This window comes from Inquilinus limosus (genome assembly GCF_051487185.1).
Classification (GTDB): domain Bacteria; phylum Pseudomonadota; class Alphaproteobacteria; order DSM-16000; family Inquilinaceae; genus Inquilinus; species Inquilinus limosus_F.
Genome location: NZ_JAHVDK010000004.1, coordinates 110,220 through 220,500 on the forward strand (window position 1 = coordinate 110,220; position 110,281 = coordinate 220,500).

At 70.3% G+C, this 110,281-nt stretch carries 113 protein-coding genes, 1 tRNA gene and 1 riboswitch (2 of these 115 only partly in view); of the genes, 48 read left to right on the forward strand and 66 right to left on the reverse strand.

Annotated elements, in window-relative coordinates:
* Window positions 1-291, reverse strand: the beginning of a protein-coding gene (locus KXR53_RS05845) for a 4-(cytidine 5'-diphospho)-2-C-methyl-D-erythritol kinase (RefSeq protein ID WP_437374158.1). Its footprint begins 573 nt before the window's first position; only the first 291 of its 864 coding nucleotides appear in the window; its start codon is at window positions 289-291; its stop codon lies beyond the left edge, outside the window.
* A 2-nt stretch (window positions 292-293) separates the two neighbouring features.
* Window positions 294-1,991 carry a tetratricopeptide repeat protein gene (locus KXR53_RS05850; RefSeq protein WP_437374159.1) on the reverse strand — a complete coding sequence of 566 codons (1,698 nt, stop codon included), beginning with the start codon at window positions 1,989-1,991 and terminating at the stop codon, window positions 294-296.
* A 181-nt stretch (window positions 1,992-2,172) separates the two neighbouring features.
* Between KXR53_RS05850 and fabA the strand changes: the two genes are divergently transcribed.
* From fabA to KXR53_RS05875, 5 genes are all read left to right on the forward strand, one after another.
* Window positions 2,173-2,709 carry a 3-hydroxyacyl-[acyl-carrier-protein] dehydratase FabA gene (fabA, locus tag KXR53_RS05855; protein WP_437374160.1) on the forward strand — a complete coding sequence of 179 codons (537 nt, stop codon included), beginning with the start codon at window positions 2,173-2,175 and terminating at the stop codon, window positions 2,707-2,709.
* A 19-nt stretch (window positions 2,710-2,728) separates the two neighbouring features.
* Entirely contained in the window at window positions 2,729-3,946 is a 1,218-nt protein-coding gene (gene fabB / locus KXR53_RS05860; RefSeq protein WP_437374161.1) for a beta-ketoacyl-ACP synthase I, read from the forward strand.
* The gene (locus tag KXR53_RS05865) at window positions 3,943-4,776 is read left to right on the forward strand and encodes an enoyl-ACP reductase FabI (RefSeq protein ID WP_437374162.1); all 834 of its coding nucleotides are present in this window, start codon (window positions 3,943-3,945) and stop codon (window positions 4,774-4,776) included. The genes fabB and KXR53_RS05865 overlap by 4 nt, the downstream gene beginning before the upstream one ends.
* A 263-nt stretch (window positions 4,777-5,039) precedes the next feature.
* Window positions 5,040-5,231: a hypothetical protein gene (locus KXR53_RS05870; protein ID WP_437374163.1), complete on the forward strand. Its 192-nt coding sequence runs from the start codon at window positions 5,040-5,042 to the stop codon at window positions 5,229-5,231.
* A 79-nt stretch (window positions 5,232-5,310) separates the two neighbouring features.
* Window positions 5,311-5,886, forward strand: a complete 576-nt coding sequence (locus KXR53_RS05875; RefSeq protein ID WP_437374164.1) for a pyridoxamine 5'-phosphate oxidase family protein — start codon at window positions 5,311-5,313, stop codon at window positions 5,884-5,886.
* 28 nt (window positions 5,887-5,914) lie between these two features.
* On the opposite strand, the gene KXR53_RS05880 is transcribed toward KXR53_RS05875, so the two are convergent.
* The 3 genes from KXR53_RS05880 to KXR53_RS05890 are packed head-to-tail and all read right to left on the reverse strand — an operon-like array spanning window position 5,915 to window position 9,690.
* Window positions 5,915-7,207, reverse strand: a complete 1,293-nt coding sequence (locus tag KXR53_RS05880; protein WP_437374165.1) for a cystathionine gamma-synthase family protein — start codon at window positions 7,205-7,207, stop codon at window positions 5,915-5,917.
* Window positions 7,208-7,265: 58 nt separating this feature from the next.
* Window positions 7,266-8,294 (reverse strand): cytochrome d ubiquinol oxidase subunit II, encoded by a 1,029-nt coding sequence (gene cydB, locus KXR53_RS05885; RefSeq protein ID WP_437374166.1) that lies wholly within the window; start codon window positions 8,292-8,294, stop codon window positions 7,266-7,268.
* Window positions 8,295-8,298: 4 nt separating this feature from the next.
* On the reverse strand, window positions 8,299-9,690 hold the full coding sequence (locus KXR53_RS05890) for a cytochrome ubiquinol oxidase subunit I (RefSeq protein ID WP_437374167.1): 1,392 nt from the start codon (window positions 9,688-9,690) through the stop codon (window positions 8,299-8,301).
* 216 nt (window positions 9,691-9,906) lie between these two features.
* Between KXR53_RS05890 and KXR53_RS05895 the strand changes: the two genes are divergently transcribed.
* Together KXR53_RS05895 and KXR53_RS05900 are read left to right on the forward strand one after the other, a co-directional pair.
* Window positions 9,907-10,701 (forward strand): HesA/MoeB/ThiF family protein, encoded by a 795-nt coding sequence (locus KXR53_RS05895; protein ID WP_437374168.1) that lies wholly within the window; start codon window positions 9,907-9,909, stop codon window positions 10,699-10,701.
* Between the two features lie 7 nt (window positions 10,702-10,708).
* Complete coding sequence (locus tag KXR53_RS05900) at window positions 10,709-11,101, forward strand: DsrE/DsrF/DrsH-like family protein (protein WP_437374169.1); 393 nt, start codon at window positions 10,709-10,711, stop codon at window positions 11,099-11,101.
* Window positions 11,102-11,111: 10 nt separating this feature from the next.
* On the opposite strand, the gene KXR53_RS05905 is transcribed toward KXR53_RS05900, so the two are convergent.
* Window positions 11,112-11,783, reverse strand: coding sequence for a hypothetical protein (locus KXR53_RS05905; protein ID WP_437374170.1), 672 nt, complete (start codon window positions 11,781-11,783; stop codon window positions 11,112-11,114).
* A 119-nt stretch (window positions 11,784-11,902) separates the two neighbouring features.
* Complete coding sequence (locus tag KXR53_RS05910; RefSeq protein ID WP_437374171.1) at window positions 11,903-12,511, reverse strand: hypothetical protein; 609 nt, start codon at window positions 12,509-12,511, stop codon at window positions 11,903-11,905.
* Between the two features lie 184 nt (window positions 12,512-12,695).
* Between KXR53_RS05910 and KXR53_RS05915 the strand changes: the two genes are divergently transcribed.
* Together KXR53_RS05915 and KXR53_RS05920 are read left to right on the forward strand one after the other, a co-directional pair.
* On the forward strand, window positions 12,696-13,901 hold the full coding sequence (locus tag KXR53_RS05915) for an efflux RND transporter periplasmic adaptor subunit (RefSeq protein WP_437374172.1): 1,206 nt from the start codon (window positions 12,696-12,698) through the stop codon (window positions 13,899-13,901).
* A 3-nt stretch (window positions 13,902-13,904) separates the two neighbouring features.
* Window positions 13,905-17,093, forward strand: a complete 3,189-nt coding sequence (locus KXR53_RS05920) for an efflux RND transporter permease subunit (protein WP_437374173.1) — start codon at window positions 13,905-13,907, stop codon at window positions 17,091-17,093.
* Between the two features lie 131 nt (window positions 17,094-17,224).
* Here KXR53_RS05920 and KXR53_RS05925 read toward each other — a convergent pair whose 3' ends face one another.
* Both KXR53_RS05925 and metZ read right to left on the reverse strand, forming a co-directional pair.
* Complete coding sequence (locus tag KXR53_RS05925; protein ID WP_437374174.1) at window positions 17,225-17,629, reverse strand: SH3 domain-containing protein; 405 nt, start codon at window positions 17,627-17,629, stop codon at window positions 17,225-17,227.
* 90 nt (window positions 17,630-17,719) lie between these two features.
* Window positions 17,720-18,928 carry an O-succinylhomoserine sulfhydrylase gene (gene metZ, locus KXR53_RS05930; protein WP_437374175.1) on the reverse strand — a complete coding sequence of 403 codons (1,209 nt, stop codon included), beginning with the start codon at window positions 18,926-18,928 and terminating at the stop codon, window positions 17,720-17,722.
* A 42-nt stretch (window positions 18,929-18,970) separates the two neighbouring features.
* A riboswitch (SAM riboswitch) is annotated at window positions 18,971-19,047 on the reverse strand.
* Window positions 19,048-19,247: 200 nt separating this feature from the next.
* On the opposite strand from metZ, the gene KXR53_RS05935 reads away from it, so the two are divergent.
* A complete protein-coding gene (locus KXR53_RS05935) occupies window positions 19,248-19,574 on the forward strand; it encodes a hypothetical protein (protein ID WP_437374176.1) in 327 nt (108 codons plus the stop codon).
* On the opposite strand, the gene KXR53_RS05940 is transcribed toward KXR53_RS05935, so the two are convergent.
* The 4 genes from KXR53_RS05940 to KXR53_RS05955 are packed head-to-tail and all read right to left on the reverse strand — an operon-like array spanning window position 19,571 to window position 23,373.
* Window positions 19,571-20,050 (reverse strand): GNAT family N-acetyltransferase, encoded by a 480-nt coding sequence (locus KXR53_RS05940; RefSeq protein ID WP_437374177.1) that lies wholly within the window; start codon window positions 20,048-20,050, stop codon window positions 19,571-19,573. The two genes, KXR53_RS05935 and KXR53_RS05940, sit on opposite strands and share 4 nt — an antisense overlap.
* The gene (locus KXR53_RS05945; protein WP_437374178.1) at window positions 20,050-20,922 is read right to left on the reverse strand and encodes an ABC transporter permease; all 873 of its coding nucleotides are present in this window, start codon (window positions 20,920-20,922) and stop codon (window positions 20,050-20,052) included. The genes KXR53_RS05940 and KXR53_RS05945 overlap by 1 nt, the downstream gene beginning before the upstream one ends.
* Window positions 20,919-21,869, reverse strand: coding sequence for an ABC transporter permease (locus KXR53_RS05950; RefSeq protein WP_437374179.1), 951 nt, complete (start codon window positions 21,867-21,869; stop codon window positions 20,919-20,921). Before KXR53_RS05950 ends, KXR53_RS05945 begins: the two co-directional genes overlap by 4 nt.
* Window positions 21,870-21,876: 7 nt before the next feature.
* Window positions 21,877-23,373, reverse strand: a complete 1,497-nt coding sequence (locus KXR53_RS05955) for an ABC transporter substrate-binding protein (protein WP_437374180.1) — start codon at window positions 23,371-23,373, stop codon at window positions 21,877-21,879.
* Between the two features lie 333 nt (window positions 23,374-23,706).
* Between KXR53_RS05955 and KXR53_RS05960 the strand changes: the two genes are divergently transcribed.
* Entirely contained in the window at window positions 23,707-25,155 is a 1,449-nt protein-coding gene (locus tag KXR53_RS05960; protein ID WP_437374181.1) for a serine hydrolase, read from the forward strand.
* Window positions 25,156-25,172: 17 nt separating this feature from the next.
* Here KXR53_RS05960 and KXR53_RS05965 read toward each other — a convergent pair whose 3' ends face one another.
* A complete protein-coding gene (locus KXR53_RS05965) occupies window positions 25,173-25,886 on the reverse strand; it encodes a hypothetical protein (RefSeq protein ID WP_437374182.1) in 714 nt (237 codons plus the stop codon).
* Window positions 25,887-26,267: 381 nt separating this feature from the next.
* Between KXR53_RS05965 and KXR53_RS05970 the strand changes: the two genes are divergently transcribed.
* From KXR53_RS05970 to KXR53_RS05980, 3 genes are all read left to right on the forward strand, one after another.
* Window positions 26,268-27,368: an anhydro-N-acetylmuramic acid kinase gene (locus KXR53_RS05970; RefSeq protein ID WP_437374183.1), complete on the forward strand. Its 1,101-nt coding sequence runs from the start codon at window positions 26,268-26,270 to the stop codon at window positions 27,366-27,368.
* 156 nt (window positions 27,369-27,524) lie between these two features.
* Window positions 27,525-28,538 (forward strand): serine hydrolase domain-containing protein, encoded by a 1,014-nt coding sequence (locus KXR53_RS05975; RefSeq protein WP_437374184.1) that lies wholly within the window; start codon window positions 27,525-27,527, stop codon window positions 28,536-28,538.
* Window positions 28,539-28,671: 133 nt separating this feature from the next.
* Window positions 28,672-30,486, forward strand: a complete 1,815-nt coding sequence (locus tag KXR53_RS05980; RefSeq protein WP_437374185.1) for a M2 family metallopeptidase — start codon at window positions 28,672-28,674, stop codon at window positions 30,484-30,486.
* A 158-nt stretch (window positions 30,487-30,644) separates the two neighbouring features.
* On the opposite strand, the gene KXR53_RS05985 is transcribed toward KXR53_RS05980, so the two are convergent.
* From KXR53_RS05985 to KXR53_RS05995, 3 genes are all read right to left on the reverse strand, one after another.
* Window positions 30,645-32,006, reverse strand: coding sequence for a glutamine synthetase family protein (locus tag KXR53_RS05985; protein WP_437374186.1), 1,362 nt, complete (start codon window positions 32,004-32,006; stop codon window positions 30,645-30,647).
* 13 nt (window positions 32,007-32,019) lie between these two features.
* The gene (locus tag KXR53_RS05990) at window positions 32,020-33,375 is read right to left on the reverse strand and encodes an aspartate aminotransferase family protein (protein ID WP_437374187.1); all 1,356 of its coding nucleotides are present in this window, start codon (window positions 33,373-33,375) and stop codon (window positions 32,020-32,022) included.
* 113 nt (window positions 33,376-33,488) lie between these two features.
* Window positions 33,489-33,562: transfer RNA gene (locus KXR53_RS05995), tRNA-Gly, on the reverse strand.
* Between the two features lie 164 nt (window positions 33,563-33,726).
* On the opposite strand from KXR53_RS05995, the gene recR reads away from it, so the two are divergent.
* Entirely contained in the window at window positions 33,727-34,317 is a 591-nt protein-coding gene (gene recR, locus KXR53_RS06000) for a recombination mediator RecR (protein ID WP_437374188.1), read from the forward strand.
* 6 nt (window positions 34,318-34,323) lie between these two features.
* On the opposite strand, the gene KXR53_RS06005 is transcribed toward recR, so the two are convergent.
* On the reverse strand, window positions 34,324-34,788 hold the full coding sequence (locus KXR53_RS06005; protein ID WP_437374189.1) for an Lrp/AsnC family transcriptional regulator: 465 nt from the start codon (window positions 34,786-34,788) through the stop codon (window positions 34,324-34,326).
* Between the two features lie 92 nt (window positions 34,789-34,880).
* On the opposite strand from KXR53_RS06005, the gene KXR53_RS06010 reads away from it, so the two are divergent.
* On the forward strand, window positions 34,881-35,747 hold the full coding sequence (locus KXR53_RS06010; protein WP_437374190.1) for an EamA family transporter: 867 nt from the start codon (window positions 34,881-34,883) through the stop codon (window positions 35,745-35,747).
* Between the two features lie 47 nt (window positions 35,748-35,794).
* Here the strand turns inward: KXR53_RS06010 and KXR53_RS06015 are convergent, their stop codons facing one another.
* The 10 genes from KXR53_RS06015 to KXR53_RS06060 form a co-directional block, all read right to left on the reverse strand.
* Complete coding sequence (locus tag KXR53_RS06015) at window positions 35,795-36,796, reverse strand: ABC transporter substrate-binding protein (protein WP_437374191.1); 1,002 nt, start codon at window positions 36,794-36,796, stop codon at window positions 35,795-35,797.
* Window positions 36,797-36,826: 30 nt separating this feature from the next.
* The gene (locus tag KXR53_RS06020) at window positions 36,827-37,768 is read right to left on the reverse strand and encodes an ABC transporter permease (RefSeq protein ID WP_437374192.1); all 942 of its coding nucleotides are present in this window, start codon (window positions 37,766-37,768) and stop codon (window positions 36,827-36,829) included.
* Window positions 37,769-37,776: 8 nt separating this feature from the next.
* Window positions 37,777-38,697 (reverse strand): ABC transporter permease, encoded by a 921-nt coding sequence (locus tag KXR53_RS06025; protein WP_437374193.1) that lies wholly within the window; start codon window positions 38,695-38,697, stop codon window positions 37,777-37,779.
* Between the two features lie 187 nt (window positions 38,698-38,884).
* The gene (locus KXR53_RS06030) at window positions 38,885-39,715 is read right to left on the reverse strand and encodes an ABC transporter ATP-binding protein (RefSeq protein ID WP_437374194.1); all 831 of its coding nucleotides are present in this window, start codon (window positions 39,713-39,715) and stop codon (window positions 38,885-38,887) included.
* Between the two features lie 3 nt (window positions 39,716-39,718).
* A complete protein-coding gene (locus tag KXR53_RS06035) occupies window positions 39,719-40,978 on the reverse strand; it encodes a Zn-dependent hydrolase (protein ID WP_437374195.1) in 1,260 nt (419 codons plus the stop codon).
* Between the two features lie 43 nt (window positions 40,979-41,021).
* Window positions 41,022-41,534, reverse strand: a complete 513-nt coding sequence (locus KXR53_RS06040; RefSeq protein ID WP_437374196.1) for a hypothetical protein — start codon at window positions 41,532-41,534, stop codon at window positions 41,022-41,024.
* 119 nt (window positions 41,535-41,653) lie between these two features.
* Window positions 41,654-42,934: an NAD-dependent dihydropyrimidine dehydrogenase subunit PreA gene (gene preA / locus KXR53_RS06045; protein WP_437374197.1), complete on the reverse strand. Its 1,281-nt coding sequence runs from the start codon at window positions 42,932-42,934 to the stop codon at window positions 41,654-41,656.
* A gap of 71 nt (window positions 42,935-43,005) precedes the next feature.
* Window positions 43,006-43,464, reverse strand: a complete 459-nt coding sequence (locus KXR53_RS06050) for a PIN domain-containing protein (RefSeq protein ID WP_437374198.1) — start codon at window positions 43,462-43,464, stop codon at window positions 43,006-43,008.
* A complete protein-coding gene (locus KXR53_RS06055) occupies window positions 43,454-43,717 on the reverse strand; it encodes a type II toxin-antitoxin system Phd/YefM family antitoxin (protein ID WP_437374199.1) in 264 nt (87 codons plus the stop codon). Before KXR53_RS06055 ends, KXR53_RS06050 begins: the two co-directional genes overlap by 11 nt.
* Window positions 43,718-43,755: 38 nt before the next feature.
* Entirely contained in the window at window positions 43,756-45,114 is a 1,359-nt protein-coding gene (locus KXR53_RS06060; protein WP_437374200.1) for an NAD(P)-dependent oxidoreductase, read from the reverse strand.
* A 238-nt stretch (window positions 45,115-45,352) separates the two neighbouring features.
* Between KXR53_RS06060 and KXR53_RS06065 the strand changes: the two genes are divergently transcribed.
* Window positions 45,353-45,919 (forward strand): putative glycolipid-binding domain-containing protein, encoded by a 567-nt coding sequence (locus tag KXR53_RS06065; protein ID WP_437374201.1) that lies wholly within the window; start codon window positions 45,353-45,355, stop codon window positions 45,917-45,919.
* Between the two features lie 18 nt (window positions 45,920-45,937).
* On the opposite strand, the gene KXR53_RS06070 is transcribed toward KXR53_RS06065, so the two are convergent.
* The gene (locus KXR53_RS06070; RefSeq protein WP_437374202.1) at window positions 45,938-46,867 is read right to left on the reverse strand and encodes a bifunctional helix-turn-helix transcriptional regulator/GNAT family N-acetyltransferase; all 930 of its coding nucleotides are present in this window, start codon (window positions 46,865-46,867) and stop codon (window positions 45,938-45,940) included.
* Window positions 46,868-46,923: 56 nt separating this feature from the next.
* Window positions 46,924-47,508 carry a CGNR zinc finger domain-containing protein gene (locus KXR53_RS06075; RefSeq protein WP_437374203.1) on the reverse strand — a complete coding sequence of 195 codons (585 nt, stop codon included), beginning with the start codon at window positions 47,506-47,508 and terminating at the stop codon, window positions 46,924-46,926.
* Between the two features lie 76 nt (window positions 47,509-47,584).
* On the opposite strand from KXR53_RS06075, the gene KXR53_RS06080 reads away from it, so the two are divergent.
* From KXR53_RS06080 to KXR53_RS06090, 3 genes are read left to right on the forward strand one after another with little or no spacing between them, the layout of a single operon-like run.
* On the forward strand, window positions 47,585-48,475 hold the full coding sequence (locus tag KXR53_RS06080; protein WP_437374204.1) for a DMT family transporter: 891 nt from the start codon (window positions 47,585-47,587) through the stop codon (window positions 48,473-48,475).
* Window positions 48,476-48,517: 42 nt separating this feature from the next.
* Window positions 48,518-49,210, forward strand: coding sequence for a TetR/AcrR family transcriptional regulator (locus KXR53_RS06085; RefSeq protein ID WP_437374205.1), 693 nt, complete (start codon window positions 48,518-48,520; stop codon window positions 49,208-49,210).
* Between the two features lie 59 nt (window positions 49,211-49,269).
* A complete protein-coding gene (locus tag KXR53_RS06090) occupies window positions 49,270-49,872 on the forward strand; it encodes a hypothetical protein (protein ID WP_437374206.1) in 603 nt (200 codons plus the stop codon).
* 9 nt (window positions 49,873-49,881) lie between these two features.
* On the opposite strand, the gene KXR53_RS06095 is transcribed toward KXR53_RS06090, so the two are convergent.
* Window positions 49,882-50,898, reverse strand: a complete 1,017-nt coding sequence (locus tag KXR53_RS06095; RefSeq protein WP_437374207.1) for a S1C family serine protease — start codon at window positions 50,896-50,898, stop codon at window positions 49,882-49,884.
* A gap of 193 nt (window positions 50,899-51,091) precedes the next feature.
* On the opposite strand from KXR53_RS06095, the gene KXR53_RS06100 reads away from it, so the two are divergent.
* The 3 genes from KXR53_RS06100 to KXR53_RS06110 all read left to right on the forward strand — a co-directional run bounded on the left by KXR53_RS06100 (window position 51,092) and on the right by KXR53_RS06110 (window position 52,664).
* A complete protein-coding gene (locus tag KXR53_RS06100; protein ID WP_437374208.1) occupies window positions 51,092-51,571 on the forward strand; it encodes an Lrp/AsnC family transcriptional regulator in 480 nt (159 codons plus the stop codon).
* A 197-nt stretch (window positions 51,572-51,768) separates the two neighbouring features.
* On the forward strand, window positions 51,769-52,008 hold the full coding sequence (locus KXR53_RS06105) for a type II toxin-antitoxin system VapB family antitoxin (protein WP_437374209.1): 240 nt from the start codon (window positions 51,769-51,771) through the stop codon (window positions 52,006-52,008).
* 125 nt (window positions 52,009-52,133) lie between these two features.
* A complete protein-coding gene (locus KXR53_RS06110) occupies window positions 52,134-52,664 on the forward strand; it encodes a peptidylprolyl isomerase (protein ID WP_437374210.1) in 531 nt (176 codons plus the stop codon).
* Between the two features lie 51 nt (window positions 52,665-52,715).
* Here KXR53_RS06110 and KXR53_RS06115 read toward each other — a convergent pair whose 3' ends face one another.
* Window positions 52,716-53,417 carry a hypothetical protein gene (locus KXR53_RS06115; protein ID WP_437374211.1) on the reverse strand — a complete coding sequence of 234 codons (702 nt, stop codon included), beginning with the start codon at window positions 53,415-53,417 and terminating at the stop codon, window positions 52,716-52,718.
* Window positions 53,418-53,622: 205 nt separating this feature from the next.
* On the opposite strand from KXR53_RS06115, the gene KXR53_RS06120 reads away from it, so the two are divergent.
* The gene (locus KXR53_RS06120; protein WP_437374212.1) at window positions 53,623-54,540 is read left to right on the forward strand and encodes a dipeptidase; all 918 of its coding nucleotides are present in this window, start codon (window positions 53,623-53,625) and stop codon (window positions 54,538-54,540) included.
* 1 nt (window position 54,541) lies between these two features.
* On the opposite strand, the gene dmeF is transcribed toward KXR53_RS06120, so the two are convergent.
* The 3 genes from dmeF to KXR53_RS06135 are packed head-to-tail and all read right to left on the reverse strand — an operon-like array spanning window position 54,542 to window position 56,011.
* Complete coding sequence (gene dmeF, locus KXR53_RS06125; protein ID WP_437374213.1) at window positions 54,542-55,534, reverse strand: CDF family Co(II)/Ni(II) efflux transporter DmeF; 993 nt, start codon at window positions 55,532-55,534, stop codon at window positions 54,542-54,544.
* 17 nt (window positions 55,535-55,551) lie between these two features.
* On the reverse strand, window positions 55,552-55,737 hold the full coding sequence (locus KXR53_RS06130) for a hypothetical protein (protein ID WP_437374214.1): 186 nt from the start codon (window positions 55,735-55,737) through the stop codon (window positions 55,552-55,554).
* 7 nt (window positions 55,738-55,744) lie between these two features.
* On the reverse strand, window positions 55,745-56,011 hold the full coding sequence (locus KXR53_RS06135) for a metal-sensing transcriptional repressor (protein ID WP_437374215.1): 267 nt from the start codon (window positions 56,009-56,011) through the stop codon (window positions 55,745-55,747).
* A gap of 181 nt (window positions 56,012-56,192) precedes the next feature.
* On the opposite strand from KXR53_RS06135, the gene KXR53_RS06140 reads away from it, so the two are divergent.
* Together KXR53_RS06140 and KXR53_RS06145 are read left to right on the forward strand one after the other, a co-directional pair.
* On the forward strand, window positions 56,193-56,900 hold the full coding sequence (locus tag KXR53_RS06140; RefSeq protein ID WP_437374216.1) for a phosphatase PAP2 family protein: 708 nt from the start codon (window positions 56,193-56,195) through the stop codon (window positions 56,898-56,900).
* Entirely contained in the window at window positions 56,897-57,784 is an 888-nt protein-coding gene (locus tag KXR53_RS06145) for an AEC family transporter (protein WP_437374217.1), read from the forward strand. Before KXR53_RS06140 ends, KXR53_RS06145 begins: the two co-directional genes overlap by 4 nt.
* On the opposite strand, the gene KXR53_RS06150 is transcribed toward KXR53_RS06145, so the two are convergent.
* Complete coding sequence (locus tag KXR53_RS06150; RefSeq protein ID WP_437374218.1) at window positions 57,781-57,960, reverse strand: hypothetical protein; 180 nt, start codon at window positions 57,958-57,960, stop codon at window positions 57,781-57,783. The two genes, KXR53_RS06145 and KXR53_RS06150, sit on opposite strands and share 4 nt — an antisense overlap.
* Before the next feature lie 99 nt (window positions 57,961-58,059).
* Here KXR53_RS06150 and KXR53_RS06155 point away from each other — a divergent pair, with 99 nt between their 5' ends.
* From KXR53_RS06155 to KXR53_RS06190, 8 genes are all read left to right on the forward strand, one after another.
* A complete protein-coding gene (locus tag KXR53_RS06155) occupies window positions 58,060-58,656 on the forward strand; it encodes an SCO family protein (RefSeq protein WP_437374219.1) in 597 nt (198 codons plus the stop codon).
* Window positions 58,657-58,731: 75 nt separating this feature from the next.
* Complete coding sequence (locus tag KXR53_RS06160) at window positions 58,732-59,217, forward strand: hypothetical protein (RefSeq protein WP_437374220.1); 486 nt, start codon at window positions 58,732-58,734, stop codon at window positions 59,215-59,217.
* Window positions 59,218-59,389: 172 nt separating this feature from the next.
* Complete coding sequence (locus tag KXR53_RS06165) at window positions 59,390-60,139, forward strand: electron transfer flavoprotein subunit beta/FixA family protein (RefSeq protein ID WP_437374221.1); 750 nt, start codon at window positions 59,390-59,392, stop codon at window positions 60,137-60,139.
* Window positions 60,140-60,154: 15 nt separating this feature from the next.
* Window positions 60,155-61,093: an electron transfer flavoprotein subunit alpha/FixB family protein gene (locus tag KXR53_RS06170; protein ID WP_437374222.1), complete on the forward strand. Its 939-nt coding sequence runs from the start codon at window positions 60,155-60,157 to the stop codon at window positions 61,091-61,093.
* Between the two features lie 270 nt (window positions 61,094-61,363).
* Window positions 61,364-62,140, forward strand: coding sequence for a GNAT family N-acetyltransferase (locus KXR53_RS06175; protein WP_437374223.1), 777 nt, complete (start codon window positions 61,364-61,366; stop codon window positions 62,138-62,140).
* On the forward strand, window positions 62,137-63,399 hold the full coding sequence (locus KXR53_RS06180; RefSeq protein ID WP_437374224.1) for an aldo/keto reductase: 1,263 nt from the start codon (window positions 62,137-62,139) through the stop codon (window positions 63,397-63,399). Before KXR53_RS06175 ends, KXR53_RS06180 begins: the two co-directional genes overlap by 4 nt.
* Complete coding sequence (locus KXR53_RS06185; protein WP_437374225.1) at window positions 63,396-64,163, forward strand: cytidylyltransferase domain-containing protein; 768 nt, start codon at window positions 63,396-63,398, stop codon at window positions 64,161-64,163. The genes KXR53_RS06180 and KXR53_RS06185 overlap by 4 nt, the downstream gene beginning before the upstream one ends.
* 8 nt (window positions 64,164-64,171) lie before the next feature.
* Window positions 64,172-65,461 (forward strand): aminotransferase class III-fold pyridoxal phosphate-dependent enzyme, encoded by a 1,290-nt coding sequence (locus tag KXR53_RS06190; protein ID WP_437374226.1) that lies wholly within the window; start codon window positions 64,172-64,174, stop codon window positions 65,459-65,461.
* 103 nt (window positions 65,462-65,564) lie between these two features.
* Here KXR53_RS06190 and KXR53_RS06195 read toward each other — a convergent pair whose 3' ends face one another.
* From KXR53_RS06195 to KXR53_RS06230, 8 genes are all read right to left on the reverse strand, one after another.
* On the reverse strand, window positions 65,565-66,071 hold the full coding sequence (locus KXR53_RS06195; RefSeq protein ID WP_437374227.1) for a PRC-barrel domain-containing protein: 507 nt from the start codon (window positions 66,069-66,071) through the stop codon (window positions 65,565-65,567).
* Between the two features lie 116 nt (window positions 66,072-66,187).
* On the reverse strand, window positions 66,188-67,300 hold the full coding sequence (locus KXR53_RS06200) for a DUF4167 domain-containing protein (protein ID WP_437374228.1): 1,113 nt from the start codon (window positions 67,298-67,300) through the stop codon (window positions 66,188-66,190).
* A 149-nt stretch (window positions 67,301-67,449) separates the two neighbouring features.
* Window positions 67,450-68,316 (reverse strand): peptide chain release factor N(5)-glutamine methyltransferase, encoded by an 867-nt coding sequence (prmC, locus tag KXR53_RS06205; RefSeq protein ID WP_437374229.1) that lies wholly within the window; start codon window positions 68,314-68,316, stop codon window positions 67,450-67,452.
* Window positions 68,317-68,318: 2 nt separating this feature from the next.
* Window positions 68,319-69,398, reverse strand: a complete 1,080-nt coding sequence (prfA, locus tag KXR53_RS06210) for a peptide chain release factor 1 (protein WP_437374230.1) — start codon at window positions 69,396-69,398, stop codon at window positions 68,319-68,321.
* A gap of 74 nt (window positions 69,399-69,472) precedes the next feature.
* On the reverse strand, window positions 69,473-70,609 hold the full coding sequence (ispG, locus tag KXR53_RS06215) for a flavodoxin-dependent (E)-4-hydroxy-3-methylbut-2-enyl-diphosphate synthase (RefSeq protein ID WP_437374231.1): 1,137 nt from the start codon (window positions 70,607-70,609) through the stop codon (window positions 69,473-69,475).
* A 106-nt stretch (window positions 70,610-70,715) separates the two neighbouring features.
* A complete protein-coding gene (locus KXR53_RS06220) occupies window positions 70,716-71,909 on the reverse strand; it encodes a RodZ domain-containing protein (protein WP_437374232.1) in 1,194 nt (397 codons plus the stop codon).
* A gap of 157 nt (window positions 71,910-72,066) precedes the next feature.
* Window positions 72,067-74,349, reverse strand: coding sequence for a phosphoenolpyruvate--protein phosphotransferase (gene ptsP, locus KXR53_RS06225; protein WP_437374233.1), 2,283 nt, complete (start codon window positions 74,347-74,349; stop codon window positions 72,067-72,069).
* Window positions 74,350-74,362: 13 nt separating this feature from the next.
* Window positions 74,363-75,583 carry an aspartate kinase gene (locus tag KXR53_RS06230; RefSeq protein WP_437374234.1) on the reverse strand — a complete coding sequence of 407 codons (1,221 nt, stop codon included), beginning with the start codon at window positions 75,581-75,583 and terminating at the stop codon, window positions 74,363-74,365.
* Window positions 75,584-75,720: 137 nt separating this feature from the next.
* Between KXR53_RS06230 and ubiG the strand changes: the two genes are divergently transcribed.
* The 5 genes from ubiG to KXR53_RS06255 all read left to right on the forward strand — a co-directional run bounded on the left by ubiG (window position 75,721) and on the right by KXR53_RS06255 (window position 80,976).
* On the forward strand, window positions 75,721-76,473 hold the full coding sequence (gene ubiG / locus KXR53_RS06235; protein WP_437374235.1) for a bifunctional 2-polyprenyl-6-hydroxyphenol methylase/3-demethylubiquinol 3-O-methyltransferase UbiG: 753 nt from the start codon (window positions 75,721-75,723) through the stop codon (window positions 76,471-76,473).
* Complete coding sequence (locus tag KXR53_RS06240; RefSeq protein WP_437374236.1) at window positions 76,470-77,357, forward strand: NAD-dependent epimerase/dehydratase family protein; 888 nt, start codon at window positions 76,470-76,472, stop codon at window positions 77,355-77,357. Before ubiG ends, KXR53_RS06240 begins: the two co-directional genes overlap by 4 nt.
* A 137-nt stretch (window positions 77,358-77,494) precedes the next feature.
* Window positions 77,495-78,637: a glycosyltransferase family 4 protein gene (locus tag KXR53_RS06245; RefSeq protein WP_437374237.1), complete on the forward strand. Its 1,143-nt coding sequence runs from the start codon at window positions 77,495-77,497 to the stop codon at window positions 78,635-78,637.
* Complete coding sequence (locus tag KXR53_RS06250; protein WP_437374238.1) at window positions 78,625-79,581, forward strand: NAD-dependent epimerase/dehydratase family protein; 957 nt, start codon at window positions 78,625-78,627, stop codon at window positions 79,579-79,581. Before KXR53_RS06245 ends, KXR53_RS06250 begins: the two co-directional genes overlap by 13 nt.
* Before the next feature lie 432 nt (window positions 79,582-80,013).
* A complete protein-coding gene (locus tag KXR53_RS06255; RefSeq protein WP_437374239.1) occupies window positions 80,014-80,976 on the forward strand; it encodes a class I SAM-dependent methyltransferase in 963 nt (320 codons plus the stop codon).
* A gap of 44 nt (window positions 80,977-81,020) precedes the next feature.
* On the opposite strand, the gene KXR53_RS06260 is transcribed toward KXR53_RS06255, so the two are convergent.
* From KXR53_RS06260 to KXR53_RS06270, 3 genes are all read right to left on the reverse strand, one after another.
* Window positions 81,021-81,980, reverse strand: a complete 960-nt coding sequence (locus KXR53_RS06260) for a Wzz/FepE/Etk N-terminal domain-containing protein (RefSeq protein ID WP_437374240.1) — start codon at window positions 81,978-81,980, stop codon at window positions 81,021-81,023.
* A complete protein-coding gene (locus KXR53_RS06265) occupies window positions 81,977-83,359 on the reverse strand; it encodes a hypothetical protein (RefSeq protein WP_437374241.1) in 1,383 nt (460 codons plus the stop codon). The genes KXR53_RS06260 and KXR53_RS06265 overlap by 4 nt, the downstream gene beginning before the upstream one ends.
* Before the next feature lie 220 nt (window positions 83,360-83,579).
* A complete protein-coding gene (locus KXR53_RS06270; protein ID WP_437374242.1) occupies window positions 83,580-83,999 on the reverse strand; it encodes a DUF1178 family protein in 420 nt (139 codons plus the stop codon).
* A gap of 85 nt (window positions 84,000-84,084) precedes the next feature.
* Here KXR53_RS06270 and KXR53_RS06275 point away from each other — a divergent pair, with 85 nt between their 5' ends.
* The 4 genes from KXR53_RS06275 (at window position 84,085) to KXR53_RS06290 (ending at window position 87,251) form a co-directional block, all read left to right on the forward strand.
* Window positions 84,085-84,639, forward strand: coding sequence for a class I SAM-dependent methyltransferase (locus KXR53_RS06275; protein WP_437374243.1), 555 nt, complete (start codon window positions 84,085-84,087; stop codon window positions 84,637-84,639).
* Between the two features lie 83 nt (window positions 84,640-84,722).
* Window positions 84,723-85,727, forward strand: coding sequence for a Gfo/Idh/MocA family protein (locus tag KXR53_RS06280; RefSeq protein WP_437374244.1), 1,005 nt, complete (start codon window positions 84,723-84,725; stop codon window positions 85,725-85,727).
* Window positions 85,724-86,446, forward strand: coding sequence for a gamma-glutamylcyclotransferase (locus KXR53_RS06285; protein WP_437374245.1), 723 nt, complete (start codon window positions 85,724-85,726; stop codon window positions 86,444-86,446). The genes KXR53_RS06280 and KXR53_RS06285 overlap by 4 nt, the downstream gene beginning before the upstream one ends.
* A 70-nt stretch (window positions 86,447-86,516) precedes the next feature.
* Window positions 86,517-87,251, forward strand: a complete 735-nt coding sequence (locus KXR53_RS06290) for a hypothetical protein (protein ID WP_437374246.1) — start codon at window positions 86,517-86,519, stop codon at window positions 87,249-87,251.
* 67 nt (window positions 87,252-87,318) lie between these two features.
* On the opposite strand, the gene KXR53_RS06295 is transcribed toward KXR53_RS06290, so the two are convergent.
* The 7 genes from KXR53_RS06295 to KXR53_RS06325 form a co-directional block, all read right to left on the reverse strand.
* Window positions 87,319-89,229: an ABC transporter ATP-binding protein gene (locus tag KXR53_RS06295; RefSeq protein WP_437374247.1), complete on the reverse strand. Its 1,911-nt coding sequence runs from the start codon at window positions 89,227-89,229 to the stop codon at window positions 87,319-87,321.
* Between the two features lie 171 nt (window positions 89,230-89,400).
* On the reverse strand, window positions 89,401-90,060 hold the full coding sequence (locus KXR53_RS06300; protein WP_437374248.1) for a DUF2278 family protein: 660 nt from the start codon (window positions 90,058-90,060) through the stop codon (window positions 89,401-89,403).
* A gap of 10 nt (window positions 90,061-90,070) precedes the next feature.
* Window positions 90,071-90,922: a carbon-nitrogen hydrolase family protein gene (locus KXR53_RS06305; protein WP_437374249.1), complete on the reverse strand. Its 852-nt coding sequence runs from the start codon at window positions 90,920-90,922 to the stop codon at window positions 90,071-90,073.
* A 27-nt stretch (window positions 90,923-90,949) separates the two neighbouring features.
* On the reverse strand, window positions 90,950-91,219 hold the full coding sequence (grxC, locus tag KXR53_RS06310) for a glutaredoxin 3 (protein ID WP_437374250.1): 270 nt from the start codon (window positions 91,217-91,219) through the stop codon (window positions 90,950-90,952).
* Between the two features lie 110 nt (window positions 91,220-91,329).
* Window positions 91,330-92,094, reverse strand: coding sequence for a double zinc ribbon domain-containing protein (locus KXR53_RS06315; protein ID WP_437374251.1), 765 nt, complete (start codon window positions 92,092-92,094; stop codon window positions 91,330-91,332).
* A gap of 9 nt (window positions 92,095-92,103) precedes the next feature.
* Window positions 92,104-93,915, reverse strand: coding sequence for a gamma-glutamyltransferase (gene ggt / locus KXR53_RS06320; protein ID WP_437374252.1), 1,812 nt, complete (start codon window positions 93,913-93,915; stop codon window positions 92,104-92,106).
* Window positions 93,916-94,014: 99 nt separating this feature from the next.
* Entirely contained in the window at window positions 94,015-94,764 is a 750-nt protein-coding gene (locus KXR53_RS06325; RefSeq protein ID WP_437374253.1) for an SDR family NAD(P)-dependent oxidoreductase, read from the reverse strand.
* 73 nt (window positions 94,765-94,837) lie between these two features.
* On the opposite strand from KXR53_RS06325, the gene KXR53_RS06330 reads away from it, so the two are divergent.
* Window positions 94,838-95,746, forward strand: coding sequence for a methyltransferase domain-containing protein (locus KXR53_RS06330; protein ID WP_437374254.1), 909 nt, complete (start codon window positions 94,838-94,840; stop codon window positions 95,744-95,746).
* 15 nt (window positions 95,747-95,761) lie between these two features.
* Here the strand turns inward: KXR53_RS06330 and KXR53_RS06335 are convergent, their stop codons facing one another.
* From KXR53_RS06335 to mutY, 7 genes are all read right to left on the reverse strand, one after another.
* The gene (locus tag KXR53_RS06335; RefSeq protein WP_437374255.1) at window positions 95,762-96,559 is read right to left on the reverse strand and encodes a M48 family metallopeptidase; all 798 of its coding nucleotides are present in this window, start codon (window positions 96,557-96,559) and stop codon (window positions 95,762-95,764) included.
* A 38-nt stretch (window positions 96,560-96,597) separates the two neighbouring features.
* A complete protein-coding gene (gene rimI / locus KXR53_RS06340) occupies window positions 96,598-97,059 on the reverse strand; it encodes a ribosomal protein S18-alanine N-acetyltransferase (protein ID WP_437374256.1) in 462 nt (153 codons plus the stop codon).
* Window positions 97,059-97,730 carry a tRNA (adenosine(37)-N6)-threonylcarbamoyltransferase complex dimerization subunit type 1 TsaB gene (gene tsaB / locus KXR53_RS06345; RefSeq protein ID WP_437374257.1) on the reverse strand — a complete coding sequence of 224 codons (672 nt, stop codon included), beginning with the start codon at window positions 97,728-97,730 and terminating at the stop codon, window positions 97,059-97,061. The genes rimI and tsaB overlap by 1 nt, the downstream gene beginning before the upstream one ends.
* Before the next feature lie 102 nt (window positions 97,731-97,832).
* Complete coding sequence (locus KXR53_RS06350; protein ID WP_437374258.1) at window positions 97,833-98,420, reverse strand: malonic semialdehyde reductase; 588 nt, start codon at window positions 98,418-98,420, stop codon at window positions 97,833-97,835.
* 21 nt (window positions 98,421-98,441) lie between these two features.
* A complete protein-coding gene (locus KXR53_RS06355) occupies window positions 98,442-99,398 on the reverse strand; it encodes a glucosaminidase domain-containing protein (protein WP_437374259.1) in 957 nt (318 codons plus the stop codon).
* Window positions 99,399-99,513: 115 nt separating this feature from the next.
* The gene (locus KXR53_RS06360) at window positions 99,514-100,071 is read right to left on the reverse strand and encodes a NifU family protein (RefSeq protein ID WP_437374376.1); all 558 of its coding nucleotides are present in this window, start codon (window positions 100,069-100,071) and stop codon (window positions 99,514-99,516) included.
* A gap of 211 nt (window positions 100,072-100,282) precedes the next feature.
* Window positions 100,283-101,371 carry an A/G-specific adenine glycosylase gene (mutY, locus tag KXR53_RS06365; protein WP_437374260.1) on the reverse strand — a complete coding sequence of 363 codons (1,089 nt, stop codon included), beginning with the start codon at window positions 101,369-101,371 and terminating at the stop codon, window positions 100,283-100,285.
* Window positions 101,372-101,467: 96 nt separating this feature from the next.
* On the opposite strand from mutY, the gene KXR53_RS06370 reads away from it, so the two are divergent.
* From KXR53_RS06370 to smc, 3 genes are read left to right on the forward strand one after another with little or no spacing between them, the layout of a single operon-like run.
* Entirely contained in the window at window positions 101,468-101,932 is a 465-nt protein-coding gene (locus KXR53_RS06370) for a DUF721 domain-containing protein (protein ID WP_437374261.1), read from the forward strand.
* Window positions 101,933-101,973: 41 nt separating this feature from the next.
* The gene (locus tag KXR53_RS06375; RefSeq protein WP_437374262.1) at window positions 101,974-102,612 is read left to right on the forward strand and encodes a DsbA family protein; all 639 of its coding nucleotides are present in this window, start codon (window positions 101,974-101,976) and stop codon (window positions 102,610-102,612) included.
* A gap of 16 nt (window positions 102,613-102,628) precedes the next feature.
* Entirely contained in the window at window positions 102,629-106,126 is a 3,498-nt protein-coding gene (smc, locus tag KXR53_RS06380) for a chromosome segregation protein SMC (protein WP_437374263.1), read from the forward strand.
* Window positions 106,127-106,270: 144 nt separating this feature from the next.
* Here smc and KXR53_RS06385 read toward each other — a convergent pair whose 3' ends face one another.
* The 5 genes from KXR53_RS06385 to KXR53_RS06405 all read right to left on the reverse strand — a co-directional run bounded on the left by KXR53_RS06385 (window position 106,271) and on the right by KXR53_RS06405 (window position 109,739).
* Window positions 106,271-106,501: a type II toxin-antitoxin system Phd/YefM family antitoxin gene (locus KXR53_RS06385; protein WP_437374264.1), complete on the reverse strand. Its 231-nt coding sequence runs from the start codon at window positions 106,499-106,501 to the stop codon at window positions 106,271-106,273.
* A 167-nt stretch (window positions 106,502-106,668) separates the two neighbouring features.
* Window positions 106,669-107,964 (reverse strand): hemolysin family protein, encoded by a 1,296-nt coding sequence (locus KXR53_RS06390; RefSeq protein ID WP_437374265.1) that lies wholly within the window; start codon window positions 107,962-107,964, stop codon window positions 106,669-106,671.
* 143 nt (window positions 107,965-108,107) lie between these two features.
* Window positions 108,108-108,749 (reverse strand): GTP cyclohydrolase I FolE, encoded by a 642-nt coding sequence (gene folE / locus KXR53_RS06395; protein ID WP_437374266.1) that lies wholly within the window; start codon window positions 108,747-108,749, stop codon window positions 108,108-108,110.
* 95 nt (window positions 108,750-108,844) lie between these two features.
* Window positions 108,845-109,237 (reverse strand): Co2+/Mg2+ efflux protein ApaG, encoded by a 393-nt coding sequence (apaG, locus tag KXR53_RS06400; protein WP_437374267.1) that lies wholly within the window; start codon window positions 109,235-109,237, stop codon window positions 108,845-108,847.
* Between the two features lie 49 nt (window positions 109,238-109,286).
* Window positions 109,287-109,739 (reverse strand): OmpA family protein, encoded by a 453-nt coding sequence (locus tag KXR53_RS06405; RefSeq protein ID WP_437374268.1) that lies wholly within the window; start codon window positions 109,737-109,739, stop codon window positions 109,287-109,289.
* A 212-nt stretch (window positions 109,740-109,951) separates the two neighbouring features.
* Here KXR53_RS06405 and KXR53_RS06410 point away from each other — a divergent pair, with 212 nt between their 5' ends.
* On the forward strand, window positions 109,952-110,281 hold the 5' end (the start) of the coding sequence (locus tag KXR53_RS06410) for an FAD/NAD(P)-binding protein (protein ID WP_437374269.1). It continues 1,050 nt past the right edge of the window; 330 of the gene's 1,380 nt are visible here — the first part of the coding sequence; it begins with the start codon at window positions 109,952-109,954; its stop codon lies beyond the right edge, outside the window.

Below are 110,281 nucleotides of genomic sequence, written 5' to 3' on the forward strand. Positions count from 1 at the left end.
TTTGTCGAGGGTGACGGCAATGCCGTCCGGCCGCCCGACCGCCGCCGCCAGCCGCCGGACTGCACGCAGCGCCAGATTGTCCTCGCCCGCCGGGATCACGCCGCCGAAGGGGCCGGTGACAGTGAGCCGCGGTGCGTTCGCCTCCTCCAGGGTCAGCACGTCGCCGACATCGGCGAAGGCGACCAGGCTGTCGAGCAGGTGATAGCCGTCGTCCCGCCAGCCGACGACGTGGAGATAGAGGTTGACCTTGGCCGGCGCCGTGCCGGACCAGACCTTGCCGGTTTTCGTCACGATCAGTTCGAGGTCACGGGCGTCGGAGTGTCCGGCAGGCCATTGGCGAGCTTCGCCTCGATCTTGTCCTTCGGCGGATCGCCCTCCGTGGTGCGCAGCGCCGCCTCCCACTGATAGCGCGCCTCGACCTTGCGCCCGACCCGCCAATAGGCGTCGCCGAGATGGTCGTTGATGGTCGGGTCCTCGGGCTTCAATGAGATCGCCTTCTCCAGCGTCTCCACCGCCTTGTCCATCTGGTTGGTGCGGTAATAGACCCAACCCAGGCTGTCGATGATGTAGCCGTCGTTCGGCGACAGGTCGACCGCCTTGCGGATCAGCTCCTCCGCCTCCTTCAGGTTCTTGCCGCGGTCGAGCAGCGAGTAGCCGAGATAGTTCAGGAGGTTGGCGTGCTCCGGGTTCAGCCCGATGGCGCGGCGCAGGTCCTGCTCCGCCCGGTCGAAGCGGCCGCTGCGCTCGAGCGCGATGCCGCGGCGGTAGAGGAAGGTCCAGTCCACCTCCTCCAGCCGCTTCTGCCGGCGCGCCGCGTCGTCATAGGCGACGACGGCGGAGGCGAAGTCCTGCTTCGCCCGGTACAGGTCGCCGAGCCGGAGATAGCCGGCCGGGCTGTCCGGCCGCTCCGACACCAGGTCGGAGGCGAGCGCGATGCCCTTGTCGAACTCCTCCAGCCCCTCATAGGCCAGGGTCTCGCGCAGCCGCGCCATCCAGCCGGCCGGGGTGCCGTCCGGCAGCGACTCATAGGCGGCGATCGCGTTCCGGTACTGGTCCTGCCCGGCCAGCACATCGCCCAGCAGGATCTGCGCCACCGGGAAGGAAGGCCGGAGATAGAGCGCGAGGCGGATGTAGATCAGGGCGGTGTCGCCGCCCTCGGCCTCGCGGTCCTGGCTGACGGCGCTGGCGATGTAGAACAGGGCCTCGGCCAGCCCGTCGGCCGGGCTGCCGATGATCGGCTGCGGCCGCTCGCCCTTGTCCAGGCGCTGGACCGCCGGCTCCAGGAGCAGATTGTCGCCGTTCTGATCGGCGAAGGCGCGATAGACCTGACGCGCCTTGTCGCGCTGGCCCTGGCGCTGATAGACGCCGGCCAGCCCCTCGACCAGCCGCACGGTGCCCCCCATCTCGCCCAGCGCCTCATAGGCCTTCTGCGCGTCGTCGAGATCGCCGAGATAGTCGAGCAGCAGCGCCTTCTGGATCAGCGCCAGCGCATCCGGCCGCGGCGGCTGCAGCAGCGGGTCGAGGCTGGACAGCGCCGCCTTGCCGTCGCCGGCGCCGACCCTGAGCCAGGCGGCGATGATCGGCGTCACCGTCTTGGCCGTGCCCGCCGCCTCCATCGCCTTGAGCCGGGTCAGGGCCTCGCGCCACTTGCCCGCCTTGGCGTCATGCAGGATCAGGGTGATGCGGACCAGCTGGTCGGCGGTGTCCGCCGTGTCCAGGCGCTGGGCCAGCTTGGCGGCGCCTTCGACGTCGCCGCCGGCGAGGGTCAGGGTGAAGCTGCGCCGCAGCAGCGCCAGGTTGTCCGGATCCGCGGCCAGCACCTGGCTGAAGAAGCGGCCGGCGGAGGCAAGATCGCGGCTGGCCAGCGCATGGCCGCCGGCGAGATAGGCGCCGGAGACCGTGCGCGGATCGGTGGCGGCCTCGGCGGCCGGCGGCAGCAGGGCCGTTGCCGCGACACAGGAGGCCAGAAGGGTCGTCCGCCAGACGGTCATGCGCGTCCAATTCCGCCGAAAGGTGCCGTGATCCCCCGAAGCTAGGGTGCCGGGCGCCCCCAGGCAATGCCTGTTCGCCGCGACTATAGCCCGCATCTACGTCGGATGGCCGTTGCCGCCGCCCGACTCGCGGCTTGTGCCCCCACGAAAAAACGCTACAGTCGCGCGCGTCGGTGAGACCATGGAAGGCGCCAACGCGGCCGTGACCGGTAAATCCAGCTACACTTACGAAGACCTGCTGTCCTGCGCGCATGGCGAGCTGTTCGGGCCCGGCAACGCCCGGCTGCCGCTGCCGCCCATGCTGATGATGGACCGGATCACCACGATCAACGACAACGGCGGCGCCCATGGCAAGGGCGAGGCCGTGGCCGAGTTCGACATCCGCCCGGACCTGTGGTTCTTCGCCTGCCATTTCGAATCCGACCCGGTGATGCCGGGCTGCCTCGGTCTCGATGCCCTGTGGCAGCTTTTGGGCTTTTACCTCGGCTGGACCGGGGCGCTGGGGCGCGGCCGGGCGCTGTCGACCGGCGAGGTCAAGTTCACCGGCCAGGTGCTGCCCGACGCCAGGCTCGTGACCTACCGCCTGGACCTGAAGCGGGTGATCAACCGGAAGCTGGTGCTGGGCATCGCCGACGGCAGTGTCGCCGTCGACGGCAAGACGATCTTCGAGGCCAAGGATCTCAGGGTCGGCCTGTTCACCTCGGCCGAGGCGTTCTGACGAACCGCGGAGAACGACCATGCGACGCGTCGTCGTCACCGGGCTCGGCATCGTGTCGAGCATCGGCAACAACCAGGATGAAGTCACGGCCAGCCTGCGCGAGGGCCGTTCCGGCATCGTCGCGGCGCCGGAATACAAGGAGCTGGGCTTCCGCTGCCACGTCCACGGCACGGTCAAGCTCGACCCCGCCGACCATGTCGACCGGCGCATCCTGCGCTTCATGGGGCCCGGCGCCGCCTACAACTACATCGCCATGGCCCAGGCCATCGCCGATGCCGGCCTGGAGGAGAGCGACGTCTCGAACGAGCGCACCGGGCTGATCATGGGCTCCGGCGGGCCGTCGACCTCGAACCAGGTCGAGGCGGTGGACATCACCCGCGAGAAGGGGCCGAAGCGCATCGGCCCCTATATGGTGCCGCGCTGCATGTCGTCGACCAATTCGGCGACGCTGGCCACGCCGTTCAAGATCAAGGGCGTCAACTACTCGATCTCCTCCGCCTGCTCGACCTCGGCACATTGCATCGGCAACGGCGCCGAGCTGATCCAGTGGGGCAAGCAGGACATCGTCTTCGCCGGCGGCGGCGAGGAGCTGCACTGGACGCTTTCGGTGCTGTTCGATTCGATGGGCGCCTTCTCCTCGCGCTTCAACGACACGCCGGAGAAGGCCAGCCGCGCCTATGACCGCGACCGCGATGGCTTCGTCATCGCCGGCGGCGGCGGCACGCTGGTGCTGGAGGAGCTGGAGCACGCCCGCGCGCGCGGCGCCAGGATCTATGCCGAGCTGATCGGCTACGGCGCCACCTCGGACGGCTACGACATGGTCGCCCCCTCGGGCGAGGGCGCGGTGCGCTGCATGCGCCAGGCCCTGGCCACGGTCGACGGGCCGGTCGACTACATCAACGCCCACGGCACCTCGACCCCGGTCGGCGACGTCACCGAGCTGGGCGCGATCCGCGAGGTGTTCGGTGACCGGATTCCGAAGATCAACTCGACCAAGTCGCTGTCCGGCCATTCGCTGGGCGCGGCCGGGGTGCATGAGGCGATCTACTCCCTCCTGATGCTGAAGCACGACTTCATCGCCGCCAGCGCCAATATCGAGAATCTCGACCCCGCGGCCGAGGGCTTCCCGATCGTGCGCGAGCGGATCGACAACGCCGGGCTGAACTGCGTGCTCTCCAACAGCTTCGGCTTCGGCGGGACCAACGCGACGCTCGTCTTCAAGCGGTACGCTGCATGACCTCCACTTCGACCGAGAGCCGCGGCGCCGGCCTGATGGCCGGCAAGCGCGGCCTGATCATGGGCGTCGCCAACAACCATTCGATCGCTTGGGGCATCGCCTCGGTCCTGGCGCGCGAGGGGGCGGAGCTGGCCTTCACCTACCAGGGCGATGCCTTCCGCAAGCGGGTCGAGCCGCTGGTCCAGTCGATCGGCGCCAGCTTCCTGGCGCCCTGCGACGTCGAGGACGAGGACACGATCACCACCCTGTTCGATCGGCTGGCCGCGGATTGGGGGTCGATCGACTTCCTGGTCCACGCCATCGCCTATTCCGACAAGGAAGAGTTGAAGGGCCGTTACCTCGATACCACGGCCGACAACTTCAGCCGCACCATGCGGATCAGCTGCTACAGCTTCACCGCGCTGGCGCGGCGGGCGGCAGCGATCATGCCGAACGGCGGCAGCCTCTTGACCCTGACCTATCTCGGGGCCGAGCGGGTGATGCCGAACTACAACGTCATGGGCGTGGCCAAGGCGGCGCTGGAGGCCAGCGTCCGCTATCTCGCGGCCGATCTCGGCCCGCAGGCGATCCGGGTCAATGCGATCTCGGCCGGGCCGATGCGCACCCTGGCCGGCAGCGCCATCGGCGATGCGCGCTACGTGTTCCGCTTCAACCAGCAGAACAGCCCGCTGCGCAAGAACGTCACCCTGGACGAGGTCGGCGGCGCCGCCCTCTACCTGCTGGGGCCGCTGTCGACCGGCGTCACCGGCGAGGTCCATCACGTCGACGCCGGCTACCACGCCATCGGAATGCCGCCGGCGCCGCGCAACAGCGAGGCCGCGGAGGTGTAGCCCCTCCTGAATCGTCATCCCTGCGAAAGCGGGGATCTCTTCGGGTCGGAGAGAGATCCCGTGTCTGCGCCGCGGCACTACGCGCCGCAGCGCGCACGGGATGACGGTGGATGGAGAGCTGATATGATGCCGTCCGGCAGGTCATGGGGCTGGCCATGAGGCGTGCGGCGGCTTTGCGGATCGTCGGCGGGATCGCGATTGCGGCTTGCCTGGTTTCCGGCGCGTCGTCTCCTGCGGCCGAGAGGCCGACCCCGGTCGACGAGATGGAGTCGTACACGATCATCTGCACCAGCGCGCGGGGCGTGATCGTGTTCTCCACCTCCGATGTCTACGGCGTGTCAGTCGATCCGACCGGGACGATCTTCACCTACCGCACCGGCTGGCTGTCCGACCGCACCTACATCTATGTCAGGGGCGCCGACGTCTCCTGCGTGGTCCGGCCCAGCCGGCCCTGACGCTTTCGCGGCCGGATCAGCCTCGGCTAGGATCCCGCGCCGCGGCACGGCCCTCCGCCCGCCCGCGGGAGGAGGAGCCATGGCCAAGCAGTTCCCGGGGATCACACCGGCCCAGCAGGACTTCATCCGCCGCCAGCGGATATTCTTCACCGCCTCCGCCGCCGCGACCGGGCGGGTCAATGTCTCGCCCCGCGGCACGGACATGCTGCGGGTGCTGGGGCCGAACGCGATCCTCTATCTCGACCTGACCGGCAGCGGCAACGAGACCGCGGCGCATCTGCGCGCCACCGGCCGGCTGACCATCATGTTCTGCGCCTTCGAGGGTGCACCGATGATCCTGCGGCTGTACGGCGCCGGCCGGGTGCTGCGCCGTGGCGGCCCCGACTATGCCCGCCTGCTGGCGGCGGAATACGGCGGCGCGGAGCCGCTCGGCGCCCGGCAGATGGTGTGGCTGGACATCGACCTAGTCCAGACCTCCTGCGGCTTCGGCGTGCCGCTGTTCGACTATGCCGGCGAACGGCCGACCCTGGCGCGCTGGGCCGAGGCGAAGGAGGCGCAGGAAGGGCTGGAGGCCTATCGCCGGCAGAAGAACACTCACAGCATCGAGGGGCTGCCGACCGGTCTGTTCGAGGAGGACCCGGTCCCGGCCGGGTGACGGCCCCGAACAGGCCGCGGCGTCGCGCCTATCCCTCGCCCGCCGCGGCCAGCGCCTGGGTCAGGTCGGCGATCAGGTCCTCGACATGCTCGATGCCGACCGAGACGCGGATGGTGGCGTCGGAGATGCCGATCCTCTCCCGCGTCTCCTTCGGCACGCCGGAATGCACCGTGGTCGCCGGGTGGCAGATCAGGGATTCGGTGCCGCCGAGGCTGACCGCGAGCTTGAAGATTCGGAGCGCGTTGAGGAAGCGGAAGGCCTCGGCCTCGCCACCCTTGATGTCGAAGGAGAAGGTGGTGCCGGCGCCGCTGCACTGCTGGTCGAACACCGCGCGCTCGTCGCTGCCCGCCGGCAGCAGCGCCGGGTAGTACACCTTTTCAACCTGCGGGTGCTCGGCCAGGAACCGGGTCACGGTCTCGGCGTTGCGGCAGGCGGCGGTCATGCGCAGCGACAGCGTCTCCAGCGACCGCGCGATCATCCAGGCCGAATGCGGGTCGAGCTGGGTGCCGATGGCGCCGCGAAGCAGCTTCACCTGCCGGATCTGGTCGCGCCGGCCCAGCACCGCGCCGGCCACGAGATCGCTGTGGCCGCCGACATATTTGGTCAGCGAATAGACCACGATGTCGGTGCCGTGCTGGATCGGCTTCTGGAAGATCGGGCCCAGGAGAGTGTTGTCGCAGACCACCACCGGGATGTGGCCCTGCTTCGCCCCGATCTCGTCGGCGACGGCGCGCACCAGCTCGAGATCGACCAGCGTGTTGAGGGGGTTCGATGGCGTCTCGACCAGGATCACCGAGACCCGGCCCTTGGCCATCGCCTCATCCGCCGCCGCGCGCACCGCCGCACCGTCGACCCCATCGGCAAAGCCCACGGCGCCGATCTGGAACGGCGTCAGGGTGCGCGCCACCAGCGTCTCGGTGCCGCCGTAGAGCGGCTGGCTGTGCAGGATCACGTCGCCCGGCCGGGCGAAGGCCAGAAGCGTCGTCGCGATCGCGGACATGCCGCTGGAGAAGATGCCTGCCGCCTCCGCCCCCTCGAAGATCGCCAGGCGGTCCTCCACGATCTCGCTGTTCGGGTGGTTGAAGCGGGAATAGACGAGGCCGGCATCGGCCCCCGGCTTCGGCTCGCGCCGGCCGGCGGTGTAGTCGAAGAAGTCGCGCCCCTCTTCGGCCGACTTGAAGACGAAGGTCGAGGTCAGGAACACCGGCTGCTTGACCGCGCCCTCGGACAGGGCGGGGTCGTAGCCGTAGCCGAGCATCAGCGTCTCGGGGTGCAGCTTATGGTTGCCGATGCGGTCCTTGCGGTAGCCCGATCCGGCCATGGGGATTCTCCTGGGAAAGCGTGTTGCGGCGGAGACTACTCCCCCGCAACGCCGGCTCCTAGTGATGGTATCCCTCGCCCGCCTTCACCTTGCCGCGGAACACCCAATAGGCATAGGTGGTGTAGACCAGGATCAGCGGGATCAGGAAGGCGACGCCGATCAGCAGGAACAGCTGCGACGAGGCCGGCGAGGCGACGTCCCAGATGGTCAGGCTGGGCGGCACCACCTTGGGCCAGAGGCTGATGGCGAGGCCGGTATAGCCGAGCACGAACAGCGCCATGGTGTAGAGGAAGGGCCCGTAATCCGAGCCGCGCTGCAGCGACAGCCATAGCCGCCAGGCGAACAGCACCACCAGGATCGGCACCGGCGCGAAATACGCGATGTTGGGCCAGGAGAACCAGCGCTCGGCGATCGCCGGGTCCAGCAGCGGCACCCAGAGGCTGACCACCGCCATGAAGAACAGCACGCCGAGCAGCAGCCGGATGGTGACGCCGCGCGCCCAGGCCTGCAACGTGCCTTCCGTCTTCATCACCAGCCAGGTGGCGCCCAGCAGCCCGTACCCGATCACCAGGGCGACGCCGGTCATCAGGCTGAAGGGCGAGATCCAGTGGAACGTCCCGCCGGTGTAGTGGCCGCCTGAGACCGGAAAGCCCTGCACGAAGGTGCCCAGCACCACCCCCTGGAAGAAGGTGGCGAGCAGGCTGCCGCCGGCGAAGGCCACCGTCCACAGCCATTTGCTGGTCTGCGCCTTGAACCGGAACTCGAAGGCGACGCCGCGGAAGATCAGACCCATCACCATGAAGGTCAGCGGCAGGTAGAGCGCCGGCAGGATGATCGAGAAGGCGCCCGGGAAGACGGCGAGCAGGGTGACGCCGCCCAGCACCAGCCATGTCTCGTTGCCGTCCCAGATCGGCGCGACCGAGTTCATCATCAGGTCGCGGTCCTCCTCGGTGCGGGCCCAGGGGAAGAGGATGCCGACGCCGAGGTCGAACCCGTCCATCAGCACATACATGAACACCCCGAAGGCGGCGATCGCGGCCCAGATCAGGGGCAGGACGGTCGAGATCGTCCAGACATCCGGCGTCATGGCTTCACTCCCGGGATTCGAAGGAGGCGTCGGGCAGCGAGAACGGCCGCGCCGGGGTCTTCTGGACCTCCTCGCGGTCGGACTCGGGGGCCTCAGGCCCGATCCGCACCAGCTTGACGATGTAGTAGACGGCCGAGCCGAGCAGGATCGCGTAGATCAGGACGAACAGCGCCAGCGACAGCAGCACGCTGCCGCCGCCGACCGGGGACAGCGCGTCCGCGGTGCGCAAGATGCCGTAGACCACCCAGGGCTGACGACCGATCTCGGTGGTGAACCAGCCGGCGATCACGGCGACGAAGCCGGAGGGCAGCATCACCACTATGAAGCGCTGGAACCAGCGGCTGTCGTAGAGCCGGCCCACTGCCCGCAGCCAGAGGCTGAGGAGGCCGGCGCCGAGCATCAGGAAGCCCAGCCCCACCATGATCCGGAAGGTCCAGAACACGATCGCGACCGGCGGCCGGTCCTGTGGCGGGAAATCCTTCAGCCCCTGCACCGTGCCGCCCCAGCTGTGGGTCAGGATCAGTGAGCCGAGATGCGGAATCTCGAGCACGAAATCGTTCTTCTCGCCGCCCTGGTCGGGCCAGGCGAACAGGATCAGCGGCACGTCCCCGCTGGTCTGCCAATGCCCCTCGATCGCCGCCAGCTTGGCCGGCTGGTTGCGGTAGACCTCGAGCCCCGCCTGGTCGCCGATGACGATCTGCGCCGGCGTCAACACCGCGATCAGCCACAGCGCCATCGAGAAGGCCTGGCGCGATTCAAGCACGCTGCGGCCGCGCAGCAGGTACCAGGCCGAGACGCCGGCGATGACGAAGGCCGTGGTCAGATAGGCCGCCACCACCGTGTGCAGCAGGCGCACCGGGAAGGAGGGGCTGAAGACGATCTCGAGCCAGTCGGCCGGGACCAGGGCGCCGTCCACCACCTCGTATCCCGCAGGGGTGTGGAGGAAGGAGTTGGCCGACAGGATCCAGAAGGCGGAGATCACCGTGCCGACCGCGACCGCCACGGTGGCGGCGAAATGGACGATGCGCGGCACCTTCTCCCAGCCGAACAGCATGATGCCGAGGAAGCCGGCCTCGAGGAAGAAGGCGGTGACCACCTCGTAGCCGAGCAGCGGCCCGAGGATGCTGCCCCCGGCCCGGGTCAGGCCGCTCCAGTTCGTGCCGAACTGGTAGGTCATGACGATGCCGGTGACGACGCCGACACCGAAGGAGACGGCGAAGATCTTGATCCAGAACTTGTACAGCGTGCGGTATTCCACCCGCCCGGTCTTCAGATACAGCCCCTCCAGCACCGCCAGCCAACTGGCGATGCCGATGGTGAAGGCCGGGAACAGGAAGTGGAAGGAGACGACGAAGGCGAATTGGAACCGGGACAGGAGGACTGGATCGAGATCCATGACAATTCTCCTTCGACGACCGACTAGCTTCAGTCGCCTTATTTCTTGGCTCGGAAAGAATATGCCACGATTCCACCGGACGCCCACCAACTTCCCGACGTGCCATAAGGCCCCAGCCGGGCGACACGTCGCAGCGCAGCGAAGCGGCGGAGCGTGCTAGGGCTGGAACTTCGACCCCGGCTGTTCAGCCAGCAGACGGAGGGCTATGCTCGGCCCATGAGCTTCACCGACGCCCAGATCAAGCGCTATGCGCGCCACATCCTGCTGCCCGAGGTCGGCGGCAAGGGTCAGGAGAAGCTGCTGGCCGCCAGGGTGCTGGTGATCGGCGCCGGCGGCCTCGGCTCACCGCTGCTGCTCTATCTCGCCGCCGCCGGCGTCGGCACGATCGGCATCTGCGACGACGATCTGGTCGAGCTGAGCAACCTGCAGCGCCAGGTGGTGCACGACACCACCACGCTGGGTCAGCTCAAGGTCGACAGCGCCATCGCCCGGCTGCAGGCGCTGAACCCGGAGGTCCGGGTCGAGCGCTTCGCCGAGCGGCTGACCGCAGCCACGGCGCTGGAGCGCGTCGCCGCCTTCGACATCACGGTCGACGGCAGCGACAACTTCGCCACCCGCTATCTGCTGAACGACGCCTGCTACCTGGCGCGGCGGCCGCTGGTCTCGGCCGCGATGCTGCGCTTCGAGGCGCAGCTGTCGACCTTCAAGGCGCATCTCGGCGCGCCGCACCCCTGCTACCGCTGCCTGTTCCCGGCGCCGCCCGACCCGGGCACGGTGCCGAGCTGCTCCGAGGCCGGCGTGTTCGGCGCCCTGCCCGGCGTGCTGGGCGCGATGCAGGCGATCGAGACGATCAAGGAGATCCTGGGCATCGGCGAAGGCCTGTCCGGCCGCCTGCTGCTGTACGACGCGCTGGAGGCGCGGTTGCGCGAGATCGCCCTGCCGCGCGACCCGGACTGCCCGCTCTGCGGCGACCACCCGACGCTGACCGACCTGTCGCATCACCATGGCTGACGGGCCGATGGGAATCGACGCGCTGTCGATCGTGGTGTTCGATGGCCGCTTCGACCGGGTGCACTACGCCCTGGTCCTGGCCAGCGCCGCCGCCGCGACCAATCGCAAGGCGACGCTGTTCTTCACCGGCCAGGCGCTGCGGGCGCTGCTGCCCGAGGGCTGGCGCCGGCTGGAGGGCGACGCCGAGGCCAGGGAGGCGGAATTCGCGTCCCGCCGGGTGGCCACCTTCACCGAGCTGCTGGAGGCCTGCCAGGCCCTCGGCGTCCGCTTCATCGCCTGCGAGATGGGGCTGCGCGCGTTGGGCCTGGCTGCGGCCGATCTGGCCGTCCCGGCCGAGATTGCCGGCGTCGTCACCCTGCTGGCCGAGGCGCCGCGCGACGGTCAGCTTCTGTTCATCTGACGGGGCTTCCCTAGGACCGCGGCTCTGCCGGCAGGCTGAACTGGAACAGGGGCGTCGCGGTCATGCGGTCCGTCGGGCTGCCATTCGGATGGTTGATCGACAGGCGCAGCAGCCGCGCCTGCCAATCGACCGGGCCGAGGAACACCAGCTGTCCGGTAACGCGCGACCGCGGCGAAATCAGCATCTCGGGATTGTCGGGCGGCGGCAGGAAGGGATAGCTGCGGCCGCGATCGTCGGTCAGCAGCAGACTGCTGAGGGGATTCAGCCTTCGCCAGTCGGCGGCCGGATTGAAGATCTCGACCGCGATGGCAATGCTGGAGGGTAGGAGGCTCACGGTGGTGACCGAGATGGTCATGCCGTTCGGATGCGTCTTGCTCTGCTGCACATGGATGGTGACCGGCGCCGGGCGCTCGACCGGCGGGGGCAGCGCCGGCTGTCCGATGCCGGGTTCCGGCAGCGGCAGCCCCGGCTTGACCAGCGGATGTGTCGGCGTCGGCGTGCTCGGCGGGCGGTCCGGCTCCTGCAACGGAATCTGGGGTTGGGCCGGCATCTGGGCGTGCCCATGATCGGCAAGACCGATCGCGATGACGATGATTGCGGCCGCCCGGACGCAACAATCCGCGATGAGCATCGGCAGCTCGGCAATCCGGCACAATCGGTTGCGGCAGACGGGCTCGGCCATGATATTCAAGCCTCCGCCGCCGTGCCATGGCTGTGCAATTCGGCGATTGGGTGAGCCCGCCCATCATCCTGCCGGAGGATGCGGTCTCCTGCCGCCACCGGCGGCAGTTGCCGTTCGGCTCAGGAGACCGGCACGCGGAACAGGAACGAGGGCGCCGAGGTCAGGCGGTCGCTGCGGCTGCCCGAAAGGCCGTTGGTCGAGATCTGCACCGACCGCGTGTCGCCGGCGAGCGGCCCGGCGAAGACAAAAGTGGCGGCCACCCGGGACCGCGCGGCGACCCGTACCTCCGGATTGTCGGTCGGCGGCACGAAGGGATGGCTGCGGCCCTGATCGTCGACGAGGACCAGGCTGCCACCACGATTGAGCGAAGTCGGCCGGTCGGACAGGTTGAGGATGCTGGCGGCGACGATGATGGCATTGGCCTGGAAGGTGACGCTGGTCAGCGTCATCATCACGCCGCTCGGATGGGTCTGCTGCTGCTCGACCCGGACGGTGCGTCCGGCGCCCTGCTCGGCCGGTGCGGCAGGGACCGCCGGAGCCGTGGCGGGCGCCGGCGTCATCAGCGGCTGTTGCGGGCGCGACGGCAGGCCCGGCGCCACCAAGGGCTGAGTCGGTGTCGGGGTCGACGGGGCTCGTGGTGTCTCTACGGTGTCCAGGGGGATTTGGGCCTGGGCCCCGGTCGCGACCACCAGCGCGACCAGCGCGATGAGCTTCGACCGAAATTGCATCAAAAGCCTCCCAGTCTCCATTGCTTCTTCAACCCACGGTCGGACCCGTGGTTCCGCACGCAAAGTAGCTTCAAGGCGCTTTGTCCGTGCCAAAACAATGATACCGTGAATGGAATTCGGCGCGAGCCGCGCGGAAGAGTGCACAGATACCCCCTTGATCAGAGCCGGAGGAAAAAGGCCAATCATGTCGGGATCGTGGACAGCTTGGCGGCGGCATTCGCCCGCCGCCCTTGGCCTTCTCCTCCTCACCGCCTGCAACGACTCCTCGGAGAAGCAGGCCCAGGCGCCGCAGATGCCGCCCCCGGCCGTCGGCGTCGTCACCGCGGCCAAGCGGCCGGTGGCCGCAGGCGTCACCTTCGTCGGCCGGGTCCAGGCGGTGAACAAGGTCGATCTGGTGGCCCGGGTCGAAGGCTTCCTGCAGCAGCGCAACTACACCGAAGGCCAGGAGGTGAAGTCCGGCGAGCTGCTGTTCGTGCTGGAGAAGGACACCTATCAGGCGGCGGTGGACCAGGCCCAGGCCAACCTCGCCAGCGCCCAGGCCAATTCCGACAACGCCAAGCTGCAGGCCGACCGCGCCCGCGACCTGATCAGGAACCAGAACGTCTCGCAGGCGACCCTGGACGACCGCATCGCGGCGGAGAAGTCGGCGGCGGCGGTGGTGCAGCAGAACCAGGCGGCGCTGGAGGAGGCGCAGATCAATCTCGGCTACACCGAGATCAAGGCGCCGTTCGACGGCCGCGTCGGCATCTCCAATTTCAGCATCGGCGCGCTGGTCGGCCCCGGCAGCGGCGCCCTGGCGACCATCGTCAGCCAGGATCCGATCTACGTCACCTTCCCGGTCAGCGACCGCTTCATCCTCGACATCCAGCAGCAGACCGGGGCCGGAAGGGTCGAGCCGCAGGACGTGGCGGTCCGGCTGACCCTGGCCAACGGGTCGGAATACCCGCAGATCGGCAAGATCAACTTCACCGACGTCAAGGTCGACCAGAACACCGACACGCTGACGGTGCGGGCGGAGTTCCCGAACCCCGACCGGATCCTGACCGACGGGCAATACGCCCGGGTGACGGCGGAGCGGAAGACCCCGGTCGAGGCGCTGGTGATCCCGCAACGCGCGATCCTGACCGACCAGAGCGGCAATTACGTGCTGGTGGTGGGTGCAGGCAACAAGGCCGCCGCCAAGCACATCACCACCGGTGCCAACCAGGGCGCCGATGTGGTGGTGCAGCAGGGGCTGAATGACGGCGACGTCGTCATCGTCGACGGCGTGCAGAGGGTGCGGCCGGGCCAGGAGGTGAACCCCGCCCCGGTCGCCGAGGCGGCGCCCAGCCAGGCGGGCGCGGGCCAATCGGGCGCAGGACAGGCGCCGGCCAAGCCGGCGGGGCAGTAACCCATGCTGTCCTCGATCTTCGTCGATCGCCCCCGCTTCGCGATCGTCATCGCGATCGTCATCACCCTGGCCGGGCTGATCGCGATCCGCAGCATCCCGATCGCCCAGTTCCCCGACATCGTGCCGCCGCAGGTCTCGGTCACCGGCGCCTATCCCGGCGCCAGCGCCGCCGTGGTCGAAGCGACCGTGGCGCAGCCGATCGAGGCCCAGGTCAACGGCGTCGACAACATGCTGTACATGTCGTCGACCAGCGGCAGCGACGGCTCCTACTCGCTGACCGTCAGCTTCGCCGTCGGCACCGATCCGGACATCAACACCGTCAATGTCCAGAACCGCGTGGCGCTGGCCGAGCCGAAGCTGCCGAGCGAGGTGACGGCCCAGGGCCTGACGGTGAAGAAGCAGTCCTCGGCGATCCTGCAGCTGGTCACCATCTACTCGCCGGACAAGTCCCAGGATGCGCTGTTCCTGAACAACTACGCGATCATCAATGTGGTCGACGCGCTGGCCCGCGTGCGGGGCGTCGGCCAGGCATCGCTGTTCGGCACCCAGAACTACGCGATGCGGATCTGGTACAACACGGACTCGCTGACCAGCTTCGGCCTGACCCCGAACGACATCGTCACGGCGGTGCAGAGCCAGAACGTCCAGGCCGCGGTCGGCCGCCTGGGCGCCCAGCCGATGCCGGACGACCAGCAGATCCAGGTGACGCTGCAGACGCTGGGCCGGCTGACCGACGTCAGGCAGTTCGAGGACATCATCCTGCGCGCCAATCCGGACGGGTCGGTGGTTCGGCTGAAGGATGTGGCGCGGCTGGAGCTGAACGCCCAGTCCTACGACACCGTCGCCCGGCTGAACGGCGCGCCGGCCGCGGTGATCGGGATCTATCAGTCGCCCGGCTCCAACGCCGTCGCCGCCGCCGAGGGCGTGCGGGCGGAGATGGAGCGGCTGAGGCCACACTTCCCGACCGGGGTCGACTACAAGATCACCTACGACACCACCGTCTTCGTCACCGAGACAATCAGCGAGGTGATCCACACCCTGCTCGAGGCCTTCGCCCTGGTCGCGATCGTGGTGTTCGTCTTCCTCGGCAACTTCCGCGCCACGCTGATCCCGATCATCGCCGTGCCGGTGTCGCTGATCGGCACCTTCGCGGTGCTGCTGGCGCTGGGCTATTCCGCCAACACCATCTCGCTGTTCGCCATGATCCTGGCGATCGGCATCGTCGTCGACGACGCCATCGTCGTGGTCGAGAATGTCGAGCGGGTGATGGCCGAGACCGGGCTGCCGGCCCGGGAGGCGACCAAGCTGGCGATGCGCGAGATCACGGCGCCGATCATCGCCATCACGCTGGTGCTGCTGTCGGTCTTCGTACCGGTCGGCTTCATCCCCGGCATCACCGGCGAGCTCTATTCCCAGTTCGCCGTCACCGTCTCGGTGTCGATGCTGATCTCGGCGCTGAATGCCCTGACGCTGAGCCCGGCCTTGTGCGGCGTGTTCCTGAAGCCGCACGAGCATGGCCACCGCCCCAGCCTGTACGGCCGGATCATGGGCCGGGTGTCCGGCGGCATCGACAAGGTGCGCGACGGCTATGCCTGGATCGTCACCCGGCTGGTCCGGGTCGCGCTGCTGTCGATCCTGCTGGTCGCCGCCTTCGGCGGCCTGGCCTGGGTGATCAACAGCGTCACCCCGACCGGCTTCCTGCCCGACGAGGACCAGGGGCTGTTCTTCGTCGAGATGAAGCTGCCGCCGGCTGCCGCCGTCAGCCGCACCCTTCAGGTGACCGAGCAGGTCGAAGGCCTGGTGCGCGACATTCCCGGCGTCGCCGACATCACCGGCGTGGTCGGCCGCAGCTTCATCGACGGGCTGGCCGAGCCGAACGCCGCCTTCCTGGTGGTGGCGCTGAAGCCGTTCGAGGAGCGGGTCAAGGAAGGGATCACGGTGTTCAACGTGCTCCGCGAGGTCGCGGTGCGCACCGCCGGGGTGCGCGATGCGCTGGTCATCCCCCTGAACCTGCCGCCGATCATCGGTCTCGGCACCGCCGGCGGTTTCCAGTACCAGCTCGAGGATCTGGAGGGCAAAAGCCCGAACGAGCTGGCTGCGGTGGCGCAGGGGCTGGTGGTTGCCGCCAACCAGACGCCGGGCCTGACCCAGGTCTTCACCTCCTACAACGCCAACACGCCGCAGATCTTCCTGAACCTGGACCGCGAGAAGGCGCAGAATCTCGGAGTCAACGTCAGCGCCATCTTCAACGCGCTGCAGGCGACGCTGGGCGGCTTCTACATCAACGACTTCAACCTGTTCGGCCGCACCTGGCAGGTGATCGCCCAGGGCGAGGCGAACGACCGGCGCACGGTCGACGACATCTATCGGATCTATGTCCGCTCCTCGACCGGCCAGATGGTGCCGATGCGGTCGCTGGTCGACGCGCAGCAGCAGCTCGGACCCTTGTTCATCACCCGCTACAACAACTACCGTTCGGTCAGCATCCTCGGCAGCGCCGCGCCGGGCGTCAGCTCGGGCCAAGCGCTGGCGGCGATGACCCAGGTCTCGAACACCACCCTGCCGCCCGGCTATGCCTTCGAATGGACCGGCACCGCGCTGCAGGAGCTGGAGGCCGCCGGCCAGACCGGCTTCATCCTCGGCCTCGCTGTGCTGTTCGCCTATTTGTTCCTGGTGGCGCTGTACGAGAGCTGGTCGATCCCGATCGGGGTGCTGCTGTCGGTCACGGTCGGCGTGGTCGGCGGCTTGGCGGCGCTGTGGATCGCCGGCCTGTCGAACGACGTCTACGCCCAGATCGGCATCGTCGTGCTGATCGCGCTGGCCAGCAAGAACGGCATCCTGATCGTCGAGTTCGCCAAGGCCAAGCGCGAGGAGGGGGCGTCGATCACCGATGCCGCGATCGAAGGCGCCAAGCTGCGTTTCCGGCCGGTGATGATGACCAGCTTCGCCTTCATCCTCGGCCTCGTGCCGCTGGTGACGGCGGCGGGCGCGGCGGCGGCCAGCCGGCGCGGCGTCGGCACCTCGGTGTTCGGCGGCATGATCGCGGCCTCGGCGATCGGCATCTTCCTGATCCCGATGCTCTACGTCACCCTGCAGCGCGTGCGCGAATGGGTGCACGAGAAAGCGCTGGGCGGCTCGATCGCGCCGCCGCCGCGGGCCGAAGCTCCGGCGCCGGCGTCCTCCGCCGAATGAAGGAGGGCGGCTCCCACAGGAGCCGCCCTTCTCATTTCAGGCTGAATCACCGATTGCCTCTCCCGCCGGACGCGGGAGAGGCAATCTCAGTGCGATGCCGGCACCGTGATCCGACCCGAAATTATCCAGCTCTAATGCACCCAGCGGCCTCGGTCGCGGTACCAGGGGCGGCCGCGGTAGTAATTGTCCCAGTAGGGGCCGGCGTCGAAGGTGATCACCGGCACGCCGATCACCGGCGCCGCCTCGACGATGACCCGGCGCCGGTGCCGGACCTCCGCGGCCAGGAACCGGCCGGCCACCCAGCCGCGGTCGGGGCCGATGCCGATGTCGCACCAGCTCCAGCCGCTGAGGCAGCCGAAGATCTGCACCGGCACGCCCGGCCGCACCCGCGCGACCATCGGATAGTCGGCCCCGGGACCGGCGCGCAGCCGGGCCGGCGCGGTGGTGTACCCCGGCGATGCATTCGCCGCCGGCGCGGCCAGGGCCGTCATCGCCAGCCCGGCCGCGACGGCCAGGGCGAGCTTCCATCTCATCATCCGAACTCCAGGGATAAGATCCCCCTTCGTCCGCTAAACGCGGCGGAGCCGGAAACCGGTCGCCCGGATCGGCGGGCGCGGCGCCTTGCCTCACCCCGCCCGCTGCGCCGCGTCGAGGGCACGGGACAGGTCGCGCTCCAGATCCTCGATCCCTTCGAGACCGACCGACAGCCGCACCAGCCCTTCGGTGATGCCCATGGCGGCGCGGTCCGCCGCCTCCATCGCCCGATGGGTGGTGGTGGTCGGGTGGGTGGCCAGCGACTTGGTGTCGCCGAGATTGTTCGAGATGTCGACCAGGCGCAGCGCGTCGAGGAAAGCGAAGGCCGCCGCCTTGCTGCCGAGGTCGAAGGCCACCAGCGTGCCACCGTTCTTCATCTGGCGGCGGGCCAGCTCATGATGCGGGTGGCTCTTCAGCCAGGGGTAGCGCACGGACCGGGCGGCCGGATGGGCCTCGATCAGCTGCGCCAGGCGGTGGGCGCTGGCGACCTGCCGCTCGACCCTCAGCGCCAGCGTCTCCAGCCCCTTGACCAGCACCCAGGCGTTGAAGGGCGACAGCGCCGGGCCGGTGTGCCGGTAATAGGGCAGGAAGTCGTCGGTCAGGAACTTCTTGTCCGAGAGAACCGCGCCGCCCAGCACCCGGCCCTGGCCGTCGATGTGCTTGGTGGCGGAATAGATCACCACATCGGCGCCGAGCTCGAGCGGCTTCTGGCCGAGCGGCGTGGCGAAGACGTTGTCGATGAACACCCGGGCGCCGGCGGCATGCGCGATCTTCGCCACCGCAGCGACATCGACCAGGTCGAGCGTCGGATTGGCCGGCGTCTCCAGGAACACCGCCCGGGTGTTCGGCCGCATCGCCGCTTCCCAGGCCGCGAGGTCGCCGCCGTCGACGAAGGTGGTGGTGATGCCGTAGCGCGGCAGGATGGTGCCGAGGATGACGAAGCAGGAGCCGAACAGCGCCCGGCTGGCCACGACATGGTCGCCGCCGCGCAGATGGCAGAACAGCGCGGTGAACACCGCCGACATGCCGCTGGCGGTGACATGACAGCCCTCCGCCCCTTCCAGCAGGGCCAGGCGCTGCTCCAGCACCTCCAGCGTCGGGTTGCCGTAGCGGGAATAGACGAAGCCCGGCTCGTCGCCGGTGAAGCGCGCCTCGGCCGCCGCCGCGCTGTCATAGACGAAGCCCGAGGTCAGGAAGATCGCCTCGGCGGTCTCGCCATAGGGCGTTCGCCGGACACCGCCGCGGATCAGCGCGGTCTCGGGGCCGAATTCGTCTTCGCTCAGGGCTTCGTATCGATCCATCTCACCGACTCCTCGATCCGACCGGGAGGCGGTGCGTGCGGGACCTGCGCGCATCCGACCTTTTAGCGGAGATTAGCGTGGCCGCAAGCCGGTCGGCTCAAATCACCACGGCCGCCCCAAGGGACGACGGCCCCAAGACTTATCGGCAAAACGGCGATCGGGCAATGCGTTTCGCATAACGACGTCTCGACGGAGCATCTGCGGCCTTCGGCCGAAGCGCCATGCGGCCATAGTACTGGCCATTTCTGGATCATTTGCTCGAAAAGCTGTTCGCGGCGACAATGTCGGCGCATGTCCCGTGGTTCAGTTCGGGGGCGCTATGACCATATCGGCCGAACACCAATGGCGGGCGGATTTTGCCAAGCATCTGAAGGGCGCTCGCCTCCAATACCGCCGCTACGAGCGCTGGAGTGAAACTTGGGATCATGACCATTGCGCTGGATGCTGGGCCAAATTCATGGAGGCCGGCGGACCAGATATCCAGGACGAGGGCTACACGACCTGCGATGATTATGAGGAGGGCGCGGGGTACGAGTGGGTCTGCAGGGAGTGCTTCGATATCTTGAAAGAGCACATGCAGTGGACGGTCGTCCCGGCTCATGGCTCCATCCGGAAGCCCGCAGGCGACACGCTCAAGACCGACTAGGATTCCCCGTCGGCCAGCGCGTAGAGCACGAAGGGCAGCTCGATCCCCTCATACAGCCGGCGGTAGCTGCGGCACAGGCGGAAGCCGCGGGCCTGGTAGAAGCCGCGGGCGGCGCGGTTGTGGGCGAAGCACTCCAGCGTCCGGCAGCCGCGCGCCACGGCATCGGCCAGGAGCGCAGTGCCGACCGCCCGTCCCTGCGCCGCCGGGTCGACGAACAGCATATCGAGATGGGACCCGGTCATCAGCGAGAAGCCGAGCGCCGCGCCCTGGGCATCGACCGCAATGCGCAGGTCGGGCAGCCGCGCGGCGAAGCGGCGGGCGAAGTCCTCCGGCCGCTTGCGGTCCAGCACCGCGGCCGGGAGGATATGCTGGAAGGCGACGCGGGTGCTGCGCCAGGCGACCTCGGCCAGGGCCGGCACATCCGCCGGGACCGGCGGCCGGATCGCCGCCGCATCGCCCATCGTCACATCGTCCATCATCCGCCGCCCCGCAGCCTGGGATCGAGCGCGTCGCGCAGCCCGTCGCCGAGCAGGTTGAAGCCGAAAGACGCCAACAGGATGGCAAGGCCGGAGAAGATCGAATCCCAGGGCGACAGCAGCAGATAGCCGCGCGCCTCCGCCAGCATGCGGCCGAGGGACGGCGATGGCGGCTGGGTGCCGAGGCCGAGGAAGGACAGCGAGGCCTCGACCAGGATCGCGGTGGAGAGCGACAGGCTGGCCTGGACCAGGATGACGCTGGCGAGGTTGGGCAGGACGTGGCGCCACAACACCCGCCCCTCCCCCGCCCCGATGGCGCGGGCGCCGAGCACGTATTGGCTGCCGGCGACCACCAGCGCCGGGCCGCGCAGCAGCCGGGCGAAGACCGGGATGTAGACGACGCCGATGGCGAGCGTCGTGCTGGTCGCCCCCGGCCCCAGCATGGCGACGATGCCGATCGCCAGGAGGATGATCGGGAAGGCGAACAGGATGTCCATCAGCCGCATGCCGGCGCGGTCGAGCCAGCCGCCGCGCAGCGCCGCGGCCACGCCCAGGCTGCCGCCGATTACGAGCGCCAGCAGCACGGCGCTGGCCGAGGCGGCGAGCGAGGCACGGTAGCCCCAGAGGATGCGCGACAGCACGTCCCGGCCGAACTGGTCGGTGCCCAGCCAGGCCGCGGCGCTGGGCGGCTTCATCCGCCGGATCACATGCTGGGCCAGCGGGTCGTCCGGCGCGATCCAGGGCGCCAGCAGCGCCGCCCCGACCTGCAGCAGCACCAGCGCCCCGCCGACCCAGACCAGCGGGTGCCGCGGCGCGGCGATGCGGCGGCGGCGCGAGGGCGGGGCCAGCGTCTCGGGCAACGGCGCGGTCATCTCAGGCCGATCCTGGGGTCGAGCGCGGCATAGAGCAGATCGGTGACGAAGTTCACCAGCACGAAGCCGGCGGTGACCAGCAGGATCGCCGCCTGGATCAGCGGGTAGTTGCGCTCCGCGATCGCGCCCAGCATCAGCCGGCCCAGCCCCGGCAGGGCGAAGACCTGCTCGACCACGATGGCGCCACCGAACAGGTATCCGGCGGAGATGCCGAGCGCGGTGACGAAGGGGATCATGGCGTTGCGGAAGGCGTGATGGAACACCACCGACCGCTCGCTGACCCCCTTGGCCCGGGCGGTGCGGATGTAGTCCTGCCCCAGCGCGTCGAGCATGGCGGAGCGGACGATGCGCGACAGCGAGGCCAGCACCGGCACGGCCAGGGCGATGGTCGGCAGCAGCAAGCGCTGCAGGTTGCCGACCGGATCGTCGGCCAGCGGCACGAAGCCGATCGTCGGGAAGGCCGGGAACACGCCGTGGAACAGGTAGATCAGCAGCGCCCCGAGCCAGAAGGAGGGCACGGTGACGCCGGCGATGGTGACCACCCGCACCATATAGTCGCGGGCGGAGTTGCGGAAATAGGCCATCAGGCAGCCGGCCGGCACCGCCAGCGCCACCGAGACGGCGAGGGCCAGCACGGTGACCTCGATGGTGACGCCGATCCGGGCGCCGATCTCCTCCAGCACCGGCCGGCCGGTCCACAGGCTGGTGCCGAGATCGCCGGTCAGCAGCCCGCCGAGCCAGGCGAGATACTGAGTCACGATCGGCTGGTCGAGGCCGAGCCGCTGGCGCAACGCCTCGATCCGGTCCGGCGTCACCTCGGTGTTGGCGCCGAGCATGATCTGCACGGCGTCGCCCGGGATCAGCCGGATCATCAGGAAGGCGACGACCGAGACCCCGAACAGCACCACCAGCAGGTCGAGCAGCCGGCTGGTCAGGAAGCGGGCCATCGGGCCATCACTTCCCCAGCGCCGTCTGCCGCAGCGACCGGGTGGAGCGGTTGCCGACGATCTCGTAGCCGGTCACGCCGTCGCGCACCGCGGTGAACAGCTGGCCGAAGACGAGATGCGCGATCGGCCCGTCGCAGGCCAGGCGCTTCTGCACATCGGCGTAGATCTCGCGCCGCTTCGCCGGCTCCAGCGTCGTCCGTCCTTCGTCCAGCAGCCCGTCGACCTCGGCATCCGAATATTTGAACACATTGGTCGACCCGCCGGTGCGGAAGGTCCGGTACAGATAGCCGTCGGGATCGACGCTGCCGCCGTTGATCGAGGCGAAGAGCTGGAAGTTGGAGTTGCGCCAGTCCTGGATGAAGGTGCCTTGCTCCTGCACGTTCAGCGCGATGTCGAAGCCGGCGGCGTTGAGCTGGGCCTGCACCACCTGGGCGACATCGACCACCAGCTGGTTCGAGCCCAGCACCTTCAGCTCCGCCTTCACCGGCAGGGCCACGCCGGCCTCGGCCAGCAGCGCCTTCGCCTTCTCCGGATCGGCGGCATAGCAGGGATAGTCCGAGACCGGCAGCGCCCAGTCCTTCAAACCCGGCGACAGCGGCCCGCCCGGCTGGCCCTTGCCGAAATAGGCGGCCTCGACGATCTGGGCCCGGTCGATCGCGGTGTTCAGCGCCTGGCGCACCTTCGGGGTGTCGAAGGGCGGCTTCGAGACGTTCATGCCGATCAGCGTATAGGCCAGGTCGGTCGTCTCCAGCAGGGTGACGCCGGGCGTGCCCTGCAGCGTCGCCGCCGTGGCCGGGTCGACATTCGGCAGCAGCTGGTAGGTGCCGCCGGACAGGCCGACCTGCCGGGTCGAGGCTTCGGGCACGATGTTGATCTTCACCCCGTCGAGCTTCGGCAGATCCGGCTGCCAATAGGCGCCGGTCTTCGCCAGCAGTAGGTAGGTGTCGGGCACCCATTCCGTCAGCGTGAACGGGCCGGTGCCGTCGGTCTTGCGCTGCAGGTCGATGCCGCCGGTCGCTGCCGCGGCCGGCACGATGACGATCTGCGGCAGGTTGGCAAGGAAGGGCGCCGAAGGCGTCGACAGCGTCACCGTCACCTGCCGGTCGCCGGTCGGCTCCACCGACTTCACCATGTCGATGCGGCTGGCATAGGGCGAGCCGGTCTTCGGATCGCGCACCCGGGCGAAGCTGGCGGTGACGTCGGCCGGCGTCACCGGCGATCCGTCGTGGAACTTCGCCCCCTGGCGCAGGGTGAAGATATAGGTGAGGCCGTCGGGCGAGACGGTCCAGGACTCGGCCAGCTCCGGCACCACCCTCAGGTCCTTGTCGACCGCGGTCAGCCCTTCATAGACCGGGCCGTTGACCAGCACCGAGGCGAAGGAGGTGGCGACATGCGGGTCGAGCCCGACCGGCGACTGGTCGGTCGCGACCTCCAGCGTCTGCGCCGCCGCCATCGGTGCGGCGAGCGCCATCGCCGCCGATACCGCCCAAACCGTCCGCCGCATCTCCAGCCTCCCTCTGTTGATTGGGGGCAGTTAAGGCGCGTTCCGTCGGCGAGGTCAATCGATCGACGTATGCCGGCGTTTCGTTCCGCTTTAACCACCGAAGATCCGTCTGTGATAATAATGTTCTCCGCTATGGAAATTTTTATACGCATCGTTTCGGGGGGGAGATTCATGATCAGCCGGCAGATTCAAGACTGCACAGCGCCATCTTTCCTGCGTGTCACATCAAGGCGCGCGTCCCGGCGGCTCATCGCGGCCGCGGCGCTTGCTGCCATCACGCTGACCGTCGCTGGACCGGCGGCACAGGCAGCGGACACGGCCCCGACAGTGACGATGGACGCATGGATCCAGGCCCTGGAGCCCGAGCTCGAAACCTATGTGGCGGCCGGGATGAAGGCGTTCGATACGCCCGGCCTTGCCATCGGCATCGTCAGCGGTGACAGCCTGGTCTACGCCCGCGGCTTCGGGGTGCGAAGCAAGGCGAAAGGCGGGACGGTCGGCACGCGCACCGTGTTCCAGATCGGCTCGACCACCAAAGCGTTCCTCGCCGCCACCCTGGCGATCGCCGTGGACCGCGGCAAGCTGCGCTGGGACGACCGCATCGTCGATCTCGACCCGGATTTCCAGCTGAAGGACCCCTGGGTGACGCGCGAGTTCCGGGTCTTCGACCTGCTCGCGCAGCGCTCGGGCCTGCCGCCCTACGCCAATGATTCGCTCGGAATCCTGGGGCTGGACGAAGCGGCGCTGATCCGGTCGTTGCGCCATGTCGAGCCGGTGTCGAGCTTCCGCTCCACCTTCGCCTACACCAACATCACGCACATGCTGGCCGGCCGCATCGTCGCACGCGGCGAGGAGGCCCCGGACTGGAACGCGGTGCTGCGCCGGGACCTGCTGGAGCCGCTCGGCATGGCCGAGACGTCGACGACCGCCGAGGCGATCGAGGCTGCGCCGGACCACACCCAGGGCCATCGCTGGACCCCCGACGGCACGGTCGAGGTGCCGTTCACCCCGCTGTTCCCCTATGCCTTCGGCGGCGCGGGCGACATGAACTCCACCATCGAGGACATGGCGCGCTGGCTGCGGCTGCAGCTGCGCGACGGCAGCTTCGACGGGCGCCGCATCATCTCACCGGAGAACCTGGCGGTCACCCGCGCCGCGCGGGTGGGAATCAACGACAAGGTCTTCTACGCGATGGGCTGGGTCGGCGTCCTGACCCCGAACGGCCGCGTCATCTGGCACAATGGCGGGACCCCCAGCTTCGGCGCCTATGTCGGCTTCGCGCCGGAGAAGGATGTCGGGGTCATCGTCCTGACCAATGCCGAGAATGTCGGGTTCCCCGACGCCGTGGGCGCCTGGGTGATGGACCGGCTGCTGGATAATCCGCGGGTCGACCACGTCGCGGCCGCGCTCGAGGCGGCGAAGTCCCGATTCGCCGAGTCGGCAAAGGCGTTCGTGAGGCCGGCGAACCCGCAGCCGGCCCTGCCGCTGGCGCCGTTGGCCGGCAGCTACGTGGAGCCGAGCTTCGGCAAGGCCGCGCTGCGCCAGGACGGCGACGGAGCGGTGCTGGAGCTGCAGGATGGCGGCGCCGCGCTGGAGCTGGAGCCTTGGGACGGCAGCGTCTTCACGATCCGGCAGAAGCCGGTGGGCCGGTTCGCCGCCATTGTCGAGAACAGCGGCCCCAACCCGAGCGGCTTCGCCCAGTTCCAGATCGACACGGACGGAACGAAGCCCCTGCTCCGTCTCACCATCGAAAACCAGTCCTATATCTTCCGGCGCGAATAGCGAGTGATCGGCGCCCGTCAGACGATCGCGGCGGCCGGCATTCCTCCCATCACCTCCAGCCATGCCTCGGCCAGGCCCGGAACGCACAGCGCCCAGGCGGCGAGCCGGGCCTTGATCTTGCCGACGGCCGAGGCCTGCACCGGCTCGAACGTGTCGAGCCAGCTGGCGAAGGCCTTGTGCGGCAGCACGCCGTGGCGGTCGGCCAGGGCCCAGAGCCAGGTCGCATGCACCAGGCGGATGCTGACCGGGACGCGGTCGAGGCCGAGCGCCTGCGCGGCGCAGATCCGGTGCCGGCCGGCCAGCATCCGGTAGAACGCGCCGTCCGGCCCGACCGCGACGATGATGTCGCCCTCGGTGCGCTCGCTGCGGGGATCGCGGCCACGGGCCGGGGCGAAATCCGGGGTCAGGTCCCGCGGCGTCACGCCATGGGTGCGGATGCTGTCGAGCAGCGATTCGCAGTAGCGGCGGTAGGATTCGATCGCTCCGACGCTGTCGAGCACCAGTGGGCCGACCTGCATCGGGCGGCCGGCCTCCATCAGGCGCAGCAGCCTTCGATAGCTGGCGGTGTCGGCCGGGGCGCCGCCCCAGACCAGGTCATGGAACCACTGGTGGTGGAAGCTTTCCGCCACCGGCTTCGAGATCTCCGACCAGTCGCCGGCATCGATGAAGCGGTCGCGCAGCCAGACCGGCTGGCCCCGGGCATGCACCTGGGTGGCCAGGGTCCTGGTCACGAGCCGTGTCGGCACCCAGCGCAGCAGGGCGGGCCCGTAGAAGATCCGCGCATCGCGAGGAGAGACCAGGGATCGCTCGGGACATTCCGGTAGTTTTTTCAGATCCCTTAGCATCCTTCCAGGGAATCTCAAACGAGACTCCAGGATCGTCTGCGGCCTCGATTTGTCTTGGGTCTCAGAGACTTGCTGAAAGAGAGGAATGATGGCGGCGTCGGCGCGCTGATACGTCAGCATTGCTTCTCTCCCCACTCGCAAGACTGTCTTTGTAATGAAAGCGTCACAATATTGCAAGAATGGGGCATGGCAGCTTCCGTGCCGGCCGGCGTTTCCGCCATAATCCCGGTGCCGATTCGTCGGTGATGAAGCGCGAGGAGATGTCCCATGGCCGCAACCCGCCGCACCGCGATCGGCCTGATGAGCGGCACCTCGATGGACGGGATCGACGTCGCGGTGATCGAGACCGACGGCGAGACCGTCTTCGTCTGCGGCGCCGCCGCGACCACGCCCTACACCGACGTGGTGCGCGACGCCCTGCTGGCGGTGGCGCGCGACCCCGAGCGTGCCGAGCATGAGGAGCTCGCCGAGCTGTCCGCCGCGGTGACCGACCTGAACGCCGCGGCCGTGCGCCGCTTGCTCGATGAGACCGGGCTGAAGCCCGAGACCGTCGATGTGGTCGGGATGCACGGCCAGACCGTCCTGCACCGGCCGGAGCGGCGCTTCACCCGGCAGCTCGGCGACGGCGCCCGGCTGGCCGCGGCGCTGGGCATCCCCTGCGTCAACGACTTCCGTTCCGCCGATGTCGCCGCCGGCGGCCAGGGCGCGCCCTTCGCGCCGCTGTACCACGCCGCCCTGGCGAAGGACCTGCCCCGGCCGCTGGCGGTGCTGAATCTCGGCGGTGTTGGCAACGTCACGGTGATCGAGGAAGACGCGATCACCGCCTTCGACACCGGCCCGGCCAGCGCCATGATCGACGATTGGGTGCAGCGGCACACCGGCGCCCGCTACGACGAGGACGGCCGCATCGCCGCGAGCGGCCGGGTGGCCGAGGACCGGCTGGCGGCGCTGCTGGCCCATCCGTATTTCGACGCGCCGCCGCCGAAATCGCTGGACCGCAACGACTTCCCGCTGTCGGCGGTGGACGGTCTGTCGCTGGCGGACGGCGCCGCCACCCTGGCCGCCTTCACCGTCGCCTCGGTGGCGGCATCGCGCCGGCACTTCGCCGCGGCGCCCGGGCGCTGGCTGGTCACCGGCGGCGGCCGGCACAACGGGACGCTGATGGCCGGGCTAGGGCGGGCGCTGGGCGTGCCGGTCGACCCGGTCGAGGCGGTGGGCTGGGACGGCGACGCGCTGGAGGCGCAGGCCTTCGCCTTCCTCGCCGTGCGCTCGCTGGACGGGCTGCCGCTGAGCCTGCCGACCACCACCGGCGTGCCCCGGCCGATGACCGGTGGCGTGCTGCACCGCCCGTTGTCCCGAGCGGCATGATGGGGGATTCGCCTTCCTCCTTTTTGTCATCGCCGGGCTTGACCCGGCGATCCAGGGGCCACTATGGGCAGATCCCACCGGGAAGCCCCTGGATGCCCGGGTCAAGCCCGGGCATGACAGTAGAGGGCTAGACCTTCTTCTTTTGGACGCCGTCGAATGAGCCTTGCCGCCGCGGCCGACGCCGCCTTCGCCCTGGTCGACGAAGCGATCGATGCCGGCCGCATCCCCGGCGCCGTGCTGGGGCTGGTTACCCGCAATGGCGACCGCGCGATCCGCTTCGGCGGCCACGCCGCCCTGGTGCCGGAGCGCGCGGCCCTGGCCGAGGATGCGCTGTTCGACCTGGCCAGCCTGACCAAGGTGATCTTCACGACATCCGAGGTGCTGCGGCTGGTCGAGCAGGGGCGGATCGACCTGTCCGACCCGCTGGCGCTGCACCTGCCGGACCTGCGGCAGTATCAGCCCGAGCACTGGGTCCGGCAGGTCACCGTGCGGCAGCTGCTGTCCCATCATTCCGGCCTGCCGGCGGTGGAGCCGCTCTACACCTGGGGCAGCGACCCGGAGACGCTGAAGGCGCTGGTGCTGCAGAAGGACTGGGTGGCCGGCGCCGACGTCTATTCCGACGTCAACTACTTGCTGCTGGGCATCCTGGTCGAGCGCCTCAGGGACCGGCCGCTGCGCGAGCTGCTGCCGCCCGGCGACTTCGCCGTCAGCCCCGGCCCTACCCGCGCCGTCGCCACCGAGCGCTGCACCTGGCGTGGCCGGGTGATGCGCGGCGAAGTGCACGACGAGAACGCCTATGCCCTCGGCGGCCTGGCCGGCCATGCCGGGCTGTTCGGCAGCGCCGCCGCGGTGCTGGATTTCGCGCAGGCGTTGCTGGCCGGCGGCGTGCTGCGCCCGGCGACGATCGCCGAGGTCCTGCGCGCCGAGGGCCATCCGCACGGCCTCGGCTGGCAGGTGCGGCACGAAGGCTGGTCCGGCGGGTCGTTGTGCTCGCCCGACACGATCGGCCACACCGGCTTCACCGGCACGGCGCTGTGGATCGACCTGGAGCGCGGCCATGCCTGGACGCTGCTGACCAACCGGATCCACCCGTCGCGCCATGTCGAGACCGGCATCCAGCCCCTGCGCCGGGCGGTGTCGAATGCGGTCTCGGCAGCCTGGCCGTTCTGAGGTAGCCGCCCTCGCCCGGCGACACCGCGATTGACAGCCGATTCCCGGCCATCTTCCATGGGCGACAACCGATCCGGCTGCAGGAAAAGCCGGAGTTTTCTTATAAAATTCAATGCATAGGGGGACCGCCACGATGAGATCCCGCCTACTGGCCGTCGGTACCGCCACAGCCGCCCTGCTGTGGGGCATGGCCGCGCCGGCCCAGACCGCCGCACCCGCCGCCCCGACCCCGGAGGAGGCCCGCGCCTTCGTCGAGACGGCCGAGGCCGATCTGGCGGCGACCAGCGAATACCTCAACAAGGCATCCTGGGTGCGCGCCACCTTCATCACCGAGGACACCCAGTGGCTCGAGGCCAAGGCCAATGGCGAGTGGACCGAGAAGACCTCCGCCTATGCCAAGCAGGCCGCGCGCTTCGACGGGGTCGAGCTCGACCCGGTGACGCGGCGCAAGCTCGACATCCTGAAGCGCAACATCGTCCTGCCGGCGCCGGACCGGCCGGGCGCGGCGCGCGAACTGGCGACGCTGAGCACCAAGCTCGATTCCATCTACTCGACCGGCGAGTTCCAGGTCCGGGGCAAGACCCTGAACCTCAGCGACGCCGAGGACATCCTGGCCGCCTCCCGCGATCCGGCCGAGACCAGGGCGGTGTGGGAGGGCTGGCACACGATCTCGCCGGTGATGCGGCCGGACTACGCCCGGTTGGTGGAGCTGGCGAATGAAGGCGCGCGGGAGCTGGGCTATGCCGACACCGGCGCCCTGTGGCGGTCCGGCTACGACATGCCGGCGGATGACTTCGCCGCCGAGACCGACCGGCTGTGGGGCCAGGTGGAGCCCTTCTACAAGAACCTGCACTGCTATGTCCGCGGCCGGCTGAACGAGAAATACGGCGATGCCGTCCAGCCGAAGACCGGCCCGATCCGCGCCGACATCTTGGGCAACATGTGGGCCCAGTCCTGGGGCAACATCTACGACCTGGTGGCGCCGAAGGACGAGACCGAGGGCTACAACCTGGACAAGCTGCTGGTCGACCGCGGCTACGACCCGATCAGGATGGTGAAGACCGGCGAGGCCTTCTACACCTCGCTGGGCCTCGCGCCCTTGCCCGAGACCTTCTGGAAGCGGTCGCAGATCGTGCGGCCGGAGGGGCGCGACGTCGTCTGCCACGCCTCGGCCTGGGATCTGGACGACCGCGACGACATCCGCATCAAGATGTGCACCAAGGTGAACGGCGAGGACTTCTACACCGTCCACCACGAGCTCGGGCACAACTACTATCAGCGCGCCTACAAGGACCAGCCCCACATCTTCAAGAACGGGGCCAATGACGGATTCCACGAGGCGATCGGCGACTTCGTCGGCCTGTCGGCGCTGACCCCGACCTATCTCAACCAGATCGGCCTCTTGGACAAGGTGCCGGGCCCGGAGGGCGACATCCCCTTCCTGCTGAAGATGGCGCTCGACAAGATCGCCTTCCTGCCCTTCGGCCTCCTGGTCGACCGCTGGCGCTGGGACGTGTTCGCCGGCCGCACGACACCGGAGTCCTACAACGACGCCTGGTGGGCGCTGCGATTGAAGTATCAGGGGCTGGTGCCGCCCGGGCCGCGCCCGGCCGACGCCTTCGACCCCGGCGCCAAGTACCACATCCCCGGCAATACGCCGTACACCCGCTACTTCCTGGCCCATATCTACCAGTTCCAGTTCCATCGCGCCGCCTGCAAGCAGGCCGGCTGGACCGGGCCGCTGCACCGCTGCTCGGTCTACGGCAACAAGGAGGTCGGCCAGCGCTTCAACGCGATGCTGGAGATGGGCCAGTCCAAGCCCTGGCCGGATGAGCTCGAAGCCTTCACCGGCGAGCGCCAGACCGACGCCAGCGCCGTGGCCGAGTACTTCCAGCCGCTGAACGACTGGCTGGCCGAGCAGACCAAGGGCCAGAGCTGCGGGTGGTGAAGCGCTCAAGACTGAAGGGCCGGTGCCGCCCCCTCACCCGGAACCGCTGACGCGGTTACGACCTCTCCCCGAGGGAGAGGTGATCCTCCCTCTCCTCGGGGAGAGGGAGGGGCCCGACGCCGAAGGCGGCGGGAGGGTGAGGGGGCGACCGCAGCCCCTCACACCACCCGTGCGTACCAGTCGAAGTCGAGCGGCGGGACCTGGGCGTGGAAGCGGCGGTATTCGGCCAACTTGATCTTCGCGAAGGCGTCGACGAAGGCGTCGCCGAGATAGTCCCGCATCAGGCTGGAGGCCCGGAAGTCGCGGATCGAATCCAGCCAGTTCGGCGGAATGTCGGAGGCCGGGGCGCCGTAGCCGTTGCCGGTCACCGGCGGGCCGGGATCCCGCTTGTCGCGGATGCCGCGATGCATCCCGGCCAGCGCCGCCGCCAGCGCCAGATAGGGGTTGGCGTCGGCGCCCGCGACACGGTGTTCGACATGCTTCGCCGCCGGCGGGCCCACCGGCACGCGCAGCGCCACGGTGCGGTTGTTGACGCCCCAGGTCGGCGCCAGCGGCGCGTAGCTGAGGGTCTGGAACCGGCGATAGGAGTTGGCGTTCGGCGCGAAGATCAGCATGCCGTCGCGGATCGTCGCCCCCATGCCGCCGATGGCGTGGCGCAACAGCTCGTCACCGCCCTCGGCCGCGAACAGGTTGCCGCCGTCGCCATCGGCCAGGCTGATGTGGAGATGCGTACCGCTGCCCGTCTCGCCGGCATAGGGCTTGGCCATGAAGGTGGCCTCCATGCCGTGCCGCCGGGCCACGGCGCGGACCAGCCGCTTGTACATGATCGCGTCGTCGGCCGCCCGCAGCGCGTCCGCCCGGTGCTTCAGGTTGATCTCGACCTGGCCCGGCGCGTATTCGCTGATCGCCGTGTCGGCCGGCAGGCCCTGGACCTCGCAGCAGGCGTAGAGATCGGCCAGGAAGTCGCCGAGCTCGTCGAGATCGGCCATGCCATAGGCCTGCTTGCCGGTGCTGGCGCCGCGGGGCGGGATTGGCCGTCCGGTCTCGCGCCAGGACGCGTCGAAGACGTAGAACTCCAGCTCCACCGCCACCACGGGATGGAGGCCGTCGGCCGCGAGGCGGGACACCACCCGGGCCAGCACCTGGCGCGGATCGTAGGCGGAGGGCGTGCCGTCCAGCTCGAACAGCGTCAGCAGGACCTGGGCCGAGGGCTCGGCCTTCCACGGCACCGGCACCAGCGTGCCGGGCACCGGCCGGGCGGTGCGGTCGGCGTCGCCGTCCTCCCACACCAGCCCGGTCTCCTCCACGTCGGCCCCGGTGATGTCGAGGCTGATGATCGAGCCGGGCATGTAGCGGCCGTTCCGCCAGATCCGCTCCAGCTCGCCGACTGGGATGCGCTTGCCGCGCTGCACGCCGCAGGCGTCGGTCAGCAGGATGTCGACGAAGCGGATGTCGCGGTGCCGGGCCAGGAAATCGAGGCATTCCTGGGCGGGATCCGCGGCCTTGGTCGCGTCGGGCACGGCGGGTCCTCCCTCAGGCATGGCCGGCCAGCGCCGCGGCGCACGCGTCGAAGGCGTCATGGAAACGGGCGATCTGCTGCTCCGTCGTGGCCGGGCTGGTCAGCATCATGTTGTGGAACGGCGCGATCAGCACGCCGCGATTGATCAGGAACAGGTTCACGAATTGCTCCAGATCCGGCCGCATCGTCGCTGCGGCCTCGCCGCCGCTGCGGTAGGGCGTCGGGGTGAAGTGGAACTCGACCCGGGCGCCGATCTGGGTGACGTGCCAGGCCAGGCCTTGCCGCGCCACTGCGGCCTCGATCCCGGCCGCCAGACGCCGGGCCCGATCGACCATGCCGGCATAGGCGGCCTCGGTCATCACCTCCTCCAGCATCGCCCTGAGGGCGCGCATGGCCAGGGCGTTGGCCGACAGCGTCGTGCCCATGCCGCTGTGGCCGTGCGGCACCTCGGCCCGGACCTCGCGCATCCGCGCCTCGACCTCGGCGGTGAAGCCGTAGACGCCGCAGGGCAGGCCGCCGGCGATCGGCTTGCCGAGGGTCAGGAAGTCCGGCTCCAGCCCGTGGGCCCGGGTCCAGCCGCCCGGGCCGGTCGAGATCGTGTGCGTCTCGTCGATCACCAGCAGCGTGCCGTGCCGGCGCGTCAGCGCGCGCAGCGCCGCGTGGAAGCCCTCCTCAGGCAGCACCATGCCGACATTGGTCAGCGCCGGCTCGGTGATGACGCAGGCGACGTCGCCCGGCGCCAGCGCCGCCTCCAGCCCCGCCACATCGTTGAACTCGACCACCTTGGTGGTGGCGGTCAGGTCGACCGCCTGGCCCAGCAGGCCGGGCCGGTGCGCCGGGCGGCCATCGGCCAGCCGGACGAAGGTGTCGTCGACCGTGCCGTGGTAGCAGCCGTTGAACACCAGGATCTTGGATCGGCCGGTGATGGCGCGGGCCCAGCGCAGCACGAAGCGGTTGGCGTCGGTCGCGGTCGTCGTCACCTGCCAGAAGGGCAGGCCGAATCGGCGGGCCAGCGCCTCCGCCGCCGCCACACCGTCCGCGGTCGGCAGCATGGCGGTGACGCCGCGGGCGACCTGATCCGCTACCGCGCGCGCCACCGGCTCTGGCGAATGGCCGAACATCGAGCCGGTATCGCCCAGGCAGAAATCGGCGTAGCGGTGACCATCGGCGTCGATCAGCTCGGCGCCCCGTGCCTCGGCCATGAACAGCGGGAAGGGCGTGGCCCAGTCGCGCATCCAGTGCAGCGGCACGCCGCCGGGGAAGACCGCCCCCGCCCGCTCCGCCAGGCGCTTCGAAGCGGGGTGGGAGGCCTCGTAGCGCTCCAGCTCCGCCCGCATCAGGCTGTCGATCACCCTGCCCGCATCGTCCAATCCGGCCTCCCTCCTTGGTGTCTGGTGCCGGAGAGCTTAGGCGCGGGCGAAGGCAGGCGGAACCGTTCCCGGACGCGGGACGGTCATGCCGACGGATCTTCGGATCGAAGGAATGGAGCGGGTGAAGGGAATCGAACCCTCGTCGTAAGCTTGGGAAGCTTCTGCTCTACCATTGAGCTACACCCGCGCGCCGTCGGTTATAGGCGAAGCGCCGATGCCGTTCAAGGCGCCTCGGCAGGCGAGAGGGGTCGCGTTTTGTTCGCCGCTAGGAAACTGCGTCCCACCGGTCTAGATAGGAACGGTGCCGGCGGCCCGGGACGGCGACCGGCGGGGCGGCGGAATGGAGCGCGAATGAGCGGCGAGATCGCCACCATGATGGACCTGCTGGCGCGGCTGCCGGGGCTGGGGCCCCGCTCGGCCCGCCGCATCGCGCTGCACCTGCTGCGCCATCGCGACACCTCAATGCGGCCGCTGGCGGCGGCGCTGGAGGCCGCGGCCGATGCCATCATCCCCTGCTCCGTCTGCGGCAATCTCGACACCACCGATCCCTGCCCGATCTGCAGCGATCCGACCCGCGACGCCGGGGTGATCTGCGTGGTCGAGCAGGTGGCCGATCTGTGGGCGCTGGAACGGGCGCGCGCCTTCCGCGGCCGCTACCACGTGCTGGGCGGCACGCTGTCGGCGATCGACGGCGTCGGGCCCGAGGACCTGTCGATCCCGCGCCTGCTGGCCCGCGCCCGCGAGCCTGGCGTGACCGAGGTGATCCTGGCCCTGAACGCCACGGTCGACGGCCAGACCACGGCACATTACCTGGCCGAGAAGCTGGAAGGGCTCGGCCCGACGGTCACCCGCCTGGCCCATGGCGTGCCGGTGGGGGGCGAGCTGGACTATCTCGACGACGGCACCCTGGTCGCCGCCCTGCGCTCGCGCCGGGGGGTGTAGGCCTCCTTACCCCGGCAGCGGCGGGTCGCGCGGCGGCACCGGGGTGGACTGGACGATCGAGGTGGTGGTCTGGCCATGCGCCAGGAAACGGTCGAGCAGCCGGTCCAGCGTCTCGATCGCCTCGACATGCACCTTCAGGATGAAGCAGTCCTCGCCGGTGATGCGGTGGCATTCCGCCACCTGCGGCATCGCCCGCGCCAGCTCGGCGATCTTCGGCAGCTGCCCCGGCATCGGCCGGATGCGGACGAACACCGTCAGAGGGTAGCCGAGCGCCCGCGGCTCCAGCTCCAGCCGCCAACCGCGGATCACGCCCGCCTCCTCCAGCCGCAGCAGCCGCTCGCGCACCGCCGGCGCCGACATGCCGATGCGCCGCGCCAGCTCGGCCACCCCCAGCCGGGGCTCGGCCTGCAGCAGGCGGATCAAAGCGAGGTTGCGCTCATCGGCCAGGAGCGGTGAGACCTGGAAGGCCAATTCGACGGATGTCCTTCGAAACGAAGGCGAATACAGACGTCCGGCTTTGACCGATCATGGGCCGGGTTGCCGGCGCATGCAAATCTTCCGGTATGTCGACTGTCGAGACTTCAAGCGCAAAACCACTAGCGCAGCGGCTGCCGCCGCACGTCTTCTTCGTCGTCAGCGCCGTGTTCCACTATCTGGGTCCGGCCTGTGCCGTGCTGCTGTTCGCCGCGGTCGAGCCGCTGGGCGTCGCCTGGCTGCGCATCGCCACCGCCGCCCTGGTCTTCGCACTGTGGCGCCGGCCCTGGCGGCTGTGGCGGCGCAACAGCGCCAGCGACCGCCGGACGCTTCTGGGGCTGGGCCTCGTTCTCGCGGCGATGAACGCCTGCTTCTACCTAGCGATCGCCCGGCTGCCCCTGGCCACGGTCGGGGCCATCGAATTCCTGGGGCCGATCGCCCTGGCGCTGGCCGGGCTGCGCAGCCGGCGCAACACGGTGGCGCTGAGCCTGGCGGCGGCCGGCGTGGCGATGCTGACGCAGATCCGCCTGGAGGGCGACGCGCTGGGCTATGCCCTGGCCTTCGCCAATTGCGCGCTGTTCGTCGCCTATGTCGTGCTGGGCCACCGCATCGCCGGGACCGGCGGCATCGACGGGCTGGCCACGGCGATGCTGGCAGCGCTGGTCGCGATCAGCCCGTTCAGTCTGGGGGCGGCCCTGCCGGCGCTGACCGACCCGGTTCTGCTGCTGGCCGGCATCGGGGTCGGCGTCGCCTCCTCGGTCATTCCCTATGCTTGCGACCTGCTGGCCATGGCCCGGCTGCCGCGCGCCAGCTTCGCGCTGATGCTGTCGCTGCTGCCCGCCACCGCCGCCGGAATCGGTGTTCTGGTGCTGGGACAGATCCCCTCGGCCCAGGACCTGGCCGGGATCGGCCTGGTGATGGCCGGGGTCGCCCTGCATCGCGCGAAGCAGCCATGAAAAAGGGCCGGCGCGAAACCGGCCCTTTCCCTTCGAATGCGACAGCCTTACTTGCCCATCGCCTTGGCCCAGGCGGCATGGGTCCAGGCGGCGTCGCCCGGGTCCTTGGTGATCACCGGGTCGCTCTTGCTGGCCAGCAGCACCTGCACCGTGCGCTTGAAGGCCTCGGGGTCGAGCCAGCCGATCTTGTCGTCCGACACGGTGATCAGCTTGGCGATGTTCTCGGCCTGCCGGATCTGCACCTCGTCGGTGGTGGCACCCGACGCGTCGGCCTCGGCCACGATCTTGCCGGCCTCGTCCGGATGCGCCTTGGCATAGGCCCAGCCCTTGATCGAAGCCTTGATGAAGCGGCCCAGCTTGTCGACATAGGCCGGGTCCTTGAGCTGGGATTCGAGCGCGTAGAGCCCGTCTTCCAGCGTCGCCACGCCCTGGTCCTCGTAATAGAAGGTGATCAGGTCGCTCTCCGGCACGCCGGCGTCGATCACCTGCCAGTACTCGTTGTAGATCATGGTCGAGATGCAGGCCGCCTGGTTCTGCAGCAGCGGGTCGACGTTGAAGCCCTGGCGCAGCACCTTGACGTCCGGTGAGGATCCGGAGGTCGACAGGCCCAGCTTGCCCATCCAGGACAGGAACGGATACTCGTTGCCGGCGAACCAGACGCCGAGGGTCTTGCCCTTGAAGTCGGCCGGCGACTTGACCCCGCTCTCCTTCTTGCAGGTCAGCATCATGCCGGAGCGGTTGAAGACCTGCGCCACATTGACCAGCGGCACGCCCTTCTCGCGCGCCGCCAGCGCCGCCGGCATCCATTCGACGATGACGTCGGCGCCGCCCGCCGCGATCACCTGCGGCGGCGCGATGTCCGGGCCGCCGGGCTTGATCGTGACGTCCAGCCCCTCCTCCTCGTAGTAGCCCTTCTCGGCGGCGACGTAGTAGCCGCCGAACTGGGCCTGGGTGACCCATTTCAGCTGGATGGTGAAGGGGTCTGCCGCCTGCGCCGTGCCGAAGCCCAGCGCCGCCGCCGCGGCCAGTCCCAGAATGGTTTTTTTCATGTGAAGCCTCTCCCGTTCGTCAGACCCGGTTCAGTGTGTCGTTCCCCGCATCGAAGGGTGCCAGAAGGTCGTCGCCCGCTCCACCAGGGCCAGGAGCCCGTAGGAAGCGGAGCCGGCGACGGCCGCGACCAGGATGGTGGCCCAGACCATGTCGACATTGAGCCGCGCCACCTCGGTCGAGATGCGGAAGCCCATGCCGTAGATCGGGGTGCCGAAGAACTCGGCCACGATGGCGCCGATCAGCGCCAGGGTGGCGTTCAGCTTCAGCGCGTTGAAGAGGAAGGGCAGCGCCCCGGGCAGCCGCAGCTTCCACAGCGTCTGCCAGTAGCTGGCGGCATAGGACCGCATCAGGTCGCGCTCGATCGCCCCGGCGGATTCGAGCCCGGCCAGCGCGTTCACCAGCATCGGGAAGAAGGTCATGACCACGACCACGGCGGCCTTGGAGTGCCAGTCGAAGCCGAACCACATGATCATGATCGGGGCGATGCCGACGATCGGCATGGCCGAGACGGCGGAGCCGAGCGGCAGCAGGCCGCGCTGCAGGAAGGGCGAGCGGTCGATCGCGACAGCGGTCAGGAAGCCGGCGCCGGAGCCGATCAGGAAGCCCGGGATGGCCGAGCGGATGAAGGTCTGAATGAAGTCGACCCACAGCGTGTCGAGGCTGCCGGCGAAGCGCGCCGCGATCTGCGACGGCGCGGGCAGCAGGATCTGCGGCACCTGGAAACCGGTGACCAGCACCTGCCACAGCCACAGCAGCAGGGCGCCGAACAGGATCGGCACGGCAATGCCGGCGGCCCGGCCGGGGATCGGCGCCAGACCGCGCAGCGCCGCCCAGGCCGCCGCCACGGCCACGGCGATCGGCAGGGTGATCCAGGCGGTGCCGGAGGCAAACACGCCGCCCCGGCCGATCCACCACAGGACGAAGCCGGCGAGGACCGCCGCCAGGAGCAGCCAGGCGAGGCTAAGCAGCACCCGCGCGCTCATCCCCGGCCCCCGCGGCTCGCGATCACCGCACGTTCTGTCAGGGTGACGGCGAAGACACAGAGCAGCGCCAGCAGGGCCGCCATGACGAGCGCCGACCAGAGCTGGATCATCTGGCCGAAATAGGAGCCGGTCAGGAGCCGCGCGCCGATCCCCGCCTGGGCGCCGGTCGGCAGCTCGCCGACGATGGCGCCGACCAGCGCCAGCGAGATGCCGATCTTCAGGCTGGGGAACAGGAACGGCACCGCGGCCGGCCAGCGCAGCTTCCAGAACACCTGGGATCCGCTGGCGGAATAGGTGCGCAGCAGGTCGAGCTGCAGCGGGTCGGGCGAGCGCAGGCCCTTGACCATGCCGATGGTGACCGGAAAGAAGCTGAGATAGGCGGAGATGATCGATTTCGGGACCACCCCGGTGAGGCCGAGATTGCCGAGCACGACCACGATCATCGGCGCGATCGCCAGGATCGGCACGGTCTGGCTGGCGATCACCCAGGGCATCAGCGACCGGTCGAGCGTCGGCACATGGACGATGCCGACGGCGAGCAGGATGCCGAGCAGGGTGCCGAGGACGAAGCCGAGCAGGGTCGAGCTCATCGTCACCCAGGCGTGGTAGACGAGGCTGCGGTTGCTGGTCACCGGCCGCCCGACCGTGTTGGACCACAGGTCGGTCGCCACTTGGTCCGGGGTCGGCAGCAGCGGCCGGTCCAGCTTCCAGATCGCGCCGATGAACTGCGACGTCGTCCAGTCCGGCCCGGCGCGGTTCAGCCGCTCCACCGCCGCCGGCGCGTTCAGCCAGAACGACCCGAGATACCAGACCACCAGCAGCACGCCGAGCACGGTGGCCAGCGGCAGCGCCCGCCCGCCTTTCAGCCGCGCCCAAGCGCTTGGGCGGGCCGGAAGGGATTCGGCGAGGGCGGTCATGCGGCTTCACCCCGAAGCCGGTCTTTTGCGTTGCCTCTCCCGCGGGGCGGGAGAGGTCGGACATCCGCCAGGATGTCCGGGTGAGGGCTGGCACAGGCCTCGACAAACACCCTCACCCGGAACCGCTGGCGCGGTTCCGACCTCTCCCGCAAGCGGGAGAGGCAACGATCCCGCTGGGCATCGGGGATCATTCGTAGGAATGCCCGGCCCGCAGGCCTTCGCGGACCTGCTGGGCGATGGCGAGGAATTCCGGCGTCTCGCGGATGTCGAGGTCGCGCTCGCGCGGCAGGTCGCTCTCGATCACGTCGAGGATCCGGCCCGGCCGCGGCGACATCACCACGATCTTGGAGGACAGGAACACCGCCTCCGGGATCGAATGGGTGACGAAGATCACGGTCAGGTTGGTGCGCTTCCACAGGTCCAGCAGATGGACGTTGAGGTTGTCGCGCGTGATCTCGTCGAGCGCGCCGAAGGGCTCGTCCATCAGCAGCAGTTTCGGCTGGAAGCCGAGGGCGCGGGCGATCGACACGCGCTGCTGCATGCCGCCGGAGAGCTGCCAGGGGAACTTGCGCTCGAACTGGCCGAGGCCGACGGTGCCGAGCGCCTGGCGCGCCCGCTCCTGCCGCTCCGCCGCCGGCACGCCCATGATCTCGAGCGGCAACTCGACATTGCGGCGGACATTGCGCCAGGGATAGAGCGCCGGCGCCTGGAACACATAGCCATAGGCGCGGGCCAGCCGTGCCTGCTCCGGCGTCATGCCGTTCACCGTCATCGAGCCGGCGGTCGGCCGCACCAGGTCGGCCACCACCCGCATCAGCGTGGTCTTGCCGCAGCCGGACGGGCCGATCAGCGATACGAACTCGCCCTCGCCGATGGTCAGGTCGACATCCTGCAGCGCCACTACCGGCGCATCGGCGGTCTGGAAGGTCAGGCCGAGGCGCCGCGCCTCGACCACCGGCGGGACGGCGGTTGTCGCCGTCTTTGGCACATGCTCCGGCCGGACCGCCGACACCGCCATGGCTCAAGCCGCCTTTCCGGCCTGTTCGAGCGAGCGGTCGTAGTCGAGCACGGCGCGCAGCAGCACATTGGCCCCGGCGGCGGCGTGGTCGAACTCGATGCTCTCCTCCTCGTTGTGGCTGATGCCCTCGCGGCACGGCACGAAGATCATCGCGGTCGGCGCCACCCGGGCGATATAGGCCGAATCGTGCCCAGGGCCGGAGACGATGCGGCGATGGGCGAAGCCGCCGGCCTGGGCCGCCGCCTCGACCGCATCGATGCAGGACGGGTCGAACTTCACCGCCGGGGAGTTCCAGATCGCGTCGACCTTGGCTTCGAGCTTCAGCTCGGCCGCGATCCGCGCGATCGCCGTCCGCGCCTCTTGCTCCATCGTCTCGATCACCTTGTCGTCGGGGTGGCGGAAGTCGATAGAGAAGAACACCTCGCCCGGGATCACGTTGCGGCTGTTGGGCCGCACCTCGACCAGGCCGACGGTTCCGACCGCGTCGGGGGCATGGGCCTCGGCAACCGCGATCACCGCCTCCACCATCCGGGCGGCGCCGCGCAGCGCATCGCGCCGCAGCCGCATCGGGGTCGAGCCGGCATGGCTTTCACGGCCGGTCACCGTCACCTCGTACCAGCGCATGCCCTGCACGCCGGTGACGACGCCGATCACCTTCTCCTCCTCCTCGAGGATCGGCCCCTGCTCGATATGCAGCTCGAAATGGGCGCCAAGCTTGCGCTGGCCGGCCGGGGCGGCCCCCTTGTAGCCGATCCGCTCCAGCTCGTCGCCAAAGCGGTGGCCCTCGCGGTCCTCGCGGCTGTAGGCGAACTCCTTGGTGAACACCCCGGCGAAGACGCCGGAGGCCAGCATCGCCGGGGCGAAGCGGGAGCCCTCCTCGTTCGTCCAGTTGATCACCTCGATCGGCGCGTTCGTTTCGTAGCCGGTGTCGTGCAGCGTGCGCAGCAACTCCAGCCCGGAGAGAACGCCGAGGATACCGTCGAACTTGCCGCCCGTCGGCTGGGTGTCGAGATGGCTGCCGACGCAGATTGGCGGCAGCGAGTTGTCCCGGCCCGGCCGGCGAGCGAACATGTTGCCGACCTCGTCGACCGTGACGGTGCAGCCGACCGCCTCGCACTGGCGCCGGAACCAGTCCCGCACCTGCTTGTCGAGGTCGGTGAGGGTCAGGCGCTTTACGCCGCCCTTCGGGGTCTTGCCGAACTCCGCGGTCTCCATGATCGCGTCCCAGAGGCGCTGCGGATCGATCTGGATGTTTTGCTGCATCGTCAGGTCCTTGGACTCATGTCCTCTTGGGCCGATCCCCCGATCAGGCCGGCTTGCGGATGAAATTGGCCTCGATGGTGGAGGCCGGCTGGCCCGCCACCTCGCGGGTATAGGCCAGCTTCAGATGGGTGCCGTCGACCAGGGTGCGGCGGTACAGCTGGCGCTCGACCTTGCCGTCCTGGGTGGTGCCGACAACCTCGACCGTCAGGGTCGGGCCGGAGAGGCTGGCGGTGGCGTAGGCGCGGTCGGCCGGGACCGTGGCGGTCCAGAACTTCGGCCGGGTGGACGGCTGGAAAGCCAACTCGCGCTCGCGGAACTCCAGCCCGTCGCCGGGCCGGCCGGCTTGGACGTTGCGCCAGAACAGCCGGAAGCCGCCATCGGTCTGCGGCTCGACGATCACCGCCGCCGCCCGCTGCACCTCCTCTTCGCTCGCGCCGATCCAGGAGCCGGCGAAATCATCGATCTTCGCTTCCGCCACCGGCCGGGAGGCCGGTTCCTCGCCGGCGCATCCGGCGAGCGCCGCGGCCACGATACCCACCAGCATCGCGCGTCGCATGAGAGCCATCATTCCCCTCGCTTCGTCGTATCGAATGATCGGAAGAGAGCCATCATGACCGATCGCCCCCGAACCGACGATGCCAAATCGCATTGGCCCAATCGCGTTCAGACGAGGGGTTATTCGGCGGCGTCCTTGCGCATCGGGTTGTTGGGATGGTGCTGCCAGTTGAGGTAGGGCAGGCCGGTGTCGACCGGTTTCATGGTGATGCAGTTGTCGACCGGGCAGACATGCATGCACAGGTTACAGCCGACGCATTCCGCCTCGTTGATCTCGTAGCGCCGCGCGCCTTCCGGCGTGCGCAGCTTGAAGATCGACTGGTGCGAGGTGTCCTCGCAGGCGATGTAGCACTTGCCGCACTGGATGCAGGCGTCCTGGTCGATATTGGCGACGGTCTTGAAGTTGATGTTCAGGTCCTGCCATTCGACGAAGTTCGGCACCGCCAGCCCCTGGAAGGCGCGGGTATCGGCATAGCCCTTGCCGTCCATCCAGTTGGCCAGGCCGGACGTCATGTCCTCGACGATCTTGAAGCCGTGGGTCATCGCCGCGGTGCAGACCTGGACGTTGGTGGCGCCGAGGGCCATGAACTCCGCCGCGTCGCGCCAGGTCGATACGCCGCCGATGGCCGAGATCGCCATGCCGCGGCATTCCGGGTCGCGCGCGATCTGCCCGACCATGCGCAGCGCGATCGGCTTGACCGCCGGGCCGCAATAGCCGCCATGGGTGCCCAGGCCGTCGACCGTGGGCGTCGGCGCCATCAGGTCGAGGTCGATCGACATGATCGACTGGATGGTGTTGATCAGCGACACCGCATCCGCGCCGCCGCGCTTGGCCGCCCGCGCCGGCCCCAGGATGTTGGTGATGTTCGGCGTCAGCTTGACGATCACCGGCATGCGCGAATGCTGTTTGCACCAGCGGGTGACCATCTCGACATATTCCGGCACCTGGCCGACCGCCGAGCCCATGCCGCGCTCCGACATGCCGTGCGGGCAGCCGAAGTTCAGCTCGATGCCGTCGGCGCCGGTGTCCTCGACCAGCGGCAGGATCGCCTTCCAGCTCTTCTCCTCGCACGGCACCATCAGCGACACGATCAGCGCCCGGTCCGGCCAGTCGCGCTTGACCTGCTTGATCTCGCGCAGATTGACCTCGAGCGGCCGGTCGGTGATCAGCTCGATATTGTTGAGGCCGGCGACGCGGGTGCCGTTGTAGCTGACCGCGCCGTAGCGGGAGGAGACGTTGACGATCGGCGGATCCTCGCCCAGCGTCTTCCACACCACCCCGCCCCAGCCGGCGCGGAAGGCGCGGACGACGTTGTACTCCTTGTCCGTCGGCGGCGCCGAGGCCAGCCAGTACGGGTTCGGGGAGCGGATCCCCAGGAAGTCGTTGCTCAGATCGGCCATCAAAGCCTCCTGCCAAAATCGTACGGCTCTCCGGCCGCTTGCATGTCATCCGACCGGCGGCGCCGGCCGGGTCAAACCGCCAACAACACCTCGATCTCGTCCGGCAGTTGGTCGCCCCGGAACGGGTTGCGCACGGTGACGCTGCCCAGGGTCACACCGTCCGCCATGTCCTCGCTCAGCAGCGTGGTGCAGCCATGGCTGTCGGCAGTCGACAGCAGCATCGCGTCCCAGTAGCTGAACCGCTTGGCGGCGGCTTCCCGCGCCGCCGCCACGGCATTGATCTCGGTCGACGTCATGGTCGCGAACAACTCGACCCAGTCTGCGACCTGGGTCGCGGCATCGGCCGCCGGCAACAGACGGCGGCGCTGCGAGGTGACGTAAAACTCGCCCAGCGCCTGGATCGCGAGGACACAGTCCGCCTGCGCGGCGCGCTCGACGATCTGCTTCGCCCGGCGGTGCTTCTCACCCTCGGCGCTGTCGATCGCATAAACTAGGACGTTGGTGTCCAAGGTGAACCGCCTATCGGTCATGCAGCGCTTCGCGGTCGAAGGGCTCCGGCGATGCGCTGCGGTAGCCATGCGCCATGCGCGCGCGGGTCCGTTCCAGCGCCGCCTGCTGGGACGGGGTCAGGACGCGCCGGCGCGACACCGGCACCACCCGGGCCACCGGCTGGCCGCGCCGGGTGATGACGAATTCCTGGCCGGACTCGACCGCGCGGATCATCTCGGCGAAGCCCTGATTGGCCTCGCGCAGGGTAATGGTGGTGCTGGATCCGTCACTCATGGCCTCAATCTCCTGAATGCACTACCAATGTAGCACATTCAGCGCCGCAATGCCCGGTCGATCGACAGCGCGGCCAGCTTGCCGTCCTGCACGGCGCTGACGGTCAGGTCCTGGCCCGGCACGCAGTCACCGCCGGCCCAGACGTCGGACAGCGAGGTCTGCCGCTCCTCGTTCACGGCGATGCGGTTGCCGGCCATCTCCAGCGTCTCCGCTTCATGGGCGAAGGCCGATGGCACGAAGTACTGCCCGATAGCGGTGAAGACCTGGTCGGCCAGCAGGGTGAAGCGGTCTCCGGTGCCGATCAGCCGGCCCTGGGCGTCGAGCTGGGTGTGCTCGAACTCGATCTCCTTCACCGCGGGCCCCTTGCCGTTGACCGGCCAGCCCAGGATGCGGCGCGGCTGGGCCCAGTGGCGGATGGCGACGCCGTTGACCTGCGCCCAGTCCTGCTCCTTCCAGGTCGCCGACATCTGCTCGGCGCCGCGGCGGTAGACCAGCGTCACCTCCTCCGCCCCCAGCCGCCGGGACTGGGTGGCGGCGTCGATCGCGGTGTTGCCGCCGCCGATCACCACCACGCGGCGGCCGACCGGCACCGACGCCTTGTCCGTGGCCTGGCGCAGCCGGGCGATGAAGTCGACCGCGCTCTCGACCCCGGCCATGGCCTCGCCATCGCAGCCCAGGGCATTGACGGCGTTGTGGCCGAGGCCGAGGAACACCGCGTCGTAGTCGCGCCGCAGCTCGCTCAGGGAGACATCGCGGCCCAGTGCCACCGCGGTGCGGATCTCGATGCCGCCGATCTCGAGGATGTAGGCCAGCTCGGCCTGGGCGAAGCCGTCCGCCATCTTGTAGGCGGCGAGGCCGTATTCGTTCAGCCCGCCGCCCTTCTGCTTCGCCTCGAACACCACGACGTCGTGGCCGAGCACGGCGAGGCGGTGGGCGCAGGCGAGGCCGGCCGGGCCGGCGCCGACCACGGCGACACGCTTGCCGGTCGACGGCGCACGGCTGAACAGCTGCTCACCGCGCAGGAAGACATGGTCGGTGGCGTAGCGCTGCAGGGCGCTGATCGCCACCGGCTTCTCCTCCTGGTGGTTGCGGACGCAGGCGTCCTCGCACAGCTCCTCGACCGGGCAGACCCGGGCGCACATGCCGCCCATGATGTTGGCGTCGAGGATGGTCTTCGCCGCGCCCTTCACATTGTCGGTGGCGATGCTCTTGATGAAGGACGGGATATCGATGCCGGTCGGGCAGGCCTCGACGCAGGGCGCGTCGTAGCAGAAATAGCAGCGGCTGGATTCGATCAGCGCAGTGCGGCGGTCGAGCGGCGGATGGATCTCCGCGAAGCTCTCGGCGATGCGGTCGGCGCCGATGCGCCCGGCCGCGATGTCGGGTCCCGTCGTCATTCCCAGCCTCCGATGGCCGGTTCGGCCGGCCCGTCGCCTGCCGCTCCCGGCCCTCAAGCCCGGCGCCGCACCCGGTTTCCCCAGGTTTCGCAGCGCCCCCGCCTCTCCTGACCGAAACGGTATCGAGAACCTGACCAAATGGTCAACTCTATTTTCAATTGATAATCAGTATCATTCTCGTTTGTTGCGCGGCGCCGGAATCGTGCTAGAACGTTTCAGGAACAGCAGGAGACGGCGCATGGACCGACATGTCCGATGGGCCCCGGCCGAAGGCATCGGCCTGGAGCATCTGCGGCTGCATCGCAGCGGCGCCTGGGTTCAGGCCGACAGCGTGGTGATCGGCGGCGACGCCCATCACAAGTCCGGGGGGGTGGAGTGGGCGCTGACCTACACCATCGTGATGGACGCCGAATGGCGGGTGCGGTCGGTGGCCGTGACCGACCATGCCGGCGACCGTCGGCTGCGGCTGTTGGCCGATGGCGGCGGCGCCTGGACCGCCGGCGACGGCACGCCGCTGCCGGAGCTGGACGGCTGCATCGATGTCGACCTGGTGGCGACGCCCTTCACCAACACCCTGCCGATCCGTCGGCTGGGGCTGGAACCCGGCGGGTCGGCCGAGATCAGAGTGGTGTATCTGCCGCTGCCGGAACTGGTGCCCTTCGCCACGCCGCAGCGCTACACCGCGCTGGCGCTGCGGCGCTGGCGCTTCGAATCGTTGGACGGCAGCGGCTTCACCGCCGAGATCAGCACCGATGCCAACGAGCTGGTGCTGGACTATCCGGGCCTGTACCGGCGGGTGGGTTGAGAGACCGTCTCTTGGGCCTTACAGCTCCAGCTCCCAGGTCTCGCCCACCATCTCGGGGCCGAAATCGCGGTGCGGCTTGGCGTCGACCAGGCGGAACCCGGCCTTCTCGTAGATCCGCCGGGCCGCGGTCAGCACGTCGTTGGTCCAGAGAGTGATGCGGCGATAGCCGGCCCGGCGGGCGAAGCGGATGCATTCCTCGACCAGCCGGGCGCCGATGCCATGGCCGCGCGCCTTCGGCTCGACCAGCAGCAGCCGCAGCTTGGCGACCTCGTCGGACTGGCGCACCAGCATCACCGTGCCGACGATCTCCCCATCCAGCTCGGCCACCCAGCACTGCTCGCGCTGCGGGTCGTGGCCGCGTAGGAACTGGGCCGCGATCTCGGCCACCAGGGCCTCGAAGCCTTCGCCCCAGCCGTATTCCCGGGCGTAGAGCACGCCGTGGCGGTACACGATCCAGCCGAGATCGCCCGGCCGGTGCGGCCGCAGCAGATAGGAGACGGCCTTGTCACGGGGCTCGCCGAGCAGCCGCTCCACCATGCGGAAGGCCTCGGTGAGCTGCGCCCGATCCCCGGCCGAGAGCGGCTGCAGCAGGCGGCCGAGCACCTCGTTCGACCGTTCCTCCAGCGGCGCCATCGCCGCCCGGCCGGCCTCGGTCGCAGCCAGCAGGTTCTGCCGCCCATCCTGCGGCGAGGGCGTGCGGGCGAGCAGGCCCTGCTGCTCGAACCGCGCCAGAATCCGGCTGAGATAGCCGGCATCGAGCCCCAGCGCCCGCCCGAGCTCGCTGGCCGTCGGCCGGTCGCGATGCACCAGCTCGTACAGCACCCGCAGCTCGGTCAGCGAAAACGGGCTCTGCAGCAGCCCTTCCTCCAGCACGCCGATCTTCTGGGTGTAGAAGCGGTTGAAGTGCCGCATCGCGGTCACATGCTCGGCCAGCTCCGCCTCGGCCATTCGATCCTCCATCGCGAATCGGATGACAGAGTCAATTTTCTATTTGACTGAGTCAACTATATCGATGCTAACCGCTGTCTCTGCCGGAAGCGGCGGACCTTGTCCGCCGTGCCGCAATCGCTCATCAGACACCATCGGCGGCTGGCGTTCTTGCTGCGGTCGTAGAAAATCCAGCCGCAGTCATGGCCGGCACAGCGCTTCAGACGTGCCGGCTCGCCGTGGAGCAGGAGGTCGAGCGCATCCATGGCCAGGCGGTGACGGACCGCCGCCCCGTCCGTGGGCGGTGCATCCCGCCAGGTTCCCCCAGCCGCGGTGACGGCCAGCCGGCGGCGGGCGGCCGCCTCCGCCACCTCCTCCTGCAGCAGGGCCACCGCCTCCTCAGGCGGATCGGATCGGTTCGCGATGGCATCGAACACCGCGTGCAGCGCCTCGCGCAGCCTTATCAGCCGCGACCACTCCTCCCGGTCGATCCGGGGCGTCTCGCCGAAGGCCAGCGCGCACCAAGCGGCCAGCGCAGCAGGGTCGCCCGCCCGCTCCCGCGGCCCCGGCCCGCCCCGGCCGGACAGGGTGTTGCAAAAGTCCAGGCAGGCGAAGCCGCCGACCAGCAGCGGCTCGGACAGGGATGACGGCTCCGAAGACATGAAACCACCATAACGCATTTGACAGGTTTCGGCGAGTGCCATAGTGTCACCGGCAAACGACCGAAAGACGGTTACGATGCGCTGGAACTCCCTCAGCCAGCTCTATGCCGGCGTCGGGCTGTCGGGCATCGGCCCGATCCTGGTCCGCACCAGCCCGGTCGATCCCGCCGCCACCGCCTTCTGGCGCCTGACCCTGAGCTGCATCCCGGCCGCGATCCTGGCCTGGCGGTCGCCCGCCATGCCGGGGCGGGACATTGGCCTCGCCCTGCTGGCCGGGGTGATGCTGGCCGGCGACCTGGTGCTGTGGAACGCCTCGATCGTGCGCACCAGCGTGATGGAGGCGACGCTGCTGGTGATGATCTATCCGCTGCTGGTGACACTGCTGCCGGCGCTGTGGCTGCGCCGCCGCCCGGACGGCCGCGTGATCGGCGGCGGCTTGGTCGCCTTCGTCGGCATCGCCATCCTGGCCGGGGCGCGCGGCGCCGACGGCGGCGACCTGCTGGGCAACGGCATGGCGCTGCTGGCCGCCCTGTTCTACGCCGTGTGCTTCCTGATCTCGGCGGCGCTGTGCCGGCGCCAGGCCGCCGCCACTGTCACTTTCTGGACGCTGGTCGGCGCCGCGCTGGGCGCCCTGCCGGTGGCGCTGCTGCAGGACCGGATCCTGCCGGCCGCCCCCTCCGGCTGGCTGAATCTGGCGGCCCAGGCGCTGATCGCCTTTGCCTCCCAGCTTCTGGTCGCCCGGGCCCTGCGCACGCTCGACGCCGGCTTCTCCGCCGTCGCCGGCTACGGCCAGCCGGTGGTGGCGACGCTGCTGGCCTGGCCGATCCTCGGCCAGGTGCCGCAGTCGGCCGCCCTGGTCGGCAGCGTCTTCATCGTCGCCGGCATCGCGCTGGCCGGGCGGGGCGAGGCCGAATCGCCACCGGCGCCGGCCCGGACGGCGGCCACGGAGCCGGCGCCGGGCCGCTGATCCTCTATCGACGCCGCTGGCCTTCCGGCCGATGATGCCGGCATGAGCGACGCCGAAATGCTGGATTCGCCGGAGGACACCGGCACCGCCCTGGACACGCCGCGGCCGAGCGTGGGCAGCCGCCTGCGTCGGGCGCGGGAAGCGCAGATCCTGGACGCCGCCGAGGCCGAATTCGCCGAAGCCGGCTTTTCCGGCGCCACCATGCAGGGCATCGCCGAGCGCGCCGGCCTGCCCAAGGCCAATGTCCATTATTACTTCGGCACCAAGGAGGCGCTGTACCGCGCGGTGCTGGCCCGCATCCTCGATCTCTGGGTCGATGCCTTCGACCATCTGGTGCCGGAGCGCGACCCGGCCGAGGCGCTGGCCGCCTATATCCGCGACAAGATGCGCTGGTCGCGCACCCGGCCGCTGGCCTCCAAGGTCTTCGCCAACGAGATCATCCACGGCGCACCGCAGGTCGCCGATTATCTCTCGGGCAAGCTGAAGCGGACGATCGACGAGAAGGCGCGGGTGATCGAGGGCTGGATCGCCGCCGGCCGGATGGCGCCCGTCGATCCGCGACACCTGGTTTTCACCCTATGGGCAGCGACCCAGACCTATGCCGATTTCGAGGCCCAGATCCGGGCGGTGCTGGGGCGCGAGGCGATGGATGACGATGTCTTCCTGGTCGCCACCCGGCATGTCACCGGGCTGATCCTGCGCGGCTGCGGCCTGAAGCCGCCGCGTGGCGGCTGACGCGGCGGAGCGGCGAGGCATCCGTGGCGGCGCGCGCCGCTTTGCGCTAAGGATGGGTCATGCTGACGCGCGCCCTGATCCCGCTGGCCCTGTTCGCCCTTGCCGCCTGCGGCGCCGAACCGCCGCAGCTGCCGCTGCCGCCCGACGTGCTGCAGAGCGCGGCGGCGCCCGGCCAGGGCTTCGACCGCAGCCGGGGCGAGGCGCTGCTGGCCCAGGCCAAGGCCGCCGAGGCCCGCAACCCGGCCGAGGCGGAGCGGCTGTACCGCGAGGCCGGCATGGCCTGGCCGGATCTGGCTGACGCCTGGGACGGGCTGAAGCGCGTGGCGGCGCAGCGGAACAATGCGGCCGAGGCCAAGGCCGCCGGCTTCATGGCCGAGCGGGTGAAGCTGTATCCCGGCACGGCCATCGCCTCGCAGCGCGAGGTCAACATAGCGCTGCAGAGCTACATCCAGGCGCAGACGCAGCAGCCGACCGACGGGCCGGAGCAGCTGGCCTATGCCAAGCGGCTGGGCGAGTTCTACGACGCGCAATATGCCCGCGCCGGCTTCTACACGCGCGAGAAGGACTTCGGGAACATCGAGGCCCACGACATCCCGGCGGTGGCGCTGACCGGCGGCGGCATCCTGGGCTACGGCGCCAGCATGGCCACCAAGTTCAACTAGGCGGCCGGGTCAGCCCGCCCGCTCGCGCGGCGTCACCGTCACCTCCTGCACCCTTCCGTCGCGCAGCAGGCGCAGCACGGCGGGGACGCCGACCCGCTCCACCCCGAGCAGCCGGTGCAGCGCGTCGACGCCGTCGACCGGATGCCGGTCGATCGCCAGGATGACATCGCCGGTGCGCAGCGCCGCAGCCCCGGCGCCGCCAGGCAGCAGCTCCGCCACCCGCACGCCGCCGGCGGCCGGCAGGCCGAGCGCCAGCTGCATCGGCCGCGGCAACCGTACCGTCTGCGCGGCGATGCCGAGCGAGGCCCGCCGCACCCGGCCGTGACGGATGATCTCCGACGCCACCACCACGGCGGTGTCGCTGCCGATGGCGAAGCACAGGCCCTGGGCGCCGGCGATCATCGCCGTGTTGATGCCGACCACCCGGCCGAGGGCATCGACCAGCGGGCCGCCGCTGTTGCCGGGATTGAGCGCCGCGTCGGTCTGCAGCACGCCATCGATCAGGCGGCCCGACCGGCCACGCAGCGACCGGCCGAGGGCGCTGACCACCCCGGCCGTCACCGTCGCCTCGAAGCCGAGCGGATTGCCGATCGCGATCACCAGCTGGCCGACCTGCAGCGCGGCGGAGGAGCCGAGCGGCGCCCAGCCCGGCACGCTGTCGTGCAGGCGCAGCACCGCGAGGTCGGTGTCGGGATCGTCGCCGACCGGCCAGGCGACGACGCTGCGGCCGTCGCTGAGCGTCGCCATGATCGAGGCCGCGCCGCGCACGACATGGCTGTTGGTGAGGACGAAGCCGTCGGGGGTGAAGATCACGCCGGAGCCGCTGCCGCGCGGCACCGGCGTGCCGTCCTGCCCCTGGCCGGAGACGCGGAGATGCACGACCGCGGGGGCGGCGGCGCGCACCGCATCGGTCACCGTGCGGGAATAGGCGTCGAGCGCCTCGGCCCCGGCCGGAGCGGGGACAGGGGTCGAAGCCTCAGGTCCCGGCGCCGGGGCGCCGAGGAAGCGGATATCGTAGCCGGGCATGGGAATGGCCTTGGGATCCGGAAGGGGCGCGCCAGCCGGCTCGCCCCGTTTGCCAAGATGTAGGCATGCCAGTCCGCAACCCCAAGATGGCGGCCAAGAGGATGGCCGGCCGGTGACGCCGCCGGCGCGCGGGCGTATCGTCGCCCCGCTGCATGCGCGATTCGCGCATCGATCACGGCAGGGATGCCTGGATATGGCGACAGACGCGCTGGATGCCTTCGACTGGCGGATCCTGGCCGCGCTGCAGGAGGACGCCCGGATGAGCAACATCGCCCTCGCCGAGCGGGTGCTGCTGTCGCCGTCGCAATGCGCCCGGCGGCTGCAGCGGCTGGAGGAGGCCGGGGTGATTCGCGGCTATGCCGCGCTGCTGGACCCCGACCGGATCGGGCTGTCGGTCGCCGCCTACATCTCGATCACGCTGGAGAAGCATGGCGCCTTCACGGCGGAAGCCTTCCGCGGGGCGGTCGCGCGCCACACCGAAATCGTCGAATGCTGCGCCGTGACCGGCGATGCCGATTACGAGCTGCGGGTGGTGGCGCCCGACCTAAAGGAGCTGTCGCGCTTCATCATGGACAGGCTGATGCGGATCGACGGCGTCTCCGCCATCCGCTCGCGCATCGTGCTCGACACGCTGAAGGACAGCAAAAGACTGCCGCTGCGGCCGACCAGCTGAACGCAAAAGTTGGTCCCCGGTACGGACGGGAAACGCTTGATCAATCCAATTTATCGTCGTTGCGAGCCCCGAAGAGGCGCGGCAATCCAGTGGCACGGCCCCCTGGGTCGCCACGGCGCTGCGCGCCTCGCGATGACGGTTTCGATTTGGAGAGGCGGGTTAAAATCTCTACTGTTCGTATAAGCGGAGATCCTGAAATGGCCTTCTTCATCAAAGATGAGGCGACTGAGGCCGCTGTACGGCGTCTCGCCAAGCTGAAGCAGAAGAGTCTGGCCGAAACCATCCGCGAAGCAGGCCAGAACGAATACCTCCGGATGACGGAGACGGCTTCCCTTGTCGATCGGCTGCGTGCCATCGGCGACCGATATGCGGCCTATCCGAAAACAGGGCTGAAGGCGGACAAAGCATTCTTCGACGACCAGGGCGGCAGCCTTTGAACTCGCCGGCACCTCTGGCGAGGTCGGCTACGGAATCGGGGCCGCATGCCGCACCGGGTTGTGCCGCGGCGCCGCCCGTGCTTGTTTCTCGCCCACTTCTCGCGACCGTCTGGAGCGCCCTGCGCATGACGCGTTTCCTGCAACTTCTCGGGAGCCTTCTCCTCGCCATGGCCATCACCCAAGGGGCTTCGGCCCGCGACCCCGAAAACACGCTCTATCTCGACCTGACCTATGGCCGGGTGGTGATCGAGCTGCGACCCGACCTGGCGCCCAAGCACGTCGCCCGGATCAAGGAGCTGGTGCGCCAGGGCTTCTATGACGGGATCGTCTTCCACCGCGTGATCGAGGGCTTCATGGCCCAGACCGGCGATCCGACCGGCACCGGCATGGGCGGCTCCGGCCAGAAGCTGCCGGCCGAGTTCAGCCAGCAGCCCTTCGACCGCGGCACCGTCGGCATGGCCCGGGCGCAGGATCCGAACAGCGGCGACAGCCAGTTCTTCATCATGTTCGCGCCCGGCCACTTCCTGAACGGCCAGTACACCGTCTGGGGCCAGGTGGTCGAGGGCATGGAGTTCGTCGACAAGATCAAGCGCGGCGAGCCGCCGGCCAACCCGGACAAGATCGTCAAGCTGCAGGTCGCGGCCGACGCCAAATAACCGACCCGACCGATCGAAGCGAAGCCCGGCCCTCGGCCGGGCTTCTCTATTTCAGCGGAAGCGGAAGGCGATCAGCGCCATCTTATAGGTCTCGCGCACCTCGGAGATCGGCTTGCCGTCCTGGCGCAGCACCAGGGCACGGTTCTCGAACAGCGGGGCGGCGGGGTCGTAGGACGGGGCCGGCGCCGCGGCGGCCCAGCCGGCCAGCCGGTCGGCCGGCATCCGCTCCCACCCCTCCGGCAGCGCCTGCCACAGCACGGTCGAGGACAGGGTCCGGCGCGACGGCCCGAGCGGCCGGATGGCGCGGCCGAAGGGCGTGTCGGTCTCGGTCAGCTGCCGGTTGATCTCCGGCGTCAGCCGGCTTGGCAGGTACCAGTTGTCGGCCTCGGACAGCACCTGGTCGCCACAGACCAGCTGGACCCGGCGGTAGACCACGGGCTCGTCACGATCGATCTCCAGCTCCTGCCGCTGCTGCTCGGTCAGCGGTGCCTCGCCGGGCACGCGCTTCGCCACGATCTTCGCCGCGGGCGCCAGGCCGTAGCGGCCGCACCACTCCTCCAGGAACAGGGTGGCGCTGTCGGTGGCGCCGAGCCCGGCGCGCAGCGACTGCACCAGGGCGGTCAGCGCGAGGCGGTCGGACAGGGCGGCGACGCCGGCCTCCTGCCCGCTCGCCACCTCGGCCCGGGCCAGGGCGAGTGGACCCGTCAGCGCCAGGGCGGCAGCGGCGGCGGCGATCGGCAGGCGGCGCAGCATCGGTCTCCTCATGTCGCTCGGGCCAGGACCGGCGCGGCGAAGGATGGCTGCATAGCGGCCGGAAGGCGCCACGGCAATCCGCCGCAGGCCCGATCGCGCTTGACCACGGCGACGGCTCGGTCTGGGCTGAAGCGACTGGCTCGACCGGAGACCGCCATGCCCACCCTGTACGACCGCGCCCTGGTCTGGGAGCTGCCTGCCGCTGGTGCCCGATGCCGACGTCTCGCTGCTGGCCCGGTACAAGGCGGCCGGGATCGACTACGTCTCGATCAACATCGGCATGGACATGACGCCGCTGGACCGGGTGATTCGCACCGTCGCCCATTTCCGCGACTGGATCCGCCGCCACCCCGAGGATTACGCGCTGGCCGGCAGCGTCGCCGAGATCCGCGCCGCCAAGGCGGCCGGGCGCCTGGCCGTCAGCTTCGACCTGGAGGGCGCGCTGCCGCTGATGGGCGATCTCGCCATGGTCGGCCTCTACCACGATCTCGGCGTGCGCCAGATCCACTTCGCCTACAACCGCAACAATCCGGCCGCCGGCGGCTGCCACGACGAGGACATCCCGCTGCCCGCCTTCGGCCGGGCCCTGGTGGCCGAGATCAACCGCGTCGGCATGCTGCTGGACTGCTCCCACACCGGGCATCGCAGCAGCCTGGACATCATGGCGGCCTCGACCCGGCCGGTGGTGTTCAGCCACGCCAATCCGCGCGCCCTGATCGACCATCCGCGCAACATCACCGACGAGCAGATCCGCGCCTGCGCCGCCACCGGCGGGGTGGTCGGCATCAACGGCATCAGCCTGTTCCTCGGCGACGCCAGGAGCGAGACGGTGGCACGGCACATCGATCACGTCGCCCAGCTGGTCGGCGCTGCCCATGTCGGCATCGGCCTGGACTTCCTGTTCGCGCCGGAGGTGGACGATGCGCCGCCCGGCCGCGACCGCGCCTATTGGTGGCCGCCCGAGGCCGGCTACGGCACGGCGCACAGCGCCATCGCCCTGGTGCAGCCGGAGCAGCTGCCGGAGCTGGCCGAGATCCTGCTGCGCCGCGGCTACGGCGAGGCAGACGTTCTGGGCATCCTCGGCGGCAATTTTTTGCGCGCGGCCGAAGCGGCTTGGGGGTAGATCACGCAGCCGCGCGGTGATCGCAGCGGTTCACCTCGACGGTCACATGCGACAGGCCGGGCAGGCCGCCGAGCCGGGCCTTGTACTGCGCCGGCGGCTGCGGGTGGTCGCTGACCAGCGCGACGATCGCGGCGGCGTGGCCGGGGCCGACGCGCCAGAGATGCAGGTCGGCGACGCGGTCGCCGTCGGTCTCGAGCCGGCCCCGGATCGCCTCGGCGAGGCCGGGGTCGGGCACGGTGTCGAGCAGCACCGCCCCCGAGTCGCGCAAGAGGCCCCAGGACCAGCGCGCGATCATGACGCCGCCGACGATCCCCATCAGCGGGTCCATCCAGGCCCAGCCGTAGAGCCGACCGGCGAGCAGGCCGAGGATGGCGCCGACCGAGGTCACGGCATCGGCCAGCACGTGGAAATAGGCCGCACGCAGATTGTGGTCGCGGTCATGGGCATGGTGCCCGTGGGCATGGTGATGCCCGTGATCGTGGTGGTGGTCGTGATCGTGGTCGTGATGATGGTGGCCATGACCGTGATGATGATGGCCCTCGTCGTGCAGCAGCCAGGCGCTGGCGAGGTTGACGGCAAGGCCGACCACGGCGATGACGATCGCCTGGTCATAGGCGATGTCGACCGGGTTCAGGAGACGCACCGCTGATTCCCAGCCGATGCCGACGGCGATCACCGCCAGCACCAGGGCGCTGGCGAAGCCGGCGAGGTCGCCGAGCTTGCCGGTGCCGAAGGCGAAGCGCGGGTCGCGGGCATGCCGGCGGGCGTAGCGATAGGCCAGGGCCGCGACGCCGAGCGCCCCGGCATGGGTCGCCATGTGCAGCCCGTCGGCAAGCAACGCCATCGAGCCGAAGGCGAGGCCACCGACGATCTCGCCCACCATCATCGCCGCGGTCAGCGCCACCACCCAGCGGGTGCGGCGCTCGTTGCGGGCATGGTCGGCGCCCAGGAACAGATGGTCGTGCCGCCAGGCGTCCAGGGAATGGCTGTGCATCGGCGCCTCCCGCGAGCTCAGTGGAGCATGAGCAGGGCCGGATGGCCGGTCCAGTCGCAGACGTCGCGCTGCGCCACCTCGACCGGCACGTCCGGGTGGTTGTGGCGATACAGCCTCAGCGCCGCCTGGAAGGCCCATTCCGGCGGCTCGGCCCGGGCGCAGAGTTCACGATAGACCCGTTCGACGGCGACGCGGCAGCACATGGCGCCCTCATAGATATTTGGTGATCTCGCGCAGCGACGCGAGATGGGCTTCCCGGCCCTCGGCCGACCCGTTGGAGAGATGCGCGACGCAATGGTCGACATGGTCGAGGATCAGCATGGTCTTCGCCTTCTCCACTGCCTTGATCACGGCCTGGAGCTGCTGGGCGATGGCGAGGCCGTCCTCGCCGGCCTCGACCATGCGCAGCGTCGCGGCGAGATGGCCCTGGGCCCGCTTCAGCCGGCCCAGGATCTCGGGATTGTTGGCATGGCTCATGGCATGAACCTATCCCCCTGGAGGGGATATAGCAAGAATGGTGCCCGCGACAGTTGGACCGACGCGCGCTGGAGCGCGGATGCCCGCCGGAGCACTTCCATTTGCGCGACCCTCGGATGACCGGAACGCCGTTTCCCGAACGCGCCGATCCGTCGTAAACGACGGACATATCGGAGGGGCAGTGGGTCCATCGGAGATCATAGCGGCATCGGGGCCGGGCCCGGCGGGCCGGTTCGGCCTGGCCGGACGGCCGGTCCTGGCCAGCGGCCTCGCGGTCGGCGCGCTCTGCCTGCTGCTGGTCGCCTTCGCCGACCGGCCGGCGGCGCTGTGGTTCGAGACGCATCGCGGCTCCGACATCATCGCCGCGGTGAAGATCTTCACCGATATCGGCCTGGGCGTCTGGTGGTACGCGCTGGCGGTCCTGGGCTGGCTGGGCTTTCGCTTCGCCGCCTTCCTGGCCGCCTATGGCGACGTTCGGAAGCAGCGGCTGAAGCGCGCTCGCGGCTTCGGCTTCATGCTGGTGGCGCTGCTGACCACGACCCTGACCAACTGGATGCTGAAGGCCGTGATCGGCCGGCCGCGGCCGCGCCACCTCTTCCGCCACGACGCCTTCGCGCCGCATCCCTTCGGCTGGGACCTGTTCTCGAACAGCTTCCCCTCCGGCCATGCCCAGACCATGGCCACGGCGATGACCGCGCTCGCGATCCTGTTCCCGCGCTGGGGCTGGGCCTTCGCCCTGCTCGGCGGGCTGGTGGCGCTGAGCCGGGTGGTCGTCACCTCGCACTACCCGGCCGACATCGTCGCCGGCGCCTGGCTGGGCGTGGTCGTGGCGCTGGCCGTCCGCCGCTGCGTCGAGGCCACCGGCGGGCCGGTGACGGTGACCCGATGATCGCGCTGATCGCCGCCCTGATCCCGGTGCTGGCGCCGGTGATCGCGTCGGCCGGGGTCGGCTATGTCTGGGCCCGGTCGCGCCACCCGTTCGATCTCGGCTTCGTCACCCGCCTCGTGACCTATGTCGGCTCGCCCTGCCTGGTGTTCTCGACCCTGACCAGGTTCCACGTCCCGGCCGGCGAGATCATCGGCCAGGCCGGCCTGGCCATGCTGTCGGTCTTCGCCTGCGGCCTGGTCGGCGGGCTGGCGCTGCACCTCTCGGGCCGCAAGGTGCGGCCGCTGCTGCCGACGGTGATGCTGCCGAACGCCGGTAATCTCGGCCTGCCGATCGCCTATTTCGCCTTCGGCGACGAAGGGCTGGCGCTGGCCCTGCCCTTCTCCGCCGCCATGACCATGCTGCAATTCACCGTCGGCGTCTCCTGCGCCTCCGGCCACAGCCGGTGGACCGAGATCGTGAAGACGCCGACGATCTACGCCATCCTGCTGGCGATCGTCTTCGCCGCCGGCGGCATCGAGACGCCGCGCTGGCTGGCCAATGCGACCGAGCTGCTGGGCGGTGTCACCCTGCCGCTGATGCTGATCGCGCTCGGCGTGTCGCTGGCCAGCCTGCGCATCGCCAATCTCGGCCACGCCCTGTGGCTGGCGGGGCTGCGCCTGGTCCTCGGCCTTGGCGCCGGCATCGGCGTGGTCTGGCTGTTCGACATCCCGCACCCGACCGCGGCCGTGCTGATCCTGCAATCGGCCATGCCGCCGGCGGTGTTCAACTACCTGTTCGCCGCCCGCTACGGCGGCCCGGTGGAGGAGGTGGCCGGCGCCGTCGTGGTCGGCACCGCCATCAGCCTGCTGACCCTGCCCGTACTGCTGGCCGTGCTGATGGGCTAGGAGCCCTCGATCTCCCGACGCCGCGCCTCGTAGGTCGCCTGGTCGATCAGGCCGCGCCGGCGCATCACCTCCAGCGCCGCCAGGGCCTGGCGGCGGTCGTCGCCGCCGGCCGAGCCGCTTTCCGCATCCGCCGCGCCGCTGGCCGCGGCCGGCTGCGCCCGGTTTCTGTCCGCCATGCTATCGTCCGTCCGTTCTGCGACGCCGCGCGCGCTTCCGTACGGACGGCGCGGCGCCTATGACAGCACCATATGAGGCAAGGAGGACGGCCGGTCGAGATGTGGACGAAGCGGATCCTGCGGGCCTTGGCGCTGGCCGTGCCCGCCCTCGCCATCGCGGCGGCCGTCGCCTTCTGGCTGGGCCCGCCGGGCGGCCGCGGCGTCACCGGCCAGGGCTTCGGCTCGGTCGGCGGCCCGATCGCGCTGGTCGACCAGGCCGGCAAGCCGGTCACCGAGAAGGACTTCGCCGGCAAGGACGCGCTGGTCTTCTTCGGCTTCACCAACTGCCCGGACGTCTGCCCGACCGAGCTGTCGACCATGGCGGCGGCACTGGACACGCTGGGGCCGAAGGCTGACGGTGTGGTGCCGGTCTTCATCACCGTGGACCCGGAGCGCGACACGCCCGATGTGGTCGGCCAATACGCCCAGGCCTTTCATCCCCGCATGGTCGGCCTGACCGGCACGCCGGAGCAGATCGCCAAGGCGGCCAAGGCGTTCCGCGTCTATTACCAGAAGGCGCCGCAGAAGGACGGCTCCTACTCGATGGACCATTCCGCCTTCATCTATCTGATGGGGCCGGACTGGCAGGTGCTGGACATCCTGCCGCCGCAGCTGTCGCCGCAGGACATGGCCCAGCGCATCGGCAAGCAATTGTGACCGGAAGCGGGGTTGCGATCGCGCCCGGCGTGCTATCGTAACCGGACCCTTCCTTCGCTCTCGGGAGTCGCCCTCATGACCCTTCGCCACGCCGTCCTGGCCGGGATCGCCTTCCTCGTCCTCAACGGCTGCTCCGAGCGCGAGGCCCGGCAGCAGCAGGCGCTGGCGGCCCAGAGCGACCTGGTCGGCACCAGCGAGGCGCAGCTGCTGGCCTGCGCTGGCACGCCCGCCCGCAGCCGTAGCGACGGCAACACCCGGTACCTGACCTATCAGAGCGCCGGGATGAGCGCGGACGAGGCCGCCGGCGTCGGCGGCTTCGGCGGCAGCACCGCCGGGACCGCCATGGGCGTCAACCCGGTCAACCGCGGGGTCGGCATGCCGGTCGGCACCAGCACCCTGGACCCGAACTACTGCGAGGCCACCTTCACCCTGGTCGACGGCCGGGTCGCCGATGTCCGCTACCGCACCTCCGGCGGCTATTTCCGCACCGCGTCGTGCTCCGACATCGTCGCGCCCTGCATGGGCGGGCCGACCTTCGACCCCGGCCAGCCGGCGCAGTAGCCGACCGGCCGTCGGCGGCGGAGCACAAACCGTCGCGGATCGGATGGACCCGGGCCTCGGAAATCGGGCCTCTGTTCGCAATCCGCCCGCGCCGGTTGCCGATCCCGGCCGCGGGCACTAAAAGCGTCATATTGCAGCGCGGAAAGCGCGCCGTCCCATGGAGTGCGAGCCGATGAAGATCCTGGTCCCGGTCAAACGGGTGATCGACTTCAACGTCAAGGTCCGGGTCAAGGCCGACGGGTCGGGCGTCGACCTGGCGAACGTCAAGATGTCGATGAACCCCTTCGACGAGATCTCGGTCGAGGAGGCGATCCGGATCAAGGAGGCGGGCAAGGCGACCGAGGTCGTGGCAGTCTCGATCGGGCCGGCCCAGTCGCAGGAGACGATCCGCACCGCCCTGGCCATGGGCGCCGACCGCGGGCTCCTGGTGCAGACCGATGCCGAGCTGCAGCCGCTGGCCGTCGCCAAGCTGCTGAAGGCGCTGGTCGAGCGCGAGCAGCCGCAGCTGGTGATCCTGGGCAAGCAGGCGATCGACGACGACGCCAACCAGACCGGCCAGATGCTGGCGGCCCTCTTGGGCTGGGGCCAGGCGACCTTCGCCTCGAAGCTGGTGGTCGAGGACGGCGCCGCGCTGGTGACCCGCGAGGTCGATGGCGGCCTCGAGACCATCCGGGTCAAGCTGCCGGCGATCGTCACCACCGATCTGCGCCTGAACGAGCCGCGCTACGCCTCGCTGCCGAACATCATGAAGGCGAAGAAGAAGCAGCTCGACACCCTGAGCCCGGCCGACCTCGGCGTCGACCCGGCACCGCGGCTGAAGACGCTGAAGGTGGTCGAGCCGCCGAAACGCAAGGGCGGCGTCAAGGTCGCCAGCGTGCAGGAGCTGGTGGCCAAGCTGAAGACCGAAGCGCGCGTGATCTGAGGGCGGGGAAGCACCATGTCGATCCTGATCGTTGCCGAGCACGACAACGCCACGCTGAAGCCCGCCACGCTGCACGCCGTCACCGCGGCGCAGAAGATCGGCGGCGACATCCACGTCCTGGTCGCCGGATCCGGCGCCCGCCCGGCGGCCGAGGCCGCGGCCAAGGTGGCCGGGGTCGGCAAGGTGCTGCTGGCCGAGGCCCCGGCGCTGGAGCACCAGCTGGCCGAGACCGTGGCGCCGCTCGTCGCCGACCTGGCCAAGGGCTACAGCCATGTCCTGGCGACCGCGACCAGCGCCGGCAAGAACCTGCTGCCGCGTGTCGCCGCGCTGCTGGACGTGCAGCAGATCTCGGACATCACCGCGGTCGACGCGCCGGACACCTTCGAGCGGCCGATCTATGCCGGCAATGCCATCGCCACGGTGCAGTCGGCCGACCCGATCAAGGTGATCACGGTGCGCGGCACCGCTTTCGAATCGGCCGCGGCCGAGGGCGGATCGGCCGCGATCGAGACCATCGAGGCCAAGCCCGACGTCGGCCTGTCGAGCTTCGTCGGCCAGGAGCTGACCAAGTCCGAGCGGCCGGAGCTGACCTCGGCCCGGATCGTGATCTCCGGCGGCCGCGCCCTCGGCTCGGCCGAGAACTTCAAGATCCTCGAGGGCATCGCCGACCATCTCGGCGCCGCGATCGGCGCCAGCCGCGCCGCGGTCGACGCCGGCTACGTGCCGAACGACTACCAGGTCGGGCAGACCGGCAAGGTGGTGGCGCCGGAGCTGTACATCGCCGTCGGCATCTCCGGCGCGATCCAGCACCTGGCCGGCATGAAGGATTCGAAGGTGATCGTCGCCATCAACAAGGACGAGGAGGCGCCGATCTTCCAGGTCGCCGATTACGGCCTGGTCGGCGACCTGTTCAAGGTGATCCCGGAGCTCGAGGCCGAGCTGAAGAAGGGCTGAGCGCCGCCCTCCGGCCCATCTCTCGCGACGGGGAAGGCGCATCCTTCGCGATGCGCCTTCTTGCTGCCGGCCGGTCCATATCGGGATATGGCGGACGGCGGTCTTGTTCCCCTTGACAGGACGGACCGGTTGTCCGCTGCTAGGGCGTTTTCGACCACCGATTGCGGATCGCCGATTTGCCTATCGTGCTGCGCCAGGGCAAGACAATTTCCGGCAGGCTCCGGGCCGAATCGCGCATGCGACCGCAGAGCAGCAGAAGGATCCGTCCGGATGCCGGATGAGACGCCGCGCTATTCCGTCTTCATCGAAGGCGAGACCCTCGATCTCTGCGTCCCGTCCGAGGCGGCGATCACGGATGGCTGGACCGACTGGTTCAACGACGCCCGGACGACGCGCTGGCTGGCCCAGGGCATCTTCCCGAACCATGTCGAGGACCAACGCGCCTTCCTGGACTCGATCCGCAAGCGCGACCGCTTCGCCGCGCTGGTCTGCGGCAAGGGCGGCGGGCCGCTCTACGGCGTCATCTCGCTGTCCTCGATCGACTGGGTGTCGCGTTCGGCGCAGATCGCGATGGTGATCGGCAAGCAGCTGCCGGCACGGCAGCTGATGCAGCTGGAGGCCATGGCCCGGGTGACCGAGCATGCCTTCCAGCGCATGGGGCTGGACCGGATCTGGGCCGGCCAGGCCCATCCGGCCCTGGCGCGCTGGAATCAGCGGCTGGAGCTGCTGGGCTACTTCACCGACGGGCTGATGCGGCGCGGTTTCGTGAAGGGGCGCGAGACGGTCAACAACGCGGTCGTGATCAGCTGCCTGTACGAGGATTACGAGGCGCTGAAGGCCCGGCGCGGCGGCCAGTACTGGCCCGGCAACGAGGCCATGCTGCGTCTGGTCAAGGCCCTGCCCGAGCACGGCTTCGCCAGCCGTCTCGCCGAGTTCCTGGAACGCGAGCTGCCCCGGTACAAGACCGAGATCGAGGATTTCGAACGCCGCGTCCTGGAAGCCGAGGACACCGAGGCCGCGCCGAGACGCCGCCTGGCCGGATCGTGAGCGCCGCGCCGATTGCCTCGCCCTGGCGCGGCGCCGCGGCGCTCGGCCTCGGCACCGCCCAGTTCGGGCTCGACTACGGCATCGCCAACGACCGCGGCGTCTGCCCGCCCGAGGACGTGGCGGCGATCCTGGAGGCGGCGGCCGCGGCCGGCATCGCCGTCCTGGACACCGCCCCAGCCTACGGCACCGCCGAGCAGGTGCTGGGCGAGGTGCTGCCGGCGGCGCACCGCTTCCGCATCGTCACCAAGACGCCGCATCTGACCGGGCTGCGCGATGCCGGCCAGATCCGGCGCGCCGTCCTCGACGCCTTCGCCGGGTCGCGGGCGAAGCTGCGCTGCGACCGGCTCGCCGGCCTCCTGACGCACAACGCCAACGACCTGCTGCGGCCCGGCGGACCGGCGCTGTGGGCAGCGATGGAGGATCTGAAGCGGGCCGGGGAGGTCGAGCGCATCGGCGCGTCGATCTACAGCGCCGGGCAGCTCGACGCCCTGCTGGACCGTTATCCGCTCGACATCGTGCAGCTGCCCTGGAACGCGGTCGACGGGCGCATCACCCCGTCCCGGCTGGCGGTGCTGGCCGGGCGGGGGATCGAGCTGCATGCCCGCTCCGCCTTCCTGCAGGGGCTGCTGCTGGCCCCGCCCGACCGCGCCGCCCGGGTCTCGCCGCAGGCCGAGGCCCTGGTCGGGCGCTGGCGCGACGCCGTCGCCGCCGCAGGGGCCGAGCCGTTGGCCGCGGCGCTGGGCGCCGTGATCGGGCGGCCGGAGATCGGCACCGCCCTGGTCGGCGTGACCCGGCCGGAGGAGCTGGCCGGCATCCTGCGGGCCGCCGCCGCGCCCCCGCCGCCGATGGCGCCGGTCCGGTCCGTCGACGACCTGGTGCTGAACCCGGCGCTGTGGCCGTCCGGCGACCGGCCGGTCGCGATCCTGACGGGCACCGCCGTGGCGCTGCGGCCGGCGGCCTCCGGCGACGGCACGGTCCTGGCGGTGCAGGCGAAGGAGGGCGGCGCCCCGGCCGGGACCGTCCTGATCGGCCCGATCGACCGCACCGCGGGCGAGGCTGCGATCGCCCTGCAGGATGCCGAGGGGATGCCCACCGCCTGGCAGGACGAGGCGGTGGCGCTGACCGCGCGTATGGCCTTCGAGCAGCTCGGCCTGCGCCGCTTGGTCGCGATAGAGGCAGGGCCCTTCGCGCGCGCCGGCTGGACCCGGGCGGAGGGGCGCTTCATCCTGGACGACAAGAGCTATTGGGAGCGGACATGACGGTGCTGGCGATCCTGCAGGCGCGGATGTCGTCGTCGCGGCTGCCCGGCAAGGTGATGGCCGACCTGCTCGGCGAGCCGATGCTGGCGCGGCAGATCGAGCGGCTGCGACGCTGCCGGACGCTCGACCGGCTGGTGCTGGCGACCAGCACCGAGGCCGCGGACGACGCGCTGGCGAGTCTCAGCGCCCGGATCGGCGTCGAATGTTTCCGAGGCAGCCTGGACGACGTGCTGGACCGTTTCCACGCCGCCGCGGCCGGCCGGGGGGCGGAGCAGATCGTGCGCCTGACCGCCGACTGCCCGCTGACCGACCCGGACCTCATCGACGCCCTGGTCGAGCTGCATGTCGCCGGCGGCTACGACTATTCCTGCAACACCCTGACGCCGCGCTATCCCGACGGTCTGGACGCCGAGGTGATGCGCGCCGAGGTGCTGGAGGCGGCCTGGCGCGAGGCGACGCTGCCGTCGGAACGGGAGCACGTCACCAGTTTCATCTATACGCGGCCGGAGCGGTTTCGCCTGGGCAGCCTGGTCGGTGAGACCGACCTGTCGGACCAGCGCTGGACCGTCGACACGCCGGAGGACCTGGCCCTGGTGCGCGCGGTCTATGCCGCGCTGTACCCGAAGAACCCGGCCTTCGGCACTGAGGACATCCTGACCTTCCTGGCGGCGCATCCGGAGATCGCCGCGCTCAACCGCGTCCACCGGCGGAACGAGGGCCTGGAGCGCTCGCTCGCCCAGGACGCCGCCCTGGCCAAACCGTGAGGATCAAAGTGGCAGAACGCTATGCGGCATCCGAGGCGATGCTCGACCGGGCCCGGCAGACCATCCCGCTGGGCGCCCAGACCTTCAGCAAGAGCATCACGCAGTATCCGCGCGGCGTGTCGCCCTATTTCGCCGCCCGCGGCCAGGGCAGCCGGCTGTGGGACGTCGACGGCAACGAATACATCGACTTCATCAACGCCCTGGCGTCGGTGACGCTGGGCTACAACGACCCGGACGTCACCGCCGCGGTCAAGGCGCAGGTCGAGCAGGGCACCATCTTCAGCCTGTCGAGCCCGTTGGAGGCCGAGGTGGCGGAGCGGCTGGTGGCGGTCGTGCCCTCGGCCGAGATGGTGCGCTTCGGCAAGAACGGGTCGGACGCCACCGCCGGTGCGGTCCGGGTCGCCCGCGCCTATACCGGCCGCGACCACGTTCTGGTCTGCGGCTATCACGGCTGGCAGGACTGGTATATCGGCGCCACCGCCCGCCACCGCGGCGTGCCCGAATCCACCCGGGCGATGACCCACACCTTCCCCTACAACGACTTGCCGGCGCTGGACCGCCTGCTGGACGAATATGCCGGCCAGGTCGCGGCAATCGTGCTGGAGCCGATGAACGTCGCCTTCCCGGCCGAGGGCTATCTGGAAGGGGTGCGGGAGCGCGCCACGCGCCACGGCGCGGTGCTGGTGTTCGACGAGACCATCACCGGCTTCCGCGTCGCCAATGGCGGCGCGCAGGAGCTGTTCGGCGTCACCCCCGATCTGACCACGCTGGGCAAGGGCATCGCCAACGGCTATCCGCTGTCGGCGGTGTGCGGCCGGCGCGACCTGATGATGCTGATGGAGGAGATCTTCTTCTCCTTCACCATGGGCGGCGAGACGCTGTCGCTGGCCGCGGCCCGGGCGACGCTGGACAAGCTGGTGCGCGAGCCGGTGACCCGGCACATGGCGGAGCTGGGCACGACCCTGCGCGACGGCACCGCGGCGCTGATCGAGCGGCACAAGCTGGGCGAGGTGCTGTCGCTGTCCGGCCACCCGTCCTGGACCTTCCTGGCGGTCAAGGACCAGCCGGACGCCACCGCCTTCGAGATCAAGACGCTGTGGCTGCAGGAGATCTTCGCCCGCGGCGTGCTCTCGCTCGGCAGCCACAATATGAGCTATGCCCACAGCCAGGCCGATGTCGACCGGCTGCTGACCGTCTATGACGAGGTGTTCGCCATTCTCGCCGCGGCGATCGGGCAACGTCGGGTGCGCGCCGAACTGCGCTGCGAGCCGTTGGTGCCGCTGTTCCGCGTGCGCTGAGAGGCTTTCCAAACGACACCACCCCGCCGACCGGTTTGGAACCCGATCGCGCGGGGTGGCTCTTTCGCCGCCCCTGCCGGCGGCGAATCAGCCGGGCGGACGATCAGCCGCCCGAACCGGTGCCGCCGCCCATCGTGCCGGTGGCCGGCGGCGCCGGCGGCGGCTCCTGGGCCTCGCGGCCTTCGAAGGCGGGCAGCGCTTCCAGCTGCTCCTTGGTCATGCTGGTCTTCACGCCCTCATCGGGCCGAGCGCCGATCGTCAGCTTGTCGAGCGGGATGGCCACGGATTTCGAGCCGATGCCGAGGAAACCCCCGACATCGATGACCACCGCATCGACTGTCTTGGTGTTCTTGTCGACCAGCACGTCCGAGGTCTTGCCGATCGAATCGCCGGCGGCGTTGGTCACGCTGGCATCGATCAGGTCAGAGCCGAGCATGTGGGTGTCGGGGAGCTGCTGCTGCCCCTCCGGAACCGTGGTGCCGGGGGCCGCAGCCGGCGGCGCTGTGGTTGCGGGAGGCTGAGTCCCAGGCTGTGTCCCGGGTGTCTGCGCCATCGCGGGCAGACCCAGCAGGGCCGCCGCCGAAGCGGCCGCCAACAAGGTCCTGCGCATGATCGGTCCTCCTTTCATCGAGGAACTCGTTAAGGCAACAGGAGGTCCGAAGCCGCGGTTCCCCGAAACGACGAAAGCCCGGCGGAGCGCCGGGCTTTCGGTTCGGATCGGGAATGTCACTCGCCCGACGACGGTTCCGCCGGGCTCTCCTCCGCCGCCTTCACCTTGCGCGGCCGGCCGGGCCGGCGCTTCGGCGCCGGCGGCGCCTCCTCGGTCGCGACCACGCCGGGCAGGCCCGGCTGCGCCGAGGCTTCCGGCTGGGACGGCGCGGCCGCAGGGGCCGCGGGCTGTTCCGACGGCGCCGGCGACGAAGCCGCCGACGGAGCGGGCTCGGCCGGGGCGACGGCCCGCGGCGGACGCCCGCGGCGGGGACGGCCGATGATCGACGCCGGCAGGCCGAGCTCGGTGTCGAGGCCGCTCACCTCCTGGTCCCGCGGGTCGGCGCCGAAGCTGGCCGAAGCGGCGGCGATGTCAGCCGGCGCGGAGTCCAGCGGGCTCGGGATATGCGGCTGCGGCGCGTTCAGATCCACCGGCGCCGGCGGCACGTGCTCGCCGCGGTAGTCCGGTCGGCCTTCGCGCGGGCCGCCGAAGCGGTCACGCTGGCCCTGCTCGCGGCCCTGCTCGCGATCACGATTGTGGTCGCGGAAGCCCTGGTCGCGATCGCGCGGCGGGCGGCCTTCGCGGAAGCCCTGCTCCCGGTGCTCCCGGTCGCCGCGGAAGCCCTGGTCGCGCTGCGGACGGTCGCCGCCCTCGCCGCGCCCCTCGAACTCCCGCCGCTGCGGGCGCTCGCCATCGCCGCGCGGCTCGAAATCGCGGCGCTGCTGGCGGTCGCCGCCGTCGCCGCGCGGCTCGAACTCGCGGCGCTGCTGCGGCGGGCTGATCAGCGGGTCGTAATCGGCATCGACGCCCGGCTGCTCGCGGCCGTCCTGGCTCTGCTGCTGGTGCGGCTGGCCGTAGGCCTCGTTCATGGCGTTGATGATGCGGACATAGTGCTCCGCATGCTGCTGGTAGTTCTCCGCCATCACGCGGTCGCCCGACGCCTGGGCGTCACGGGCCAGCGCCATGTATTTGTCATAGACCTGGAAGACGTTGCCGCGGATGCGGACGTCCGGTCCGTTGCTGTCGATGGTCTGGTTGCGGTTCGGCAGCGCGTTCGGCCGGCGCTGCTGGCCACCGCCACCACCGCCGTTCCTGCCGCGCGCACGACGCGAATTCGGTCCTGGTCTCATTAGCCTTGCTTCTGTGCAGGTCGCTGTTTGCCGCGCTGCCGTCCCTCGCCGCCGCCTGACGCGGCCGGGCCCAGCGTCATCGTCGCTTCCGGCGCCGAAACGGCGGCCGCCTCACGCGGTCAAGCCCGGAAATGACGGAATAAGGGACCCTAACGGTATTCCGGCGTCTGGCCAAATGCTTTTTTCGCCACGACGCAACGCGGTATGCCACCCAGATCGTGTGGTGTGCCGTCGATGTCAAGCCCCGCCCGGCGGAACATCTCCGCCACATCCGGCGCCTGGCCGATGCCGAGCTCGACCACGGCCGTGCCGCCCGGCGTCAGCAGATCCGGCAACGCCGCCGCCAGGGCGCGATAGGCATCGAGTCCGTCGGCACCGCCGGACAGGGCCAGCCGGGGGTCGTGATCGCGCACCTCGGGCTCCAGCGCCGCGATCTCGCCCTCCGGAATATAGGGCGGGTTGGACAAGACGAGGTCGAAGCGGGCGCCCAGCGCCGTCGCCCAGTCCCCGACCAGGAAAGCGGCACGATTCGCCAGGCCCAGCGCGCGCGCGTTTTCCCGCGCCACCCGCGCCGCCGCCTCGCTGCGGTCGACCCCGACGCCGAAGGCCGCGGGCCGGTCGTGCAGCACCGCCAGCAGCAGGCAGCCGGTGCCGGTGCCGAGATCGAGCACACGGAGATCGCGGTCCGGCGCGGCCGCCAGCGCCACCTCGACCAGCGTCTCGCTGTCCGGCCGCGGGTCCAGCGTCGCCGGGCCGAGCGCGAAGTCCAGGCTCCAGAACTCGCGCCGCCCGAGAATCCGCGACACCGGCTCGCGCCCGGCCCGGCGCGCCAGGAATCCGGCATAGCGGACGGCGGCCGCCTCCGGCAGGGTCTCGGCGCCGCGCGACAGCAGGGCGGTGCGGTCCCAGCCCAGCGCCGCCATCAGCAGGACGCGGGCATCGGACATGGCGCTGTCGACCCCGGCTGCGGCCAGCCGGGCGGTGCCGCCGCGCAGGGCTTCGGCGACCTTCGCCATGCTCAGGGCTGGTCGGCGAGCGCGGCGAGGCGCGCCGCCTCGTCCTCCGCGATCAGCGCCTCGACCAGCTCGTCCAGCGCCTCGCCCGCCATCACCCGGTCGATCTTGTACAGCGTCAGGTTGATGCGGTGGTCGGTGACCCGCCCCTGTGGGAAGTTGTAGGTGCGGATCCGCTCCGACCGGTCGCCGGAGCCGACCTGGCTGCGCCGGTCGGCCGCCCGGGCCGCGTCCTTGGCCGCGCGCTCCGCCTCGTACAACCGGGCGCGCAGGATCTTCATCGCCTTGGCGCGGTTCTTGTGCTGGGACTTCTCGTCCTGCATCACCACCACGATGCCGGTCGGCAGATGGGTGACGCGGACCGCGCTCTCGGTCTTGTTGACGTGCTGGCCGCCGGCGCCCTGGGCCCGGAACACGTCGACCCGCAGGTCCTTCTCGTCGATCTGGACGTCGACCTCCTCCGCCTCCGGCAGCACCGCGACGGTCGCGGCGGAGGTGTGGATCCGGCCCTGGGCCTCGGTCTCCGGCACCCGCTGGACGCGATGGACGCCGCTCTCGAACTTCAGCCGGGCGAAGACGCCGCGGCCGCTGATCTCGGCCGACGCCTCCTTGTAGCCGCCGAGCGGCGTCTCGGCGATGTCCAGCGCCTCGAAGCGCCAGCCGCGGATCGCGGCATAGCGCTGATACATGCGGAACAGGTCGGCGGCGAACAGCGCCGCCTCGTCGCCGCCGGTGCCGGCGCGGACCTCGAGGATGGCGTTGCGGTCGTCGGCCTCGTCCTTCGGCAGCAGCAGCACCTGGACCCGCCGCTCCAACGCCGGCAGGCGCTCGCGCAGGGCGGCCAGCTCCTCCTGCGCCAGGGCGCGCATCTCGGGGTCCGTCTCCGCCGCCGCCATGGACTCGAGCTGGGCCAGCTCGGCCCGGGCACGGCGCAGCGCCGCGATCTCCTCGGCGATCGGCTCGAGCTCGGAATATTCCTTGGAATAGGCGGTGAACTGCTCCGGCGGCAGCTTGCCGGAGGCCATGCCGTCGCGCAGCTCCGCCACGCGGGACAGGACACGATTCAGGTTTTCGTCGAGTTGCACGGAAGGCTCAAATCAGGGGGAACGGGCCGGTCGGACGAGGCGACGGGCCCGCTAACGGCCTCTCAGGCGCAAGGTCATTCGGCCGCCTGGGCCGCCGCTTCGGCGGCCGCACGATCGGCCTCGATCTCTTTGGCCTTCTCTTCGACCATCGCGACCAGATGGTCGACGATGCCCTCGTCCTTCAGCCGGTGGTGCGGCAGGCCGTTGACGTAGACCTGATGCGTGCCCTTGCCGCCGCCGGTGAAGCCGATATCGGTCATCGTCGCCTCGCCCGGGCCGTTGACGACGCAGCCAATCACCGAGACGGTCATCGGGGTGGTGATGTGCGCCAGCCGCTGCTCCAGCACCTCGACGGTCTTGATCACGTCGAACTGCTGCCGGGCGCAGGACGGGCATGACACGATGTTGACGCCGCGATGGCGCAGGCCGAGCGACTTCAGCAGGTCGAAGCCGACCTTGATCTCCTCCACCGGGTCGGCCGAAAGCGAGACCCGGACGGTGTCGCCGATGCCCGACCACAGCAGCATGCCGAGGCCGATCGAGGACTTCACCGTGCCGCTGCGCAGGCCGCCGGCCTCGGTGATGCCGATATGCAGCGGGTAGTCGCAGGCCTCGGCCAGCGCCTGGTAGGCGGCAACGGCCAGGAACACGTCCGAGGCCTTGCACGAGATCTTGAAGTTGAAGAAGTCGTGGTCCTCGAGGATCCGGATGTGGTTGAGCGCCGACTCGACCATCGCCTCCGGGCAGGGCTCGCCGTACTTCTCCAGAAGCTCGCGCTCGAGCGAGCCGGCATTGACGCCGATCCGCATCGAGCAGTTGTGGTCCTTCGCCGCCTTCACCACCTCGGCCACCCGCTCCTTCGAGCCGATGTTGCCGGGGTTGATGCGCAGGCAGGCGGCGCCGTTCTGCGCCGCCTCGATGCCGCGCTTGTAGTGGAAATGGATGTCCGCGACGATCGGCACGGTCACTTCCGGCACGATCTGCTTCAGGGCCGCGCTCGACTCCTCGTCCGGGCAGGAGACGCGGACGATGTCGGCGCCGGCGATCTCGAGCTGCCGGATCTGCTCGATCGTCGCCTTGACGTCGGTCGTCCGGGTGTTCGTCATCGACTGCACGGTGATCGGCGAATCGCCGCCGACCGGAACCTTGCCGACATGGATCAGGCGGGACTTCCGGCGTTGGATCTGGCGATAGGCGCGGACGGCGCTCATGACGGAACCTTGGATGCTAGGCGGGCGCTGCGCGACAACATGGCCCCTTTGCGCCGTTCCTGCAATCCGGCAGCCGGCGTTGCGACCATATGCGTGCGCCGCCCGCTCAATTGGCGGCGGTCGGGGTGCCCCGCAACTTCTGCGGGTCGAGCGCGATGTTGCGCACGACCTGGCCCGGCCCGCCGAGCGGCGCCACCGGCTGGCCGTCGACCTCGATCTGCAGCCCGCCGGCATTGCCGGTGGTGAGGCGCTGGCCCTCCTGCGACGGCACGGCATAGGTCTCGCCCGCCGCCATCACCCGGGTCATCACCAGCCCGCCCTGACGGTCGCGGATCTGGACCCAGCTGTCGGCGCTGGCCCGCAGCACGATCCGGCCCTCATCGGCCGCCGGCACCTGCGGCGCCGGCGGCTCATTCGCCAGGGCGGCGCCGAGCGGACGGTCGGCCAGCGCAAGGGTGGCCGGCAGCGGTGACTGGGCTGCGGGCTGCGGCTGGGGCGCAGCCGCGACCGGCGGCGGCGCCACCTGTGGTGCGGTTGCGACCGGGGCGGGCGCCGCGGCCTGGGCCATCACCGCCGGGGTCGTCGCCGCGGGCTGCGGCAGCGCCGGGGTGCCGGCCGGGGCGGTCGGACCGGGCACGATTGGGCCCGCGGTCATGCGCTCGCCGGGGCCGGGCTCGGCCGGCGGCGCGGCCGATTGCAGGCTGGGGGCGCTGTTGGGCGCGGCCGGCTGCACCACCGGGCCCGGAGTAAGCTCCGGCTGGGCGTTGCCGTCGAGCAGCGCCGCGAAGCGCACGGGCAGGGCCGCGATCTCCGCCGCCACGTCGCGATTGGCCGAGGACAGATAGTACCAGCCGGCATAGGCCAGGCCGCCGATCAGCACCGCGATCATCAGGATCGCGCCGCCCGGGATGCGGCTGCCCTCGGGCACCGGCGCCGGGAACACCAGATCGGGCTTCTTCTCGACCGCGGTGGATTCGCGCTTGAAGCGGGCGACCATCTGGTCGCCGTCGAAGCCGAGGAACTCGGCATAGGTGCGGACGAAGCCGATGGCGTAGACCGGACCGGGCAGGTCCTGGTGGCGGCCGTCCTCGATCGCCTGCAAGAGGCCGTGGCGGATGCGCAGCGCCGCGGCCACGTCGTAGAGGCTGTAGCCGGCGATCTCGCGCGCCTGGGCGAGGATGCGGCCGACCGGGGCACTCATGTCGATCACGTGATCCACCGCCCCGGCGTCGAGAGAGCTGTCAGGGGAGTCCGCGGTCTCATGCACCACGGCGAGGTGTTTGCGATTGCTCTGGGCCATGTCGTTCCAGCCGCTTGGTGCTGACCGAAAGTGTTGCAAAGGAAAGCCGGCACGCCGCCCTGTCATGATGTCGAGGCCCACTCCCCCACGACCGAGACGACTGTCTTTATTTAGACGATTCCGGACGCGCAGCAAAACGAATCCGAGATTCGTCACACTATATTGCAACGTCATGGTCGCGGGCGTAGGCGCGGATTGCGGAGCGAAGCGAACCGCGGGCATTGGTGCGGGTCTGGGACAACCAGCGCGAGAAATGGCCGAGATCAAGGCTGCGGACCATAGTCCTGACCGCGCCGATTGCGGTCGCCGGCATCGACAGGGTGCGAAATCCTAGACCTAGAAGAGTCATCGCCTCGATCGGCCGCGATGCCATCTCGCCGCACAAGCTGATCCGACGGCCGGCTGCGTCGCAGCGCGCCACCGCCTCGGCCAAGGCCGAGATCAGGCCGGGCGACAGCGTGTCGAAGCGCTGCGCCACGCGGGTGTTGGTGCGGTCGGCGGCGTAGAGATACTGCATCAGGTCGTTCGAGCCGACGGCGACGAAATCCGCCGCGCACAGCACCTGGTCGAGCTGCCACAGCAGCGACGGCACCTCCAGCATCACCCCGACGCTGATGTCGCCCGAGACCGGCACGCCCTGGGCGGCCGCCCGCGCCACCTCGCGGTCGAACAGCGCCCGGGCGGCGTCCAGCTCGGAGACCTCGGCCACCATCGGGAACATCACCCCGAAAGGGCGCCCGGCGGCACCCTGGATCAGGGCCCTGAGCTGCTGGCGCAGCATCGCCGGCCGGTCGAGGCCGATGCGGATGGCGCGCCAGCCCAGCGCCGGGTTGTCCTCGTCGATCTCGGCGAAATAGGGCAGCCGCTTGTCGCCGCCGACATCAAGGGTGCGGAACACCACCGGCCGCCCCTCCGCCAGATCGATCACCCGGGCATAGAGGTCGGTCTGGGTGGCGACGCTGGGATATTCCGACCGCACCATGAACGGGATCTCGGTGCGGTAGAGGCCGATGCCGTCGGCGCCGACCGCGTCGAGATGCGGCATGTCGGAGAGCAGGCCGGCGTTCAGCAGCAGCGACACGGCAACGCCGTCGCGCGTCACCGCCGGCAGCCGCGCCTCCTCGGCATAGAGCTTGCGCTGCCCGGCCTGCACCTGGATCGCCTTGGTGATGGTCTCGATCACGTCCTCGGACGGGCGGACGAAGACGTTGCCGTGGTCGCCGTCGACCACGATCGGGTCGAGCGGCTCGATCAGCCGCATCGCCTCGACGCAGCGGCCGACCACCGGGATGTCGAGGGCGCGGGCGATGATCGCGACATGGCTGGTCGCTGACCCTTCCTCCAGCACCAGGCCGCGCAGCTTGCGCCGGTCGTAGTCGAGCAGCTCGGCCGGGCCGATGGCGCGGGCGACCAGGATCGTGTCGTCGGGCAGGGTGCCGAGGGCCGCGGCCGAGGTGCGGCCCGCCAGATGCAGCAGGAGGCGGTTGGCGAGGTCGTCGAAATCGGCCAGGCGCTCGCGCAGATAGGGATCGGTGACCCGCGCCATGCGCGCCGCCATGTCGTTCTGCACGCGCTGCACCGCCGCCTCGGCCGACAGGCCGGTGTCGATCGCCTCGTGGATCCGGCCGAGCCAGCCGCGGTCCTCGGCGAACATGCGGTAGGTCTCGAGGATGTCGCCGCCCTCGCCGATGCCGCCGGCGCGGTGGTCGGCCACCAGGTCGTCGAGCGAGCGGTGCATGTGCTCGACCGCCTGGTGCAGCCGTTCGAGCTCCAGCGCCGGATCGTCGGCGACCATCTGCCGGACCGTGATCTGGGTCCGGTGCAGCACCGCCAGGCCCTGGGCCAGGCCGCCGTTGAGGGCGATGCCGTGCAGCCGGGCCGGCAGCGACACCGCGGTCGGGCTCGCCACCTCCTCCGGCCGCGCGATCTCGCCGCCGACGATCAGCTCGGCCACCACCATGGCGATGGTCTCGAGCGTCTCGACCTCGTCCTCGGAATAGTTGCGCCGCATCTGGTTTTGGATCACCAGCACGCCGCGCACCTTGCCGCCCCGCAGGATCGGCACGCCCATCAGCGATTCGTACGGGTCCTCGCCCGTTTCCGGGCGATAGGCGAATTTCGGATGGGCGGGGGCGTTGGCGATGGCCAGCGGCCGCGCCGTCGCCGCGATCTCGCCGACCAGGCCCTCGCCGACCCGGAGCCGGGTGCGGTGCACCGCGTCGGGGTTGAGGCCGATGGTGGAGAACAGCTCCAGCACGTCGCCGGGGCGGGCGACGTAGCAGGAGCAGACCTCGGCCACCATCTCGGCGGCGATCAGGGTGACGATCTTGTCGAGGCGGGCCTGGGCCGTGCCCGACCCCGCCATGACGTCGCGGAGACGGGCGAGGAGGCGACGCGACGGCCCGATGCCCGGGGCGGGCCCGCCCGCCGGCCGGGTCATCAGGCCTTCTCCATCAGGCCTTGTCCAGGCCGTAGGCGGTGTGCAGCGCCCGGACCGCCAGCTCGGTGTACTGCTCGGCCACCAGCACGCTGATCTTGATCTCGGAGGTCGAGATCACCTGGATGTTGATGCCGTTCTCGGCCAGCGCCTTGAACATGCGCTGGGCGACGCCGGCATGGCTGCGCATCCCGACGCCGATCACCGAGATCTTGACCACATTCTCGTCCGGGATCAGGTGGCTGTAGCCGAGCCCGTCCTTGTGCTGGGACAGCACCTTGACCGCACGCTCCAGATCGGCCTTGCCGACGGTGAAGGTGAGATCGGTCGCCTGGCCGTCCTCGGAGATGTTCTGGACGATCATGTCGACATTGATGTTGGCATCGGTCAGCGGCCCGAAGATCGCCGCCGCCACGCCCGGCCGGTCCGGCACGCGGACCACGGTGATCTTGGCCTCGTCCCGGCTGTACGCGATCCCGCTGACGACCTCTTTCTCCACGATCTCGTCCTCGTCCACCACCAGGGTCCCTGGCACATCCTCGAAGCTGGAGAGCACCTGCACCCGGACCCGATGGTTCATCGCCATCTCGACCGAGCGGGTCTGCAGCACCTTGGCGCCGAGCGACGCCATCTCCAGCATCTCTTCGTAAGTGATCTTATCGAGCTTGCGCGCCTTGCGCACGATCCTCGGATCGCAGGTGTAGACGCCGTCGACATCGGTGTAGATGTCGCAGCGATCCGCCTTCAGCGCCGCCGCCAGCGCCACCGCCGAGGTATCGGAGCCGCCACGGCCGAGGGTGGTGATGCGGCCGGAGGAGGCGACGCCCTGGAAGCCCGCCATCACCGGCACCTCGCCGCGCGCCAGCGACTCCTCGAGCAGCTTCGCGTCGATGTCGAGAATCCGGGCCTTGGCATGCGACCCGTCGGTGCGCACCGCGATCTGCCAGCCCTGGAACGACCGCGCCGGCAGCCCGATCTCCTGCAGCGCCAGCGCCAGCAGGCCGGAGGTGACCTGCTCACCCGAGGCGACCACGGCATCGTATTCGCGCGGATCGTGCAACGGCGAGATGTCGTTGCAGTATTTCACCAGCTGGTTGGTGACGCCGGACATCGCCGAGACCACGACGGCGACCTGGTTGCCGCGCGCGACCTCCGCCTGGACCCGGCGGGCGACGTTCTTGATCCGCTCGACATCGGCGACCGACGTGCCGCCAAACTTCTGAACAATGCGCGCCATCGGCCGCCGCGGGGTTGAAGTGACAGGGGCGCCGCGGGCCGGAATGCCGGCATTGCGGCCGCGAGGCCCGCTACCCATACTGCGTCGCCGAGACCGACGCAACGGCCGACGCAACTGAAACACGAGGACTCTTCTTCATGGCGCAACGCCCGGCGGCGACGATCGATTCCGCCGAGATCGCCCGCTTCGAGTCGATGGCGGCGGACTGGTGGGACCCGGACGGCAAGTTCCGGCCGCTGCACCGCATGAACCCGCTGCGCATCGGCTATGTCCGCGACCGGATCTGCGCCCGGCTGGGCCGCGACCCGCTGGCGCCGAAGCCGCTGTCCGGCCTGTCCATCCTCGACATCGGCTGCGGCGGCGGCCTGCTGTCCGAGCCGATGGCCCGGCTCGGCGCCCGCGTCACCGGGGTCGATGCCGGGGCCGAGGCGATCGGCGTCGCCCGCGCCCATGCCGCGGACTCCGGGCTCGACATCGACTATCGCTGCACCAGCGCCGAGATGCTCGCCGCCGAGGGAGCCCGCTTCGACGCCGTGCTGGCGCTCGAGATCGTCGAGCACGTCGCCGATGTCGAGGCCTTCTGCGGCGCCCTGGCCACGCTGCTGCGGCCGGGCGGGACCCTGGTGATGTCGACCCTGAACCGCACCCGTCGCAGTTGGACGGTCGCCATCCTCGGCGCCGAGCATCTGCTGCGGATCATCCCGCGCGGCACCCATGAGTGGCGGAAGTTCCTGAAGCCGCACGAGTTGGCGGCGGCGCTGCGCCGGGCCGGGCTGGCCCTCGAGGACATCGCCGGCATGGTGCCGGACCCGCGCGGCGGCTGGCGGCTGGCGCCGCACCGGCTTGGGGTGAACTACATCCTGACCGCGGCCAAGCCCGGCAGCGAATGATCGTCGTCACGGGCAGCGCCGGCTATCTCGGCTCCCGCATCGTCACCTCGCTGCTCTGCACCGGGCCGGTGGCCGGGATCGACCGGGTCGAGGCGCCGACCGTGACCCACCGCGCCGATATCCTCGACGGCGTCACGCTGCGCCGCGCCTTCCGCGGAGCCCGCGCCGTGATCCACACGGCCGGGTTGAACGGCGGCCCGGGCGCGCCGGCCGCGGCCGGGGAGATGCGGCGGATCAATGTCGGCGGCACCGAGACGGTGATCGCGGCGGCGCGCGATGCCGGGGTGCGGCGGCTGGTGCTGACCAGCACCACCGCGCTCTATGGCGGCGCGATCCGCGGCGCCGCGGCCGCGGTCTGGGTGACCGAGGACCTGCCGGCGGCACCGGAGACGCCGTATGAGGAGAGCAAGCGCGACGCCGAAGCCCTGGTGCTCGCGGCCGCGGGCGCGTTCCCGGACGGCTGCCTGATCCTGCGCTGCGGCCGCTTCTTCCCGGCGCCGCCGAACGAGGCGGTCAACGACCGGCTGTACCGCGGCGTCGACCCGCGCGACGTTGCGGCGGCGCATATCGCGGCGGCGGAGCGGCCGGGCGGCGGCGCCCATGTGCTGAACATCGCCGCGGCCAGCCCCTTTACGCCCGAGGATTGCGCGGCACTGCGCCGGGACCCGCTGCAGGTCCTTCGCCGGCACTATCCCTTCGTCGAGGGCGTCTATCGGCAGCTCCGCTGGCGGCTGCCGACCACGATCGACCGCGTCACCGCCATCGACGCGGCGCGGCAGACCATCGGCTATGCCCCTCAGCATAATTTCCGCGAGGCGCTGGCCGAGCAGCTCTGGCTCGACGCCTGGCCGCGCCGATCCGATGCCGGGCCGGCCCGGGGCTGAGATCAATCCGGCGGCGTTCTCTTGGATTTTTTTTGTTCTTGCCGTTAATCCGGCCCGTGCTATCTGTTTCTCCCACTGACCACCGATACAATAACATTAGCGCATGGTATATTATGCGCGTCTGCTGGTGAGCCGGAATGAATATCGCAATTTTTACCGAATTGTATCCTCCGAGCATTGGTGGCCAGGAAATTCGCTTTGCCGAACTCGCGCAAGTCTTTCGCGAGCGCGGCCATAGTGTCTCGGTATATTGCATCGCACATAAAAGAGATTTGCTGAACCGTGAGACCCTGAACGGTATTGAGGTGCATCGGTTCCCGGTGGATGAGCACTATCAGAGGCCGCAGTCGCGCCTAGTACCTCGGAATCCGATTACCATATTGAAGTATGCAACCTGGGTGCGAGGCGTGCTGAAGTCGCGCAGCTTCGACCTCAGCCTGTTCAACCAGTGGCCCCTGGCCCACATCGCCTTCGCGCCGCGCAGCGCCCGGCAGCGCGCGATTCTCGACTGGTGCGAGGTGCGCGACGCTCGTTTCTACCGCCTGATGCAATGGATGCTGCCGCGCCTGAGCGGGCAGAACATGGGCGTCGGCCCGGCGGTTTGCGACCGGATCGGCGCCGCGTCCGGGCGGCCGGTCTTCTATCTGCCGAGCGGCATCCGCCGCTCCGCCTATCGCAGCCTGCCTGCCGCCGAACGCCGCGGCATCCTCTATCTCGGCCGCATCACCGCCCATAAGAACCTGACCTTCCTGATCGACGCCTTCGCCCGGCTGAAGGCAGCCGGCCACAACCGGCAGGGCGCGCTCGGCGGAGACGAGCTGGTGATCGCCGGCGACGGTCCGGAGCTGCCGGCGCTGCGCGCCCATGCCGCCGACTCGCCCGCTGCGGGCCAGATCCGGATCCTGGGCCCGGTCACCGAGCAGCAGAAGATCGAGCTGCTCGGCACTGCCAGGCTGCTGGCGATCACGAGCCGGCGCGAGGGCTTCCCCCGCATCGTCGCCGAAGCCATGGCGAGCGGCCTTCCGACCGTGACGGCGCGCTTTCCCGAGAACGGCACCGCCGACGTCATCGAGCATTATGGCTGCGGCGTCGTCACCGCGCCGGAGGTCGACGCCTTCGCCGACGGCCTGATCGCCGTCACCGATGATTGGGAGGATTTGTCCCGGCGCGGCCTGGCCCGCGCCGAGGAGCTGGATTGGCAGGCGCTCGCGGAGCAGATCGAGAGCCGGGCCGTTGCCGGAATTTCAAGGATAAAGGTTCAGGATTCATGCGCATTCTGATCACGGGCGCAGCCGGTTTCATCGGCAGCCAAATCACCCGGCGCCTGGCCCGGGAGGGCCACGAGATCCTGGCCATCGACAACCTGTCCTTCGGCCGCGAGAGCTCCCTGCCCGAGGAGGCGGTGTTCAAGCGCCTCAACATCGGCACCTGCAGCAGCACCGAGCTGCTGGAGCTGGTCGAGGAGTTCCAGCCGGACGGGGCGATCCATTTCGCCGCGATCCACTTCATCCCCTATTGCATGGCCCATCCGGACGAGACCTTCGCCACCAATGTCCGGGGCACCGAGTTGATTCTCCGCTCGCTTGAGCGGACTCCGGCGCGCAAGGTGGTCTTCGCCTCGACCATGGACGTCTACGCCCCGGTCGATCGGGTCCATCGCGAGACCGACCAGGCCGCCCCGGTCAACGCCTACGGCCTGTCGAAGCTGTTGGGCGAGGACCTGCTCGCCTATGCCACCCGCACCAATGACCGGCTGTCCGGCGTCGCCCTGCGCTTCGCCAACGCCTTCGGCCCGGGCGAAACCAACCCGCACTTGATCCCCGACGCCCTGAAGCGCATGCGCGACCGGTCCCAGCCGGAAATCCGCATGGGCTATCTCGGCGCCACCCGCGATTTCATTCACGTCTCCGACATCGCCGATGCGGCGATCGCCGCCCTGTTCCAGGACACCGGGCGGCTCGAGGTGTTCAACGTCGCCTCCTCGGTGCCGACGCCGGTGCGCGACGTGGTCGAGACGATCCGGCGCCTGGCCGGCGACCCCCGGCCGATCGTCGAGGACAAGAAGCAGTTCCGGAAGTTCGACCGCCCGTCGCTCTCCGCCGACATCACCAAGATCCGGGCGGCGCTCGGCTGGGCCCCGAAATGGTCGCTCGAAGAGGGGCTGCGCGATCTGGTGCAGCGGACCTTCGGCGCCGAGCTGCGCCTGGTCAGCCAGGTGGCCTGATCCCGCAGAGCGCACGATCGGGCCCCGTTCACGCGGCGGATGCCATCCGATTGCCTTTCCCGCTTGCGGGACCTTTTCAAGGTGCCTTCACCTCAACGTCATTGCGAGGAGGCGAAGCCGACGAAGCAATCCATCTGCCCGCATGAGCGGCGCCATGGATTGCTTCGCTGCGCTCGCAATGACGGCGTTGGGAATTCCGAAACGGTCTCGCAAGCGGGAGAGGCAACCGGAGTGCGCCCAGGGGAGATGTGTGCCTATCGCAGGCCTCGAGCCGGGGACGTGGCGATCCAGGGGCCGGTGCCGCTGAATTGCCACGCCCCTGCGGGGCTCGCAATGACAATGATCAGCACGAGTCCCGATCAGCGATAGGTCGGATTCGCGCGAACCCGCCATTGCCGATCTCGGCATGAGAGGGATAATGCCAGGGTTCCGATGACGCCGCGCCGAACGTCCGGCGAGCCGACCGGCGCTTTGCTGTGGCCGGCGCGGCCGGTCGCAGGTGCGAAAGGACCGAGCGTGCCGAGCCGTCACGCACCACAGGGCGGATCCGATGCGGAGGGAGTGCGCAGCCCTCCGGACGGAAAGCGGCGTGTGGCCGCACTCTACACGCGCGTGGCGCCGGACTACGCCGAGCTGGGACCGCCGCTCTTTGCCCATGCCGGACGGCGACTGATGGAGATCGCCGGGGTGGCCCCGGGCGATCGCGTCCTGGACATTGCCACAGGACGAGGCGCCGTTCTTTTCCCCGCGGCCGAACGGGTCGGTCCCGCCGGGCAGGTCACCGGCATCGATCTGGCCGAGGGAATGGTCGCCCACACGGCTGCCGCCATCTCGAAGCGCGGCCTGGCCAACGCCGCGGTCCGGCAGATGGACGCCGAAGCGCTAGCCTTCCCGCCCGCCTCCTTCGATCGCGTCCTCTGCAGCTTCGCCGTCTTCTTCTTCCCGGATCTGTCTCGCACGATCGCGGAGGTGCAGCGCGTGCTGCGGCCCGGCGGCACGATCGGCTTCGCCTTTTCGCGCGACACCGATCCGCGCTGGGGCTGGTACGAGGCCCGTCTTCGGGATCTGGGAATCCTCGACGCCTTGCCACCGCCACCCGGCCATGGAGGGATCCGACGGGCAGGGGCGCTGGTGGCGGCGCTGACCGCCGCAGGCATCGAGGAGGCGCAGGAACGCGTCGAGGAGGCGGAGCTGTTTTTCCCGGACGAGAAGGCCTGGTGGCGATCCCTGTGGACCCACGGGACGCGCGTCCCGCTCGATCACCTCGCATCGCAGGCGCCGGAGACCCTGGCCCGCTTCAAGGAGGAATGCCTGGACCGGGTTCGCGCCCTCAAAGGTCCGCGCGGCATACCGGAGCGCTACACCTTCGTCTATGTCACCGGCCGCCGCCGATAGCGGACGAGCCGGATCGCGGCCGCCGACGGGCGACCGCGTCGCCGCTAGTCCTCCATGCGGCGCTTCCGGTCGAGGCGATATGCGATGGCGGCGCCCAGCAGGAGACCGAGCAGCCCGGCGACGGCGAGGATGCGGCCCTTCTTGGGCGAGCTCGGCTCCGACAGCACCTCCGGCTGCTCCAGCGCCTCGGCGGCGAAGGGCAGGTTCGGCTGGATCAGCATCAGGATCTTCTCCTGATCCAGGATCAGGCCGATCAGGGTCTGGCGATAGTCATTGACGGTGACGTTCTGCAGCCGCCGCTGCAGATATTCGAGCTTGCTTTGGGTCTGCTGATAGATCGCCTGCTTGATCTGGTCGTCGCTGTAGCGATGCAGATAGCCCAAGGTCTGGCGCGCGACCTCGGCATCCTCGGCATCGATCGACAGGGTGGTGATCGGCGAATCCCGGTCCTGCTCCTGATTGAGGTTCCGGCGCAGGAATTCGGCGACCGCCTGGGCGCTGGTGTCGACACTGGTGTCCAGGCCGAGGGCGGCCTTGACCGGGGTCAGGACCGAGCCGCTCTCCCAGATCTTCCGCTCGTCGTTCCAACGCAGATTCATCAGGCCCTCGACCAGGCCGGCATGCTCCTTCAGCGCCGCCGCGGTGCTCACCGCGGTGAGCTGCTTGGAGAAGCGGTCGAAATAGGTGATCTGCTCGTTGCCCGTCAGGCTGCTGAGCGAGTTGGCGATCACCGAGGCGCCGGCGTTGCGCAGCAGGTCCGACAGCTGCTGCGACGCCTCGGTCGGCATGACCACGAGCCGCGCGGTGTATCGGGTCGGCGACATCATGATCCAGAGGCTACCGAGGGCCAGCGCCACCAGGACGATCAGGGCGACCAGCCAGCGGCGGTGCCAGGTCGAGGCGATCACCTCCTGGGCGATGGATTCGCTCGAGCGGATCCTCTCCGGCGCGGTCTCGATCGCGTTCGGCGCGGGGTCGAGCAGATGGTGGGTGGCGACGGTCATGCCGCACTCGCATTCGGTTGCCGACGCGCCTCCACGACCCGGAGCGCCGTCATGAAGCCGTCGACCACGGCCGCGATATTCTCCTCGGTCGCGCTGCCCGGGTCGTGGATCGGGTCGCCGACCCGGCCCGGGAAGGACTGGGCGTGGAGCCAGCTCAGGAAGGCGGCGGGATCGGCCCGGCCGTCGCGGTCGTCGCGCTGCAGCAGGCGCTCGAAGGCGGCGCGGCTGAGCGTCGACAGGTCGATCGTGCCCGGCGACATCACCGGGGCGAAGTACATCGGCGCGAAGGTCGCGGCTTTGAGACCCAGCAGGCCGGCCTCGAGACAGACGGTGCCCGAGGGCGACAGCACCAGCCGCGCCGCCTCCATCAGGCGGAAGGTGTCGGCATAGGGGTCGATCAGGCGCACGCCCGGAATCCGCCGCAACTCGTCATAGTAGTGCGGCGTGCGGAAGCCGATCGCGTTGGAATGCTCCTTGACGTAGATCTCCCAGCCATGCGGGATCACCCGCGACAGGGCGCGGACGTTCTCGATCTGGTCGGCATGGCGATGGGCGAAGACGTCGATCGAACCCTCCGGCTGCATGTGCAGTGTGACCAGGACGAAGGGGCGTTGGCCCGGGATGCCGTCGCGCTCGAAGGGCTTCTTCCAGCGGGTGCGGTAGGTGTTGACGATCCGGTTGAAGCGCCAGCGCGAACGATGCGCCAGGGTCGGCAGGGTCTCGTCGCCGTCGGTGGCCTTCGAGAACGCCTGCACCACGGATTCGGCGAACCAGTGGCTGCGGAAGAAGCGGATCTTGTTGTTGATGTGGAAGTAGTAGGGCCGGTAGGCGCGGCTGCGCAGCGCTTCCAGGATGGCTTCGGCGGCTTCGCGGTCCGACCGGTCCGGCTTGCGGATCTCGAAGACCTCGGCCTGGTTGTAGCCGGAGAAGAAGCCGAAGCGGTCCGACGGCACCCGGACCGTGGACGGGGAGAGATAGGGCCGTCCCTGGGCCTTGCACAGCTGAGCCGTGGCCAGCTCGAACGCCCAGGTCTGCTCGCCGAAGGCGGCGCGGATGTCGTGGCGATCGAGGAAGCGCGAGATCTCCCGCGCGGCCACGGCCAGATAGGCCTTGCCGTAGGGCCGTTTGCGCAGCTCGCGATCCATCAGGATCACTTCGTTGGCGGCGAGACCGCCGGCCTCGAGCTCGGTCAGCCCCGGATCGGCCGGCTCCGGCGGCGGCGCTTGGCGCCATTCGTCCTTGAAATCGGCGAGGCAGAGGATTCGGTCCGGCCGCCAGCCTTCCCGGATCAGCGCGTCCGCCCATCGGCGGCTGGCCGCGATCCAGGTGACCCCGACCCCCTTCCGCTCGAGGCCGCGCCCGATCCTTTCGAACAACATCGTACGGTAATTATTGGACAAAAGGCATATATTCATTATTTCCGCGCCATGCGTCGGGGGCAGGCTGCCGGCGACTCGACGCGGTATTGCGACGACCGCCGGCACATATCCCACTAACCGTAAGCGGGGGCGGTGACAAGAGATCACGGCACGGAAGGCGAGAAGAAATCGCCGGCCCGATCAAATCAGGGTAGTGGCAGGCCGATTCGGCCGGCGCGGATCAGGAATCGGTCCGCGACACCCAGGGAATGCGGGCGACGCCGATTCCCTCGTCCTCGAGCTCGCTCGCCTCGGCCTCGGTCGCCTCGCCGTAGATGTCGCGATGCTCGGCTTCCTCGTAGTGGATCTTGCGTGCTTCCTCGGCGAAACGGTCGCCGACATACTCGCAGTTTTCCTCGATCTTACGGCGCAGGGCCTCGAGCTGGCGGCGCGCCTCGGCCATGGTGGTGTGGGTCCGGCGGCCGTCCTCGGCCGGGCGCTTGGCGATCGCCGGCGCCATCAGCGCCTTTTGCACCGAGCTGCTGCCGCAAACCGGGCAGTTGACCTCGCCCGCCGCCACCTGCGTGTCATAGGTGTCGCTGTTCCGGAACCAGGCCTCGAAGCCGTGGCCGGCCTCGCATCGCAATTCGTACAGGATCATCGCATTCCATGCTCCGCTTTTGTCATACGATGGTCTGTCCCGGGCCGCAAAGAAAATGACGTCTCAAATCCCGCATATCCCTCCTGTGTCCGCCTGGGTCGCGCGCTTCGCCCCCCTGGTGCCGAGGACCGGGCCGGTGCTCGACCTCGCCTGCGGCGGCGGCCGCCATCTGCGGCATTTCCGGGCCCGCGGCCACGCCGTGGTCGGCGTCGACATCGACCTGCAGGGCGTGGCAGACCTGGCGGGGGCGAAGGGGGTCGAGATCGTCCGGGCGGATATCGAGGCCGGCCCCTGGCCCTTCGCCGGGCGCCGCTTCGCCGGCATCGTCGTCGCCAACTACCTGCATCGGCCGCTGCTGCCCGTCATCGCCGGCGCGCTGGCCCCCGGCGGCGTGCTGATCTACGAAACCTTCGCCCAGGGCAATCAGCGCTTCGGCCGGCCTTCGACCTCCGCCTTCCTGCTGCGGGCCGGGGAGCTGCTCGACGCCGTGGCCGGGCGGCTGCAGGTCGTCGCCTATGAGCATGGCGAGGTCGCCTCGCCCCGCGCCGCGGTGGTGCAGCGGCTGTGCGCCGTCGCCGACCTGGCGCCGGTGCCGGCGCTGGACGGGTCGCCCGAGCCGCATCCGCTCCCTGCACCCTGAGCGCTCCTCATCGGTATCCGGAGCCGTTACGATCGCCGGGATTTGCGAAAACGTCGGGCATTTGCAGTCGAGAGGAGACAGGCGTGGCCGAAGGAACGATCGTCTGGGGCGTGCTGGGCGCCGCCAAGATCAACGACAAGGTCGTCCCGCCGATGACCCACGCCCGGCACTGCCGGGTCAAGGCGATCGCCTCGCGCTCGGCGGAGAAATCCGCGGCCGCGGCGGCGAAATACGGGCTGCCGGTGGCCTATGACAGCTATGAGGCGCTGCTGGCCGACCCGGAGATCGACGCGGTCTACATCCCGCTGCCGAACCACCTGCATGTCGAATGGACACTGAAGGCGGTCGAGGCCGGCAAGCATGTGCTGTGCGAGAAGCCGATCGGGTTGAACACCGAGGAAGCGCGGCGGCTGATCGCGGCGCGCGACAAGAGCGGCCGGCGCATCCAGGAGGCCTTCATGGTGCGCACCCACCCGCAATGGCTAAAGGTGCGCGAGCTGGTGCAGGAGGGCGCGATCGGCGAGCTGCGCGCCGTCACCGGCGCCTTCACCTACCGCAACATCGACCCGAACAACATCCGCAACAAGGCCGATATCGGCGGCGGCGGGCTGCTGGATATCGGCTGCTACCCGATCACCACCTCGCGCTTCATCACCGGGCGCGAGCCGCGCCGGGTGGTGGCGCTGCTGGACCGCGACCCGGTGTTCAAGATCGACCGGCTGGGCAGCGTGCTCCTGGATTTCGACGGGGTGCAGGCCAGCTTCGTCTATTCCACCCAGATCCCCGGCTATCAGCGCATGCAGTTCCTGGGCACCAAGGGCCGGATCGAGGTGGAGATCCCGTTCAACGCCCCGAACGAGCGGCCCTGCCGCCTGCTGCTGGACGACGGGTCGAGCCTGTTCGGCGAGGGCATCAAGCCGATCGAGATCCCGGTCTGCGACCAGTACGGCGTCGCCGCCAGCGCCTTCGCCGAGGCGATCCTCGCCGGTGGCGAGCAGCCGGTACCGCTGGAGAACACGCTGGCCAACATGCAGGTGATCGACGCCGTCTTCCGCTCCGCCCTGTCCGGCCGGTGGGAGACGCCGTGAGCGAGGTGCCGTCGGTCGCCGAGCCGACCGCCATCACCCGAGAATCGCTGAAGAACGGCATCCTGCAGCGCATGATCGCGGCGGGCGACCCGACGGCGGAGGTCCTGTCCTTCGCGGCGCTGGCCGAATCACGCCGGGCGATGCTGGCGGCGGAGGGCGCGACCGGAGGCGACGTCTGGGTCTTCGGCTACGGCTCGCTGATCTGGAACCCGGCCTTCCATTTCGTCGAGCGCCGCACCGGGCTGATCCATGGCTGGCACCGCCGCTTCTGCCTGTGGACCTCGCTGGGCCGCGGCACGCCGGAGCGGCCGGGACTGGTGCTGGGCCTCGACCGCGGCGGCACCTGCCGCGGCGTGGTGTTCCGCATCGCCGCCGCGGCGGTGGAGGAGGAGCTGGACCTGATCTGGCGGCGCGAGATGGTGACCGCCTCCTACACGCCGCGCTGGGTGACGGCGGCGACGCCGGACGGCCCGGTGCGGGCGATCGCCTTCACCATCAACCGTGCCCAGCCGCGCTATGCCGGCCGGCTGAGCGAGGAGGAGACGGCCCGGGTGCTGGCTCGGGCCCGCGGCCAGCTGGGCAGCTGCCAGGACTATTTCCGATCGACGCTCGAGCATCTGGTCGAGCTCGGCATCCGCGACCACAGGCTCGAGGCGTTGCGGCGCCGGATCGCGGCCATCGACGGGGCTGAGCCGGAAATCCGCGGATCTCGGGAATAGCCGGCGCGCCTCGATCGTCCTGTTGTGAGCCGGGCGGCGTGACCGTCCGCATCACGAGCTGGAGATCCCCATGCGCCATTCCTCGCGTGCCACCCTTCCCTTCGCCCTGGCGCTCGGCCTGCTCTACGCGTCCGGCGCGACCGCGGCGACCTGGACCCTGGCCGGCCCCTCGAAGGCGGACCCGATGCTCATCACCGTCAAGGATGGAAATGGTGGCGGGCACGGGGGCGGCAATGGAGGCGGGAACGGCGGTGGCAACGGAGGCGGGAATGGGGGCGGTAATGGCGGTGGGAACGCCGGCGGCAATGGCGGCGGCAAGAGCGATGCCGGAAGCGACCGCGGCAAGAGCGCCGACAGCTCTCGCGGGCGAACATCCGCCACGCCGGCCGACACCGCTCTCGACGACGACACCGATGTTGCCGTGACCCGTCGCGGCCGGCCCCGCCAGGTCGAGACCGCAGCGTTCCCGAACCATGGTGCCCGGGTTTCGACCATGGTCGGGCTGTCCAAGGAGCTGGGCTATGGCGCCCGCGTCGGCGCCATGCAGGCAAATTTCGGCACGCCGCAGGAAACCGGCATCCGGGACTTGGAGGGCCGGATCGCGGAGCTTGAGGCGGACCCGACCGCCGATCCGCGGGTCATCGATGCCCTGGAGGCGGAGCTGGCCGAGCGGACCGCGGCGGTGAAGCCTGGCGCCGGGCCGACCGGGGATTGGGAGTCGGCCAATCTGGACGTCGACGGCAACGGCGTGATCGACGATCAGGACCTCTCACTCGCCCGGCAGGGCTTCCGCCCCTTCGACTGACCGCGACTTGGCAAAGAATCGGGGCGCGACGGTGCCGTCGCGCCCCGATGCCGTTATAGCCCGCCGGCTAGAAGCTGGCCTGGACCCGGTAGAGGCCGGCATAGACCCCGCCGGCGGCCAGCAGCGCCTCATGCGTCCCCTGCTCGGCGATGCCCTGGTCGGTCAGGACCAGGATGCGGTCGGCGTGGCGCACCGTCGACAGCCGGTGGGCGATCACCAGCGTCGTGCGGTCCCGCGCCAGGTCCAGCAGCGCCTGCTGCACCGCCCGCTCGCTCTCGTTGTCGAGCGCGCTGGTGGCCTCGTCGAAGATCAGGATCGCCGGGTCCTTCAGGAAGGCCCGGGCGATGGTCAGCCGCTGCTTCTGGCCGCCGGACAGCTTGACGCCGCGCTGGCCGATATCGGTGTCGTAGCCGTCCGGCAGAGCCATGATGAAGTCGTGCGCATTGGCCGCCTTCGCCGCCGCGACGATCTCCGCCAGCGTCGCCTCCGGCCGGCCGTAGCGAAGATTCTCCGCCACGGTCCCGGCGAACAGATAGACGTCCTGCTGCACCACCCCGACGGCGCGCCGCAGCGACGCCAGGGTGACGTCGCGGATGTCCGTGCCGTCGATCAGGATCCGCCCCTCCGTCGCTTCGTAGAAGCGCGGGATCAGGGCGCAGAGCGTGCTCTTGCCGGCGCCCGAGGCCCCGACCAGGGCGACGAACTCGCCGGGCCGGATGTCGAGCGACAGGTCCCGGAACACATGCGGCCGGTCGTCCTCATAGCGGAAGCCGACATCGCGGAAGGAGATCGCGCCGCGCGGCCGGGCCAGCTCGACCGCGCCGGGCCGGTCCTGGATCTCCGGCTCGACCTCCAGGATCTCCATCATCCGGGTGAAGCCGGTGTAACCCTCCTGCCAGAGCCGCGCGAAGTTCGCCAGCCGCTTCACCGGGTCGACCAGCGCCGCGACGCAGAGCAGGAAGGTCAGCATGTCGGCGACCGCGAGCTGCCCCTGGGCGACCCGGACGGCGCCGGCGACGATGATGATCACGGTGATCAGCTGCGGGAACGTCTCCGTGCCCATCGAGAAGAAGGCCTCGCTGCGGTAGCCGGCGCGGCGGCTGTCGAGGAAGGCGGCGTTCTGCTCCTCGAACCGGCGGCTCTCGACGTCCTCGTTGGCGAAGGACTGCACCACGCGGATGCCGGCGAGCGCGTCCTCCACCCGCTCGTTCACCGCCGCGATCCGCCGCTTGCTGAGCGCCAGCGCCCGGTTCATGCGACGGTTGAAGTGCAGCGCATAGGCGACCGCGAAGGGCAGCACGGCCAGGATCATCAGGGCCAGCGGCAGGTCGAGCCAGGCCAGGATGGCGATCGCCCCGGCGAACTTCAGCACCGCGATCGCCAGGTCCTCGGGCCCATGGTGATAGAGCTCGCCCAGGAAGAACAGGTCGTTGGTGATGCGGCTCATCAGCTGGCCGGTGCGCTCACGGTCGTAGAAGCCGAAGGACAGCTTCTGCAGATGCTCGAACAGCTCGCGGCGCAGGGCGCTCTCCATCTTCGCGCCCATGACATGGCCCTGATAGTCGACGAACAGGTTGCTCAGCGCCTGCAGGACGACCACGGCGAGCATGGCCGCGCCGAGGGTATAGACCTCGTCGAGCGCCCCGGGGGCGTCGCCCAGGCCGGTGAGCCGCTTGGTGACGATGTTGGCGCCGAGCGGCAGGATCAGCGCCGTCGCCGAGACGACGAGGGCGCAGAACAGATCGGCCGCCAGCAGCGGGATATGAGGTCGGTAGGCGGAGAGGAACTTGCGGATCCGCGCCCATGCCACCTCGCGCGGCACATCGCGGCCGGACCGTCGCGTCGACGTGGAGGCGGGCTGGAAGCGGGAAGCGTCGACCGCGGGGGCGGCGGCGTCGGCCGTGCCGCGCGGTCGGAGAGCGAGGCCGCTAGGTGCGGCGTCTCGATGCGCCGGCGACCTCCGAATTCGGGACAACATGAAGTTTCATGTCCTTGCGATGGGCGGTAACTCCTTTCTCTTCGGACATGAAGGTCGTCATCTTGCCCTCCTGGGATCGATAGGCGGCGGACTATGAGACAGCGGCCGGCGCCGGACAACGCCGATCTGCCGGCTCAGCGGTCAATTCGGCCCCGGTGTGGCCGGCGGGCATCACTCCCGCAGTCGCCGGGCATGGCGCGGATGCCCGGTGGCGTCGTCGGTGCGCCAGGCCTGCGACTGGAACTTCAGGAACAGGGCCGCCCACCGCCCCTGCGGGAAGGCGATCAGCAGGGCGCCGTCCTGGCCGGTGCCATTGTCGCCGCGGAACCGTTCCTCCGGGCTGCCCTGGTTCATGTGGATGTTGTGCATGCCGCGCGACGGCATGAAGCCGAAGCCGTGATCGGCCACCGGGTCGGGCCCGAAGGGCTCGCCGAAGGCGTAGAGCGCGGCGCCAGGCTGCGCGATCGCGCTGGCGACGATGCGGTCGATCTTCTCGTTCAGGTCGTTGTCCGGCCCCGGCCGCGAGGCCGGCAGCGGCCGCATATGCGATCGGTCGAACAGCCCGTCGCGGACATAATCCAGCCCCTGCCCTCTCGCGATCGCGGTCAGGCCCGCGGGCAGCGCCGCGATCCGGTCCGTCAAAGGATGCGCGAAATCGGTGTCGAGGACGTATTCCACCGCCGACGGCCAGGACGAGCCGTGGACATTGACCGCGACGCGATGGTCGCGGGCGCCGTCGTCGATGCGGATGTGGTAGTGCGACGATCCCTCGGCGGCGAGGCGGCGGTCGATCGGGCGCCCCTTGAGCACCGCGTAGCGCTCGAGCGCCATCCTCCGCGGGCTATTCCCCGGCCGCGCGCAGCGGCGCCCGGGGCGGGGCGACGCGGCGGTCGTGCCGCAGGGCGGGCACGGCGTTGCGCGCCTCCTCGACCCGCGCCAGGTCGATCTCGGCGGTGACGATCCCGACCTCCTCGCCGGCATCGGCCAGGACCTCGCCCCAGGGGGCGACGATCAGGGAATGGCCGTAGGTCTGGCGGCCTTTGTCATGGGTGCCGGTCTGGGCCGGGGCGATGACGAAGCTGCCGGTCTCGATCGCCCGGGCGCGCAGCAGCACATGCCAATGCGCCTGGCCGGTCTTGCGGGTGAAGGCGGCCGGCACGCTGAGGATATTCGCCCCGGCCTGGGCCAGGGTCCGGTACAGATAGGCGAAGCGCAGGTCGTAGCAGACGGTCAGGCCCAGCACGCCGCCGGCCGGCAGCGGCGCGACCACCGCCTGGTCGCCCGGATCGAAGGTGGCGCTCTCGCGGTAGCGCTCGCCCCCGGCCAGGTCGACGTCGAACATGTGGATCTTGTCGTAGCGCGCCAGGATCTCGCCCGACGGCGCGAACAGGTAGGAGCGGTTGGCGACCTTGCCGTCGGCCAGCTTGATGCCGAGCGACCCGATCAGCAGCGTCGCCCCGGTCTCGCGCGCCAGGTCGGCGAAGAAGGGCAAGCCGGGATGCGTCTCCTCCGGCAGCGCGCGCTGCAGGATGGCCTCGCGGCCCTGGACGATGAAGCCGGTGTTCTCCGGCGTCGCGATCAGCTCCGCCCCGGCGTCGCGGGCCCGCCGGACCAGCGCCCCCGCCTCCCGCAGATTCGGCTCGATCTCGGTGCCGACATTGAGCTGGACGCAGGCGGCGGTGAAGCGGGTCATGCGATCACCCTCCGGCAGGGCGGTGGATCAGGCCGTCGCGGATTCGGCCAGCAGCGGATCGAGCCTGCCGGCGCGTTCCAGCGCCTGGAGGTCGTCATTGCCGCCGACATGGGTCGCGCCGATGAAGATCTGCGGCACGGTGTTGCGGCCGTTGGCGCGCTGCCGCATCTCCTCCCGCCGCGACGGCTCGGCCACCACATCGATCTCCTCGAAGCTGATGCCCTTCTGGGTCAGCAGCTTCTTGGCCATGTAGCAGTACGGGCAGAACGGGCTGGAGTAGACGATGACGGATGGCATGCGGTCCTCCGAAGAGTTCCTCGAATATGAGGGCATTCGGCCTGGGATGCCAGGGGCCGGCGCTCGACGAATACCCCCTATTCGCCACACGCGACTCGGCCGGCCGCGCCTCAGCTCCCCGGCGGCGGCACGCGGGCCAGGGTGACCACGTCCACACCGAGAGCGCCTTTGCGGCGCAGCGCCCGGGCGCATTCGTCGATGGTGGCGCCGGTGGTCAGGACGTCGTCGACCAGCAGGACGCGCCGCCCCTCGACCAGCGCCTCGCGGCCCGGCCGCACGGCGAAGGCGCCGGCGACGTTGCGCCGCCGCGCCCGACGATCCTGCCCGCCCTGGCTGGGCGTGGACCGGCGGCGGACCAGCAGGTCCGGCGCCACCGGCCGGCCGGATTCGCGGCCGAGCGCCAGCGCCAGCAACGCCGACTGGTTGTAGCGCCGGCGCAGCAGCCGCCAGCGGTGCAGCGGCACCGGCGCGATCACCTCGGCCTCGGCCAGGAACGGCGCCGCCGCCCGCTGCAGGAGGCGGCCGAAGGCCGGCGCCGCATGGGTCTGGTCGCCATGCTTGAAGGCCAGGATCAGCTTGCGGCTGAGGTCGTCGTAGAGGAAGGCGGCGCGGGCCTGGTCCCACAGCGGCGGGGTGGCGAGGCAGTTGCCGCAGACCGGGTCGTCGCCCGCCCCCGCCGCCGCCCCATGCTCAAACGGCAGGCCGCAGCGGCGGCAAAGCGGCGGGCCGAGAAAGGCGAGCTGCGCCCAGCAGGCGGCGCACAGCGCCCCCGGGGCCATGATCTCGGCGCCGCAGGACAGGCAGCGCAGCGGCAGCACGGCGTCGAGCAGGGCGGTGCCGGCGCGCCTGAGCCACGGGGCGACGGCCGCGCGCACCGCCGCCGCCTACCGGCCGAGGGCGACGCCGTCGCGCCGCGGATCGGCGCCGCCGACCAGCCCTTCCGGGCCGATCTGGATGCCGTGCAGACCGCTGACCTGCTCCATCACCACCACCTCATGACCGCGCGCCGCCAGCGCATCCTTCAGCGCCTCGGCCGCCGTCCCCGCCTCCAGCTCGGTCGGGCCGTTGCGGTTGACGACATGGCCCAGCTCGATCGCCTGCTGCACGTCCAGCCCCCAGTCGAGCACGCCGATGATAGCCTGGGCGACATAGGGGATGATACGGGCGCCGCCGGGCGACCCGATCACCAGCACCGGCCGGCCGTCCCGGTCCAGCACGATGGTGGGGGCCATCGAACTGCGCGGCCGCTTGCCCGGCTCGATCCGGTTCGCCACCGGCCGGCCGGCCGCATAGGGCAGGAAGGAGAAATCGGTCAGCTCGTTGTTCAGGAGGAAGCCGCGCACCATCAGATGCGACCCGAAGCCGCCCTCGATCGTGCTGCTCAGCGACACGACGCTGCCCTGGGCGTCGATGATCGAGACATGGCTGGTATCGGGCGGCTCGGTCGAGGTGTCGGAGCTCCATTCCAGCTCCACGCGCCGCGGCGGGCTGCCCGGCGCCACCGGCGCCGGCGCCGCCCGGCCGGGCGAGATCGCCTGCGCCCGCGCGGTCAGGTAGGTGTTGTCGAGCAGGCCCTGCACCGGCACCGGGACGAAATCCGCGTCGGCGAGATAGCGGTCGCGGTCGGCGAAGGCCAGCTTCCCGGCCTCGGCGAACAGGTGCCAGGCATCGGCCGAGCCAGGCCCCATCGCCCGCATGTCGAACGGCTCGAGCAAGCCGAGGATCTGGCCGACGGCGATTCCGCCGGAGCTGGGCGGCCCCATGCCGCAGACCCGCCAGACGCGGTAGGGAATGCAGGCGGGCTGGCGCTCGACCACCCGGTAGGTCTCCAGGTCGATCGGCGCCAGCCGGCCGGGATTGCCGGGCGCGCCCTGGACCACGGCGACGATGTCGGCGCCGATCGGCCCCAGATAGAAGGCCCTTTCGCCGGCGCTCAGGATAAAGCGCAGGGTCTCGGCGAAGGCGGGGTTGCGCAAGGTCTCACCGGCCTGCGGCGCCCGGCCGCCGGGGAAGAAGGTGTCGCGCGCCCGCGGGTCCCGCTTCAGCCGCTCCGCCGCGCCGCCCGCCAGCAGGGCCGCCAGCCGTGGGGAGACGGGGAAGCCGGACTCGGCCAGCCCGATCGCCGGCCGGAACAGACGATCGAGCGGCAGCCTGCCCCAGCGCTTATGCGCTTCGAGCAGCAGCTTCAGCGTGCCGGGGGTGCCGACGGGCCGGCCGCCCGCCACCGCGGCGGTGAACGGCATCGGCAGGCCGTCCGGCCCGAGGAACAGGCCGCCATCGGCGGCCCGCGGCGCGGTCTCGCGCCCGTCCAGCGTGGTCAGCCGGCTCGACCGTCCGTCGAAATGCAGCAGCAGCGCGCCGCCGCCGATGCCGCTCGACTGCGGCTCGACCAGGTTGAGCACGAGCTGCACCGCGATCATGGCATCGACCGCGGTGCCGTTCTCCGCCAGCACGTCGTAGCCGGCCTGGGCGGCGAGCGGGTTCGCGGCCGCGACCATGAACTGCCTGGCGCGGACTGCGGGCTCGCCAGCGCGGGCGGCCGCAGCCCGGCTCGCGACGACAGTTCGGCTCGCGGCGACGAGGGCCGTGCCGGCCGGCGGCGACGAATCCGAGCGGACCGTGCCGGCGGGCCCGAACAGCAGGCCGGCGCCGACCGCACCGCACAGAAGCAAGGCCCACCACCCGGTCCGCCGCATTCTCTCCCCCGACAAATTGCGCAAAATTTGCATAAGGGAGTATTCCACGACGGCGGCCAGTTCCCAACCCCGTCTGAGGGGGCCCGCCCTGCGGGCCGGTCAGGTCAGGTTGAGCCCGCCGTCCAGCATCACGATCTCGCCGGTCACGTAGTCCGAGCGGATCAGGCCGAACACCACCTCCGCCACATCCGCCGGCTGCGCCGCGCGGCGCATCGGTGCCGTGCCGGCCCAGAGCTGCTGCGCCTCGGTCCAGGCCGCGGTCATCGGCGTGTCGACCAGGCCGGGGGCGACGGCGTTGACCCGGATCGCCGGCGCCAGCGCCTTGGCCAGGAGACGCGTGACGTGGTGCAGCGCCGCCTTGGAGGCGGCGTAGGGCACCGAGGCGCCGCGCGGCCGGGATCCGGCATGGGAGCCGATATTGACCACCGCCGCCGGCCGGCCGCGCGCCGCCGCTTCCCGCAGCGCCGTCTCGGCCTCGGCCACCAGCAGCCAGGGCGCGATGACATTGACCTGGTGCAGCCGGCGCCAGAGATCCGGCGTCGCCGCCTTGAGGTCGGCATGCGGCACCGTGGCGGTGATGCCGGCGCTGTTGACCAGCGCGTCGATCCGGCCATGCCGCGCCAGCACCGCCCGGACCAGGGCCGGCGGCCCGTCGTCGGTCGCCAGATCCGCCGCGGTATAGCTGGCGCCGCCGCCGAGTTCCGCCGCCAGCGCCTCGCCCGCGGCGGCGGAGGCGCGCGAATGCAGCGCCACGGCCCAGCCTTCGGCGGCCAGCCGCCGGGCCACCGCCGCGCCGATGCCGGAGGTCGATCCCGTCACCAAGGCCACCGGCCGATCCGCTGCCGTCATGATCCGCTCCCTCGCTATCGTCCCTTGCGGGCCGGCCTCGCGGCAGGCATCCGCAATCCCTATAGTGCGCGTCATGACCGATTCCGACGACATGATGGTGTTCGACCGGGCGCTGGTGCGCCGGCGGCGCGACCGCGCGGCGCCGAAGCTGGCCGAGCACAATTTCCTGTTCGAGCATGTGGCGGCGATGCTGGCCGACCGGCTGCTCGACGTCACCCGCCGCTTCCCGGTGGCGCTCGACCTCGGCTGCCATGACGGCGCCGTGGCCCGGGCGCTGGAGGGCAGCGGCAAGGTCGAGACGCTGGTCCAGGCCGACCTGTCCCCGGCGCTGGCCAGCCGCGCCGCCGGCAACGGCCGACCGACCCTGGCCTGCGACGAGGAGCTGCTGCCCTTCGGCGAGGGCACGCTCGACCTCGTGGTCAGCAACCTGTCGCTGCACTGGGTCAACGACCTGCCCGGCACCCTCCTGCAGATCCGCCGGGCACTGCGGCCGGACGGGCTGTTTCTGGCGGCGATGCTGGGCGCCGGCACCCTGGCCGAGCTGCGCTTCGCCCTGGTCGAGGCGGAGACCGAGCTGATGGGCGGGGCCAGCCCGCGCCTGTCGCCCTTCGCAGATCTGCGCGACGCCGCCGGCCTGCTGCAGCGCGCCGGCTTCGCCCTGCCGGTCGCCGACGCCGAGACGGTGACGGTCACTTACGAGAACGCCTTCCGCTTGTTCGCCGATCTGCGCGGCATGGGCGAGACCAATGCCGGGCTGAACCGCAACCCGGCGACGCCGCCCCGTGGCTTCTGGCCGGCCGTCGCCGCCCGCTACGCCGAGCGCTTCGCCGAGCCGGACGGGCGCATCCCCGCCAGCTTCGAGGTGCTGTTCCTGGCCGGCTGGGCGCCGCATGAGAGCCAGCAGAAGCCCCGCCCCCGCGGCAGCGCCACCCGGTCGCTGGCCGAGGCTCTGGGCACGGTCGAGCGGCCGGTGCGGCAGTAGCGGCGCCGCCCGCGGCTACGCCTGTCCCTGCTCCTGATAGAGCGCCATGGCGGCGGGCAGTTCGGCCTGCAGCGCCTGGATGCGGGTGGCGTCGGCCGGGTGGGTCGACATGAATTCCGGCGGCGCGCCGCGGCCTTCGGCCTGGGCCATGGCTTCCCAGAAGCGCACCGCCTCCTGCGGGTCGTAGCCGGCCCGCGCCATCGCCTCGACCCCCAGCCGGTCGGCCTCCAGCTCCTGGTCGCGCGAATAGGGCAGGATCACGCCGTACTGCACGCCGGCGCCGAGCAGCCCGGCGATCTGGTCGGTCGCCGCCACGTCGCCGGCCTGCATCGCCGCCATCAGCGCCTGCATGCCGATCTCCGCCGCCATGCTGCGGCTGATCCGGCGGGCGCCGTGCCGGGCGTGGACATGGCTGATCTCGTGCCCGACCACGGCGGCGAGCTGGGCGTCGCTGCCGACCACGGAGAACATGCCCTCATAGACTCCGACCTTGTTGCCGGGCACCGCGAAGGCGTTCTTCTCCTGACCCTGGAACACCACGAACTCCCATTCCGCCGGGTTGCCGCCGGTGGCCGAGACCAGCCGGCCGGCGACCTGGCCGAGCAACCGGTTCATCTCGGCATTGCCCGAGGCCGGCCGCTCGGCCCGGATTTTGGACCAGGTCTGCTGGCCGAGCTCGGCCTCCTGCTGCGGCGAGACCAGGATGAAGTCGCCGCCCTCGCTGCCGGGCACGCAGCCGACGACCAGGGTGCCGGTCGCGCCGACCAGGGCCACCAGGATCTCGCGGCGATGCAGAATCGGACCCCCACACATCGAACGTGTTGCTCCCCCTTGCTGTCCGTTCGGTCCGGTCAACCCGCGACGGTCGGTAAAAGATCCCGCTTCATGACGATCGCGTCGACCGCGGCGGCGCCGACCTTGTAGTAGCCCTTGCGGATGCCCGCCTCGCGGAACCCGGCGCGGCGGTACAGCGCCAGGGCGGCCTCGTTGTTCGTCGCCACCTCGAGGAACAGGGTTTCCGCCCCGGCCGCCGTGCAGCGATCGATCAGCGCATGCAGCAGCAGGCGCCCGCCGCCCCGACGGCGCTTGGCGGGCAGGAGGGCGATCGACAGCAGCTCCGCTTCGTCTGCCGCCACCCGCCCAAGGGCATAACCCGCCGGTTCCTCGCTCTCGTCGAGCGCGATCAGCGCGAACACGCCGGGGCCGGCCAGGAGCTGCGCCAGCTGGTCCGGCGCCCAGGCCTCGCCGAAGGCGGCCTCGTAGAGGGCCGACAACACCGCGGCCTCGGCCACGCCGGCCTCGACGACGCGCATCACGGCTTCGGCGCCCGGTCGGCCAGCGGCACCGCATCCGGCGGCCGGACATAGAGCGGCGGCGGCGGGCCGTCCCGCGCCTCGTCCGCCCGCTCCCCGGCCAGCCGGGCCACGGTCGCCGGGTCGATCGCGGCGGGGCCGGCCCGGCGCATATCCGCCCGGCCGGCCAGCGCCGGCAGCACCAGATGCGCGCCGTCGCCGGCGACGGTCAGAGGCCCCGGGGGGATCAGCGCGACAAGATCGGCGGCCGGCAGGCACAGCGGCTCGCCCAGCGGGGTGCCGGCGGCGTCGAACAGCCGGGCGAAGGGCTCGGCCCGGCGCCCGTCCAGCGCCACCAGCACCGTGCCCCCGGCGACCGGGCCGAGATCGGCCAGCACGGCGTCGAAGCTGGGGATGCCGACGATCTTCTTGCCGGTGCCGAGCGCCAGCCCGCCGACCGCGGCGAGCCCGACCCTGAGCCCGGTGAAGGAGCCGGGGCCGGTGGTGACGCCGAACAGGTCGACATCGGCCGGCGCGACCCCGGCCTCGGCCAGCACCTCCAGCACCAGCGGCATCAGCCGCGCCGCGTGGCCCTGGGCCATCGGCTCGGTGCGCGCGGCCAGGACCTGCCCGTCGCGCCGCACCGCCACGCCGCAGCCGGCGCCGGCGGCATCGAGCCCGAGCACGATCACGCGGCGGCTCCCGCCCGTGCCATGGGCATGCGGTCGCTGTTCATGTTGCTCATCGCTGATATCGGCCCAGTCGAGCCGAGGAAATCCGGTCCGTACACGCTCTCACACGATCCGGCAGGCTTCCTCGAAGGCCAGGCGGGGGCGGCGGGGGAATTCCTTGCTGCGGTCGACATAGCCGATATCGACCAGGAGGCTGGAGCGCCAGCGGGTGCCGGAGAGGAAGGCGGCGTCGACCTTTGCCCGGTCGAACTCCCCCACCAGCCAGCAGCCGAGCCCGAGGCCGCGCGCCGCCATGATCAGATAGGCGGCCTGCATCGCCGCGTCCCGATGCGCCGTCTCCTGCGCCAGGTCGGGCCGGGCGGCGAAGCGGATCGCCGCCTGCGGGTCGTCCGGCAGCAGCTTCGGCAGCTGCTCGTGGAAGGCCGAATCATAGGCCACGATCGCCGTCACCGGCGCCTGCAGCGTGGCGCCCAGCACCTCCGGGTCGAGCGCGGGGCGCAGCGCCGCCTTGCCCTCGTCCGAGGTGACGAACACGATCCGCGCGGGACAGGAATTGGCGCTGGTCGGGCCCCGCTTCATCAGATCGTAGATCGCCCGGAGCGTTGCCTCCGGAATCGCCTCGTCGAGGAACACGCATCGGGTGCGGGCCTCGCGGAACAGCGTGTCGAGCGCGATCTTGTCGAGCGCCATGGCCGTCTGCCGCAGAAAATCTCAGCTCGCGGCAGGTAAGCTCAACGCGCGATCCGCGGCAAGCCGCGCCGAATCGAGCTCGACGAGATCGTTCCTACGGATCATGGCCCGGACATCGCGGATATAGGCCGTTCCGCGCGTGGAATAGCGCGTGAGGGTCGACGCCAGATCATAGCCGTCCAGCTTCTGCCGCGCAGCTCGCAGCGCCGCGCGGCGGGTGCGGAAGCCGGCATAGGCCGGGTGGGTGTTGAGGTTGCGGGCATAGGCGGCGACACCGTCGATCAGCCGGTCGAAGGCGGCGTAGCGCACCGCCGAGCCCGCAGTCTGGCCGAACAGGGCGTTGCGGCGCCGGGCGCTGTAGGAGGTGCCCCAGCCCGATTCGACCGCGGCCTGGGCCAGAGCCAGGGAGGGCGGCACCACATCGACCCGCCGCAGCAGCTCGTCGATGTCGCCACCAGCGATACCGTAGCGCCCGCTCAACGCGGCGAGCCAGGCCCGCGACTCCGCCGAGGGCGCAAGGCCGAGCCGCTGCAGCCCCTGCAGCGCCAGAAGCCGGTCGCGGTCGTGGCGGATGTCCTCGTTGACCCGCAGCACCAGCGGCAGCAGGGCGTTGAAGAACAGGTCCTTGCGCAGATCGGTGGAATCGAGCCGGCGCAGGTCGCCCGGGATGGCCTCGACCAGCAGCCGCGGTACCTCGGCCTCGCCGTCGCGCACCTCGGTGAGCGTGTAGTCGGCGTGGTCGAAGATGTTGCTGAGCGTCCCCGCGCTGTCGACCCGGAGGACTATGTCCGAGGTCTTGTCGATCGGCGGCACGGCCGAAGCCGGAAGCACCGGCTGCGGCGGCAGGTCGGCCACCTGCAGCTCGGCCTGGGGTTGATCGGTGATCGGGGAGGCCGCCGGCTGGGCCAGGGCGGCGAAGGGCACGATCAGCAAAAGGCCGGCCAAGGCGGCGGCCGGTCGAAACACACGAAACTGCATGGACCTCGTCATCGGTTGCGCCCGGGCCAGCGGTCCCGGGCGCCCCGCCTATCGGCACGACCGGTCCGCGGGCGCCCCTCTGCTCAGGGGCGCCGCCGGGTGGAGCGCAGCCCCGTCAGGCGACGGGACGCACCTCCGTCACTTCGGGGATGTAGTGGCGCAGCATGTTCTCGATGCCGGCCTTCAGCGTCATGGTCGAGCTGGGGCAGCCGGAGCAGGAACCCTGCATGTGCAGATAGACCACGCCGTGCTCGTAGCCCTGGAAGATGATGTCGCCCCCGTCCTGGGCCACGGCGGGCCGGACGCGGGTGTCGATCAGCTCCCGGATCTGGGCGGCGATCTCGGATTCATCGTCCGTCGCGGCGCCGGAACCCTCCGCCGCCGTCTCGGCCAGGATGACCGGCCGGCCGGCGGTGAAATGCTCCATGATCACGCCGAGGATCGAGGGCTTCAGCACGTACCAGTCGATGGTGTCGGCCTTGGACACCGTCACGAAATCGGTGCCGAGGAAGACGCCGGTGACGCCCTCGATCTCGAACAGGCGCTGCGCCAGAGGCGACCGCGCCGCCGCTTCCGGCGACGGAAAGTTGGCGGTGCCCACATCCATCACGGCGCGGCCCGGCAGGAACTTCAGGCTGGCCGGGTTGGGTGTCTGCTCGGTCTGGATGAACATGGACACGGTTCCTTCGATCATGCCCGGCCGTCATGGCCGCGGCGCCGGCAGGGTGAAGATCGCGGCCCGGGAGATCAAGACGAAACCGGGCGCGACAGAGTCGCGCGCCAATCGCCATCGACCGTCCGGACCGCTGCTTGCGCAACCTCACCGTCCCGACGAGGTCGGATAGGGAGCGGTGATTACGGCTGATTTGTGGCGGCCGCCCCGGTCATTCAAGATGCCGCAGGGCGTGGCGGGCAATCTTCCACATCGCTGTCGGCAGCCCGGCGTCGCCCAGACGGTCCGGCGGCATCAGGATTCCGCCCTCGACCGGCCCATTGAGGCGACCGGCCGCCACGGTCAGCTCGAAATCGAAATGGGTGAAGCCGTGCCGCACCAGCCCGGGCAGCAGGCGCCAGCCGGCGCCGCCCGGCGCCTGGGCCAGCACCGCGGCGAGATCCGGCATCGGCTGCTCCAGCCAGGCGGAGGTCGGGATCTCCATCATGCCGCCCAGCATCCCCTTCGGCGGCCGGCGGCGCAGCAGGACATGACCGCGCGAATCGGTCAGCCAGAAGGCGACGGCCCGGCGGGTCGGCTTCGCCGCCTTGGCCAGCCTGGCCGGCAGATCCTCGGCGATGCCGCGCCGGCGGGCCCGGCACGGGGTCGACCAGGGGCAGAGGATGCATTTCGGGCTGCGCGGGGTGCAGATGGTGGCGCCAAGATCCATCACCGCCTGGGCATAGTCGCCCGGCCGCCGGCGCGGGGTCAGCGCGGCGGCATGGGCCTTGAGGATCGGCTTCGCGACGGGCAGCGGCGTCTCCACCGCGAAGATCCGGGCCATCACCCGTTCGACATTGCCGTCCATCACCGCGGCCGGCCGGTCGAAGGCGATCGCCGCGATCGCCGCCGCGGTGTAATCGCCGATCCCCGGCAGCTGCCGCAATTCCGCCTCCTCCAAGGGGAAGACTCCGCCATGGCGTTCAACCACGATGGCGGCGCAGCGATGCATGTTCCGGGCCCGGGCGTAGTAGCCGAGCCCCGCCCAGGCGCGCAGCACCTCGTAGGGCGGGGCGGCGGCGAGGTCGGCCACGGTCGGCCAGCGCGCGGTGAAGTCGAGGAAATACTCCTTCACCGCCGCCACAGTGGTCTGCTGCAGCATGATCTCGCTGAGCCAGACCCGGTACGGGTCCGCCCGCCGCCCCGGCGGCGCCCGCCACGGCAGGACTCGGCGATGCCGGTCGTACCAGGCGAGCAGCGCCGGGGCGAAATCGGCTTCGGCGAAGTCGGGGGACGTGGCGGACGTGGCTGTGTCGGGCATGGCTCGCGTTGCCGCTCGGGGGTGCGTTGCGCCACTATAGGGACCCGAGTCCCGCAATTCGATCCGATCCTGCAGCACCGTCCCGAAGGCCCGTTGATGAGTTATCCGCGGTCCATGGCCGCCCTGGTCCCCGCCCTGGCCCGCAAGGCGCTGGGCGGCGGGCGCAGCGCCATCGGCAGCCTGTTCGCCGACTGGCCGTCGGTGGTCGGGAGCCATTGGGCCGACCGCGCCGTGCCGGATAAGCTGAGCTTCCCGGCCGGGAAGCGCGACGGCGGCACCCTGGCGCTGAGGGTCGACCCGGCCGACGCGCTGGAGCTGCAGCACGACCAGGACCGGCTGATCGAGCGGATCAACGGCCATTTCGGCTATGCCGCGATCTCCCGACTGAAGCTGGTGCAGGCGCCGCTGGACCGCCGGCCCGCGACACCGCGCCGCCGTTCCCTGACCCCGGGCGAAGAGGCGATGCTGGCGAAGCCGCTGGAAGCGGTGGACGACCCCGAGTGGAAATCCCGACTTGCGGCCTTCGGCCGGGCGCTCTATGCCCGGACGCCGCCACGATGACATCGGCGCAACGAGGCCCGGATCCTGATGGAGATCATCCGATGCTGAAGACCCTGCTCGCCGGACTGGCGCTGGCCGCGGCGACGTTCATGGCCGGATCGGCCTCGGCCCAGGACGCCGGCAAGGCCTGGGACCCGAAGATCACCGACACCGACTATGTGATGGGCAAGGCCGACGCGCCGGTGACGATGCTGGAATTCGCCTCCTTCACCTGCCCGCACTGCGCCGCCTTCACCGTCAACGTGCTGCCGCAGATCGAGAAGGACTATGTCGACACCGGCAAGGTGAAGATCGTGTTCCGCCAGTTCCCGCTGAACGGGCTGGACCTGCGGGCCGGGATGATGGCGCGCTGCGCCCCGCGCGACCAGTACTTCAACATCTCCAAGGTGCTGTTCCAGACGCAGCAGAGCTGGGCGACGGCCGGCGACCCGATCGCCGCCCTGGCCCAGATCGGCGGCATGGCCGGGCTGCCGAAGGACAAGTTCGACGCCTGCCTGGCCGACAACAGCGTCGCCGACGCGATCATCAAGCTGGGCCAGGACGCGCAGGCGACCTATCAGGTCAACGCCACCCCGACCTTCGTGGTCGAGGGCGAGAAGCTCGAGGGCGAGGCCAGCTTCGACACCTTCAAGGCGATCTTCGACCGGAAGCTCGCCGAGAAGGGCGCCGCCACCAACTGAGCGGGAGCGCGCCGCCGTGCATTTCGCCCGGCTCCGCCTGTCGGGCTTCAAATCCTTCGTCGATCCGACGGACGTGGCCATCGAGCCCGGCCTGACCGGCGTGGTCGGGCCCAACGGCTGCGGCAAGTCCAACCTGGTCGAGGCGCTGCGCTGGGCGATGGGTGAGAACTCCGCCCGGCGCATGCGCGGCCAGGAGATGGACGATGTCATCTTCGGCGGCACCACCGGCCGGGCGGCGCGCAACCTGGCCGAGGTGACGATCACGCTGGACAACAGCGACCGCACCGCGCCCGGCTGGGACCACTCGGATATCATCGAGATCGTCCGGCGGATCGAGCGCGGCACCGGCTCCGAGTACCGCATCAACGGCAAGCCGGTGCGCGCCCGCGACGTGCAGCTGCTGTTCCAGGACAACGCTTCGGGCCCCGCCTCCCCCGCCCTGGTCAGCCAGGGCCGGATCGCGGCCATGATCTCCGCCCGCCCGGCGGAGCGGCGGCAGATCCTGGAGGAGGCGGCCGGCATCACCGGCCTGCACAGCCGCCGGCACGAGGCCGAGCTGCGGCTGCGCTCGGCCGAGGAGAACCTGACCCGCCTCGACGACGTGTTGGTGCAGCTCGACGCCCAGCTCGGGGGCTTGCGCAAACAGGCGCGGCAGGCGGCGCGCTACCGCACGATCTCGGAGCAGATCCGCCAGGTCGAGGCGACGCTGCTGCATCTGCAATGGACCGCGGCGGTCGCAGCGCTGGCCGAGGCCCGGCGGGCCTACGACGCCAATGAGCAGGTGGTGCGCGAGCGCATGATCGCGGCGACGCGGGGCACCACCGAGCAGGCCGAGGCCGCCGCCGCCCTGCCCGCTTTGCGCAAGGCCGATGCCGAATCGGCGGCGGCGCTGCAGCGGCTGCTGGTCGAGCGCGAGACGCTGGAGGCCGAGGCCGGGCGGCTGAGCCAGGCCATCCTCGACACCAACCGGCGGCTGGAGCAGGTCAAGGGCGACCTGGTGCGCGAGCGCTCGCTGGGCGCCGATGCCGCCCAGGCGCTGGCCCGCCTGACCGAGGAGCGCGAGCGGATCGAGCGCCAGAGCGCCGGCGAGGCGGAGGCCGAGGCCGAGGCGCGGCGGGCGATCGACGCGCAGCGCGAGATCGTCGACGGGCTGGACGGGAAGCTGACCGCGCTGACCGAGGCCGCGGCCGGCGACGAGGCGCGGCGCCAGAGCCTGGCCAAGCGCCAGCGGGAGCTGGAGACGCGCCTGCTGGACCTGGCCCGGCGGCATGAGGATGCGCTGCGCCAGATCGCCCAGGTGGAGGCCGAGCTGGCCGGCGCCGACGGGGCCGAGGCCGCCGCGCTGGCCCTGGCCGAGGCCGAGGCGCGGCTGGAGGCGGCGCAGGAGGCGGTCGAGGCGGCGGAGAGCCGCCGCCAGGCCGCCGATTCGGCCTTCGCCGGCGCCCGCGAGGCCGCCCAGTCCGCCGAGGGCGCCGCGACCCGGCTGAAGGCCGAGGCCGACGGCCTGCGCGCCGCCCTAGAGGGTGGTAAGGGCGGCAGCGGCAAGGGCGGCGACGCCGCCCGCGCCCCGATCCTGGACCAACTACGGGTCGAGCCCGGCTGGGAAGCGGCGCTGGGCGCGGCGCTGGGCGACGAGGCCTCGGTGCCGGCCGACCGGTCGGCGCCGCTGCACTGGGCCGAGCTGCCCGGCTACGACGAGACCGCGCCGCTGCCGGCCGGGGCCGAGCCGCTGGCCGCCCATGTCACCGCCCCGGCGGCGCTGGCCCGGCGCCTGGCCCATATCGGCGTGGTCGCGGACGCCACGGAGGCCGAGGCGCTGCAGCCGGCGCTGCGGCCCGGCCAGGCGCTGGTGACCAAGGCCGGCGGCCGCTGGCGCTGGGACGGCCTCGTGGCCCGGCCGGGCGCCCCGTCCCCGGCCGCGGCGCGGCTGCAGCAGCGCAACCGGCTGGAGCAGCTGGAGGCGCAGCTCGCCACCGCGGCCGAGGCGGCGGAGACGGCGCGCCGGGCGGCCGACGCCGCGCGCCAGGCGGCGCAGGCGGCGCAGGAGGCCGACCGGGCGGCCCGGCGCGGCCAGCAGGATGCCGTCTCCGCGGTCGGCCGAGCCCGCGAAGCACAAAGCAAGGCAGCCCAGGCCGAGGCGGCGCGGCGCAGCCGGCTGGCGGCCCTGACCGCCCAGGCCGAGCGCCTGGCCGCGGACCGCGACGAGGCGATGCGCGAGCGCGAGGAGACGGCGGCCGAGATCGCGGCGCTGCCGGATGGCGAGGTGCAGCGTCAGGCGGTCAGCGAGATCCGCTCGGCCCTGGCCGAGGCGCGCGCGGCGCTCGGCGCCCGGCAATCGGCGCTGGAGCGGCTGCAGCGCGAGGCCGGCGGGCGGCGGGCCCGGCTGCGCGCGATCGAGAGCGAGGTGCAGGGCTGGGACAGCCGGGCCCGCGGCAGCGCCGACCGGCTGGCCGAGCTGGAGGCGCGCCTCGAGGAGGCGCAGGCGACGCTGATCGAGCTGGACGCCAAGCCGGCCGAGATCGCCGCCCGGCGCGAGACCCTGATCAGCCAAATCGACGAGGCCGAGCGCCGGCGCCGCATGGCCGCCGACGCGCTGGCGGTGGGCGAGCAGCGCCAGGGGGCTGCCGATCGCGCCCTGCGTGCGGCCGAGGCCGCCCTGGCCGAGGCGCGCGAGGCTCGGGTGCGCGGCGAGGCCTCGGTGGTGGCAGCCCAGACCGCGGTCGAAGGGCTCAAGACCCGCATTGCCGAGCGGCTGGACTGCGCGCCGGAGGCGGTGGCCGGCCTGGCTGGGCTGACTCCGGACACGCCGCTGCCGGATGCGGAGGAGACCGCCCGCAAGCTCGACCGCCTGAACCGCGAGCGCGAGGGCATGGGCCCGGTCAATCTGCGGGCCGAGGTGGAGATCGTCGAGATCGAATCCCAGCACACGCGGCTGTCGGCGGAGAAGGAGGACCTGACGGCCGCCATCGCCAAGCTGCGCCAGGGCATCGCCTCACTGAACCGCGAGGCGCGGGAGCGGCTGGTGGCCAGCTTCGACGTGGTCGACGGCCATTTCCGGGCGCTGTTCACCCGGCTGTTCGGCGGCGGCAAGGCGCAGCTGGCCCTGACCGACACCGAGGATCCGCTGGAGGCGGGCCTGGAGATCTTCGCCAGCCCGCCGGGCAAGAAGCTGCAGCACCTGTCGCTGCTGTCGGGCGGCGAGCAGGCGCTGACCGCGGCGGCGCTGATCTTCGCCGTGTTCCTGACCAACCCGGCGCCGATCTGCGTGCTGGACGAGGTCGACGCACCGCTGGACGACGCCAATGTCGACCGCCTCTGCACGCTCTTGACCGAGCTGGCGGAGGGCGGCCGCACCCGCTTCCTGATCATCACCCACCACCGCATGACCATGGCCCGGGTGAACCGCCTCTACGGCGTCACCATGATTGAGCGCGGGGTGAGCCAGCTGGTCTCGGTCGACCTCGAGCAGGCCATCCGCCACGCCCAGCCGCACCAGCAGGAGCTGGCGGTCTGAGACCGGGCTGGTCTCGTTCGACCGCGTAGGTTGGGTTCGCGGCAAGCGAACCCAACATGCCGCAGCTCAAGCCATTGTTGGGTTCGCCGGGAGGCGAACCCAACCTACGACCTCTCGATTCGAGGTCGATCAGGATGGTCTTTATCAGCCGTCTCCCCAGGCGGCGAGGTCGCGGTCGTTCAGCGGTTCGAAGAAGTCCGGCACCGGGCCGTCTAGCCGGTCGGCAAGCAAGCCAATTCGGAATTTCCTTTGCGGAACCGGGACCAGCTTGACCGCGGGCCGGTCTCGCCTAGCGATCACAACCTCCTCGCCGGCCAGCGCCGCGTCGATGAGCTTCGGCAGCTTGGCCTTGGCTGTGGACTCGGTCACTTGCATCGAATGCTCCACCGGATAGGGTCGGATCCGCACTCGCGACGAGGAAGAATGGACGGCCTTGCCCCTTCCTGTCATGCCCGGACTTGATCCGGGCATCCAGAGGATATCGACGCACTCTGGATTGCCGGGTCAAGCCCGTCATTGACAGAAGGTGGCCCTCAGGTCCGCTACGGCTCCGTCTGGTCGACCCGGATCAGCACCTTGTCGATGCGGTTGCCGTCGAGGTCGATGACCTCGTAGCGCACCCCGTTTTCGACGAAGCTCTCCGCCACCTTCGGCAGATGGCCGAGGTGCCAGAGCACGAAGCCCGCCAGGGTCTGGTACTCGTCGTCCTCCGACCGCAGGCCGCGCAGGCGCAACAGCCGCTCGATCTCGTCGATCGGCGTCATCGCGTCGACCAGCCAGCTGCCGTCCTCGCGCCGCACGATCGAATAGCCGCTGGCCTGGTCGGCGAGATCCGCGACCTCGCCCGCGATCGCCGCCAGGATGTCGGTCGGCGTCACCACGCCTTCGACGCTGCCGTATTCGTCGACCACCACGGCGAGGTGGATCGGGGCGCTGCGGAAGGTCTGCAGCAGCTTCAGCGCCGGGGTGCCGTCCGGCACCACCAGCGGCGGCCGCATGGTCTCGGCCACGTCGAACGGGCCGCCCTGCAGCATGCGGTCGAGCATGTCCTTGGTCTGGATCACGCCCTCGAGCTCGTCGAGCTCGCCGCGCGCCACCGGGAAACGGCTGCAGCCGCTCTCGGCGATGATCTTGCGGATCTCATCCGGGCTGTCCTCGAGGTCGATCCAGACCATCTCGTGCCGCGGCGTCATGATCGAGCGCACCGATCGGTCGGCCAGGCGCAGCACGCCGTCGATCATTTCGCGCTCGGCCTCGGCGAAGACGCCGGCCTCGGTGCCCTCGGCGATCAGCGTCTTCACCTCCTCCTCCGTCACCGTCTGGGCGGGGACGGCGGAGATGCCGAGCAGCTTCAGCACCAGCTCGGTCGAGCGCTGCAGCAGCCAGACGATCGGGGCGCCGACAGCGGCCACGGTCTGCATCGGCCGGGCGACGCGGGCGGCGATGCTCTCGGCGTGGTTCAGCGCGATCCGCTTCGGCACCAGCTCGCCGATGATCAGCGAGAAATAGGTGATGGCAACGACGACCAGGGCGAAGGACAGGCCGTCGGCCCAGGGCCCGACCACCGGCAGGGGCGCCAGCCACTCGCGCAGCGGCGCCGACAGGGTGGCGCCGCCGAAGGCGCCGGCGATGATGCCGACCAGCGTGATGCCGACCTGCACCGTGGACAGGAGGCGGTTCGGATCCTCGGCCAGGGCGAGGGCGGCGCGGGCGCCGCGATGGCCCTGTTCGGCCATGCCTTGAAGGCGGGCGCGACGGGCGGAGACCAACGCCAGTTCCGACATCGCGAAAAAGGCGTTGAGCAGGATGAGCAGCACGACGATGACGAGTTCAATCATCGGCGGCCGCTAGACGGAGGTTCGTCCGTCTCCTTGTTGTGGGAAGCAGACATAGTGCCGGCTGAGATACCCGGTCGGATGCCCCTTCGTCCACCGTCATGCCGTCAACATTCGACGGGAGCTCGGCCCGCGAGCAGCGATGGTTACACCGGCATCCCGATCATCATCTGGAACTCGCGCCGCAGCTGCGGGTCGTCGCGGAAGGCGCCGACCATGCAGCTGGTCACCATCTGGGTGCCATGCTTGTGCACCCCGCGCGTGGTCATGCAGTGGTGCTGCGATGACACCATCACCGCCACGCCACGCGGCTTCAGCACCTCGTCGATCGCGCCGGCGATCTGCGCCGTCAGCCGCTCCTGGATCTGCAGCCGCTTGGCATAGGCATCGACCACCCGCGCCAGCTTGGAGATGCCGACCACCCGGCGGTCCGGCAGATAGGCGACATGCGCCTTGCCGATGATCGGCACCATGTGGTGCTCGCAATGCGATTCGAAGTCGATGTCGCGCAGCAGCACCATCTCGTCGTAGCCGTCGACCTCCTCGAAGGTGCGGGACAAGAGCTCGACGGGATCCTGGTCGTAGCCGCGGAAGAACTCCTCATACGCCTTCACCACCCGCTTGGGCGTGTCGCGCAGGCCTTCGCGCGACGTGTCCTCGCCGGCCCAGCGCAGCAGCACGCGCACCGCCTCCTCGGCCTCGGACCGGCTCGGGCGCTGCCCGGCTCCACTGCGCAGGGCCTGTGTCGAGGCGTTGGCCACCACCGGGGTGAAGGGGTTGCGGGTCATGATGCCGGCTTCTCCGGGCGGTTGTCGTTGGCGGTGCCGTCCCACGCCGCGGCCCGGTTGGGGACCGCCCGGGATCGGCAGAGTGTGTCGGTCATTCAGTTCAGTCGGATCGTACGATGCGGGCTGTCCAGCGAAAAGGCCGGGATCGCCACGTCGAAGCGCTCGCCCGACGGGGTCTCCATCTGGTAGGTGCCGACCATGATGCCGGACGGCGTCGCGATCGGTGCGCCGCTGGTGTACTGGAAGGCCTTGCCCGGCTCGATCACCGGCTCGACCCCGACGACGCCGGGACCGCGGACCTCCTGCACCCGGCCGTATTCGTCGGTGATCCGCCAGTAGCGGCTGCGCAGCTGCACCCGCTCCCGCCCGTGATTGACGATGCGGACACGGTAGGCCCAGACGTAGTGGTTCTCGTCGGGCGAGGACTGGTCCTCGAGATAGACCGGTTCGACCGACACCTCGATCGCCCGGGTTTCCGCAGTGTACATCACCGTCGATCCGCTGGCGGGCGCGTCCGCGCCGATGGTTCCGACCAGACTATATGGGACGCCGGGGTGTCGCGTCCAATTGCGACACGGCCGGGGAGGACTCGAATCCGATCTCGACCCGGTCGTTGGTCGGTTCCGCCTGCCCCGGCGGGGCGGGCAGCAGCGGATCGGCCGCGCCGGCGCCGGCGACGGTGATCCGCCCCTCGGGGATCCCGGCCGCCTGCAACCGGGCCGCCACCAGCCTGGCCCGCCGCAACGACAGGCGCTGCGCCGCCGCCGGGTTGCCGCCGGCATCGGCATGGCCGGTCACGATCAGGCGCGGCGGCGGCCCCTTGGCGCGGCGCCGCGCATCCTCGACCACCGCGGCGGCGATGGCGGCGGTGCCGTCCCGGGTGATCTCCGCCTTGCCGGGGCGGAAGAAGACGTAGCGGATATCGGCCGAGAGCGCCCGGTCCACCGGCACCGAATCGGGCAGCACGACCCGATCATCGCGCGACGGCACGCACCCCGCCGCCAGTCCTGCCAGGGCCACGCACGCCAGCACTGCCGCAATCCGCATTGTCGTCCTTGGTCCCCGTCTTCGTCCCGCGCGCAGCATAGGGCGTCGCCGTGGCGGCGGCGAGACCGCATTCCCGCTTCGCTCCGATCGGACGAGTGGCCGGACCGGGAGGAGGTGGTTACCATGCCGCCCGTCGAAGCAGCGGCTGGAGGATCATGCGCATCGCCATCATCGGGGCCGGGTTCACCGGCTGCCTGCTCGCGGTCCAGCTCCTGCGCCGCTCGGCCGGGGCGGCGAAGGTCGTGCTGATCGAGCGCGGCGGTCCGCCGGGCCGCGGCATGGCCTATGGCACGCCGCATCCGGCGCATCTGCTGAACGTCCGCACCGCGAATATGAGCGCCTTTCCGGACGAGCCGGACGACTTCCAGCGCTGGGCCCGGGCCCACGGCGCGGGCGACGCCCCCTATCTGCCGCGCCGCTTCTACGGCGACTATGTCGGCGAAACCCTGGCCGCAGCCGGGCGCGACTTCCCCGGCGGCCTGACC

Coding starts and splice junctions, on each gene's coding strand:
- KXR53_RS05850 (WP_437374159.1), bottom strand. CDS start 1,991: ATGACCGTCTGGCGGACGACCCTTCTGGCCTCCTGTGTCGCGGCAACG.
- fabA (WP_437374160.1), top strand. CDS start 2,173: ATGGAAGGCGCCAACGCGGCCGTGACCGGTAAATCCAGCTACACTTAC.
- fabB (WP_437374161.1), top strand. CDS start 2,729: ATGCGACGCGTCGTCGTCACCGGGCTCGGCATCGTGTCGAGCATCGGC.
- KXR53_RS05865 (WP_437374162.1), top strand. CDS start 3,943: ATGACCTCCACTTCGACCGAGAGCCGCGGCGCCGGCCTGATGGCCGGC.
- KXR53_RS05870 (WP_437374163.1), top strand. CDS start 5,040: ATGGAGTCGTACACGATCATCTGCACCAGCGCGCGGGGCGTGATCGTG.
- KXR53_RS05875 (WP_437374164.1), top strand. CDS start 5,311: ATGGCCAAGCAGTTCCCGGGGATCACACCGGCCCAGCAGGACTTCATC.
- KXR53_RS05880 (WP_437374165.1), bottom strand. CDS start 7,207: ATGGCCGGATCGGGCTACCGCAAGGACCGCATCGGCAACCATAAGCTG.
- cydB (WP_437374166.1), bottom strand. CDS start 8,294: ATGACGCCGGATGTCTGGACGATCTCGACCGTCCTGCCCCTGATCTGG.
- KXR53_RS05890 (WP_437374167.1), bottom strand. CDS start 9,690: ATGGATCTCGATCCAGTCCTCCTGTCCCGGTTCCAATTCGCCTTCGTC.
- KXR53_RS05895 (WP_437374168.1), top strand. CDS start 9,907: ATGAGCTTCACCGACGCCCAGATCAAGCGCTATGCGCGCCACATCCTG.
- KXR53_RS05900 (WP_437374169.1), top strand. CDS start 10,709: ATGGGAATCGACGCGCTGTCGATCGTGGTGTTCGATGGCCGCTTCGAC.
- KXR53_RS05905 (WP_437374170.1), bottom strand. CDS start 11,783: ATGGCCGAGCCCGTCTGCCGCAACCGATTGTGCCGGATTGCCGAGCTG.
- KXR53_RS05910 (WP_437374171.1), bottom strand. CDS start 12,511: ATGCAATTTCGGTCGAAGCTCATCGCGCTGGTCGCGCTGGTGGTCGCG.
- KXR53_RS05915 (WP_437374172.1), top strand. CDS start 12,696: ATGTCGGGATCGTGGACAGCTTGGCGGCGGCATTCGCCCGCCGCCCTT.
- KXR53_RS05920 (WP_437374173.1), top strand. CDS start 13,905: ATGCTGTCCTCGATCTTCGTCGATCGCCCCCGCTTCGCGATCGTCATC.
- KXR53_RS05925 (WP_437374174.1), bottom strand. CDS start 17,629: ATGATGAGATGGAAGCTCGCCCTGGCCGTCGCGGCCGGGCTGGCGATG.
- metZ (WP_437374175.1), bottom strand. CDS start 18,928: ATGGATCGATACGAAGCCCTGAGCGAAGACGAATTCGGCCCCGAGACC.
- KXR53_RS05935 (WP_437374176.1), top strand. CDS start 19,248: ATGACCATATCGGCCGAACACCAATGGCGGGCGGATTTTGCCAAGCAT.
- KXR53_RS05940 (WP_437374177.1), bottom strand. CDS start 20,050: ATGGACGATGTGACGATGGGCGATGCGGCGGCGATCCGGCCGCCGGTC.
- KXR53_RS05945 (WP_437374178.1), bottom strand. CDS start 20,922: ATGACCGCGCCGTTGCCCGAGACGCTGGCCCCGCCCTCGCGCCGCCGC.
- KXR53_RS05950 (WP_437374179.1), bottom strand. CDS start 21,869: ATGGCCCGCTTCCTGACCAGCCGGCTGCTCGACCTGCTGGTGGTGCTG.
- KXR53_RS05955 (WP_437374180.1), bottom strand. CDS start 23,373: ATGCGGCGGACGGTTTGGGCGGTATCGGCGGCGATGGCGCTCGCCGCA.
- KXR53_RS05960 (WP_437374181.1), top strand. CDS start 23,707: ATGGACGCATGGATCCAGGCCCTGGAGCCCGAGCTCGAAACCTATGTG.
- KXR53_RS05970 (WP_437374183.1), top strand. CDS start 26,268: ATGGCCGCAACCCGCCGCACCGCGATCGGCCTGATGAGCGGCACCTCG.
- KXR53_RS05975 (WP_437374184.1), top strand. CDS start 27,525: ATGAGCCTTGCCGCCGCGGCCGACGCCGCCTTCGCCCTGGTCGACGAA.
- KXR53_RS05980 (WP_437374185.1), top strand. CDS start 28,672: ATGAGATCCCGCCTACTGGCCGTCGGTACCGCCACAGCCGCCCTGCTG.
- recR (WP_437374188.1), top strand. CDS start 33,727: ATGAGCGGCGAGATCGCCACCATGATGGACCTGCTGGCGCGGCTGCCG.
- KXR53_RS06010 (WP_437374190.1), top strand. CDS start 34,881: ATGTCGACTGTCGAGACTTCAAGCGCAAAACCACTAGCGCAGCGGCTG.
- KXR53_RS06015 (WP_437374191.1), bottom strand. CDS start 36,796: ATGAAAAAAACCATTCTGGGACTGGCCGCGGCGGCGGCGCTGGGCTTC.
- KXR53_RS06025 (WP_437374193.1), bottom strand. CDS start 38,697: ATGACCGCCCTCGCCGAATCCCTTCCGGCCCGCCCAAGCGCTTGGGCG.
- KXR53_RS06030 (WP_437374194.1), bottom strand. CDS start 39,715: ATGGCGGTGTCGGCGGTCCGGCCGGAGCATGTGCCAAAGACGGCGACA.
- KXR53_RS06035 (WP_437374195.1), bottom strand. CDS start 40,978: ATGCAGCAAAACATCCAGATCGATCCGCAGCGCCTCTGGGACGCGATC.
- KXR53_RS06040 (WP_437374196.1), bottom strand. CDS start 41,534: ATGCGACGCGCGATGCTGGTGGGTATCGTGGCCGCGGCGCTCGCCGGA.
- preA (WP_437374197.1), bottom strand. CDS start 42,934: ATGGCCGATCTGAGCAACGACTTCCTGGGGATCCGCTCCCCGAACCCG.
- KXR53_RS06050 (WP_437374198.1), bottom strand. CDS start 43,464: ATGACCGATAGGCGGTTCACCTTGGACACCAACGTCCTAGTTTATGCG.
- KXR53_RS06055 (WP_437374199.1), bottom strand. CDS start 43,717: ATGAGTGACGGATCCAGCACCACCATTACCCTGCGCGAGGCCAATCAG.
- KXR53_RS06060 (WP_437374200.1), bottom strand. CDS start 45,114: ATGACGACGGGACCCGACATCGCGGCCGGGCGCATCGGCGCCGACCGC.
- KXR53_RS06065 (WP_437374201.1), top strand. CDS start 45,353: ATGGACCGACATGTCCGATGGGCCCCGGCCGAAGGCATCGGCCTGGAG.
- KXR53_RS06070 (WP_437374202.1), bottom strand. CDS start 46,867: ATGGCCGAGGCGGAGCTGGCCGAGCATGTGACCGCGATGCGGCACTTC.
- KXR53_RS06075 (WP_437374203.1), bottom strand. CDS start 47,508: ATGTCTTCGGAGCCGTCATCCCTGTCCGAGCCGCTGCTGGTCGGCGGC.
- KXR53_RS06080 (WP_437374204.1), top strand. CDS start 47,585: ATGCGCTGGAACTCCCTCAGCCAGCTCTATGCCGGCGTCGGGCTGTCG.
- KXR53_RS06085 (WP_437374205.1), top strand. CDS start 48,518: ATGAGCGACGCCGAAATGCTGGATTCGCCGGAGGACACCGGCACCGCC.
- KXR53_RS06090 (WP_437374206.1), top strand. CDS start 49,270: ATGCTGACGCGCGCCCTGATCCCGCTGGCCCTGTTCGCCCTTGCCGCC.
- KXR53_RS06095 (WP_437374207.1), bottom strand. CDS start 50,898: ATGCCCGGCTACGATATCCGCTTCCTCGGCGCCCCGGCGCCGGGACCT.
- KXR53_RS06100 (WP_437374208.1), top strand. CDS start 51,092: ATGGCGACAGACGCGCTGGATGCCTTCGACTGGCGGATCCTGGCCGCG.
- KXR53_RS06105 (WP_437374209.1), top strand. CDS start 51,769: ATGGCCTTCTTCATCAAAGATGAGGCGACTGAGGCCGCTGTACGGCGT.
- KXR53_RS06110 (WP_437374210.1), top strand. CDS start 52,134: ATGACGCGTTTCCTGCAACTTCTCGGGAGCCTTCTCCTCGCCATGGCC.
- KXR53_RS06115 (WP_437374211.1), bottom strand. CDS start 53,417: ATGCTGCGCCGCCTGCCGATCGCCGCCGCCGCTGCCGCCCTGGCGCTG.
- dmeF (WP_437374213.1), bottom strand. CDS start 55,534: ATGCACAGCCATTCCCTGGACGCCTGGCGGCACGACCATCTGTTCCTG.
- KXR53_RS06130 (WP_437374214.1), bottom strand. CDS start 55,737: ATGTGCTGCCGCGTCGCCGTCGAACGGGTCTATCGTGAACTCTGCGCC.
- KXR53_RS06135 (WP_437374215.1), bottom strand. CDS start 56,011: ATGAGCCATGCCAACAATCCCGAGATCCTGGGCCGGCTGAAGCGGGCC.
- KXR53_RS06145 (WP_437374217.1), top strand. CDS start 56,897: ATGATCGCGCTGATCGCCGCCCTGATCCCGGTGCTGGCGCCGGTGATC.
- KXR53_RS06150 (WP_437374218.1), bottom strand. CDS start 57,960: ATGGCGGACAGAAACCGGGCGCAGCCGGCCGCGGCCAGCGGCGCGGCG.
- KXR53_RS06155 (WP_437374219.1), top strand. CDS start 58,060: ATGTGGACGAAGCGGATCCTGCGGGCCTTGGCGCTGGCCGTGCCCGCC.
- KXR53_RS06160 (WP_437374220.1), top strand. CDS start 58,732: ATGACCCTTCGCCACGCCGTCCTGGCCGGGATCGCCTTCCTCGTCCTC.
- KXR53_RS06165 (WP_437374221.1), top strand. CDS start 59,390: ATGAAGATCCTGGTCCCGGTCAAACGGGTGATCGACTTCAACGTCAAG.
- KXR53_RS06170 (WP_437374222.1), top strand. CDS start 60,155: ATGTCGATCCTGATCGTTGCCGAGCACGACAACGCCACGCTGAAGCCC.
- KXR53_RS06175 (WP_437374223.1), top strand. CDS start 61,364: ATGCCGGATGAGACGCCGCGCTATTCCGTCTTCATCGAAGGCGAGACC.
- KXR53_RS06185 (WP_437374225.1), top strand. CDS start 63,396: ATGACGGTGCTGGCGATCCTGCAGGCGCGGATGTCGTCGTCGCGGCTG.
- KXR53_RS06195 (WP_437374227.1), bottom strand. CDS start 66,071: ATGCGCAGGACCTTGTTGGCGGCCGCTTCGGCGGCGGCCCTGCTGGGT.
- KXR53_RS06200 (WP_437374228.1), bottom strand. CDS start 67,300: ATGAGACCAGGACCGAATTCGCGTCGTGCGCGCGGCAGGAACGGCGGT.
- prmC (WP_437374229.1), bottom strand. CDS start 68,316: ATGGCGAAGGTCGCCGAAGCCCTGCGCGGCGGCACCGCCCGGCTGGCC.
- ispG (WP_437374231.1), bottom strand. CDS start 70,609: ATGAGCGCCGTCCGCGCCTATCGCCAGATCCAACGCCGGAAGTCCCGC.
- KXR53_RS06220 (WP_437374232.1), bottom strand. CDS start 71,909: ATGGCCCAGAGCAATCGCAAACACCTCGCCGTGGTGCATGAGACCGCG.
- ptsP (WP_437374233.1), bottom strand. CDS start 74,349: ATGACCCGGCCGGCGGGCGGGCCCGCCCCGGGCATCGGGCCGTCGCGT.
- KXR53_RS06230 (WP_437374234.1), bottom strand. CDS start 75,583: ATGGCGCGCATTGTTCAGAAGTTTGGCGGCACGTCGGTCGCCGATGTC.
- ubiG (WP_437374235.1), top strand. CDS start 75,721: ATGGCGCAACGCCCGGCGGCGACGATCGATTCCGCCGAGATCGCCCGC.
- KXR53_RS06240 (WP_437374236.1), top strand. CDS start 76,470: ATGATCGTCGTCACGGGCAGCGCCGGCTATCTCGGCTCCCGCATCGTC.
- KXR53_RS06245 (WP_437374237.1), top strand. CDS start 77,495: ATGAATATCGCAATTTTTACCGAATTGTATCCTCCGAGCATTGGTGGC.
- KXR53_RS06250 (WP_437374238.1), top strand. CDS start 78,625: ATGCGCATTCTGATCACGGGCGCAGCCGGTTTCATCGGCAGCCAAATC.
- KXR53_RS06255 (WP_437374239.1), top strand. CDS start 80,014: ATGACGCCGCGCCGAACGTCCGGCGAGCCGACCGGCGCTTTGCTGTGG.
- KXR53_RS06260 (WP_437374240.1), bottom strand. CDS start 81,980: ATGACCGTCGCCACCCACCATCTGCTCGACCCCGCGCCGAACGCGATC.
- KXR53_RS06265 (WP_437374241.1), bottom strand. CDS start 83,359: ATGTTGTTCGAAAGGATCGGGCGCGGCCTCGAGCGGAAGGGGGTCGGG.
- KXR53_RS06270 (WP_437374242.1), bottom strand. CDS start 83,999: ATGATCCTGTACGAATTGCGATGCGAGGCCGGCCACGGCTTCGAGGCC.
- KXR53_RS06290 (WP_437374246.1), top strand. CDS start 86,517: ATGCGCCATTCCTCGCGTGCCACCCTTCCCTTCGCCCTGGCGCTCGGC.
- KXR53_RS06295 (WP_437374247.1), bottom strand. CDS start 89,229: ATGTTGTCCCGAATTCGGAGGTCGCCGGCGCATCGAGACGCCGCACCT.
- KXR53_RS06300 (WP_437374248.1), bottom strand. CDS start 90,060: ATGGCGCTCGAGCGCTACGCGGTGCTCAAGGGGCGCCCGATCGACCGC.
- KXR53_RS06305 (WP_437374249.1), bottom strand. CDS start 90,922: ATGACCCGCTTCACCGCCGCCTGCGTCCAGCTCAATGTCGGCACCGAG.
- grxC (WP_437374250.1), bottom strand. CDS start 91,219: ATGCCATCCGTCATCGTCTACTCCAGCCCGTTCTGCCCGTACTGCTAC.
- ggt (WP_437374252.1), bottom strand. CDS start 93,915: ATGCGGCGGACCGGGTGGTGGGCCTTGCTTCTGTGCGGTGCGGTCGGC.
- KXR53_RS06325 (WP_437374253.1), bottom strand. CDS start 94,764: ATGACGGCAGCGGATCGGCCGGTGGCCTTGGTGACGGGATCGACCTCC.
- KXR53_RS06330 (WP_437374254.1), top strand. CDS start 94,838: ATGACCGATTCCGACGACATGATGGTGTTCGACCGGGCGCTGGTGCGC.
- KXR53_RS06335 (WP_437374255.1), bottom strand. CDS start 96,559: ATGTGTGGGGGTCCGATTCTGCATCGCCGCGAGATCCTGGTGGCCCTG.
- rimI (WP_437374256.1), bottom strand. CDS start 97,059: ATGCGCGTCGTCGAGGCCGGCGTGGCCGAGGCCGCGGTGTTGTCGGCC.
- KXR53_RS06350 (WP_437374258.1), bottom strand. CDS start 98,420: ATGGCGCTCGACAAGATCGCGCTCGACACGCTGTTCCGCGAGGCCCGC.
- KXR53_RS06355 (WP_437374259.1), bottom strand. CDS start 99,398: ATGCAGTTTCGTGTGTTTCGACCGGCCGCCGCCTTGGCCGGCCTTTTG.
- KXR53_RS06360 (WP_437374376.1), bottom strand. CDS start 100,071: ATGTTCATCCAGACCGAGCAGACACCCAACCCGGCCAGCCTGAAGTTC.
- mutY (WP_437374260.1), bottom strand. CDS start 101,371: ATGCCCGACACAGCCACGTCCGCCACGTCCCCCGACTTCGCCGAAGCC.
- KXR53_RS06370 (WP_437374261.1), top strand. CDS start 101,468: ATGAGTTATCCGCGGTCCATGGCCGCCCTGGTCCCCGCCCTGGCCCGC.
- KXR53_RS06375 (WP_437374262.1), top strand. CDS start 101,974: ATGCTGAAGACCCTGCTCGCCGGACTGGCGCTGGCCGCGGCGACGTTC.
- KXR53_RS06385 (WP_437374264.1), bottom strand. CDS start 106,501: ATGCAAGTGACCGAGTCCACAGCCAAGGCCAAGCTGCCGAAGCTCATC.
- KXR53_RS06390 (WP_437374265.1), bottom strand. CDS start 107,964: ATGATTGAACTCGTCATCGTCGTGCTGCTCATCCTGCTCAACGCCTTT.
- folE (WP_437374266.1), bottom strand. CDS start 108,749: ATGACCCGCAACCCCTTCACCCCGGTGGTGGCCAACGCCTCGACACAG.
- apaG (WP_437374267.1), bottom strand. CDS start 109,237: ATGTACACTGCGGAAACCCGGGCGATCGAGGTGTCGGTCGAACCGGTC.